The following is a 102742-nucleotide window of genomic DNA, read 5'->3' on the forward strand; positions in this document are numbered from 1 at the left end:
CGGCACGGCAGCGTGGTCGCTGATCGAGATGTTGCGGCATCCCGACACCATGACGGACGTCGTCGACGAACTCGACAATCTGTACTCCGACGGCGCCGACATCAGTTTTCATGTCCTGCGCCAGATTCCGGTTCTCGAGGCCGTGGTCAAGGAAACCCTTCGACTGCATCCGCCGTTGATCATCCTGTTGCGGGTGGCACGTGGAGATTTCGAAGTGGGCGGCTTCGAGATCCGAGAGGGCCATCTTGTCGCTGCGACGCCCGCGATCTCCAATCGAATCGCCGAGGACTTCCCCCGACCGGACACCTTCGATCCCGGGAGGTACATCGACCCGAATCAAGAGGACATCGTCAACCGCTGGACGTGGATTCCGTTCGGAGCCGGCCGGCATCGCTGCGTCGGTGCTGCATTCGCCCAGATGCAGCTCAAAGCGATCTTCTCGATCCTGCTGCGGGACTTCGAGTTCGAGATGGCGCAGCCGTCGGAGTCCTACCGAAACGACCACAGCAAGATGGTCGTCCAGTTGCAGCAGCCGTGCGCGGTGAGGTACCGGCGCAGAACACGTCCCGGGCGTGAGGGGTGATCATGCACGTCGAAGTAGACCTCGACCTGTGCCAAGGCCATGCGGCGTGTGAGCTCGAGGCACCGGAGATCTTTGTCGTCCCGAAGCGGGGGAAGGTCAGTCTTCTGGACTCGGACCCACCTGAGTCGCTCCGCGGTGAAGCCGAGCTGGCGGTCAGGTACTGCCCGACCGGCGCCCTGAGAATTGTCGACTGATTACAGCGGATTGTCGATTGATTGCAGCGAATTCAAGTACTCGAGGGAGGAAGTTCAGATGACGGGTTTCGACCGCGCAGAGCTCGACGAGATGGTCCAACGCTGGATCGAGGCGAACAAGAAGGCCGAAGCCGCCGGTGATTGGAAACCGTTGGCGGACATGTACACCGAGGACGCCACGTACGGGTGGAACTACGGTCCCAAGCAGGATTTCATGGCAGTGGGGCGCGAGGAGATTCGCGAAGTCGCGCTCGGCCTCGAGATGAAGGGCCTCGAAGGTTGGGAGTACCCGTATCAAGACTTTGTGATCGACGAACGTAGCGGAAACGTGATCGGCTTGTGGAAGCAGATTTCCGATGCCAAGCGTGAGGACGGGAGCAACTACTCCGTCTACGGTATCGGCGGTAGTTGGTTCCGTTACGGCGGGGACTTCCAATGGTCCTGGCAGCGTGACTTCTTCGACTTCGGGAACGTGTCGGCACTGTTCATGGAGATGATCGGCAACAACGCTCTCTCGAAGGGGATGCAGGGCCGGGTCCAGCGATCGATCTCGGGCGACCCGCTACCGGGCTGGTATCCGGTGGGCACCGCGCCGGTCCCGCTGTGGTGAGTCCGATGACGGTACGCGATTCCTTCGAGACACTCTCGCAGCGCGACCTTGCCGTGTTGGTGCCCGAGTTGCTCCTGTGTGGGCAGCTGATCGATCGCTCGGGCATGGCGCATCTGATCGTCGAATTCGGACGCGAGGGTATGGCGCAGGTGGCCGTCGAGGAGTGGGAATCGGCCAGTCCCTGGTACACCCGCCGCATGCAGAAGGCCCTCGGATACGAGGGCGACGACGTCGTGACGATCTTCAAAGGGCTACAACTCGACATCGGCGCTCCGCCACAGTTCATGGACTTTCGATACCGGGTCGACGATCCGCTGCACGGTGAATTCTGGCTCGATCATTGCGGAGCACTCATGGACGTCGAGCCGTTGGGCGATGAGTTCGTGACCTCGATGTGTCACGACATCGAGGATCCGACTTTCGATGCGACGGCCATCGCGACCAACCCGCACGCCCAGATCCGGCCGATTCACCGACCACCGCGCAGGCCCGCGGACCGACATCCGCACTGCGCCTGGACCGTTTCCATCGACCCGTCGCACACGCCTCCCGTGATGACCGCGCACACCGAGCAGATCGGATGCACCGCCGCGGTGACGGTCGAGCTGAGCCCGATCGATCACGGTGGGGACGGTAGGGCGGACTACTCGGGTCCGTTGTTGTCCGACCTGAGGTTTTCCGACTTCTCGCGATCAGCCTTGGTTCGTATCGCAGAGGAGATCTGCGTGCAGCATCATCTGTTGGCGTTGGGCTTTCTGGCAGCGGTTCGCCGCCGTGCCGACGAAGACAAGGCGCGCGAGATCACGCGAAAGCAATTGACCGGAATCGCGGGAGTTGCGGCACAGCGTATTCGAGATGCGCTCGGGCTTCCTTCGACTCTGGAATCGTTGGCATTGGTCCTGTCCGTGCATCCATTGCTGAATCCGAAGCAGTATGTGGAGAGTGAGATCCGACCGGACGGCGGTGCTCTGGAGCTGTGGATCTCGCGAGACGCTCTTGTCGACCGCGACGGCGGTTGGCCGACCTTGCTCGGCAGCGAGCACCTCGATCCCCTCCAGGCTTTGGTCCGCGGCGTGAATCCTCACTTCACCGTGAGAGTGGTGGCCGAAGATGCCGCGGGGCTCCTTCTGGCCGTCGACATCACCGAAGCTCCCGCTCCGGAATGCGTCGAAGTCGCCATTACGAAGGTCAGTACCGGCGCGGCATTCGTATTCGAAGATCGCGGAATCCCTTTGCCTCTCTTCGTCGTCTGACCGGCCGAACCCGAAGGACTCAACCTATGGCGTACACGTTTGCAGACCTGTTCGAGCATTCCGTCGATGTGATGCCCGATCGCCTCGCGCTGATCGTTTCCGGCGAGGAGGTGACATACCGTGAGCTCGACGAGCGGGCCAACCGATTGGCGCATTACTTCCAGTCCGTCGGGTTGGGTGTCGGTTCGCACATCGGTATTCAACTGCACAACTCGATCGAGGCGATGGTTGCTGTCCTCGCGGCCTTCAAGATCCGCGGCGTTCCCATCACGGTGAACTACCGCTACACGAGCGACGAATTGGTTTATCTGTACGAGAATGCGGATCTCACGGCGTTGGTATTCCATCGTGGTTTCGCTGAGCGGGTCGCCGAGGCGTTGGTGTCCGCGCCGCGGGTCAAGTACGTGATCGAGGTGGCGGACGAACTCGCTCTCGGGAACGAACCGTCGATTCCGGGGGCAGTGGCGTACGAGGATGCGCTCGGCAACCAATCCCCGCTGCGCGTAGGTGAACATGCTTTTCCCGAGCGTTCCGGCGACGACGTCTACGTTCTCTACACCGGCGGAACAACCGGACGACCGAAAGGCGTCGTCTGGCGGCAGGAAGACATCTGGCGCGTGTTGGCCGGCGGTTACGACTTCTATTCGGGTGAGCCGATCGCCGACGAGTACCAGCAGTCGCGCGGTGGCGCCGCGGCAGCCGAACCGATGCGGTGGTGCATGCTTCCACCGCTGATCCACACCTCGGCACTGATGCCGACGTTCAACGCTCTGTTCTCCGGAAACACCGTCATCTTCGAACCGAAGTTCGATGCGGCGCAGGTCTGGAAAGTCGTCGCCGAGTATCGGCCCCAGGTCATGGTCATCACCGGCGACGCCGTGGGCCGTCCACTGGTCGAAGCCCATCACGAATTGCAACCGGATGCGTCGAGCCTGGCTGTGCTCGCCTCCGGCGCTGCGCTCTTCTCCGGATCGGTCAAAGACGCGTTCTTCGACGTCTTTCCGAATCTGATGATCTCCGATTCGGTTGGATCGTCCGAAACAGGCTTCGGCGGAATCGGATTCGCAACCAAAGGGCTCGAGCAGCGTGGCGGACCCAAAGTGGGCGCCAACAGATTCACGGTCGTCGTCGACGACGACAACCGTGTGTTGGAGCCGGGCTCGGGGGCCGAAGGATGGTTGGCGAAACTCGGCAACGTCCCACTGGGCTACTACAACGATCCGGTGAAGTCGGCGGAGATATTCCGAGAGGTGAACGGCGCGCGGGCAGTGGTGACCGGAGACCGAGCGCGGATCGAGGACGACGGCTCGGTCACTCTCCTCGGCCGGGGAAACATGGTGGTCAACACCGGCGGTGAGAAAGTCTTCGTGGAAGAGGTCGAAGCAGTGGTGAAGGCCCATCCCGACATCTACGACGCAACAGTGATCGGCATTGCCGACGAGCGGTGGGGCAATCGGGTGGCGGCGGTGCTCCGCGTCCGCGATGGTGTGGAACCGGATTTCGATTCCATCGAAAAACACACCCGCACTCAGCTTGCCGGCTACAAGATTCCGCGTTCCTTCTGGATCGCCGACGAGGTCGTTCGAGCGCCGAGCGGCAAGCCGGACTACCGCTGGGCCAAGGAGTTCTCACAGAACAGCGACCCGGTCCACCGGATCGAATAGCGCTCACACGCAACACCCGGCACCCGGCACCCATCCGTAAAGGAGCATCTGCAATGCCTGAGATCGACCTTCCCGACGGGTTCGACGTGACCGACCCGCATCTGTACGGCGAGCGCGTCCCGCTTGCCGAGTTCGCCGAACTACGACGATGCGCTCCGGTCTGGTGGAACGCCCAGGAACCGGGTACCGGCGGATTTCACGACGGTGGTTGTTGGGTTGTCTCCCGCCACGCAGACGTCCGCGACGTCTCGTTGCGCAGCGAGGAGTTCTCGAGCAACGTCAACGGCTGCATTCCGCGGCATGAAGACAACATCTCGGCGGAGGAGTTGGAGGCGACAAAACACGTCCTCATCAACAAGGACGCCCCTGAGCACACACAGCTGCGCAAGTTGGTGGCGCGCTTGTTCACTCCGCGGTCGGTGGAAGCGATGCGGGCCGGGCTGGAAGCGCGGGCAGAAGACATAGCGTCGGCTGCCGTGGCGGAAGGTAGCGGTGATTTTGTCAGCCAGGTCGCCAGCGAGTTACCGATGCAGGCGATCTCGGATCTGATCGGTGTACCGCAGGACGGGCGCCGTCAGCTGTACGAATGGTCGAATCAGATGACGGGATACGATGACGAGTCGCTCGCCGGCGAGTCTCGGATGGCGTCGGCGCAGATCCTGGGCTACGCCTATCAACTGGCCGAGGCGAGACGGGAGGAACCGCTCGACGACATCATCTCGCGCTTGGTGCATGCCGACATCGACGGACAGAAACTCACCCCGGAACAGTTCGGTTTCTTCGTCATCATGTTGGCTGTCGCAGGCAACGAAACGACGCGCAACGCAACGACACTCGGCATGATGGCATTTCTCGAGCATCCGGATCAGTGGGAACTGTACAAGCGTGAGCGTCCGCGCACCGCCGCGGACGAGATCATCCGCTGGGCTTCGCCACTGACGTCGATGCAACGAACAGCAGTGGTGGACACACAGATTGCCGGCACGGCGATTGCGAAGGGGCAGCGTGTCGTACTGCTCTACGGCTCGGCGAACTTCGACGAAACCGTCTTCGAGAACCCCGACGTCTTCGACATCACCCGAGACCCGAACCCGCACCTCGCGTTCGGAGGAACCGGACCGCACTACTGTGTCGGCGCCAACCTGGCCAGAATGGAGGTCGATCTGATCTTCGGCAAGATCGCCGATCACATGCCCGACATCAGCAAGCTCGGCGATCCGAGCAGGCTCTCGTCCGGTTGGCTCAATGGGATCAAGGAATTCAAGGTCGACTACGGCAACTCCACGTCATGTCCTTCGGGGCATTGACGTGTACAGCGGAAGAGTTGCACTTGCGGGCCCGATGCGCGAACTCGGCCAGTTCTACCGGATGGGCGCCGATGTCGCAGTGGGCTTGTTCCGCACCCGCTTTCAGGTGCAGGAGTTTCTCGAGCAGAGTTGGATGATCGCCCGGGTGTCGATCGTGCCGACAGTGTTGGTAGCCGTGCCGTTCACGGTCCTGGTGAGTTTCACCCTCAACATCCTTCTCCGCGAAATCGGTGCCGCCGACCTCAGCGGCGCCGGGGCCGCGCTCGGTGCCGTGACTCAGGTCGGTCCGGTGGTGACGGTGCTGATCGTGGCAGGTGCGGGCGCGACAGCCATCGCCGCCGATCTGGGATCGAGAACGATTCGTGAAGAGATCGACGCCATGGAGGTGCTCGGGATCGATCCGATCAATCGGTTGGTGATTCCGCGGGTGGTCGCGTCGACCGTGGTGGCTTTGCTGCTCAACGGACTCGTCTGCGTCATCGGCATCGCCGGCGGTTACGCCTTCTCGGTGTTTCTCCAGGGCGTGAACCCTGGCGCCTTCGTCGAGGGAATCACGTTGCTGACCGGCCTGCCCGAGGTGGCGTTGTCGATGGTCAAAGCTGCACTGTTCGGGATGCTGGCGGGATTGGTGGCCTGCTATCGCGGTCTGTCGGTACGGGGTGGGCCGAAAGGCGTGGGGGAGGCCGTCAACGAAACGGTGGTGTACGCGTTCATGGCGTTGTTCGTCGTCAACACCATCGTCACCGCGGTCGGCATCCGATTGACGGCGGGGTGATCGAGGTGACGCTGTCGGATTCGCTGGCACAAATCGGCAAGTTCGGACGCACGCGGGCGCGGGTGGCTCGAACGTCACGCTCGATCGACGACGTCGGGCGACAAGCTGTCTTCTTCGCGCGCGCCATCGCTCACATCCCGTGGGCAATTCGCAAACACCCGAAGGAAGTGTTGAGGCTGGTAGCCGAGATCAGCATGGGCACCGGAGCTTTGGCAGTGATCGGCGGCACGGTTGCGGTCGTAGGATTTCTGACCCTAGCCTCGGGCGGCACCATTGCGATCCAAGGTTTCAGCTCGCTGGGAAATATCGGAGTCGAAGCGCTCACCGGATTCTTCTCCGCCTTCATCAACGTTCGTATCGCTGCGCCGGTCATCGCGGGAATCGGCCTGTCGGCCACGATCGGAGCAGGTTCGACCGCGCAGATCGGTGCCATGCGCATCAGCGAGGAAATCGACGCCCTCGAATCGATGGCGATCAGTTCGGTCCCGTACGTCGTCAGCACCCGCGTCACCGCAGGGATGATCGCGATCTTGCCGCTGTACTCACTGGCGCTCGTAGGATCATTTCTGGCCGGACGATTCACCACGGTCGTGCTGTTCGGTCAATCCTCCGGTCTTTACGACCACTACTTCACGACGTTCCTCGATCCGGTCGACGTCGCATGGTCCTTCGTTCAAGTGCTCGTGATGGCACTACTGGTGATGCTGATCCACACGTACTACGGATACAACGCGTCCGGGGGACCGTCGGGCGTGGGAACTGCAGTGGGCCGCGGGGTTCGGCTCTCGCTGATCTGCGTCGTGGCGGTGACCCTGCTCGTCTCACTCGCGCTCTACGGCGGTTCCGGCAACTTCAATCTGTCCGGTTAGGGGGACTGCGTGCACAGATACGGCTACAAGTTGGCTGCTCTGGGCTTGGCTGCGGCGATCGTCGGGGTCATCGCTTTGTCGGTCGCGTCTTTCAACCAGGTGTTTGTCGCTCGCGTCCCGATCACGGTGATCGCGGAGCGCGCGGGGCTCGTGATGGATCCGGGCGCGCGGGTGAAGATGGCCGGGGTGACCGTGGGCTCGGTGGAGTCCATCACGCCGACTGACGACGCTACCGCACAACTGTCGTTGTCGATCGATCCCGAAGCGCTCGAATCGATTCCGTCAAACGTGGATGTGGCGATCACGTCGAACACGGCCTTCGGCGCGAAGTTCGTCAGCCTGTCCTCGCCGGAGCAGCCGAGCAGCGCGCGACTTGCCGCCGGGGCGACGATCGACGCATCCCGGGTGACTGTCGAGCTGAACACGGTGTTCGAGAAACTCACCACCGTGCTCCGGACGGTGGACCCGGGCAAGCTCGATTCGACATTGGGTGCCCTCTCGACTGCTCTGCAAGGACGCGGCGGACGGCTCGGGGTCGCACTCGAACAAGCAGATTCCTCGTTGCTCGAATTCAACACTGCACGTGAGGCTCTCGATCATGTGTTGACTGATTTACCAGCCGTCACACAGACCTACCGCGACGCTGTTCTCGACTTGATGGACACCCTCGACTCGCTCACGACGACGGGAACCACTGTTCTCGACGAGCAGCAGAATCTTGATCTCCTCTTGCTCAACGTGATCGGGGTCGCCCGCACCGGAGAAGATGTACTGGGAGCCAACGCCGACGGTATCGACACCGTTCTGTCGTTACTGCGGCCGACCACCGCACTGCTCGAGGAATACTCCCCGGTGATTCCCTGCATGTTCCACGGACTGCAGGAGAGCAAGAAGATCGGCGACGGCGCCTACAACGGACAACCAGGAATCAAGATGTCGATCGGTCTGATCGCCGGAACCGAACCGTACCGATATCCCGACGACCTTCCGAAGGTCGCGGCAACAGGTGGCCCGCAGTGTATGGGTCTTCCACTGCGCGACCCGAACGTCAATGCTCCGTACCTGGTGACCGACACCGGGGTGAATCCGTTTGCGCCCGAGCGTCAGCCGAATGGTGGGCAACCGATGAACACGGTCCCGGATCTGATGAGCTACCTGTTCGGGACGGAGATCCGATGAAAGTTCGTGGGTACACCGTCAAGTTCGGAATTTTTGTTCTGGTGATGATCCTCGTCAACGCCGGGCTGATCCTCGTGTTCGGCCAGATGCGAGGTGGCGACGCGAGGTCGTACTCGGCGGAGTTCGTCAACGCCTCCGGGCTCAGAGCCGGCGACAAGGTGCGCATCGCGGGTGTGCCGGTCGGTTCTGTCGGCTCCGTCGAATTCGGTGGGAATCACCGTGCCCACGTGAGTTTCAGTGTGGATACGGGTGACACCGTGACTGTATCGACCAGAGCCGCTGTTCGATATCAGGATCTGGTGGGTAATCGATACCTCGAACTGCTCGACGATCCGGGGATCGCGGAACCGCAGCCACAGGACGAGAGCATTCCCGTCGATCGCACCGCACCGGCACTCGACCTCGATGCGCTACTCGGTGGTTTCAAGCCGCTGTTTCAAGCCCTGGACCCGGAGCAGGTCAACGCGTTGTCGATGTCCTTGCTGGAGGTGTTTCAAGGCCAGTCCGGAACTGTGGCATCGGTGCTGGCGCACACCGGATCGATCACGAACACTCTCGCAGACCGCGACCAACTGATCGGTCGAGTGATCGGCAACCTCGACGGTGTGCTCAGTGAATTGCGCAGCCGCGGTGGTCAGTTCAGTGACACTCTCGATCACCTACAACAGCTGGTCAGCGGGCTCGCGGCGGACAGGGAGATGATCGGGACTGCCGTCGAGAGTGTGAACACCGCATCAGGCACCTTCGCCGATCTCCTCGCCGGAGTTCGCCCGGACATCGCGGGAAACCTGTCGAATCTGGACGCAAGCCTGAATCCGCTGATCGAGCAACAAAGTGAGCTCGATCGGATTCTCGCGTCCATGCCCTCGAACTACAAGCAGCTGATCCGCGTCGGCTCGTACGGGTCGTTCTTCAACTTCTATCTGTGCGGAATCGCACTGAAGGTCGACGGTGCCGACGGTACGCCGCTCACTGTCGACCTGGTGGATCAGACGACCGGAAGGTGCGCACCACGATGAGAGAGATGGCACAGAGCCAGGCCGTACGCGTGGGGGTCGTGGGATTGGTCGTCACGGCCGCCGTCGTATTGGCATCGCTCCAGTATCAGAATCTGCAGTTCCTGAAATCGGGTGTCGGGTACAGCGCGGTGTTCGCCGACGCCAGCGGTCTCGCGCCGGGAGACGAAGTCAACGCCGCCGGAGTGAAGATCGGAACGGTGGACCGGATCGAGGTCGAGCACGGACTCGCGCGCGTGGATTTCACACTGGAAGGCTCGATCGGTTTGGGAGAAAGCACATCGGCGGCCGTCACCACGATGTCGTTGCTCGGCAAGCGAGCGGTATCGCTCGATCTGGACGGTCCGGGAAGGATCGCGGTCGGCGGCGAGATCCCGGTCGAGCGAACAAGATCGGCGTACTCGCTGCCCGACGTGCTCGGTGACCTCACCACGACGGTCGAGGACATCGATCTCGACCAACTCTCCGAATCGCTCGACGCAGTGGGGCAGGTGATGTCCGACAGTGCGCCGAACCTGAGGCCGGCGCTGGACGGTGTCGCACGGATCTCCGACAGCGTCAATAGACGCGACGACATGTTGCGCACCTTGCTGTCCGATGCAAACGACGTCGCCGGGACGCTGGCCGAGCGTGGACCACAGGTCAACGCGCTACTCGTCGACGGCAACGCCTTGTTGGGAGAACTGGATCGGCGACAGGCGGCGCTGGGGGAAGTGATCACGAACATCTCGGCGTTGTCGACCCAGCTGAGCGGACTCGTCCACGACAACGAGGCGCAATTGCAACCGGTCCTCGGCAAACTCGACACGGTTGTCGGCATTCTGCAGAACAACAAGGACAACCTTTCTCAGGGAATCGACGGTCTCGGTACGTACGTGGGCACGCTCGGCGACACCGTGGCCAGCGGTCCCTTCTATTACGCCTACGTCCAGAACCTGGTACCGGCGCAATACACCCAACCGTTGATCAACGCGATGTTCGGGCTACCACCTGCGCCGCTACCGATTCCGGAGGTTCGATGATGGGTGCCTTACGAGTTCGCAAACCGGTGAACTGGCGTCGAATCGCCGTCGTCGGTGGAAGCGTCGTCGGCGCGGCGATCGTCGTCGCGTCGGGATACCTTGCGGTGCAACATCTGCGCTACTACAACGTGACCGCCTACTTCACCTCGACGACTGGTCTGTATGTCGGTGACGACGTTCGTGTCGTGGGAGTCGACGTCGGCCGCGTCACCGAGATCGCCCCACAGGGAGATCGAATGCGCGTCGAACTGAAATTGGCGCGCGAGGTTCCCGTCGCCGAGGACGCGAAAGCGGTGATCGTTGCCCAGTCACTGGTCTCGGCCCGCTTCGTGCAGTTGACGCCGGCGGTGACGGACGGCGCCGACGCACTGAATGACGGTGCGGAGATCGAGCTCGACCGAACAGCCGTCCCGGTCGAGTGGGACCAGATCAAGGAACAGCTGGGCCGGGCTGCCGATGCTTTGGGTCCCGACGGGGACGATCGCGGTCCCGCCGCCAACTTCCTCGACGGTGCCGGATCCGCACTGGCCGGCAACGGGGAAGCGCTGGGGCGCTCGGTGACCGAACTCTCGGAGGCTATGAGCACACTCGACGAAGGCGGAGCCGATCTGTTCGGCACCATCCGCGGCCTGCAGACCTTCACGACCGCACTCGCCGCAAGCGACGAACAGATCGTTCAGTTCCAAGGACGGCTGGCAAATGTCTCGAGTGTGCTCGCTGAGAGCCGGACGCAATTGGCTCCGGCTCTCGCCGATCTGGACGCCGCCGTCGTCGACGTACAGCGGTTTGTCGAACAGAACCGAACCGGCTTGACGGAGCAGATCGCGAAGTTGGCCGACGTGTCCCAGGTATTGGTCGACAAGCGCGCAGGTCTCGAGAAGGTACTGCATCTGGCTCCGACAGCGTTGTCGAACTACTACAACGTCTACCGGCCGGCCCAAGGAGCGATGGTGGGTGTGCCCGCATTCCAGAACGTCGGCAACCCGATCGACTTGATCTGCGGCGGAATCGCCGGCCTGGCCAACGACACCTCGAAGAAGGGCGCGGATTTGTGCATCGAATACCTCGGCCCGTTGCTCAACACGATCAAAGCGAACTACCCGGACCTGAGCATCAATCCGACCCGGGCGCTCGGCGCTCTTCCGGACCAACTGGTGTACAGCGAGCCTGATCTGGAACCGACTGGCGCCTTGAGTTTTCCGACGGTACCGGTGGCGTCTGATCTGACCGGCTTGCTCATGCCGTCGACAGGATCACGATGACTGGCCGCCAGTGGGGAACAGTGTGTGTGGCGGCGAGCGCTGTGCTCGTTCTGACGGGTTGTCAATGGAGCGGGCTGAATTCGGTGTCGCTGCCGGGCGCGGCCGGCCGCGGTGAGGGAAGTTTCTCGGTCGTGATCGAGATGCCGGACGTCACGTCGATCAGTCCCAACTCCCCGGTCATGGTCAACGACGTGACAGTCGGAAGTATCAGTGCGATCGAGACCGACAACTGGCACGCACGGGTGACGGTTGCGCTCGACGGCTCGGTGTCGCTGCCCGCCAACGCGACTGCCAAGATCGGCCAAACCAGTCTGCTCGGATCCAAACACGTCGCGCTCGCGCCGCCCACCGAGGTGGCGCCGGAAGGGCGGTTGTCGGAGGGATCCGTGATTCCCCTTGCATCGGCCAGTGTCTATCCCACCACCGAGGAAGCGTTGACGGCACTGTCCTTGGTGCTCAACGGCGGTGGGCTGGCCCAGATTCACAGCATCACCACGGAACTGAACACTGCTCTCGGCGGACGGACCGATGCGGCGCGCGACCTGCTGAGCCAGATGGACACCGTGACCGAGACACTCGACCGTCAACGCGAGGCGATAGTCACGACCATGGAGAATCTCGACGTGTTCGCCGGCGAGATCACGGCTCAGCGAGACGTTCTCGGTGAGGCGTTGGAGACCCTTGATCCGGCCTTGGCGGAACTGAGCGCCCAACGCGTCGACCTGACCACCGCCCTCGCTGCGGTCGGCAGGTTCGGGGACGTCGGGACCGATCTGGTCGACCGGACCCGCGACGATTTGAAAGCCAATTTGAGCGCCTTGGAATCGACGCTGCAGAAGGTGGTCGAAACAGGACCGGACCTGATCAACAATTTGGGCAATCTGAGTACCTTCCCCTTCCCCCAGACGACCATCGACGACGGAATGCGCGGTGATTACACCAATTTGTGGGCGCTGATCGACCTCACGAGTAATCGCCTTCAGTCAGGTCTGGGCTTCGGTACTCCGTTCGGGGCGCCGCAAACTCCGGTGGAGAACGGAATACTGGTCGATCCTTTGACCGCGCCTCTGGGTACCGGGCGGGCCGCCCCAAGTGACACCGGGCGGGCCGCCCCAAGTGGTACAGGGCGGACCGACCAGGACGGTGGACGATGATTCTCACGAAGTTGGTGCGAAGGCAATTGACGATCTTCGCGATCCTGGCGGTGATAGGCATGAGCGCAGCGGCTATCTCGTACCTGAGAGTTCCGACCATGCTCGGCATCGGGCGCTATTCGGTGACAGTCGAACTGCCCGACGCCGGCGGCCTGTATCGGAACGCGAACGTGACCTATCGCGGCGACACCATCGGTCAGGTCAGGTCGGTGCGCCTCTCTCCGGGAGTGGTACGCGCCGAATTATCTTTGGAGAGTGCGGTTCCCGTTCCCTCCAGCGGACTCACAGTAGCGGTGCGAAGCGTGTCGGCAATCGGTGAGCAATACGTCGACATGCAACCGAGCACCGCGGACGGACCCTTTCTGGCCGACGGAGACGTGATCGGCCCCGAAGCTGTCACGATCCCGACCGAGATCGGACCGGTCCTCGATCAGGCGCAGGCGATGCTCGCATCCGTACCGCAGGACAAGTTGCGATCGGTGATCGACGAGTCCGCGGCAGCTTTCGGAGGCAGGGGAGAGGATCTGGCTCGTCTGCTGGATTCGACCACTTCGTTCGTCGATCAGATGTCCGCTGCCACAACGCCGGCTACGACGCTCGTACAGCAGTTGGATCCGCTCCTGCAGACACAGGTGGTGACGGGCGATCAGATTCGCCAGTGGGCGTCCAGTGTCGCTCAACTCAGTGGACAGTTGGAGGTCGCCGACGGCTCCGTGCGCAATATCCTCGAGACCGGACCGGGCTTCGCGACTGAAGCCGACCTGCTGTTTCAAGGCCTCAAACCCACTTTGCCTGTGCTGCTTGCCAATTTCACCAGCACCGCTCAGGTGGCTTTGACGTACAACGCCGGGTTGGAACAGGTGCTCGTCATCTTGCCGCCACTGGTCGCGGCACAGGAAACCGTCGTACAACGCGGGCAGGTGGACGGCGCCGCGAACGTCAACTTCCATCTCCAAGCGCAGGACCCTGCGGCGTGCTCGACCGGTTACCTTCCTGCCGATCAGCGACGGGACCCAACCCAGACGAGTGTGCCGGACACCCCGGCCGACCTGTACTGCAAAGTGCCACAGAACTCGGTCTTCGCCGTTCGTGGATCTCGGAACATTCCCTGCATGGAGGTACCGGGCAAACGAGCACCGAGCCCGGAGATCTGCCTGAGCCCCGAAGCGTACGTGCCGTCGGGGACGAATGCGCCCGGCGAGTTGTACACCGGGCCTGACGGAGTCGACTATCGACACACGGAGTTGGCTCCGGCTGACTCCGGTCCGGGGGAGGGTGAGCCGTGGCAACAGTTGCTGACGCCGACGAATCGCTGAGAGGTGAGGTGATGGATCCGGTCCGAGGGAAGCGCGGTGTACTCACTGCCCTGGTCTGGATTGCACTCGCGGCTCTGAGCGTCGTTGTCGTCTTCGGTTGTCTGGCAGTTCGATCGGACCGCGTGCGAGAGTCCCAGCGTCAAGGGTTCGTCGACGGTGCTGTCGCAGGAACCCTTGCTCTGATCGACGTTCACTCTGCCACGCTCGACGAGGATCTCGCGGAGCTGAAGTCGCTGACTACGGGAACTTTTGCAGACGAACTGAAGTCCGGTGAATCTGCGTTCGTCGCATCGATCCGTGATTTCGCCGTCGATTCCGACGGTCATGTCGACACCGCAGCCCTGGCATCGGAATCCGGAACCTCGGGGGTGGTACTGATCGCGGCATCGGCTCAGGTCGGCAATTCGGCGGGAGAGTCTTCGGCGCGAACCTACCGTCTTCGCGTCGGTGTCGAAGAGGTCGACGGTCGGGTACTGATGTCGAGTGTGGAGTTCGTCCCGTGAAGCGCGCGGTCTTGGCGTTTGCAGCGCTGATCTTGGTGGGAGTCGGCGGGACTCTGCTCTGGAGTCACCACCGTTCGGCAGCCGCTGAAACCGCACGTGTCGAGGTGATCGGTGTGGCGCCGATGCTCGTCGAGAATCTCTTGAGCTACAACAGCGACACGGTGGACGAGGATCTTGCACATGCTGCCGAGGGCGCAAGTGGAACATTTCAGGACCGCTTCGCTGAATTCGGATCGAAAACCGTTGCACCCCAGTCGAAGGAGCAAGGAATCAGCACGAAGGCGCGAGTAGTCGACGTGGGAGTGCTCTCCGCTGCTGCAGACCGAGCGGAATTGCTCCTGTTCGTCGATCAGATCACGACGAGTATCGCGCGGCCGGCACCAGCGTCGACGTCGAGCCGAGTCGAGGTGACACTCGATCGAGTCGACGGCACATGGTTGGTGAGTGCCATGACCCCCGTCTAGTGAAGGTTGTCGCGGCCCGCCATGATCAGCCTGGCAGTGACTTCGAGCCGGTCTGCGATCTGCGAATAGGACTCGTATCCCATGCCGGCTCGGACAAGCGCTCCGGACCAGGAGATTTCGAGTGCTTCGAGTACGTCGGGATCGTATGACGGCCCCAGTGCCTCGATGAGCCGCTCGCGGATGTTCTTGCCGATACGTCCCCGAAGGTGTTCGACGTCGGGATCGTTGCCCATCATCGCCGTGGTCACGGCCGCAGCCAGCTCCGGTTCGTCGGAAACGAGGAGTGCGACGCTTCGAAGGACCGAGCAGACCTGCGCTTCTCGTTCCGCCTCGGGGGAGGGCTCGTGAGGTACCGCGTCGAGTCGGCGCCAGAACAGTTCTGCCACAAGGTGACTCTTGGACGAAAAATAGGTGTATGCCGTGGCTGCGGCGACACCGGCTTCCGCTGCCACCATTCGCACAGTCAGATCGGCAAACCCTTTGTCGCGCAGGACCGTGATCGCTGCCGCGGTCAATCGATCGACGGTTTCGGCTTGCTGCTGTGTGAGCCGTCGACGAGTGGACTCGAACTTGGTCTTACCAGACATGTGTCCAGACACTACGGGATCAGACCCGTGCGAGCAAAGTGTGCGCTATCGCCGCTCGTTCTCGCTCCCGCTCGGTGTCATGTCTCGCTCCCGCTCGGCGTCATGTCTCGCTCCCGCTCGGCGTCATGTCTCGCTCCCGCTCGGTGGGACAGAATTTCGATCCCCCGCGATCGCTAAGTCCATGTGTTAGAACGATTTCTAGAACACGTTCGGAAATGTGCCCAGGATCGGAGAGGCTGATTATGACGAAGTGGGACGAGACATGCGACGTACTCGCTGTGGGATCGGGCGGCGGACTCGCCGGCGCGTACACGGCAGCACGCGAAGGCCTCGACGTCATTGTGATCGAAGCGACCGACAAGTACGGCGGAACAACGGCGTACTCGGGCGGCGGCGGAATGTGGTTCCCGTGCAACGCCGTTCTTCGCCGGGGCGGGGACGACGACACCATCGAAGATGCGCTGGAGTACTACCGTTCGGTGGTGGGTGATCGGACACCTGCCGACGTCCAGGAGGCATACGTTCGAGGCGGCGCCGGGTTGATCGACTATCTCGAAGAGGACTCGAATTTCGAGTTCCAGATACTGCCGTGGCCCGACTACTTCGGGGAAAAACCCAAGGCTCGCGCGAGCGGTCGACACATCGTTCCCAAGCCGATGAACGCTAAGAAGCTTGGTGTGCTTCGTGATTCACTTCGATCGCCGCTCGCGACGGAGCGGTTGGGTGAAGAGTTGCCGGCGTACCTCGTCGGCGGGCAGTCGTTGATCGGTCGATTCTTGCTGGCACTTTCGACATTCGCCAACGCCGCCATGCACCTGAACACCACTCTCGAAGAATTGGTCGTCGAGGACGGATCGGTCGTCGGCGCGGTCGTCGAACTAGGTGGTCGGCGTCGAACCATCCGAGCCCGCAGAGGAGTGATTCTGGCCGCGGGCGGATTCGAACAGAACGAGACCCTGCGTGCCGAATTCGGTGTTCCCGGCTCGGCGCTCGACACGATGGGTTGTCCCGGCAATCTCGGCAAGGCGCATCAGGCGGCTATCGCCGTGGGCGCCGATACCGACCTCATGGGGGAGGCCTGGTGGTCGCCGGGGCTCACCCATCCGGATGGCCGCTCCGCGTTTGCGCTGTGGTTCACCGGCGGAATCTTCGTGGACGACAACGGTCGTCGATTCGTCAACGAGTCTGCGCCGTACGACCGCTTGGGCCGCTCCGTCATCGAACACATGCTGGCACGAGAAGTAACCACACCGTATTGGATGATCTACGACAACAGGGAAGGTGCAGTGCCGCCGGTGAAGGCGCCCAACGTGCCCATGGCGCAGACGGAGCAGTATGTGGATGCGGGGTTGTGGAAGAGTGCCCAGACGCTCGAAGACCTCGCCGCCCAGATCGATGTTCCCGCAGCGGAACTGGTGCAGACCGTGAAGCGATTCAACGAGTCTGCGGCGACCGGCGTCGACACGGACTTCGGCCGAGGAGACACTGCGTACGACCGTGCCTTTTCGGAGGGGGCTTCACCGCTCGTACCGATCGACCAAGGACCGTTTCACGCTGCCGCTTTCGGTATCTCCGACCTCGGGACCAAAGGTGGTCTACGTACCGACGCAACCGGGCGGGTGCTCAAAGCCGACGGTACGGCGATTGCCGGGTTGTACGCGGCGGGGAACACGATGGCAGCGGCCAGCGGGACAACGTATCCCGGAGGTGGAAACCCGATCGGAGCGAGCATGTTGTTCAGTCACCTGGCTGCACTCGACCTCACGAAGCCGCCGTCGTAAGGATCGGGCCGCTCGTGTCGGGAAAGGGGTCAGGCCTTGCCGAGTCCGGCGGCGATTCCCTTGTCCAATTGGCTGAGCATTGCAGTCCCCAAGGACGAAAGCTGGGCGACCTGGCGATCATCGAGGCCCTCGAAGAGGAGACCTTGAACGGAGGCGACGTGTGGCGGCGCGGCCGCGACGACCTTTGTCATTCCTTCGTCGGTGAGTACTGCGTTGGAGCCGCGGCTGCCGCGAATGACTTCCCGTTTCACCCAGCCGGCTTTCTCCATCTTCGTGATGACGTGCGAGAGGCGGGACAGGGAAGCGTTCGCGCGCTGGGCCAGTACCGACAACTGGAGCTTGTGGTCGGGGGCGTCCGAGAGTGCGGCGAGCACGAAGTATTCGAAGTGGGTGAGTGCCGAATCGCGTTGCAGTTGAGTGTCGAGTGCGGCAGGCAACCGTGTCACGAGAGCGATCAGTGTCAGCCAGGCTTCCTGCTGCTCGGCTGTGAGCCACTTCGTCTGAGACTGCGCGTCGGGCTGCGCGGTCGGTTCACTCATCGGTGACTTCTCCTTCGGGTCGAGCATTCTTCGTGCACGGAGCGTGCTGGTGTACAGCGTCTCAGACGCATGTCCAGAAGAATATTGCGGGGAATAGTTGCGGGACGCAAGTGTTGAGTCCTATATTAGGTTGAACCTTCAACTTAACGACGAATGTCTATCCCGAGGAGCCCATATGTCCACCACAACCATGCCTGCGCTGTATCTCAGCCACGGTGCTCCGCCGCTGGTGGACAGCGCGTTGTGGGTCGACCAATTGGGGGCGTGGGCCGGTGATCTTCCGCGGCCGACGGCAATCCTCGTCGTCTCGGCGCACTGGGAATCAGCACCGCTGACGATCGGTTCGACGACCACGGGCACCCCGCTCATCTACGACTTCGGTGGTTTTCCCGAGAGGTTCTACCGCGCGAAGTACAACTCTCCCGGCGCTCCGGAACTCGCCGCTCAGGTTGCCGCGTTGATGCCGGACAACGAACGAGTGGTTCAGCAGCCGAATCGAGGACTCGATCACGGTGCCTACGTGCCGCTCACGGTGATGTACCCGGACGCAGACATCCCGGTACTGCAAATTTCGCTGCCAACCCTCGATCCCGAGCGTTTGCTCCATCTCGGAGAACGCCTACGGCCACTCCGTGAGCAAGGTGTACTGATCGTGGGATCCGGATTCACCACGCACGGGCTGCCGTTCCTGCGTGATCCGTCACCGGAGGCGCAGGCCCCGGGATGGTCGGCGGAATTCGACGCGTGGGCAGGGGAGAGGTTCGCTGCCGGAGACGTCGATTCGTTGATCGACTTCCGCGCCCAAGCTCCCGGGATGCCGTACGCGCATCCGACCATCGAGCACTTCGCCCCGTTGTTCGTCACGCTCGGTGCGTCGTCCGATCCGGAGCAGGTGCCCACCCAGGTGATCGACGGATTCTGGATGGGACTTGCGAAGCGCTCGATTCAGGTCGCCTAGAGAATCAGGTTGCTCAGAGAATCATTTCGCCCAGGTGAGTCAGCTTCGATTGCGAAGGAACTCGAGTGCCTGGTCGCCGTGCGTGTTGGCGCGAAGTTCACTCGAGATGACTTTGAGAACGGTGCGGTCGGTGTCGATTACGAAGGTCGAGCGTTTGACCGGAGCCAGCTTGCCCAGGAGTCCGCGCTTGACGCCGAACTGTTCGGCTACCTTGCCGTCGGTGTCGGCGAGCAGGGGGTAGTCGAAGGATTGTGCGGTGGCAAAGGTGGACTGAGCTTCGACCGTATCGGTGCTGATACCTGCCCGCGAAGCGCCCACCGCGGCGAATTCGCTGCCCAGGTCACGGAAGTGGCACGCCTCGGCGGTGCACACCGGCGTCGAGGCTGCCGGGTAGAAGAAGAGGACCAAGGGGCCGTTCGCGAGCAGGCTCGTCAGCGAGCGCGGAGTTCCGTCCTGGTCGGGCAGCGAGAAATCGGGGGCGAGTTGGCCTGGTTTCATTCGGCCGAGGTTACCCGCGCACGACGACCGTGTGGGGGAGCCTGGGATGATGGAGGCATGCACGGCGAGCCCACCTCCATGTCCGCACGGTCGTCCGACACCGCGATCGTCGGTGACGCGTCCGATTCCACCACCACTCGGGAGCAGTTCCGTGCCCTCGCAGCTGAGCACCGGGTCGTTCCGGTCACTCGGAAAGTGTTGGCGGACTCCGAAACTCCGCTCTCGGCGTACGAGAAGTTGGCCGGTAATCGTCCAGGCACCTTCTTGCTCGAGTCGGCCGAGAACGGTCGTTCGTGGTCGCGGTGGTCGTTCATCGGCGTCGGGAGTCCGGCTGCACTGACCGTCGTGGACGGAGAGGCGGCTTGGTACGGCAATGTTCCGGCCGGTGCTCCGGCCGGCGGTGACCCGATCGATGCACTCGGTGCCACCCTCGAACTACTTCGTTCGGAGCGACTTCCCGACCTACCCCCGCTGACCGGCGGAATGGTCGGGTTCCTCGGTTACGACGCGGTGCGGCGCCTCGAGAGATTGGGTGACTCCGCGGTCGACGACCTGCAGATACCCGAGATGGTCATGCTGCTTGCTGCCGACATCGCCGCTGTCGATCACCACGAAGGGGCGATCACCCTCATCGCCAATGCGGTCAACTGGGACGGCACCGACGAGCGTGTCGACACGGCGTACGACGACGCGGTCGCCAGGTTGGACGCGATGACTCGCGCTCTCGCGGCGCCGGCGAAATCGACGGTGTCGACATTCTCGAAAGCGACTCCGAACTACCATCGTCAACGCACCACCGAGAGCTTCGGTGTCGACGTCAAAAAGTTGATCGGCGACATCGAAGCGGGCGAGGCATTCCAGGTAGTTCTCTCGCAGCGATTCGAGATCGATTGCACTGCAGCACCGATCGACGTGTACCGGATGCTGCGCGCGTCGAACCCCAGCCCGTACATGTATCTGCTCAACGTGCCGAACGGTGACGGAGAGACGGCGTTTTCGATCGTCGGTTCGAGCCCTGAAGCACTGGTCACCGTCGCCGAGGGCGTCGCGACAACACACCCGATCGCTGGAACCAGATGGCGCGGTGCCACAGAGGAGGACGACATCCTGCTCGAGAAGGACCTCCTCGCCGACGAGAAGGAAAACTCCGAGCACCTCATGCTCGTCGATCTGGGGCGAAACGATCTGGGTCGTGTCTGTCGCCCGGGCACGGTGAAGGTGCACGACTACCGGCACATCGAACGGTACAGCCACGTGATGCATCTCGTATCGACCGTCACCGGTCATCTGGCCGAGGGAAAGCACGCTCTCGACGCGGTCACCGCATGCTTCCCCGCTGGAACCCTGTCAGGGGCACCCAAGGTGCGTGCGATGCAGCTGATCGAAGAACTCGAGCCAACCAGGCGGGGTATCTACGGCGGCATCGTCGGCTACCTCGACTTCGCCGGCGACGCCGACACCGCGATCGCGATCCGAACGGCATTGATCAAGGACGGGATCGGATATGTCCAGGCGGGCGCCGGCGTCGTCGCCGACTCCGATCCGGTCTACGAGGACACCGAGGCCCGCAACAAGGCGATGGCAGTGCTGAGCGCCATCGCGTCGGCGCACACCCTGCGCACCATCGGAGGTGACGATCAGTGAGTGAGAACGAGTCGATTGCAGCGGAGCAGCCTACAAGGGCTTCTCGTGGCACCGCTGTGCCGAGAACGCTTTTGCTTGCACTGTCGGCAGCAGCTCTGTGGGGCAGCTCACGAATGACGTGGGTTCATCTGACCTCGAGCGACGGCAAGACGCTGGAGCGGACGACGGACCTCGACGGCAGCACCTGGGCGGCGGCGATGACTCCGCTCGCGCTCGCGCTTCTGGCGGCGATCGCGGCGTCGTTCGCGGTGCGAGGTTGGGCCCTTCGTGTGGTCGGACTGTTGGTGGCACTCGTCGCCGTCGCGGTTGCGGTTCCGGCGGTGCAGTTGTTGGTGTCCGGAGCCTCTTCGGACCGAGCGGTGGAGTTGGCCGAGTTGTCCGGTCACCCGGAAGATCTCTCAACGACTGTTTCGGTACTGCCTGCCTTGCTTGCGTTGCTCGGAGCGGTGGCGGCGCTCGGCGCAGCAGTACTTCTGATGCGCAAACCTCCAGTGCGAGGCGGGTTGTCGTCGAAGTACGACAGCCCTGCCGCCCGCCGCGAAGCTGCAGCCAAGCTCGGTCAGGGAGACACACCCGCGTCGGACGAGCCTGTGACACAACGGATGTTGTGGGACGCGCTCGATGCCGGAGAGGACCCGACAGTGGCTGACGGGGACGACGGAGTTGGGGGAGGCAACGGTGCGAAACCGGGGTCGTCGCACTGAGTAAGACTGAACCCTCACCTGCGTGGGTACCCCGGCGGAGTAGCCAAATTTCGTCCCACTAGGCTGAGACCACCCTGATGACGTATCTCACATCGGGCTCTTGCCCAGAAAGGATTCGGGCCACGATGACCGTACTCGACTCGATTCTCGACGGGGTGCGCGCTGATGTCGCCGCCCGCGAAGCCGTACTCGACTTCGCTGCAGTCAAGGCTGCTGCGGCCGCTGCACCGCCTGCACTCGATGCTGCAGCAGCACTTCTGGAATCGAGCATCGGCGTCATCGCCGAGGTCAAGCGAGCGAGCCCGTCAAAGGGTGCGCTGGCCGACATTGCCGATCCCGCAGAGCTTGCCGCGGCTTACCAAGCCGGTGGCGCACGCATCATCAGTGTTCTCACCGAAGAGCGCCGTTTTCACGGCTCGTTGGCCGACCTCGACGCAGTCCGTAAAGCGGTCACCATTCCGGTGCTGCGCAAGGACTTCATCGTGGGGCCGTACCAGATTCACGAGGCTCGCGCTCACGGCGCCGACGTCATCTTGCTGATCGTCGCGGCACTCGAACAGCAGGCGCTCGCCTCGCTGATCGATCGCACCGAATCTCTGGGAATGACTGCCCTCGTCGAGGTGCACACCGAGGAAGAAGCCAACCGCGCGCTCGAAGCCGGCGCCAAGGTGATCGGTGTCAACGCGCGCAACCTCAAGACCCTCGAGGTGGACAAGAACACCTTCGGTCGCATTGCGCCCGGTCTGCCGACCGAGACGATCAAGATCGCCGAATCGGGTGTTCGCGGAACTGCCGATCTGTTGGCGTACGCCGGTGCGGGCGCCGACGCAGTGCTCGTCGGTGAAGGCCTCGTGACCAGCGGCGACCCTCGCAAGGCCGTCGCAGATCTGGTCAATGCCGGTGCACACCCGTCCTGCCCCAAACCGTCTCGATAAAGCGCTTCACCCGCCCGGCGTGCTTTGATGCACCCGGGCGGTGACCAGCGACACCGTTGGGGCAGACTGGTGGGGTGACTTCACGTACTCAGGAACCAGGCTCCGGTGCAGTATTCAAGGGCGGCAATCTGCCGCCGGCCAGCGCGGGACTCACCGAGCGCTCTCACGACCCGGATGCCGGAGGGCATTTCGGCGTCTATGGCGGACGGCATGTGCCGGAAGCCCTCATGGCGGTTATCGAGGAAGTCACTGCGGAGTACGAAAAGGCTCGCGCGGACGACACGTTCTTGAACGAACTCGATCGCTTGCAGCGCGATTACACCGGGCGTCCGTCGCCGATTTTCGAGGCAACACGAATGAGCGAGTTCGCCGGTGGTGCGCGCATCATTCTCAAGCGTGAAGATCTGAACCACACCGGTTCTCACAAGATCAACAATGTTCTCGGTCAGGTTCTGCTGGCGAAGCGTATGGGCAAGACCCGCATCATCGCCGAGACCGGAGCGGGCCAGCACGGTGTGGCATCGGCCACCGCCTGTGCACTGCTCGGTCTCGAGTGCGTCATCTACATGGGTGCTGTCGACACCGAACGTCAAGCACTGAACGTCGCACGCATGCGCCTGCTCGGCGCGGAGGTCGTCTCGGTCGAGACCGGTTCGCGCACGCTCAAGGACGCGATCAACGAAGCCTTGCGCGACTGGGTTTCCCACGCGGACAACACCTATTACTGCTTCGGTACCGCGGCAGGCCCGCACCCGTTCCCCACCATCGTTCGCGACTTCCAGCGAGTGGTCGGCCTCGAAACACGCGTCCAGGTTCAGGCACTGACCGGCCGCCTGCCCGATGCAGTCACAGCCTGCGTCGGAGGCGGCTCCAACGCAATCGGAATCTTCCACCCGTTCATCGACGATCTGTCGGTACGTCTGGTTGGCTACGAAGCAGCCGGCGACGGTGTCGAAACCGGAAGGCATGCAGCAACGTTCGCCGGCGGTACCCCTGGCGCATTCCAGGGTGCCTACTCCTACCTGCTCCAGGACGAAGACGGTCAGACCATCGAATCGCACTCGATCTCTGCTGGTCTGGACTACCCGGGCGTCGGACCCGAGCACGCTTACCTGAGCGATATCGGGCGTGCCACCTACGAACCCGTCACCGACAGCGAAGCGATGGATGCTCTACTGCTGCTCTCGCGCCGCGAAGGCATCATCCCGGCCATCGAATCCGCCCACGCCGTTGCCGGCGCGCTCCGACTGGGCAAGGAACTCGGCGAGGGCGCGATCATCGTCGCCAATCTCTCCGGTCGCGGTGACAAGGACATGGACACCGCCGCAAGCTGGTTCGGTCTCTTCGACGGCGCCTCGAGTCAGGCAACCGCTCCGGCTGATGCAGCAGACCAGAACGACAACACGGAAGGCTCGGACAAGTGAGCGAACGACCATCACGCCTCGCACCCACCTTTGCAGCGTGCAAGGCTGACAAGCGTGCCGCCCTCGTCGGTTACCTGCCTGCCGGTTATCCGACCGTTCCCGAATCGATCGACGTGTTCAAGGCGATGGTCGACGGTGGCTGCGACATCATCGAAGTCGGTGTCGCGTATTCCGATCCGGTCATGGACGGTCCGACCATCCAGCGTGCAGCCGAAACCGCACTCACCAACGGCGTTCGCCTTCGCGACATCTTCACCGTGATCGAGCAGATCAGTTCGGTCGGCGGCAAGGCCGTCGTGATGACCTACTGGAACCCGGTACTGCAGTACGGCGTCGACAAGTTCGCACGAGACCTCGCTTCCGCCGGCGGGCTCGGACTCATCACCCCCAACCTCATTCCGGAAGAAGCAGGCGCCTGGATGGAAGCATCCGAGGAGCACCACCTCGACCGGATCTTCCTTGTCGCCCCGTCCTCGACGGAAGAACGGCTCGCGATGACACTCGACGCGAGTAGTGGATTCATCTACGCGGCCTCGACAATGGGTGTCACCGGCGCTCGCGACGCCGTGTCGTCGATGGCTCCGGAACTGACCGCACGAATCCGCGCGCATTCCGACATTCCCGTCGGCGTCGGATTGGGTGTTCGGTCCGGCGCACAAGCTGCCGAAATCGCGGCATACGCCGATGCCGTCATCGTCGGCTCGGCTCTGGTCTCCGCGGTCGAGAACGGCTTGGGAGCGGTTCGCTCGCTCACCGAAGAACTCGCCGAGGGCGTCCGCTCGGCTACCGTGGCGTCGTGACCTCAACTGTGGACCTACTGGCCTATATCCCCAGCCCGCCCCAAGGCGTCTGGTACGTCGGACCGGTAGCGCTGCGCGCCTACGCGCTCTTCATCATCCTCGGCATCATCGTCGCGATCGTGTGGGGAGATCGTCGTTGGGTCGCCCGCGGCGGCGAGAAGGGGACCGTTCTCGACATCGCGATCTGGGCTGTTCCGTTCGGGCTGATCGGTGGCAGGCTCTATCACGTATTGACCGACTGGCCCGCCTATTTCGGCGAGAACGGTCAGCCTCTTGATGCACTCAAGGTGTGGCAGGGAGGCCTCGGAATCTGGGGAGCTGTGTTCCTCGGCGGCATCGGTGCGTGGATCGGCTGTCGTCGACGCGGCATTCCGGTTTCCGCGCTCGGTGATGCGATTGCGCCCGGAATCCTGCTCGCGCAGGCCATCGGTCGTATCGGCAACTACTTCAACCAGGAGTTGTACGGTCGCGAGACCACCGTCCCATGGGGCCTCGAGATCTTCGAGCGTGTGAACTCTTCCGGCCAGCTCGATCAACTGGCAGGTGTCTCCAACGGAGAAGTCATTCGGGTCGTTCACCCGACGTTCCTCTACGAAGCTGTGTGGAACGTCCTGATCGTGATCCTGCTGGTCCTCGTCGACCGCCGATTCAAGATCGGTCACGGACGCCTGTTTGCTCTGTACGTCGCGGGTTATTGCCTGGGCCGGTTTGTCGTCGAACTGATGCGCGACGATTTCGCATACGAGATCGCCGGCATTCGAGTCAACACATTCACTTCGGGGATCGTGTTCTTCGCCGCACTGGCCTACTTCTTCCTGGCGAAGAAGGGTCGTGAGGATCCCGCTGATTTGAAGTCGAAGGACTACGTCGCTGCGGTAGCTGCCGGCGAAGCAGGAGTCGCGGCGCCAGTTACCGAAACTGATTCGGCGAAGGCCGACGCGAAAGGCGCCGATGCTGAAGATTCTGAATCCGATGCTGCCGAATCCGCTTCCAGTGAGGCAAGCGCCTCCACGGCAGCGTCGGATGAGTCGTCGGACGCGGTGAAGCTGTCGAAGAAAGACAAGCCGTGACAGGTCCCTACTCGCAAGGAGGATTCCCCGAGGATCAGGGACCGGTCTACGGCGCGCCCAATCCGTACGGATATCAGCAGCCACTGCCCGCTCAATCGATGTACGGGTTCGGAGATCCCTATGCGCCGTACGGTCGGCACCCGGTAACGGGGGAACCGTATTCCGACAAGTCGAAAGCTACAGCTGGACTGTTGCAGATCTTGCTGGGCTTCTTCGGAATCTGTGGAGTCGGTCGTCTTTACATCGGGAGCGTCGGCATCGGACTGTGCCAACTGCTCGGCATGTTCTTCGCGCTGTTCATGTCCGCGTTCCTCATCGGAATTCCATTTGCCATCGGAATTTGGATCTGGGCGTTCGTCGACGGCATCGTGATACTTTCGGGCAATGCGCGGGACGGTGCTCGCCGGCCGTTGCGAGGATGAACCGCGAGGATGAACCGCGAAGACAGATGTGTGGGGGACCGGCCACGCGAAGGCCGAACCCTTCTCGTGGCCCGATAACAAAAGCTATTACGTACCGTCGTCGAATCGAAGGAAAGTACGTTGCCTAACTTGAACAAGAATCCGGAACCGTCCGAGTCGGGGGACTCGTCAGGATCGCAGCCGCCGGTTCCACCCCAGTTCGGGTCGCCGTTCGACTACGACGCGACGGCAGATGCGTCGTTGACGGAAACCTCGGCGCCAACGGAAAAGACTCCGTCGACGGAGACCACCGGCACCGGTCCAGGCTGGGACACGTATTCGGGAGTCGGGAACGGCCCGGGCTGGGGAAACCACCCCATCTACCCGCCGCCGACCGGAACCGAATCGACTACAGCGTTCCCCACTGCCGATTCTGATTCCACCCCGAATCAGCCCACGGCGCCGTACACGTCGCAGGAAAGCTACGCCGCCCAGAACTATCCGGCGACCGACTATCCGGCGCCGGACTACTCGAGGCCGACCCAAACCCCGACGGACGGTCCCGTCTACGGTGCGCCGGCAGATCAGACTCCGAATCCCTACGCGGCTCCGCCGCAGGACTACCCCGCCGCTCCACCGCAGGGAAGCCAGAATTACGGTCAGCAGCAGGGCTACCCCCAGCCTGGATATTCGCAGCCCGGTTACGGTCAGGCGCAGGGATACCCGCAAGGTCAGGGTTATCCTCAGCCTGGTTTCGGCCTTGTCGATCCGTCCGCACCCTACGGACGTGACCCGATGACCGGCGAACCGTATTCGGACAAGTCGAAGACGACCGCCGGATTGCTGGGCATTCTGCTCGGCGGTTTCGGAGCAGGACGTTTTTACCTCAACCAGCCCGGCATGGCTGTCGCACAGATCGCGGTCACTTGGTTGACGTGTGGAATCGGTGGCATCTGGCCGCTCATCGACGGAATCATGATGTTGACCGGCAGTGTGCGCGATCAGTACAACCGACCTTTGCGTAGCTGATCGAAAACGATGTTCGGAACTGTGGCCCCCTGACGCTCGTCGTCAGGGGGTCACACTTTTCTCTCGCGACCTGCGGTTATGTGCTGATAAACTAGCGAACGTCGGCTGCATGACCGTGTGGAGGTCGCCGAGTGCCGTTTTCTCGAATACCTGATCCTCGAGGCCTGTACGACCCCGATCAGGAAACCGATTCATGTGGTGTAGCCGTGGTAGCAGACACCTCTGGACGTCACCTGCATTCCATTGTCGACGAGGCGCTCGCGGTCCTGGCCAATCTCACCCACCGTGGCGCGGTCGGGCGCGAGTGCAACAGTGGTGACGGCGCGGGCATCCTTCTTCAGCTGCCGACGGAATTCTTCGACGCGGTGACCGCGTTCGAGCTTCCACCACCCAACGCGATGGGTGAGAACACCTACGCAGCCGGAAACTGCTTTCTCCCGGTGGATCGGGAAGCACGTGGGCGCGCGGTAGTTCGGATACACCGGTACGCAGCGGCAGAAGGACTGCGGATTATCGGGTGGAGGGAGGTCCCAGTCGACCGTGACTGCGTCGGAACCGTTGCCGCGCAGTGCGCTCCGTACATCAGTCAATGTTTTGTGACGTGCGCCGAGCCAAGAGATCGCAGTGTGGGCGGAATTGCCTTGGACCGACGCGTATTTGCGCTCAGGAGACAAGTCGAGCGAATTCATTCGGCCGATGATGCGGTGTATTTCCCCTCGTTGTCCGCCCGAACCATCGTGTACAAGGGCATGCTCACGCCGACGCAGTTACCCGGTTACTTCACCGACCTATGCGACGCCCGAATGCGAACTGCCTTGGCGGTCGTGCACAGTCGGTACTCCACGAACACTTTTCCGTCGTGGTCACTTGCTCAGCCGTATCGCTGCATCGCTCACAACGGCGAGATCAATACGATTGTGGGAAACAGGAATTGGATGCGCGCTCGCGAGCCGATGTTGCGGAGCGCACTTTTGGGTGGGGACATCGATCGCATGTTTCCGATCTGTACCCCGGGTGGATCCGACTCTTCGTCGTTCGACGAAGTGCTCGAGTTTCTGACGCTCGGGGGCCGCAGTGTGCAGCACGCCATCGCGATGATGATTCCCGGTGCATGGGAGAACGATTCTTCGATGCCAGACGAGATGAGGGCCTTCTACCAATTTCACGCTTGCCTGATGGAACCATGGGACGGTCCGGCGTCGGTGACGTTCAGCGACGGCACTGTTGTCGGGGCGGTGTTGGATCGCAACGGTCTTCGCCCAGGGCGATGGTGGCGGATGAGGAACGGCCGTATCGTGTTGGCGAGTGAGAGCGGTGTGTTCGACGCTCCGACGTCCGAGGTGTTGGAGAAGGGGCGCCTCGAACCGGGTCGAATGTTCCTCGTCGACACCGCTCGCCGTGGCATCGTTTCCGATGCGGAGATCAAATCCGAACTCGTGAGCACAGACCCCTACAGGGAATGGGTCGACGGGGGATTGGTCGATCTCGAGGAAATCCCCGAGTCGGCGCCTGCCCGAGGCGATCCGGCTCCGCTGTTGCAAAGGCAGCTGCTCTTCGGATACCAGGCAGAGGACTTGCAGGAAGTTCTCCTTCCAATGGCTCGCTCAGGATCGGAGCCGTTGGGATCGATGGGAGTCGACACACCTCTCGCCGTTCTCTCGGATCGGCCGAAGCTGTTGTACGACTATTTCGTCCAGCTCTTTGCTCAGGTGACGAACCCGCCTTTGGACGCGATTCGCGAGGAAGTCGTCACTACGCTTGGTGTCACCCTCGGCGCTGAGCAGAACTTGTTCGAAGCGTCGGCGCTGTCGTGCCGAAGGATTGTTCTCGATAAACCGGTGATTGGACCGGGGAAGATGGCGAAGGTCGCCGAACTATGCGGCGCAAGAACTCCGAGAAGCGCTGTCCTACGGGGAGGTTTCGATCCGAGAGGCAGTCTCGGCGAAGGCGTCGAGAGGCTTCGTGAGTCCGCCCGAACGGCCGCCGCGGCCGGAACCGAGATTCTGGTGATCTCCGACCGTGGATCGGGCCCTGAGCAGGCTCCCATTCCGTCATTGCTCGCAGTATCTGCCGTGCACCACGATCTGGTTCGGCATGGCCTGCGAACCAAGGTTTCCCTCGTCGTCGAGTCGGGTGACGCGCGCGAAGTTCATCACATCGCGCTGCTGATCGGCTACGGTGCTGCGGCTGTCCACCCCTATCTTGCTCTCGAATCGGTAGAAGCACTCAGCGAGCAAGACGAGCTTCCCGGAATAGATTCGAAAATGGCATCGGACAACTATCTGAGAGCGGCAAATTCCGGCGTGCTCAAAGTGATGTCGAAGATGGGAATCGCAACGGTTCACTCCTATACGGGCGCACAGGTATTCGAGGCAGTGGGCTTGGGCCGAGAATTGGTCGACGAATACTTCTGCAACACACGAAGCCGGATTGGCGGGATCGGTATCACCGAAGTCGCGCGAGAAGTTCTGATGCGTCACGCGGCCACGTATCGTACGGTGCGGCATCGTCAGTTGAGCAGCAGTGGAGAGTTCCGGTATCGCCGCGGTGGTGAATTGCATGTGTTCACACCCGAGTCCGTGTTCTTCCTTCAGCATGCGACCCGGACGGGGCGAAGTGAGATATTTCGTCGCTACAGCGATGAAGTCGATCGACTGAGTGCGCAGGGCGGAACACTTCGGGGGCTGTTTCGATTTCGGCGTGGGATTCGTCCGCCGATTCCGCTCCGTCAGGTCGAACCCGTCGAGTTGATTCTCGCTCGATTCAACACCGGTGCGATGAGCTACGGCTCCCTCTCTGCCGAGGCGCACGAGACGATGGCGGTTGCGATGAATGCTCTCGGCGGACGTTCGAACACCGGTGAGGGCGGAGAGTCACCGGAGCGGTTGCGTGACAACAAGCGTCGAAGCGCAGTCAAGCAGGTCGCGAGTGGTCGCTTCGGGGTGACCAGCGATTACCTGGTCAATGCCACTGACATTCAGATCAAGATGGCCCAGGGCGCCAAGCCCGGTGAAGGAGGGCAGCTTCCGGGGTCCAAGGTGTACCCGTGGATCGCGGAAACCCGGTACTCGACACCTGGAGTCGGCCTCATCTCTCCGCCCCCGCACCACGACATCTATTCGATCGAGGATCTCGCCCAATTGATCTACGACCTCACATGCGCAAACGATCGTGCGCGGATACACGTGAAGTTGGTCAGCGCAGTCGGAGTCGGGACAGTTGCGGCAGGTGTGGCCAAAGCGCACGCCGACGTGGTGCTGATCTCCGGTCACGACGGCGGGACGGGCGCGGCGGCACTCTCGTCCATCCACCACGCTGGTACGCCCTGGGAGATCGGGCTGGCCGAAACTCAGCAGACCTTGGTGCTCAACGGGTTACGCGATCGGATCGTCGTCCAGTGTGACGGGGGTCTGCGCACGGCGCGGGACGTCGTCGTCGCCGCGTTGCTGGGGGCGCAGGAGTACGGGTTTTCCACGGCGCCACTCATCGCGGCCGGCTGCGTCATGATGCGGGTATGTCACCTCGACACCTGCCCCGTCGGAGTAGCAACGCAGAATCCCGAACTGCGCGAGCGATTCACCGGCCGGCCGGAGTACGTCGAGAACTTCTTCCGCTTCATCGCCGACGACGTACGACGTTTGTTGGCAGAACTGGGGTTTCGAAGTATCGACGACGCTCTGGGCCACGCAGACGTATTGGAAATGTCTCCGGCGGTGGCGCATTGGAAGAGTCGCACGTTGGACCTCTCACCACTCTTCGACGTTCCGGCCGCGCCGACCGGCGCGGCCTACCCGCCGTGTGTACCTGTTTCGAGCGAACTCGAACGCACCCTGATCGAGTGCGCCGCGAACTCACTCGAGGACGCTCGACCCGTGCATATCGAACTGCCAGTACACAATACGGATCGGGCGGTGGGAACGAGGCTGGGCGCAGAGGTGACCAGACGCTACGGCGCCGTCGGGCTACCTGAAGGCACCATCGACGTCGTGCTCAGTGGAACGGCAGGCCAGTCACTCGGTGCGTTCCTGCCGCCCGGCATCTCGCTGGTCGTCGTCGGCGATGCAAACGATTACGTGGGGAAGGGGCTCTCCGGTGGACGAATCGCGCTTCGGCCGAGTGAGGACGCGCCCTTCGTGGCGGAGGATCAGGTGATTGCCGGCAATACGCTGCTGTACGGCGCTACGAGCGGTGCGCTGTATGCCAGGGGGCGTGTCGGGGAACGATTCGCAGTGCGCAACTCGGGCGCGGTCGCTGTGGTGGAAGGCGTCGGAGACCATGCGTGCGAGTACATGACCGGGGGTCGCGTCGTCATCATCGGTCCAACTGGTAGGAACCTTGCTGCGGGAATGTCGGGCGGAATTGCCTTCGTACTCGACGTGAAGGCAGAGAAGGTCAACGGCGACATGGTCGTTCTGGAGCGGCCTTCGGCGGAAGACTGCAGTCAGCTGGTCGAAATTCTCGGCGAGCATTTGGCTGCGACCGGCTCGCCCGTGGCGGCAAAACTTCTCGACGACTGGGTTGGCCAGAGTCCGAGATTCACCAAAGTTTTGCCTGTCGACTACCGGAAGGTCGTGGAAGAGAACGAACTGGTGGAACCGGCTCATGCCTGACGCACGCGGGTTCCTCAACGTGAAACGATCCGGCTCACCGACCAGATCGACCGATGTGCGTGTCGGCGACTGGGCGTCGGTATACGAGTCGCTGGATCCCGTCGTGCGAAATCGAGACGTATCTGCACAGGCCTCGCGTTGCATGGACTGCGCTGTGCCGTACTGCCATTCGGCCGACGTGGGGTGTCCGCTCGGCAATCTCATTCCGGAATGGAACGACCTGGTTCGGCGTGGACGGTGGTCCGAAGCCTCGGAGAATCTGCATTCCACCAACAATTTCCCCGAGTTCACCGGACATCTGTGCCCCGCACCGTGCGAAACGGCGTGCGTTCTCGCACTCGACGACGAGCACACGTCGGGGGGTGTCACCATCAAGCGCATCGAACAGGCAATCGTCGACAACGCCTGGGAGTCGGGTTGGTTGGGGCCGCAGGCACCGGTAGTTCACAGTGGAAACCGTGTTGCGGTTGTCGGTTCGGGACCGGCGGGACTGGCCGCGGCTCAACAACTGACACGAGCCGGACACAGTGTCACGGTGTTCGAGCGGAGCGATCGGATCGGGGGACTGCTTCGCTACGGAATTCCGGAATTCAAGTTGCCCAAGGCCCTCATCAACCGGCGGCTGGACCAACTGACCGCCGAGGGGACCAGATTCGTCACCGACTGCGCCGTCGGAGTGAACGTGAGCGCGCACGACCTCTCGACGGAATTCGAGGCGGTAGTCCTGGCGGTCGGGGCTGATCGTGCCAGAGACACAGACGTACCGGGTCGTAGTCTTCGCGGAATCCATCGTGCGATGACGTACCTGCGTGCGGCCAACCACGAATGCGAGGGTGACGGTGCGTCGAGCATCTCGGCGCGAGGTAAGAACGTCGTGATCATCGGTGGCGGCGACACGGCCGCCGACTGCCTCGGCACGGTGCATCGCCAAGGCGCCCTCTCGGTGACGGAATTGGATTACCACGTCCCACCTCCGGCACGCCGCGATCGAGATCGCGACCCATGGCCGTTGTGGCCGCGGGTCTTACGCAGCTCGCCGGCAGACGAGGAGGGCAGTGACAAACGATTCCGATGGGCGGCGCAGGAATTTCTCGACGACGGTGGGGGTGCGGTCCGCGCAATCCGGATGGTTCCGGTAGCCGTGTCGCGGGGGACGAACGGACAACGGACCCTGGTGGAGACCGGCGACACGACGGATCTGGTGTGCGAGATGGTCCTGCTCGCTCTGGGTTTCGACGGCGTCGAAACCGCCCCACTGCTCACCGACCTTGATGTCGGCACCGATCCATTCGGCAGAATCGAGTGTGATGTCGGGTGGCAGACCCGGACACCCGGCGTATTCGTCTGCGGCGACGCGCATCGCGGGGCGTCGCTGGTGGTTTGGGCGATTGCCGAGGGACGGTCGGCCGCACGTGCCGTCGACATGTTTCTCACAGGCGAGTCGGCGCTTCCGGCTCCGGTTCATCCAAAGGCATTTCCGCTGTTCGTGAGCTGACCAACTGAATCGAGTAAGTACAGAAAGTGCAGGTCGCAAATGCCGGATAGAAGTGCGGTGGGGTAGCGACTAGGCTCGAGCCGTGAACCGACGGACAAAAATTGTATGCACACTTGGACCTGCGACAGCTTCTGGCGACCGCATCCGTGAGCTCGTGGAGAGCGGCATGGACGTGGCGCGCCTCAACTTCAGCCACGGCGAGCATGCCGATCACGAAGAAAACTACATTCGCGTCCGCGCCGCGTCGGACGCCACCGGAAAGGCCGTCGGTGTTCTCGCCGACCTTCAGGGGCCCAAGATTCGCCTCGGCCGATTCAAGGACGAGCGGACCACCTGGGCCAACGGTGAAGAGGTTCGTATCACCGTCGACGACGTCGAGGGAACGCACGATCGCGTCGGGACCACGTACAAGGAATTGGCGCGCGACGCCAAGGCCGGCGATCGACTGCTGGTCGACGACGGAAAGGTCGGCCTGGTCGTCACGTCCATCGACGGCAACGACGTCGTCTGTCGGGTCACCGAAGGCGGTCCGGTCAGCAACAACAAGGGCCTCTCACTGCCCGGTATGAACGTCTCCGTTCCAGCCCTGTCGGGCAAGGACATCGCCGACCTCGAGTTCGCTCTCAAGCTGGGTGTCGACTTCATTGCACTGTCCTTCGTTCGCTCACCGGCGGACGTCGAATTGGTTCACGCCATCATGGATCGAGTCGGGCGCCGCGTTCCCGTCATCGCGAAGCTCGAGAAGCCCGAGGCCATCGACAATCTCGAAGCCATCGTGCTCGCGTTCGACGCCGTCATGGTCGCCCGCGGTGACCTCGGTGTCGAGTTGCCGCTCGAGCAGGTCCCGCTCGTTCAGAAGCGCGCAATCCAGATTGCTCGTGAGAACGCGAAGCCGGTCATCGTCGCGACGCAGATGCTCGAGTCGATGATCGAGAACTCACGTCCCACTCGCGCAGAGGCATCCGATGTCGCCAACGCCGTTCTCGACGGCGCCGACGCAGTCATGCTCTCGGGCGAGACTTCGGTGGGCAAGTACGTCATGGAAACCGTTCGCACCATGGCCCGCATCGTCGAGGCCGTCGAGAACGAATCAACCCGTGTCCCACCGTTGACCCACGTCCCGCGCACCAAGCGCGGAGTCATCTCGTACGCAGCACGCGACATCGGCGAACGTCTCGACGCCAAGGCCTTGGTTGCGTTCACTCAGTCCGGTGACACGGTGCGTCGACTGGCTCGTCTGCACACGCCGCTGCCGTTGCTCGCCTTCACACCGCTGCCCGCGGTGCGCAGTCAGCTGACGCTGACGTGGGGAACCGAGACGTTCCTGGTCGATGCGGTGGCCACCACCGACGAGATGGTGCGTCAGGTGGACAGTGCGTTGCTCTCCCTCGGGCGGTACGTCAAGGGCGACCTCGTGGTCATCGTTGCCGGATCCCCTCCGGGAACTGTCGGTTCCACCAACCTCATTCACGTCCACCGTATCGGCGAAGAGGACCACTGAGTGACCCACGCGAACGCGTCCACCGACCTCGGTACTCTTCTCGGTCTGTTGGATCTGGAGCAGATCGGTGACGACGCGTTCCGTGGATACCACCCGAAACAGGTAGGTTCGCGGACGTTCGGCGGTCAATTGGTGTCTCAGGCACTGATGGCCGCCGGACGGACTGTCGACGGTGATCGCCCCATCCATGCCGTGAACGCCCATTTCATTCGGGGCGGAGATGTGAAGGCGCCTATCGAGTACCGGGTGGAGCGTCATCGTGACGGGAGGGCATTCGCCAACCGTCAGGTGACTGCCTATCAGGGTGAGAACGAATTGTTCGTGATGCTCGCGGCGTTCCAGGACTCCGGCAAGGGGCTCGACCATGCTGTCGAGATCCCGGATGTTCCACTTCCGGAGTCGTTGCCTCCCATCGGCGATCATCTGGTGGGGTACGAGGAAAAACTGCCGCATTTCAGTGCGGCGCTCAAGCCGATCGACATGCGGTACGCCAACGATCCGGCGTGGATCCTCAAGGGCACCGGCGAGAAACTCAACCACAATCGGGTGTGGATGCGCCCCGACGGTGATCTGCCGGACGATTCGCTCATTCACGCTGCGACGCTGGCATATTCGTCCGACACCACCGTGCTCGATTCGATTCTGACCACTCATGGTTTGTCCTGGGGTCATGATCGTATCGTCGCGGCGACGGTCAATCATTCGATCTGGTTCCATCGCCCGTTCCGGTTCACCGACTGGGTTCTGTACGCCACCGAATCGCCGGTCGCCGCAGGTTCGCGCGGTCTGGCAACCGGACGGTACTTCTCGGTGGAAGGACTGCTGTTGGCGACGGTGGTCCAAGAAGGAATGATCAGGCATTTCCCGCGTAAAGGGGAATGAGATGCGGGCCCGAGAGTGAACTCGGGCCCAGAATCAAGCAGACTTGCGATATTGCGGTGAGAGTTCGTCGGCGCGGTCCCACGGAGACCAGTCGACTTCGCGTCCATCGAGTTGGGCCGCAACAACTTCCAAGCCCGCGTGCCAGCCGGCGGCGTGGGCGTACGCGGACTCTTCGTCTTCCATCGTGTGGGTGAGGGTCAGCCAGCAACCGCCGGTGCCGTCCGGTGCCAGTTCCCAATGCAGAGTATCTGCGTCCCAGAGGAATTCGAGAATTCGGTGCGGGTGGACGCTGATGACCGTCCCGCGCGTCACGTGATCTGCGGGCAGTCCGAATCGCTCGACTTGTTCCGGGGTCACCTTGAACAGCAGATCCGCGCCTGGAGTGAGATTGAAATCGACGTCCGCCGGGAACCAGGCGTCGAGGTACTCGCGTTCCGTTATCACTTTCCAGACCTTGTCCGGTGCGTGCGGAATTGCCAGTTGGAAGCTCAGTGACACCCGACCGTCATAGGTCAGGTTTATCTTGCCGTTGTCCATCGGTGCCTCCAATGCTTGGTGCCCGTGCGGTTGCCCCCATCGTGCCATCTAATTGCTTAGGATGGAATAACTGCAGGTCAGATCGTTACCTATTGATAGGTTATGTCGATTTGTCTCGTTTTGAGAGCGGCGTTCCGGATGCGTTTCGTGGCAGTGAGACAAACGCGCGGTACGCTGACCAAGCACGACTGGCGCGGGTGGGAATTACCACCGGGGAGTGCACATCGCGAGGCATCGACCGCCTGGGTGCTTCACACATCTTGTGTGAAGGGGGATTCATGTCTACCGAAAATCTGCCCAGCCAGAACGTGGCCGCTCGAATAATCGACGGACGCGCAATTGCCGATGCTGCGCTCGCGGACCTGTCAGTGCGCACGAGGCAGTTTCGTGATGAGACAGGGCACGTTCCTTGCCTGGCCGCCGTCATCGTGGGAGCGGACCCGGCCTCGAAGGCGTATGTACAGATGAAGGCCAAACGGTCTGTCGCCGTCGCAATGACGTCGCGGACGGTCGAACTCCCGGTGAGTACAACCACCGAAGAACTAGTCGACGTGCTGAGAGCGTTGTCGGCGGACCCTTCGATCGACGGCATACTGCTGCAACACCCGGTGCCAGGCCACATCGACGAACGGGCTGCGTTCGATGCCATCTCGGCCGACAAGGACGTCGACGGCGTTACCTCGGCAGCGTTCGCGGCAATGGCGTTGACCGGTGGGGGATTCGAATCATGTACACCGAGTGGCATCCTGCGCCTGCTCGACGCCACAGGCGTCGAACTCACCGGAAAGCATGCTGTCGTGGTCGGCCGAAGCCCGATACTCGGATTGCCGATGGGAATGCTCCTCCTGCGTCGAGGCGCAACGGTGACGTACTGCCATTCGCGAACCGTCGACCTGGCCGCCCACGTCGCCTCGGCAGACGTCGTCATCGCGGCCGTCGGTGTTCCGGAACTGATCAAAGGGGCGTGGATCAAGCCTGGGGCAGTGGTGATCGATGCGGGGTACAACGAGGGCAACGTCGGAGACGTGGAGTACGTCGCCGCACTCGCACATGCCGGTGCGATCACACCGGTGCCGGGTGGCGTCGGCCCCATGACGGTTGCCGTCCTGCTGGAACAAACACTGGCAGCAGCAGTTCGAGCAGCGGAAGTTCGGGCATGCAGTGAGAGTTCGGGCATGTAGTGAGAATCATGACAGTCGTGTTGGACCGGACCCAGCAATCGCCTCGGATCGATTGTGAGACCTCGGTTTCGAGACGGAGTATTCATCCGCCCCTCGATAACCGAATTACCGCGTCGAGCACCGCTGCGCTGGAATGGCTGAGCTGAGCGCGCAATTGGGTATTCGACAGTCAGCTGTCTGCCGTGGGGATGTCGATCATCAACTGGGACGGTGAATCGGATGTCGATACGGTGTATGCCGGACGGATGTCGACCGTGCCGACAAACGACTGCAGGATCGCACTGTTCCTGGCCGCACTGTCTATGCGCGTGATGTTTTCGCCCTCGTGAGATACGGAGTTGAGCGACGAATCCGATTGGACTCCCATCAGGTCGACTTGAAGTATCGATCGACTTCCGACGTCCACGACTGTGCTGTCACCCGCTCGGATTGCTTCGCTGACGTATTCAGTTTTCCAGAACACTGATCCATTTCCGTCGAATCGGTAGGTGATTCGGGTGAAACCATCGTGATCGGTTACGTCGATCTCGGTCACGTCGACGCGCGGATTCGGTGAAGGGATCTCCGTGTCGTTCGGGAACGGAGCAAGCGTGGAGATCTCGGTTGGTGGGGCATCGATCGGGGGAGTGCCGACCTGAAGGGTGCCTGTCTGTGTTGCAGCATCGAGGACGGTCTGGGTGGAAGATTCGCCGGCAGTGTTGGATTCGCCGGCAGTGTCGGATTGGTCGTCAGTCTGACACCCGGTGAGCAGCGCGAAAACAGGTATGGCTCCGAGCAGAGCAATCAGGCGACGACCGTTCATGGATCGAATCTAACTGCGGTCGATCTGGGGTACAGCCGAATGCCGAAACCTTGCGGTACGGCCAACTGCGGCAGGTGGTGCCCTCGGTGAGACTCGAACTCACACTGGACGGGTTTTGAATCCGTTTCCTCTGCCAATTGGGATACGAGGGCTTGTTGCGATGACTACATTAGAAGATGCGATTTCAATGTCAAACACCGGTACCCTCTAATCGTTCGCGTCTCGTGTCGGGGCGGTTCGATGGAGGAGGATGGTGGCCATGAATTCGCCGCAGCCGCAAGGCAATCAGCTCGCACCCCGTCGTGTTGTCGTCGCTGAAGACGAGGCGTTGATCCGCATGGATCTGGTCGAGATGCTCCGCGAAGAGGGCTACGACGTCGTCGGTGAGGCCGGTGACGGGCAGGTTGCGGTGGAGTTGGCCGAGTCGCTCAAGCCTGATCTGGTCATCATGGACGTGAAGATGCCCAGGAGAGACGGCATCGACGCCGCTTCGGAGATTGCCGCCAAGCGGATCGCTCCTGTTGTCATTCTCACAGCGTTCAGTCAGCGCGAGTTGGTCGAGCGCGCACGCGATGCCGGCGCCATGGCTTACTTGGTCAAGCCGTTCTCGATCAGTGACCTCGTTCCCGCTGTCGAATTGGCGGTCAGTCGTTTCCGCGAGGTGACGGCGCTCGAGCGTGAGGTCGCTGATCTTTCCGACCGGCTCGAAGCACGCAAGCTGATCGAGCGAGCCAAGAGTGTTCTGATGGTTCGCCAAGCGCTCACCGAACCTGAGGCGTTCAAGTGGATTCAGCGCGCCGCGATGGATCGGCGCTCCACGATGAAGGCGGTCGCACAGGTCGTACTGGAAACTCTGGGCGGCGAACCGGACGCTTGAGCAAAGTGTCCGGGTTATCCGGCTGCACTGAGTGGCTGCGTCGACCGTCGAAACGTCGCGCAGCGCTACAGCCGTGTAAACACTGTGCGCCTTCAGATAACAGTCAGGTCACAGGGCTTTCTTGAAGGATCGCGAAACGGTTCCAAGGTCTAGCGTCTGATCCCACAGCGAGCGCCAGTTCGGGTGGCGCGAGCACCGGCTGATCTTAGGAGCGTGGGATGGCTAGACGAACACTTGTGCGTACTGCTGCAGTTCTCGGCGCGGCATCACTGGCACTTGCAGGCTGTAGCTCGGACAAGTCGGATGACTCGTCTTCGAGTGGCTCTACGTCCGGCGCTTCCGCCGCGACGACATCCGTCACGACTGATTGCACCCCGGAGCAGGCCAAGGCCGGCGCCACCCCGTCCGCGGAAGCGCTGCGTATCGGTACGCTTCTTCCCGATACAGGCAGCTTGTCGTTCCTCGGGCCGCCGATGGTCGCGGGCACCCAGCTGGGAGTCAACGACGTCAATGCTGCCGGAGGCGTTCTCGGCCAACCGGTCCAGCTGATTCCCGGCGATTCGGGTGACACCACAACGGACACCGCCAACACCACCGTCGACCGCGAATTGGCTGCAGGCACTCAGGTCATCGTCGGCGCCGCGTCGTCCTCGGTTTCGCTCAAGGTGATCGACAAGATCGCCAGCGCAGGCGTCGTGATGTTCTCGCCTGCCAACACCTCGGACCAATTCGTCTGCTACCCCGACAAGGGCATGTACTTCCGCACCGCTCCGACGGACGTACTGCAGGCTCAGGCCGTCGCACAGCTCATTTCGGACGACGGTGGTCAGCGCGTAGCAATCATGGCCCTCAACGACCCGTACGGGACGGGTCTGGCGGACAACATCGAAAAGAATCTGATCGATTCGGGCGTCCCCTCCGATCAGATCGAGAAGATCATCTACGACCCGAACGCGCAGTCGTTCAACTCCGAAGTCGATCAAGTCAAGAACTTCAATCCGGATGCAGTGGCATTGGTGGGCTTCGAGGAGTCGGCGAAGATCATCACGCGCATGCACGAAGTGGGCATCGGCCCGTCGGACGGAATGGCGATGTACGGCGTCGACGGCAACATGGGTAACGCGCTCGGCGAATCCGTGGCGAAGCCGTTGCTCGACACCATGCAGGGAACCACGCCCCTGACGGACGTCGGAGCTGCCTTCCAGGATCGTCTGAAGGCTGTGAACCCCTCTCTGATCGACTTCAACTACGCCGGAGAGTCGTACGACGCGGTGGTGATCTCAGCGCTCGCTGCCGAGCAGGCGAAGTCGACGGCCGGTACCGACATTGCAGCCAACATCAACAGCGTCACCGAAGGTGGCACCAAGTGCACGTCCTATGTCGAGTGCCTGCCGTTGGTGAAGGCGGGAACCGACATCGACTACGACGGCATCACCGGTGAGTTGGACTTCAACGATTCGGGAGAACCGTCCATCGGTTCGTACGGAAAGCTCAAGTTCGGCCCTGAGAACACGCTGACCACAGAAGGATTCGTGGTCGTGGGCAAGTAAGCAGCCAACGAGAATGGGCCAGGGTCGAGAGACCCTGGCCCATTCTCGTGTCTGTTCTACTTCTCTTTGCTGCCAGCGAGCGTTCCCAAGTACAACTCGATCACCTTGGGGTCGTTCATCAGATTGGCGCCGGTGTCGGTGTACGCGTTCTTACCCTGATCGAGTACGTAGCCGCGGTCGCAGATCTGAAGGCAGCGGCGCGCGTTCTGCTCGACCATGATGACCGAGACACCCGCAGCATTGATCTTCTTGCAGCGGATGAACACCTCGTCCTGGAACATGGGGGACAGGCCCGCGGACGGTTCGTCGAGCAGCAGCACCGACGGATCCATCATCAGGGCCCGGCCCATCGCGACCATCTGGCGTTCGCCGCCGGAGAGTGCGCCGGCCTTCACCTTTCGTCGTTCACTCAGAAGAGGGAACAGTTCACTCACGAAGGCGAATCGTTCCGCGAATGCCTTGGGCCGCAGATAAATGCCCATTTCGAGGTTTTCTTCGATGGTCAGAGTCTGAAAGACGTTCTGTGTCTGAGGGACGTACCCGACTCCCTTCTGAACGAGGACGTGAGCGGGAGCAGACGTGATGTTGTCCTCGCGTAAGGTGACCGACCCTTCGCGTACCGGTATCAGTCCGAACAGTGATTTCAGGAGTGTCGATTTGCCTGCGCCGTTCGGTCCGATGATCCCGACGATTTCCCCTTCCTTCAGGAAGAAGTTGCATTCACGCAGGATGTTGACGCCGGGAATGTAGCCCGCGACGAGGCTGTCGGCGCGGAGCAGGGCACCTGCTGACAGTCGCTGATGCTCCTCGGCCGTCGCGGCGAACTCTGCAGGCGTCAGTGAACGTGCGTGGTTCTCGCTCATGGCTTCTCGTGCCTTCCGCGCGGTTCCTCGGGACTCGATTCCAGCGTCGCGGCGAGATCGGCCGGAAGGTTGTCGACGTCGGGTTCCGACAGGTCCCCGCCCGACTCGAGGGTTTCGACCTCGGCTTCAGCCAGGGCGGCGGCCAGAACGGCCGTCTCGCCCACCGGATTTCCGTTGTCGTCGAACTCGAGGGCCTGGTCATGGTGGCTGCCCAGATATGCGTCGACGACGGCTGTGTTGGACGAGAGTTCGTCCGGGGTGGATTCGGCGATGACGCTGCCCTGCGCCATGACCACCACCCAATCGCTGATATCTCGGATCACGTCCATGTCGTGCTCGACGAACACGACCGTCATTCCGTCGTCGCGCAATGATTTGATGTGTCCGAGCAGGCTTTGCGTCAGAGCAGGATTGACCCCCGCCATCGGTTCGTCGAGCATCACCACCGAGGGCGAGGTCATGAGTGCGCGAGCCATTTCGAGCAGTTTGCGCTGCCCACCGGAGAGTGAACCGGCGAGGTCGTCTGCCTTGGTGTCGAGTTTGAATCGTGCGAGGAGTTCGTTGGCGCGTTCGGTGATCTCGCGTTCCTGGCCTTTCCAGATCCACGGAACGAGGGATGCAAAAATGCGTTCACCTCGTTGGCCGGTGGCACCGAGACGTACGTTGTCCAGCACGGTGAGTTTGGAGAGCGCCTTGGTCAACTGGAACGTCCGTACCACTCCTTTCCTGGCTACCTGGTGGGGATACATGCGGCCCAGCGATTGACCGTCCATCGACCACGTACCGGTGTCCGGCCGGTCGAAACCGGTGAGGAGGTTGAAGAGCGTCGTTTTTCCGGCACCGTTTGGACCGATCAGACCCGTGATGCACCCTCGTTGAATCTCGAGGTGATCGACGTCGACGGCCTTGAGACCGCCGAACGTCCGCGAGACGTTGTCAGCGACCAGTACCGGGTCGGGTTTCGCCGATCCGGGAAGGTGAGGAACGTCGGCAAAGATCTGTGCTCTGGTATCGGCGTCAAGCATTGAGTTGCACCTCCCGCTTGTTACCCAGTATTCCCTGCGGTCTGAAGACCATCAGGAGAGCAATCATCAATCCGAGCAGGACATACCTGGTGGCTCCGACTTGCTGTTCCGTGAGTGAAAGCAGCGGATTTTCGCCGGAGATCGCCTGACGCAACAAGGCATCAGGGATGGCGAGGAGGAACCAGAACAACATTGCGCCGACCACCGGGCCGAATACCGTTGCCGCCCCGCCCAGAATCAGTGCGCCGAACGCGAAGAACGTCTGCGCGGTCGAGTAGAAGTCCGGGTTGATGGACTTGGTCTGCAAAGCGTTGAACACACCGGCCAGACCACCGATCACACCGCCGAGAACCAGCGCCTGCATCTTGTACACGAAGACGTTCTTGCCCAACGATCGCGCTGCGTCCTCGTCTTCGCGAACCGCCTTGAGGACGCGCCCCCACGGACTGTGCGTCAACAGGTAGACAAATCCGCACAAGATCAAGACCAGCGTCCACCCCACGACCATCGACCAGAGGTCGTCTCCGTAGAACTTCACGCCGAGAAATGAGTACTGCTTGGCCGAGTCGAAGGGGCTCAGTGCGGTGAACGGGTCTGCGAAACCGAACAGGCCATTGGTGGAACCGGTCACCGAATCCGACGCGGTCGAGCGGAAGATCAGACGCAGGATCTCCGAAGCGGCGATGGTCACGATGGCGAGATAGTCGGCGCGCAGACGCAGCGTCGGGATACCGAGCACGAGCGCGAGGAGCCCGGCTGCGGTAAGTCCGACGAGGATGCCGAGCCACAACGGCTGGTCGTAGGTCACGGTCATGATGCCGACGCCGTAGCCGCCGAGGAGGGCAAAACCGATCTGACCGAAGTTGAGCAGTCCGGCGTAGCCGAAGTGCAGGTTCAGCCCGATTGCCAGCAGTGCGTAGAAGATTGCCGACGGCCCGATCAACTGGGCGAAGGAAACCTGGAAAGCTCCCATGATGTCCATGTTCGTCACCCGATCCTTTGTCTGGATCCGAGGATGCCCTGGGGGCGAACCACGAGGATCACGATCAAGACGAGAAGTCCGCCGATGTATTTGAGATCGGGGTTGATGATGAGCGTCGAGAGTTGGACCAGAAGTCCCACGATGACGCAGCCGAGTAGCGCCCCGTACGCGGTTCCCAGACCACCGAGGGTGATTCCGGCGAACATGAGCAGCAACAGTTTGAAGCCCATTTCCCACTGGACGCGTCCGCCGAGTTCGGAGATACCGAACAGCACACCGCCGAGGGCGGCCAATCCGCCGCCGAGCCCCCAGACGAACATGATCACGCGCTCGACGTTGATACCGGACGAAGCGGCGAGGTCACGATTGTCGGAGACGGCACGCATGGCCTTTCCGATGCGAGTCTTCTGCAGAAGCAGTGCGACGCCGACCAGGACGACCAGACTGACGATCATGACTATCGCGTTGGCGTCGGTCAGTGCGATCGGGCCCCAGTTCTTCTCGACCTGGCCCTGGTAGTCGTCGAACGGTTCGGCGCGGTCGGAGAAGAAGATCAGGATCAAGTAGCGCAATGAAATCGCGAGACCGATCGAGACCACCAATTGTGCGATCAACCCGGTCTTGCGCTTACGCAGTGGTTTCCAGACGATTCCGTTGGTCAGCAGGCCGATGCCGATGCCGACGAAGATCGCGAGGATCGTGGCGGGAATCAGCGGAACGCCGAAGGACGTGTTGATCACCCAGGCAGCTACGGCTCCTAACGTCACCATCTCGCCGTGAGCGAAGTTGGTCAGGCCAGTGGTGCCGTAGATCAGGCTCAAACCCACACCGGCGATCGCGATCACGAGGCCGAACCGCAGACCGTCGACCGTCGTGCGGATCAGCTTCTCGCCGAAGCTGACATTCGAGGCGGTACGTACCTCGCCGAACGAGAAGATCACGGTGTTCGCGCGGCCGGCCACCACCTCGCGTTCGACAGCGGCTTGCACACTGACCCCGTCGGGAAGTGTGTCGGCAACGATCTCGAAGGTGTAGGTGCCCGGTGCCACGGCCAGTTCCCAACGGCCGTTCGATGCCGATTCTCCGGTGGCGACTTCCGTACCGGAAGAATCGAGCGCACGGACGGTGACGCCCTCGAGGCGTGTGCCGCCGTTGTTGAGATTGCCGCTGACGGGGACAGCGTTGTCGGGAACCGGTGCTGTCGGTGTTGCGGATGCTGTCGGGGTCGGCGGTGTAGGGGAAGTGGTCGGTTCCTGAGCCGAAGCAGTTCCGGCCAGGCTGAGTAATGCGAAGAACGTCAGTAATGCAAAGGCCAGTAGTCGGCTGAGTGTCGCGAGGGTCTGCCGTTTCACTACGGGTGGGGCCACGTACGTCCTCCGAGCGGGTCGGGAATAGCGCGTCTGGACAAAGGTGCCGCGCAGCACAGGGATTGTTTCGTTGCTGCGATTTCCGGACTCTAACGGCTCCGTTCGCTTCAGATGGGGTTCTGAGATTTCCGGGATGTTTCGGTTCCGTATCGAAGGCCGAAGGCTGCATCAATTGTCCGATTCTTGTGTGTGTTCCTGCGTAAACAACGGCGAAGGCGTCGATGTCGGTCGCGATCCCTAGACTGATGAACCGTGAGCCCCGCAACCACAACTCGGTCCAGCACGTCCACCGCTTCAGCCGGCACCACCGGCAAGGCGGACGATCGCCCTCTTCTGATGCTTCTCGACGGGCATTCGTTGGCATTTCGCGCCTTCTATGCGCTGCCTGCAGAGAACTTCAAGACACACAGTGGGCAGGCCACCAACGCGGTGTACGGCTTCACGTCGATGTTGATCAACCTTCTTCGTGACGAGCAGCCCACCCACTTGGCCGCGGCTTTCGACGTGTCGCGTCAGACGTTTCGCGCCGACCTGTTCCCCGAATACAAGGCGCAGCGCGCGAAGGCTCCGGACGAATTCAAGGGCCAGATCGACATCACCAAGGACGTTCTCGGCGCGCTGGGCATCCCGGTCATGGCCGAGGAAGGTTTCGAGGCCGACGACGTGATTGCCACGTTGACCACGCAGGCGGAGGCACTCGGATACCGGGTTCTCGTCGTGACCGGCGACCGCGACTCGCTGCAGCTGGTGACCGACAACGTCACTGTGCTCTACCCGAAGAAGGGTGTCTCGGAGCTCACCCGATTCACGCCGACGGCCGTCGAGGAGAAGTACAGCCTCACTCCGTCGCAGTATCCGGATTTTGCTGCCCTGCGCGGCGACCCGAGTGACAACCTCCCCGGTATCCCCGGCGTCGGTGAGAAAACCGCTACCAAGTGGATCCGTGAGTACGGTGACCTGCAGGGACTGGTAGACAACGTGGACAAGGTCCGCGGCAAGGTGGGCGACTCACTACGAGAGAACCTCGCAAACGTCCTGCTCAATCGTCAGCTCACCGAGATGGTTCGCGACGTTCCGTTGCCGTACACGCCCGAGCAGTTGGTCTTGGCCCCGTGGGACCGCGAGAAGATTCATGCGTTGTTCGACGATCTCGAGTTCAAGGTTCTCCGCGATCGACTGTTCGCGACCCTGTCGTCGTCCGAGCCCGAAGCAGAGGAAGGGTTCGAGGTCAGCGGCGACGCACTCGCCCCGGGTGCGGTTGCCGCGTGGCTCGACGCCCACGCGCGAACCGGTGAGCGTCACGGCGTCACGGTGCTCGGAACCAGAACTCCGTTTGCCGGCGACGTCACTGCACTCGCGATCGCGGCCTCCGACGGTGAATGTGCGTACATCGCGGCGTCGACGGCAACACCGGAAGACGAAGCAGCTCTCGGTGATTGGCTCGCCGATGCATCGCAGCCGAAGGCGCTGCACGAAGCCAAGTGGGCGATCCATGCTCTGCGTGGGCGTGGTTGGACGCTCGGTGGACTGACCAGCGACACCGCTCTGGCCGCATATCTCGTCCGGCCGGGCCAGCGCAGCTTCAATCTCGACGATCTCTCGCTCCGCTACCTCAAGCGTGAACTGCGCGCCGAAACATCCGGCCAGGAACAGCTTTCACTGCTCGACGACACCGAACAGCTCGATGCCGAAGCAGCCGAGACCGCGATGCTCAGCGCTCAGGCCGTTCTCGACTTGGCAGCTGCACTGGACACCGAGTTGGAGTCGATCGAGTCCAAGTCGCTCCTCTCCGACATGGAACTGCCGTTGACGATCGAGCTCGCTCAGATCGAGGCCACCGGCATCGCCGTCGACAGCGCGCATCTGCACGATCTTCAGAGCCGTTTCGCCTCCCAGGTCGCTGACGCCGCAAACTCCGCCTACGAGGTGATCGACAAGCAGATCAACCTGGGTTCGCCGAAGCAGCTGCAGGTGGTCTTGTTCGAAGAACTCGACATGCCCAAGACCAAGAAGACGAAGACGGGCTACACCACCGACGCCGAGGCGTTGCAGGGTCTGTTCGACAAGACAGGACACCCGTTCCTTGAACACCTTCTCGCGCATCGTGATGCGACGCGTATGAAGGTGACCGTCGACGGTCTTCTCAAGGCCGTGGCCGAAGACGGTCGCATCCACACGACGTTCAACCAGACGGTTGCCGCGACCGGGCGTCTGTCGTCGACCGATCCGAACTTGCAGAACATCCCGGTGCGAAACGACGCGGGGCGCGAGATTCGCGACGGATTCGTAGTCGGGCAGGGGTTCGACGTTCTGCTCACTGCCGACTACAGCCAGATCGAAATGCGCATCATGGCGCACGTGTCAGGCGACGAGGGGCTGATCGAGGCATTCAACACCGGTGAGGACCTGCACAGCTTTGTCGGCTCGCGCGCATTCGGAGTTCCGATCGAAGAGGTCACTCCTGAACTGCGTCGCCGGGTCAAGGCGATGTCCTACGGTCTGGCCTACGGGCTCAGTGCCTACGGATTGGCGTCGCAGCTGAAGATTTCGACCGAAGAAGCGAAGCAGCAGATGGATGCGTACTTCGCTCGTTTCGGCGGCGTGCGGGATTACCTCCACGCGGTGGTCGAGCAGGCACGTAAGGACGGCTACACCTCGACGCTCTACGGTCGTCGTCGCTACCTGCCGGACCTCAACAGCGACAACCGTCAGCGTCGTGAGGTGGCCGAACGTGCTGCCCTGAATGCGCCGATCCAGGGCACCGCAGCCGACATCATCAAGGTCGCGATGATCAATGTTCAGAAGGCTCTCGCCGAAGCCGGATTGAAGTCGCGCATGCTGTTGCAGGTGCACGACGAATTGGTGCTCGAAGTGGTCGCCTCCGAGTTGGAGGAAGTCACCGCACTGGTCAAGGACAAGATGGCCACAGCCATCGAGTTGTCGGTACCCCTGGACGTTTCGGTGGGAACCGGTCGAAGCTGGGACAGCGCGGCTCACTGAGTCGGCGTCAAGACAGTGTGGCTACGAAAAGAGCGCGCTCCGAATCGAATTCGATTCGGAGCGCGCTCTTTTCGCTATTCAGCTGAAGCGGTCTGCTCTGCGATCTGCTTGCGGACCTCGTCCATGTCGAGTGCCTTGACCTGAGTGACGAGCTCTTCGAGCTGAGCGGCGGGAAGAGCGCCGGCCTGGTTGAACACGAGTACGCCTTCGCGGAAGGCCATGATCGTGGGGATAGAGCGGATGTTCGCGGCCGCTGCGATTCCCTGCTCGGCCTCGGTGTCGACCTTGGCGTGAACGACGTCGGCGTGCTTCTCCGAAGAGGCTTCGAACGTCGGTGCGAACTGGCGGCACGGGCCGCACCAGGAGGCCCAGAAGTCCACGAGGACGACGTCGCTGCCGTTGATCGTTTCGTCGAAGTTCTGCTGGGTGAGTGTCTGGGTGGCCACAGGGGTCCTTTCCATTGTGCGGGCTGTTGGTGTGTGCAACGCCCCGGAACCGCTGATTCTTCCCTGAGCCGATTTCAGCTTGCGTTCTCGGTCGCCCGAAACGTCCGGCGGTAGGCCTGGGGCGTGGTGCAGCGAAGCCGGATGAAGTGCTGGCGAAGCACGGCGCCGCCGCCGAAACCGACGCGTTCCGCGATGACATCGACGGAGAGGTCCGAATTCTCCAGGAGTTGCTGGGCGGCCAGTACTCGCTGATCGCTGAGCCAGCGGGCGGGAGTTGTTCCCGTTTCCGCTTGGAAACGGCGGGCAAATGTGCGAGCGGACATGTTCGCTCGGGCCGCGACCATTCCGACAGTGAGGTCGAGGGCGAGATTCTCCGTCATCCAGTCGAGGAGTGGGGCAAGGGTTGCACTCGGCGTCGAGGTGAGGGGAGTGGCGACGTACTGGGCCTGCCCACCGTCACGGTGGGGTGGCACCACCATCCTTCTCGCGATGCCGTTGGCGACACGAGAACCCTGTTCCTTTCGCACGATGTGCAGGCACAGATCGATTCCTGCCGCGGTGCCTGCGCTGGTGAACACCGGATCTTCGTCCACGTACAACACGTCCGGATCGACCTTGGCTTCCGGATACGTCTGGGCAAGCCTCTCTGCGTGCCGCCAATGCGTCGTGCATCGCCTTCCGTCCAGTAGTCCAGCCGCGCCGAGGACAAACGCTCCGGTGCACAGGCTCGCCACCTTGGCGCCCCGGGCTACGGCCTCGTTGAGTTTCACCAGCAGGGGATCGACACTCGAGTCGGGACTCGGTGAGCACATGTACGCGTCGCCGGCGTCGTAGGTTCCGCCGGCGGAAACGACGATGAGGTCGGCGTCGTCGAGAGAATCGAGGTTGTACGGAACATCGATGTTGTAACCGAACCGCGTTCGGATCGGGCCCGGAACTGCGGCGATCAGCGAGAAGTCGTACGTGGGGAGGCCGTCGTCGGATCGGTCGAAGCCGAAGACTTCACATGCCACGCCGAGTTCGAACGCCTCGGTCATCGGCATCAGTGGGACCACCACTTTCGCGAGCATCTTTCGAGTGTGACAGAAAAACGGGAAAGTGGCAGAAAATCGTCCAAGTCTGGCTTTTCTGCCACTACTGCCACGTGGGACATTGCGTCAGGCTGGACACATGGCAATCATCGTCGTCAGCCTCTTGGTCCTACTGGTCCTGAACGTACTAGCTCTTGCCGGCCGAACGCCCGACACTCGTCACGACGTCAGTCCGCACGGAGACTTCACCCTTTGAGGGCAAGTCTGGCCTTTCAATACACCGCAGCTGCGGTGGTGTGGGGAGCCAGTTTCCTCTTCATGAAGATCGGGCTCGAAGGTCTGTCCTTCACGCAGGTAGTTCTGTGGCGCTTGGTCTTCGGTGCGCTCGCGCTGGTTCTCGTGTCAGCGGTCAACCGGATCGGCCTACCGAGGGAATTTCGTGTCTGGAAGCACCTGGCTTTTCTCGCAGCGACGCAATGCATCGTTCCGTGGCTGCTGTTCAGTTGGGCGGAGCAAAACATGTCCTCGGGACTCGCGAGCATCTACAACGCCACCACGCCACTGATGACTATGGCTGTCTCCCTTGCCTTTCTGCCGGGGGAGACGCTGACGCGATACAAGTCGCTGGGGTTGCTTCTCGGATTCGGTGGGGTGCTGATCGTGTTGGCGCCGTGGAATCTCGGCGTTGGCGGAAGTGTGAGTGCTCAGGTCGCTTGCCTGGGAGCGACTGCGTCGTACGGGATTTCGTTTGTCTACCTCAGGCGTTTCGTGCTTCCTCTCGGCGTCGACACTCGTACGGTCGCGCTTGTGCAGATCAGTATCGGTGCTTTCGTGATGGTTCTGGCCTCTCCGGTCGTCGCAAACACGCCGATGCACCTCACGCCGGCAGTTGTCCTGTCGATGATCGCTCTAGGCGCACTGGGGACCGGGCTCGCATTCATCTGGAACACCAACGTCGTTCAGGGGTGGGGGCCGACTGCGGCGTCCACCGTCACTTATCTCAGTCCAGTGGTGGGCGTCGCTCTCGGCGCAATAGTCTTGGACGAAAGCGTTGGCTGGAATCAGCCGGTTGGTGCGCTGGCGGTGATCGCGGGAATCCTGGTGACCCGACGTGCAACCCGCTCTGTCACACCGGCGGTGTCAGTAACCATTCCGTCTTCTGTTCGCCGTCCCAGCGCCTGATCCCGCCGCTGCGCCCTTGAATCACGTCGGTGCCCAGCAGGGCGATGGCTTCACCCAGACGTGCAGGTTCGACGCGTCGGGCGAGCGTCACATGAGGCGTCCACGCGCCGGGCTCGACGTGGGCGGGAAGTGCCGTCGAGCCAACTGTTGACTCGGCTATTTCTCGGTGCAGGTGAAGGAGTGCACGCGAAGGAACAACCGAGCGCGCCAAGACCATCTGCTTGCCGCCGAACACGACGTAGCCACCCAGCCGGACCTCGAAGTCCGGGGCCGAGAAGCGCCGCACCAACAGTTCGTCGATCTCCGCGGGGATCTCACGGGCGACGAACAGCGTGATGTGCGGACGGTTGGACGGGCTGTGATGAGAGGCCTGACTCGGTAGTCCGGCGTCGGCGAGTAGCTGCCATTGTGCTCGCACTGCCGACTCACTCACCGGATCGAGGAGCAATTCCACCGACTGAACCATGGTGAGCAATGATTGCCTGATGACAGGTGCGAGCGCAATCGGTACTCCGGCCATGCGGCTGGGACTCATGCACGGCGACGGAATCGGCCACGAAATCGTCCCGGCGGCACGGCAGATCGTGGATGCGGCGCTGTCATCGGTTCACGCTCCGCCCGTCGAGTGGGTCGAGCTTCCGCTCGGGAGTACGGCCATCGACACTCACGGCACGCCAATTCCCGACGAAACCATCGATGGGTTGGGGCAGCTGCAAGGCTGGATCCTCGGACCCCATGACAGCGCGTCGTATCCCGAGAGGTTTCGCGGACAACTCACCCCCGGCGGCGTCATCCGGAAAAAGTTCGAGTTGTTCGCGAACATCCGACCGGCAGCAGCGTTCCCCGGCGTCAAGGCGATGGTCCCCGACATGGATCTGGTGATCGTCCGCGAGAACACCGAGGGGTTGTACGCGGATCGGAACATGGCAGTTGGCAGCGGCGAATTCATGCCGACGCCAGACATCGCCCTGGCCGTCGGTGTGTTCACCCGCGCTGCATGCGAACGGATCGCACGCACTGCCTTCGCGTTGGCGTCGCGTCGGCGCAATCACGTCACGATCGTCCACAAGGCCAACGTCCTGACACTGACCACCGGCCTCTTCCGCGACGCCTGCAGAACCGTCGCCGCGGAGTACCCCCACGTAGTCGTCGACGACGAGCACGTCGACGCGATGGCGGCGCACCTCGTTCGACGCGGCGGAGACTTCGACGTCGTGGTGACCGAAAACATGTTCGGCGACATTTTGTCGGATCTGGCGGGCGAGCTGTCCGGTTCACTCGGAACCGCGCCGTCGATCAACGCTTCCGAGACGCAGGTCATGGCTCAGGCTGCGCACGGTGCAGCACCCGACATCGCCGGGAAGAACCGGGCGAACCCGACGGCACTGTTCCTCTCGAGTGCGATGATGCTCGACTGGCTCGGTGATGCGCGGGGAGATCGGTTGTTGTCTGCGGCGGCACGCCGCATTTCAGACGCGGTTCGCACGACCATCGCGTCGGGTATCGCGACCGCCGACCTCGGCGGTTTGGCATCGACCAGCGAATTTTCCGAAGTCGTGTACGCACACACTCTGCGTCGCTGATTCTTGTACGACAGGCCGGAATCTTGCGAAGTCGGCGACGGTGGAACTCCTGCCGTAACCTACCGTTCGACTGAATTTCGGATGGACGTTGCAAGTGCGGCGATCGACGAGTGGAGAGCAGAGTCGTGGTCGATGAAAACGCACGGGCACCAAGGCCACGTGGCGTGGGTTATGGCTCGAGCAGTGGCGGGCGTATCCGCACCAACGTGGTGCGAGTCCTGTTGGTGGGCTTGATCGTCGCACTGTGCGGCGGGTGTGTGACCAACAACGAGGGCCTCGTTCCGGAGGGGCCGCCACTTGACATCCAGAAGGTGCCCGAGATCGCCGCCCTGTTGCCCCCGAACGTCAGGGAGTCGGGCAAGCTGCAGGTCGGGGTCAACATTCCTTACGCACCAAACGAATTCAAAGATGAGAATGGCAAAATCGTCGGCTTCGACGTCGACATCATGAACGCAGTGGCGACTGTGCTCGGGGTCGAAGCTGTCTATAACCAGGCCGACTTCGACAAGATCATCCCCGCTATCCAGTCGGGAAGCTACGACCTCGGCATGTCTTCGTTCACCGACTCCAAGGAGCGGGAGAAGTCGGTCGACTTCGTCACGTACTACAGCGCAGGTATCCAGTGGGCTCAGCGGCCGGACAATCCCGTGGACCCGAACAATGCGTGTGGGTTGCGAGTGGCGGTACAGACCACAACTACCGAGGACATCGACGAAGTACCCGCCAAGAGCGAGGCATGCGTTGCTGCGGGCAAGCCGCCCATCGAGAAGATCAAGTACGACAGTCAGGACGATGCGGCCAACGCGCTCATCCTCGGTCGAGTCGACGCGTTGTCCGCTGATTCACCGGTGACCGGCTACGCGATCAAACGGAGTAAGGGGCGGATGGAAGCTGCCGGTGAGCCCTTTGATTCCGCGCCGTACGGCTGGCCGATCGTGAAGGGTTCCGCCCTTGGTCCCGCCCTGCAGCAGGCAATGCAGTACCTGATCGACAACGGTGTCTATCAACAGATCGCGCAGACCTGGAGTGTCGAGGCCGGCGTCATCGAAGTATCCAAGATCAACGGCGCGGAAAGCTGATGAACATGACAACAACTGAGACTGGCGATCCGGCGCCGATCAAGGCGATCCCACTGCGCAGACCGGGCCGATGGGTCGCAGCAGTCGTGGTGGTGGTCCTGGTGGGGCTCTTTATCTACGGTTCGGCGACCAATGAACAGTTCGGCTGGGCGACTTACCGCCAGTACCTCTTCGACGCTCGAATTTCGAAGGCCGCCTGGGTCACCATTCAACTGACAATTCTGTCGATGGCAGCCGCGATCGTTCTGGGCATCGTCCTCGCGGTAATGCGGCTGTCGCCGAACCCGGTGCTGAAGTCCGCTGCCTGGGTGTATTTGTGGGTCTTCCGCGGCACGCCCGTTTACGTCCAGCTCGTCTTCTGGGGTCTCTTCCCCTCCATATACAAGAGCATCGATCTCGGCGTTCCGTTCGTCCATCAGTTCGTGCATTTCGACATGCAAGATCTCCAGGCGGCGTTTCTCTTCGCAGTCATCGGACTCGCATTGAACGAGGCGGCGTACATGGCCGAAATCGTCCGTGCAGGTATCGCCTCGGTCAACGAAGGTCAGACCGAAGCGTCAGTGGCTTTGGGAATGACGTGGGGCCAGACGATGCGGCGAACGGTCCTTCCCCAGGCGATGCGGGTGATCATCCCACCGACCGGCAACGAATTGATCAGCTTGCTCAAGACGACTTCGCTGGTGACCGCAGTGCCGTTGAGTACCGAACTCTACGGACGAGCGAGAGACATATCCGGTGCAAATTTCGAGCCGATCCCACTCTTGATGGTCGCGGTTACGTGGTACCTCGCAATGACCAGTGTTCTCATGGTCGGCCAGTACTACGTCGAACGCCACTATTCGAAAGGGTCGACGAGGACGCTCACCACTCGCCAGCTTCAGGCACTCGCCGACGCACAGGGCAAAGAAACGGTAGTGGAGACACTCCCGGATATTCCAGGAGGAGAACGCAGATGACACCGATGGTCAAGGCAGACCGGGTCTGTAAGAACTTCGGCGCGCTCGAGGTTCTCAAAGGGGTCTCACTCGAAATCGATCCCGGCCAAGTTCTGTGCCTCGTCGGGCCGTCCGGGTCGGGCAAGTCGACGTTCTTGCGCTGCATCAATCACCTCGAGCAGGTCAACGCCGGCCGACTGTACGTCGACGGCGACCTGGTGGGCTACTCGGAGAAGAACGGCAAACTGTACGAACTCCACCCGCGAGCAGCGGCCAAACAACGCCGCGACATCGGGATGGTGTTTCAGCACTTCAACCTGTTCCCGCACCGCACCGCTCTCGAGAACATCATCGAAGCGCCGACGCAGGTGAAGCGCGTCGGTAAGAAGAAGGCTGTCGAACGAGCGAAGGACCTCCTCGATCAGGTCGGGTTGAGCGCCAAAGCCAACGCCTACCCGGCCCAGTTGTCGGGTGGTCAGCAGCAAAGAGTTGCCATCGCCCGCGCTCTCGCGATGGACCCGAAGCTCATGCTGTTCGACGAGCCGACGTCCGCGCTCGACCCCGAACTCGTCGGTGAAGTTCTCACTGTGATGAAGCAATTGGCCAAAGAAGGCATGACGATGGTGGTCGTCACCCACGAGATGGGTTTCGCCCGCGAGGTCGCAGATCAGTTGGTGTTCATGGACGGGGGAGTTGTGGTCGAGGCGGGCGAGCCCCGGGAACTCCTGGCCAATCCGCAGCACGATCGGACCAAGGCGTTCCTGTCGAAGCTGCTGTAGCCGTCAGGGTTTGACGGCGCTGAAAATTGCAGTGCCCGGAAAGAGTTGGCCGCGCAGGGGACTCCACTGTCCCCATTCGCGGTCCAACCACTCCGGCCATTCGGGCTCGATGATGTCGCGCACCTGAAGTCCGGCCGCGACGATCTCACGAACCCGGTCGCCGATGGTGCGGTGATGCTCGACGTAGGTGGGGACTCCGTTGTCATCGACCTCGACATACGGAGTGCGGTCGAAGTACGGGAGGGTCGCGGTCAAGCCCTTCGGCCCGGGATCGTCGGGGAAGATCCATCGGATCGGATGGTTGACGGCAAAGACCCACGATCCGCCGGGACGCAGAACCCGGGCGACTTCGTTCATCACTCGCTGCGAATCGGCAACGAACGGGACGGCGCCGAACGCAGAACAGACGATGTCGAAACTCTCGTCGGCAAATGGCAGGAGTTCCGCACTTGCCTGAATCAACGGGACTGCCGGTCCGCCGGCATTCATCGCGTCCAGCCCGCGGGCGAGCATCCCCATCGAGATGTCGAGACCGACGGCCCGAGCACCGTGTCCGGCGAGCCATCGGGCACACGGCGCCGAGCCGCAACCCACTTCCAATATGTCTTTGTCGACTATGTCGCCGAGTAAGTGGTGATCGCCCTCGTGCAGCCCTTCGGGGCACCAGACGAATTCACCTTCCGCGCTGTTCACGCCCAGAAACTCGCCGTGGGTTCGGTGGTAATCGTCGGCGTCGGCGTCCCACCACGCACGGCTGGCACGGTCGCTGGCACTGGAATCGACACGGACCCGGCCGACACCGCTGGTGCCGAGAATGGAATTGGCGGCGGCATGGCGCTCGTCAGACATGAACAACACAGTAGAACGGGCGATGCGGGCGCAGGGTACCCGGGTTTGCCCGGCAAGATAGCCGACGCGTAGTCTTACTCACGCGAGTGTCTGTCATCCGACCGATTGTCTATACGGGATCTTTACCAAGGTCTCGGAATCAGTTGGACCGAGGGAGCTCGCGGTGCGCTTCCGTGGTGTGGAATGTGATCCGGTATTCGGTTGTTCGTTATTGATGCAGCTGGGTACTTCGATCTAGTACTTCACAAAAGTACTTCCAACATTTGTACGCCACAGTTGCGCATCTCGTCCGACAAAATCCATCAACCGACCACAACTCGTCCGGAGCAATTCAACATATGCCCTCCACAACCGTCACCTCGCCGCAGGTTGCCATTAACGACATTGGCTCCGCCGAGGACTTCCTCGCCGCCATCGATGCCACGATCAAGTACTTCAACGATGGTGACATCGTCGAAGGAACCATCGTCAAGGTCGACCGCGACGAGGTTCTGCTCGACATCGGTTACAAGACCGAAGGTGTCATCCCTTCTCGTGAGCTCTCCATCAAGCACGACGTCGACCCCAACGAGGTCGTCTCCGTGGGAGATGCGGTCGAGGCTCTCGTCCTCACCAAGGAGGACAAAGAAGGTCGACTGATCCTGTCGAAGAAGCGCGCTCAGTACGAGCGTGCCTGGGGCACCATCGAGGAGCTCAAGGAGAAGGACGAGGCCGTCAAGGGCACCGTCATCGAGGTCGTCAAGGGCGGCCTCATCCTTGACATCGGTCTTCGTGGCTTCCTCCCCGCTTCGCTCGTCGAAATGCGTCGCGTCCGCGACCTCCAGCCGTACGTCGGCAAGGAGATCGAGGCCAAGATCATCGAGCTCGACAAGAACCGCAACAACGTGGTCCTGTCGCGCCGCGCATGGCTCGAGCAGACTCAGTCCGAGGTTCGCAGCGAATTCCTGCACCAGCTCCAGAAGGGCCAGGTCCGCAAGGGCGTCGTGTCCTCCATCGTCAACTTCGGTGCATTCGTGGACCTGGGCGGCGTAGACGGTCTGGTTCACGTTTCCGAGCTGTCTTGGAAGCACATCGATCACCCGTCCGAGGTTGTCGAGGTCGGCACCGAGGTCACCGTCGAGGTTCTCGACGTCGACCTGGACCGCGAGCGCGTCTCCCTGTCGCTCAAGGCAACGCAGGAAGATCCGTGGCGTCAGTTCGCCCGCACGCACGCCATCGGCCAGATCGTGCCCGGCAAGGTCACGAAGCTGGTTCCGTTCGGTGCATTCGTGCGCGTCGAAGAGGGAATCGAAGGCCTCGTTCACATCTCGGAGCTCGCTGAGCGCCACGTCGAGGTTCCGGACCAGGTTGTCGGCGTCGGCGACGATGCACTCGTCAAGGTCATCGACATCGATCTCGAGCGTCGTCGTATCTCGCTGTCGCTGAAGCAGGCCAACGAGGATTACAACGCCGAGTTCGATCCGTCCAAGTACGGCATGGCCGACTCGTACGACGAGCAGGGCAACTACATCTTCCCCGAGGGCTTCGATCCCGAGACCAACGAATGGCTCGAGGGCTTCGACAAGCAGCGCGAAGAGTGGGAGAACCGCTACGCCGAGGCTGAGCGTCGTCACAAGATGCACACCACTCAGATGGAGAAGACCGCTGCAGACGAGGCCGCTGAGGCTGCCACCGCTGCTGCCGGCTACTCCTCGGAGACGGCTGCTGCAGACGATGCCGAGGCTCCGGCTGCTGCCGGCTCCGCTCCGGCAGAGTCCGCTGGCGGATCGCTTGCCAGCGATGCGCAGCTCGCCGCACTTCGCGAGAAGCTGTCGGGCAACGCATAAGGATTACCGCTTGATCTGATCAAGCGAGATCTGTGAAGAACCCCGCCCCTGCACTTGCAGGGGCGGGGTTCTTTTCTCGGTCAGGTACCACTGGCGCGCGAAGAACTCAGTGAGTGAACACAGAAATGACCGGCACCGTAGGGTTGCCGGTCATTTTGTACTTCGTGAAAAAACTCAGTTTGCGGGAGCAGGCACCCAGTAGGTGGCGGTCGCTTCGGCTGTGCGCTTACGCATCGATGCGAAGCTGTGTCGGCCTTGGCTCACGAGCATCGTGAACCACGTACGACGGTGCTCTGCCAGGGCAAAAGCAACTTCGGGAAACTCTATGCAGTGCACGCCGTTCGGCATTCCGAGGCGGTGCTGACCGTGATGGTCGCGATCTGCTCGCATGGCGTCCACTTTCTCGAGAAGGTGCAGGTACAGGTGCGTTCGCTAGAACATAACCGCACGGTCACCGAAATTGTGGTATTTGAGCCTCGAACGCCTCGGCGTGTTCGATCGGTAGGCGTGTCTCAATCTCTCGGGCGCGGAGATGAGAGACTGTCGAGTGTGTTGAGAGTAGGCCTCACTGGAGGCATCGGAGCCGGTAAGTCGACAGTGTCGAAAATCCTCAGCGAACTGGGAGCCGTCATCGTCGACGCCGACCTGATCGCCCGAGAAGTGGTCGAGCCCGGTACTCCTGGCCTGGCCGCTCTGGTCGATGCATTCGGCGACGGGATTCTGTCCGAGGACGGCAGCCTCAACCGCCCCGCGCTGGCCTCGTTGGCGTTTGCCGACGACACGTCACGCGGAACTCTCAATGGCATCCTCCATCCACTTATCGGTGCGCGGACGATGGAGCAGATCTCGTCTGCGCCGTCGGATGCAGTGCTCGTTCAAGACATTCCGCTGTTGGTCGAGGGTTCGATGGCGCCGGCGTTCAACCTGGTCGTCATCGTCTACGTCGACGAGGAGGAACGAGTTCGACGCTTGGTGGGCTCACGCGGCATGCCGGAATCCGACGCTCGTGCGCGCATCGCAGCGCAGGCACATGACGATCAGCGTCGTGCGGTTGCCGACGTGTGGCTCGACAACAGCGGAGAGCCGGGTTCACTCGACGACGTGGTCCGCGACCTGTGGGCGAATCGACTTGTACCTTTCGAGAAGAACCTCCGCGAGCGCACGGTAGTACGTGCACTGCCGGAGCTGGCTCCAGCTGACCCGTCGTGGCCGGCACAGGCCGAACGGATCATCGGCCGGTTGTCGCTGGCGTCCGGCGACCGCGCGCGCCGTATCGATCACATCGGATCGACCGCGGTGCCTGGTCTCGATGCCAAGGACGTGATCGACATTCAGATCACTGTCGAGCACCTCGGCGTTGCCGACGACCTCGCGGAAGATCTGGCCGCTGCCGGGTTCCCCCGGATCGAGCACATCGTCGCCGACGACCCGAAACCGTCGTACCTCGGTGGTGAAACCGATCCGGCGGTGTGGGCAAAGCGGATTCACGGCAGTGCCGATCCAGGGCGCCGCGCGAACATTCACATTCGGGTGGACGGTTGGCCCGGTCAGCAGTTCGCGATCCTCTTCCGCGACTGGCTTCGCGCCGATGCGTCGGCGCGTGCCGAGTATGCAGAACTCAAGGTCAAGGCAGCCGAGAGTGCCGCAGGCATCGACGACTACGCCGCTGCGATCGACGCCTACCTGGGAGTCAAGACGCCGTGGTTCGACGCCGCTTTCCACCGGGCGTGGGAGTGGGCCGAGAAATCAGGCTGGTCCCTCTAACCGCTCAGCGCCACGTGACCGGCATGCCCACCGAGGTGAGCCAGGCGTCGAGATCGTGACCGTGGGCGGCGATGCCGTCGATAGCGCGGGCCGCGTTCAGCATCGCGCGCTCTGACGTCTTCGGGTCGAGAATCCCGGCGGTGTTCGCCTCGAGCAATTCGTCGACGTCGAGCAATTCGACGCTGTGTCCGGTCTGCACGATCAGGTCGAGGTAGTGGTCCTCGGAGGTCCAGACATGCTCGCCGCGGATGAAGTCGCCGATGTCGACATAGAAATCCCAGTCGCGGACATGCTCTGGTGTGAAGTGGAAAATCGATGCTCGAATTCCGAGTTCGGGAATGATCCAGGACTCCAGGTAGTGAAACCGGGGATGGTCGGCGTGGCGCGCCATGTACAGCCCCCACGGTTCTTCGCGGTAGTGCTCGACCGGGCGAACGAAACCCTTGGGATCGACGTTGGTGCGAGCTGCGATGTCGAAGGTTTCGACCTTCGGCCGGTGAATGTGGGGACGTTCCTCGCTCATGGTCGAAGAACCTACCGCCGAACTGCATTTTCGGCTGAACGCGGACGAGCAGGCATTGTGTCGGTGGGTGCGCCTACCCTGGTTTCATGGCGTTTGCTTCCGAACATCCCGTGGTCGCGCATTCCGAGTTTCGGCCGGTTGGTGACATCGAGCGCTCAGACGCGCGCTTCGAGGTCGTCAGCCCGTACGAACCGGCAGGCGATCAGCCGGCAGCTATCGCCGAGCTTGAAAAACGGATCAATGAGGGAGAGAAGGACGTTGTCCTCCTCGGTGCGACCGGTACCGGTAAGTCCGCGACAACAGCGTGGTTGATCGAAAAGCTGCAGCGCCCGGCTTTGGTGATGGCTCCGAACAAGACCTTGGCGGCTCAGCTCGCGAACGAGCTTCGGGAAATGCTTCCCAACAACGCGGTCGAGTACTTCGTCTCGTACTACGACTACTACCAACCCGAGGCGTACATCGCCCAGACGGACACTTACATCGAGAAGGATTCGTCGGTCAATGACGACGTCGAGCGGCTTCGCCACTCGGCAACGTCCAGCCTTCTGTCACGACGGGATGTGGTCGTGGTGGCCTCGGTGTCGTGCATCTACGGCCTCGGTACACCGCAGTCGTATCTCGATCGCTCGATTCAGCTCGACGTCGGTGTCGAGGTACCGCGCGACGCGTTCCTCCGTCTGCTCGTCGACGTTCAGTACAACCGCAACGACATGGCGTTCACGCGAGGTTCGTTCCGGGTGCGCGGCGACACTGTCGAGATCATTCCTTCCTACGAAGAGCTGGCGGTCCGCATCGAATTCTTCGGTGACGAGATCGAGGCGCTGTACTACCTACATCCACTGACCGGGGACATCGTTCGCCAGGTCGACACGGTTCGCATCTTCCCGGCGACGCACTACGTCGCCGGCCCTGAACGCATGGAGCGTGCGGCCAAGGACATCGAGGCGGAACTGGAAGAGCGGCTCGCCGAACTCGAGGGCAAGGGCAAGCTTCTCGAAGCTCAGCGTCTGCGCATGCGAACGCAGTACGACCTAGAGATGATCAAGCAGGTCGGATTCTGCTCCGGCATCGAGAACTACTCGCGCCACATCGACGGCCGTGGCCCTGGAACTGCCCCCGCAACTTTGATCGACTATTTCCCCGAAGATTTCCTGCTGGTCATCGACGAGTCACATGTGACAGTTCCGCAGATCGGCGCCATGTACGAGGGCGATATGTCGCGCAAGCGCAACCTGGTCGAATTCGGATTCCGGCTACCGTCGGCAACCGATAACCGCCCTCTGACTTGGGAAGAATTCAGTAAGCGGATCGGTCAGACCGTCTACCTGTCGGCGACGCCCGGTAAGTACGAGTTAGGTCAGTCCGGCGGTGAGTTCGTCGAGCAGGTGATTCGCCCGACCGGATTGATCGATCCCGAGGTCATCGTCAAACCCACCAAGGGGCAGATCGACGATCTCGTTCACGAGATCCGTGAGCGTGCCGAACGTGACGAGCGTGTGCTGGTCACGACGTTGACCAAGAAGATGTCGGAAGACCTGACCGACTACCTTCTCGAACTCGGAATTCGCGTCCGGTATCTGCACTCGGATATCGATACGCTCCGCCGAGTCGAGCTGCTCCGGCAGCTCCGCCTGGGCGAGTACGACGTGTTGGTCGGCATCAACCTCCTGCGTGAGGGACTCGACCTCCCCGAGGTGTCGCTGGTCGCGATCCTCGATGCAGACAAGGAAGGCTTCCTCCGTAGCTCCACCAGCCTCATTCAGACGATTGGTCGAGCGGCTCGAAATGTGTCCGGTCAAGTGCACATGTATGCGGACAAGATCACCGCATCCATGGCGCAGGCCATCGAGGAAACCGAGCGGCGGCGCGAGAAGCAGGTCGCCTACAACGAGAAGATGGGCGTCGACCCACAACCTCTACGCAAGAAGATCGCGGACATTCTCGATCAGGTGTACGAGGAGGCAGAGGACACTGCGGCGTCAGTGGACGTCGGTGGTTCGGGTCGCAATGCGACGCGTGGTCGGCGTGCGCAGGGTGAGGCCGGTCGTGCGGTCAGTGCCGGTGTGTACGAGGGGCGCGACACCAAATCGATGCCTCGGGCCGAATTGGCAGATCTGGTCAAGGAACTCACCGATCAGATGATGAACGCTGCACGCGACCTTCAGTTCGAGTTGGCTGGGCGATTGCGAGACGAAATCTCGGATTTGAAGAAGGAGCTCCGAGGGATGGACGCCGCGGGTCTCAAGTAGGTCGCCTCGCGTGGGTTCGTGCTCTCGACCGCTACGGTTTCAGGTATGGATGCACAGACTGCAGGCAAGACCGCGCGGACGCTCGAACTTCTCCACTCGTTGGCGTACTTCGTCCCGGAGACGGAGAAGGAGCTTGTCGGCGTCGGGTTGGAGCCCGGCCGAATGGTGTACTTCGCGGGGCGATCAGCACCGCTCGGCGCTCCACCCGCGACTGTCGTCACGGCCACCTTCTTCAACTTCAATCCCGAACTGATCGCCAGCGTCATCCCACGTGCCTGGGAATTGGCAAGGCCCACAGAGGTTGTCGCCGCGCGGTATCGGGCAATCGACGCGGCGTACGTCCGCCTGTTCGGTGCGGACGTGACAGGATCGGCAGACATGGCCGAGGCCGCCGAACTCGTGTCGATCGCGGCTCAGAACATACCCGGAGTGGACGGCCGCCCCCTGTACGCGGGTTGGGCGTCGCTCGACTGGCCGACCGAACCGCACCTGCGTTTCTGGCACGCGCTGACACTGCTGCGTGAGTATCGCGGCGACGGCCACATTGCGGCTCTTCAGACCGCGGGATTGAACGGCCTGGACGCGTTGATCACGCACACCGCGACGGGAATCGGGTTTCAGCGTAAGTTCGCGCAGACTCGCCGCGGATGGTCGCAGGAACAGTGGGACGAGGCCGTCGAGAGTTTGAAGGACCGCGAACTGCTGGATCGTTCGTCCGGTGCACTGACCGAGGACGGGCAGGAACTGCGTGACGTCGTCGAAGACCTGACTGACGACCTCGCTTTGGCTCCGTGGGATGCGCTGGGTGAGGAGGGTGCCAAGCGGTTGCTGGAATTGGCGACGCCGTGGCGTACCGCCCTGGTCGAGCAGGAAGTTTTTCCGGCGGCGCTGTTCGGGCCCCGCTTCGGCAAACTTCGCTGAGTGGTCACCGCCGCACAAATGTGTCTGTGACGAAGAATCACATTCATTGTGGGCTTGTGGCGTGTACTGCAAATAACACTATCCGCGGCACAATCCCGCTAATGTCAGCGCAGCGGTTGTCGAGCGGGCGCAACAGCGTTGCGCCCGGTGCCGGCCGTACCGTCCGTCCCGTAACCATGGAGGAATGAATGAGTGCCTACCGGACCGTTGTCGTAGGAACCGATGGCTCCGAGTCGTCACTGAAGGCAGTCGACAGAGCTGCCGCCATTGCCAGTGGCTCGGACGCTCAGCTCGTCATCGCGTGTGCGTATTACCCGGCTGATCCCAAGGACGTGAGCGCTGCCGCTGATGCGTTGGGTAACGAGGCCTACCAGGTCACCGGTTCCGCTCCGACCTACGAGATCCTTCGCACCGCTCGTGAGCGCGCACATGCCCAGGGTGCAAAGGATGTTGTCGAGCGCGCTATCGTCGGCGCTCCCGTCGAATCGCTTCTCGCTTTGCTCGACGAGGTCAAGGGTGACTTGCTGGTCGTCGGAAATCGCGGATTGAACACACTGACCGGGCGTCTGCTCGGATCGGTGCCTTCCGATGCGGCGCGCAAGGCGACATCCGATGTCCTGATCGTGCACACCGTTCGCTGACCTACCGGCAGTAGTCGGCCTCGGCCGCATCGACGAACACTTCAGCCAGCTGATCGGCGCTGGGGGGCGTTGTCGATGCGGCCGAGTCGTTTCCGGTGGTGACCATCGGTTCGCTCGCGCCGTTCAGCGATACCGTCCGCAGATTCGCGATGATCATCGCTCGATCCGTGCCGGCCGCGAGTTGCTGGCAGACGCCGTCACCGAGCGCCTGCAACATGTCGTCGGAAAAGGCGGGCTTGACCCCCGTAGACGCGAGCGCCGCCCGCAACCGTTCGGCATCGTCTACCGGTTTTTCGGTCGGTGCGGCAGCAACAGCAGCGATGTCGTCGCTGCCTGCAGCAGCCGTTGAACTCGAATCATCCTCTGAACAACCGGCTGTCACCGCCGCAAGCATCCCGACACCGATCACTACGCGAGCGATCTTGCGGAAGGGTGCGGCGGAACTTGCGGGCAGGCCAAGCACGAGGGGTCATTCCTTCAGTCGTCGACACAAATTGGGGTGACACCACGATTCGTGGTGTCACGCACGAACCTACTCCGTGAGGCTCACGAATCGAAGGCCAACTCTGCTGCCGCGACGCCGTCGAGAACCGCGGGGAGCGACTCGACGTGAATGATGCCGAGCCTCTGGGTAGCGCGGGTCAACGCGACGTAGAGGTCGTTCATTCCGCGTGGTGACTCGTCGAGAATGTCGGCAGGTTCGACGATCAACACGGTGTCGAACTCGAGTCCCTTGACGTCCTTGACCGACAGGACACTTACGGTCTCACTCGCAATGCCCGCCAGATCGGCAACGACCTCGGAACCGGCGATCACTGCGGTGATACCGGGATGTGACTCGGACTCGATGCAACGGCGCACGGTCGATTCCAATTCTTCGGCCGTGGTCTTGAGTGCCCACGGCGCGAATCCGCTGTCGCGTACCGACCGGGGCACGGATTGCTCCGGGTCGATCTCTTCGAGCACACGGTGCGCGACATCCATGATCTCCGAGGGAGTTCGGTAGTTGACGGTCAGTTCGGTGAGCTTCCAGCGCTTGGCGACGTAAGGCTCGAGAATCTTCTGCCAGGACGAGGTTCCCGCGGGATCACCGGTCTGAGCTGTATCGCCGACCAACGTCATCCAGCGATTCGGTATGCGCCGCATCAGCATTCGCCACGCCATTTCGGAGAGCTCTTGGGCTTCGTCGACGATCACGTGACCGTAGGTCCAGGTTCGGTCGCCGGCAGCGCGTTCTGCCGTGGTCTGGCGCTGGCCCTGATCGTGGCGCTGGGCGAGTTGGCTGGCGTCGATCAAGTCGTACGCCATCAAGATCTCGGGGTCCATCTCGTCTTCGAGATCCTGTGGTGCAGAGCCGGTGAGGATGTCGAGGGCGCCCTGGGCGTCGGCGATCTGCGCGCGCCATTCACGTTGTGCGCGTTCGCGTTCGGCGGCATCGTCGACTCCGAGGATCTCGGCCAGTTCATCGAGGAGGGGAGCGTCTGCCGCACTGAAACCCGGTCCGACGCTCTGCAGAAGCTCGTCGCGTTGGGCGTCGTCGAGTTGCGGCGCTGCCTTGGCCAACCTCGCCGGAGAGGTCCACAGTTCCGCGAGGATTTGCTGCGGCGACAATTCAGGCCACAGCTTTCCGATGGCGGACATGATGTCCGCGTCCTCACGCATCTCGTCGCGAATGTCGGCGATGTCGTCCCGACTGAGGAGTGAGCCGCCGTCCACGAGGTTGCCGCCGATGAGTTCGGCCATCTGCAGTGCCAACGCCTCGATGACTGCTGCCACGAAGATCGGGCGCGCCAGGTTGTGTGGGCGACGCGACGACCGAGCACGTCCGCGAGCCTTCGTGACAGTCTTGCGATCCAGCTTCAAGTCGTACGTGTCGAATCGAAGGGTGATCGGCTTCGACGGGACTTCCTGCCGATCCCGGACGGCGTTCTTGAGTACGTCGAGGATCGCGAGGGAACCCTTGATCTCACCGGCGGCGAGGGAATCCGTACGAGTCGCACGCACTCCGGGGTACAGGTCCCCGATCGTCGAGAGCAGAACTCCGGTCTCACCGAGTGAAGGAAGGACCTGGCTGATGTAGTCGAGGAACGTCGCGTTCGGCCCGATGATGAGAACACCGGCCTTGGCCAGTTGCTGGCGGTAGGTGTAGAGCAGGAACGCGGCACGGTGAAGGGCGACTGCGGTTTTGCCGGTACCCGGACCGCCCTGGACCACCAGAACGCTTTTGTGCTCGGAGCGGATGATGGCATCCTGCTCACTCTGAATGGTCTCGACGATGTCGTTCATCTGACCCGTACGCGCTGCGTTCAGAGCGTCCAGGAGTGCGCTCTCACCGGCGACGCCACCGGCTTCGGTCACCACGCCGGCGGCTCGGGCAGCGTCGAGGTCCAGGTATTCGTCGTTGATTCCGGTGACTGTTCGGCTCCGACTGCGGATATGGCGTCGTCGCTTGACGCCCTCAGGTGCCGCGGGCGTCGCCAGATAGAACGGGCGTGCCATCGGAGCTCGCCAGTCGAGCAGTAGCGTTTCGTAGTCGTTGTCGGTGTCCAGAATTCCGAGTCGGCCGACGTAGCGGCGCTCGTCGTCGAAGTCGATGCGTCCGAAACACATTCCGTTCTCGGCTGCGTCGTACTTGGCGAGATCCTCGGTGTACATGGCATTGAAGGATTCGCGTTCACTGCGTGCTTGCGGGGTTCCGCCGGTCTCGAGGAGGACCGTGCTCAAGCGAGTTTGGGCATACTTTCGAAGATCGTCGAGACGGGAGTACAACATCGTCACGTACTGCTGCTCGAGCTCTTGCTCGTTCAGTGACGGGTCCGCGTCGGGCAAAGGATCTCCTAGGCTTGATGAGAAATTCACGCGCTGCAAAAGCGCCAAGGCAGTCTAGTTCCCCCAGATGAACTGCCGCATAGATACAGGTCAGGCCACCCGAAGGTGGCCTGACCGTGTTTTTCGGTGCACTCAGTGCGTCAATTCGTCCTTCTTGGCGCGAGCCTTTTCGAGCGCCTTCTCGGCGCGCTTTCGGGCACGCTTACCCAGCACCTCGGTCTGCTCCGACGCCGTTTCTGCCCACTCGTTGCTCTTTTCGAGCGCGAGTTCGGCGAACTCAGAGCTGCGCTTGCTCGCCAGCTCTGCCAGTTCGGCGCTGCGCTCACGTGCGGTCTCGGCCAGTTCGGAGCCGCGCTTCTGCGCGACTTCGAGGATGTCCGGGCCGCGTTCTTTGGCGACCTCTCCGAATTCCGCGGCACGCTTGCTCGCGATCTCCGCGAACTCGGAGCTGCGCTCCTTGGCAAATTCGAGCCAATCCGTGCCGTGAGCCTTTGCGGTTTCGGCAAGTTCGGAACCGCGTTCGGACGCCACCGACAGAGCGTGTTCGACGCGATCGCTCGTGTGATCGGTCTGCGATGCGACCAACGGAAGTGCCGCGGCGATAGACGTCTGAGCCTTCTTCGCGGCGCGGCGGCCACGCCAGCCGAGCGACGGCTTGCCCTCGGTGTCGACGGACGCGATCATCAGTCCGCCGAGCAGGCTGACGTTCTTGATGAAGTTGGTCCGCTGCATCGCTCGCAGTGACGGATCGGTTTCGTTCCAGAAGTCGTGACCGGCAAGCGTGGTCGGTACCAGGCTCCCCGCGAGGACCAACGACGCGAGACGCGGCGCCTTGCCGGTGGCCAGCAGGGCACCGCCGCCGATCTGGACGGCGGCGTTGATCTTGACGAGTGTTTCCGGATCAGCAGGCACCTTCTGCGTCACTGCTCCTGGCAGCGTCTCGACGGATTTGTCGATCAGCGGTGACGCTTTGGCTGCTCGCTGAGCGGGGTTGCGCAAAGCATCGATTCCCCCGGCGATGAAGATCGTGGAAAGCAGTGGACGAGCAATTCGACGTACCAGCATGTTTCAAGCCTCCCGATGTAGGTTCGTTTTCCACCCTAGCGATCTCACAAGGAATTGGTCCGGTTCGGCGATCCCGCGACGCCTGACCCGGTTGACGGATTCCTGGTCGCCGAAGCGCGCTGTACTGCGTCGATGACTTCTCCACCGATCCGGACACACCGTTCTGAAGTATCCGTTACCGCGTATCCGCATACGGCGTGTTCGAAGGTGTCACACAATGCGCACCGTTCGAGCACGATGGTGTTGTGACCACCAAGATGACTCAGAACTTCGGCTCGACCCTTCCTGCCGGCTGGGGACAGCTGTCGGATGAGGAGAACGAGAGAAACTGGGCGATCTTTCGTGTGCGCTTTGGGTTCACTCCCGGCATCGACGCACGATCTTGGCCCGCCATCGCCGAGCCCATCCCGTCCGTGGTCTTCGATTTGGGTGCGGCGCCAGCTGCGACTCCAGGGGCGTGGGCCGCTCGCGTGGATGCGATCAACGCCGAAGCGTTGCGCTGTTTTGTCACCGATTGGAACGACGATCCCAACTTCGTCGTTCTGGATTGGCAGCATCCGGGCTACACCTTCGACGCGGAGGCGCATGCTGCCGCGAAAGAGTTGGCGGAGTGGCGTGTCCCGATCTATCCGAACGGCGACTACTACATATTCAGTCGTGACGACTTCACGGAAGGGACCTTCGGCCATCCGTGGGAACGCACGCTGTGTGTGTTCGGGGAACGGATGGTCGAAGGACTCGGCCGGACTCTGTCGACCTGGCTTCCGCGACTTCGCGTCGACGGTGAACAGGTCGATAGTCAGGAAGTCGGTTAGCGGGGTCCAGTACGGAACAGGTGAAACGTCACCAACCGCGCTCGCGCCATTCCGCCAGGTGCGGGCGCTCGGTACCCAGCGTCGTGTCCTTGCCGTGCCCGGGGTAGACGACAGTCGCGTCGTCGTACCTTCCGAACAGCTTGTTTTCCACATCGTCGAGCAGGGAAGTGAACTTCTCGGGGTCGGCGGTCTTGCCTACGCCGCCGGGGAAGAGTGAGTCGCCGGTGAAGAGGTGAACCTGCCCGTTCGGTTCGGTCAGAGCCAACGCAATGGAACCGGGCGTGTGGCCGGACAGGTGGATGACGTCGAGGCTCAGATTGCCTACTGTCACCTTGTCGCCGTCTTCGAGGAGTACGTCCGGGGTGACGGGAAGGACCTCCGCGTCGAGAGGGTGAGCGGCGGTCGGCACCTTGGTGGCAGCGTGGACGTCCTGCAAAGCCAACCAGTGATCGCCGTGTTGATGGGTGGTGACGATGGAATCGAAAACAGGTGCTTCCTGTTCGATGAGCGCAATGATCTTCTCGGCCTCGTTGGCCGCATCGATCAGGAGAGATTTCCCGGTCGCGGAACAGACGACGAGGTAAGTGTTGTTGTCCATGGGGCCGACCGACATCTTCGTGATGACGGCACCGTCGACTGTGCGCCGCTGAGGGGCAGAATCGGGGGAGACCTGACCGGTGTAGGAGTCGTCGATCACGATGGGCTGATTCGTCATGAAACGCAGGCTACCTTCGAATAGGGGCAGGTAGAGCGATGGGCTCGCCTGGTGAGAAAAACGTGTCGGTGGCTCGGCCTACGATGACGATCGCTCGAGGACTCGCGTTTGCGAGGCCACTCGAGACTTCTCCGGGGGGACGGCCCCGGACGATTGACAATGAAGGGAATTGGTGTGGCGGATCGCCTGATCGTGCGGGGTGCGCGTGAGCACAATCTGCGAGGAGTCGATCTCGACCTCCCGCGAGACAGCCTGATCGTCTTCACCGGGTTGTCCGGCTCCGGCAAGTCCAGCCTCGCGTTCGACACGATCTTTGCCGAAGGTCAGCGTCGCTACGTCGAGTCACTCTCGGCATACGCGCGTCAGTTCCTCGGTCAGATGGACAAGCCCGATGTCGATTTCATCGAGGGTTTGTCGCCGGCGGTGTCCATCGACCAGAAGTCGACCAACCGCAACCCCCGTTCGACGGTGGGCACGATCACCGAGGTCTATGACTACCTCCGGCTCCTTTATGCCCGCGCAGGTTCTGCGCACTGCCCGGTCTGTGGTGAGAAGATCGCACGTCAGACCCCGCAGCAGATCGTCGACCAGGTGCTCGAGATGGAAGAGGGCATCAAGTTCCAGGTCCTCGCACCAGTGGTCCGTACTCGTAAGGGCGAGTTCGTCGACCTTTTCGATCAGCTCAACACCCAGGGCTACTCGCGCGTGCGCGTCGACGGAGTCGTCCATTCGCTGGCCGATCCGCCGAAGCTCAAGAAACAGGAAAAGCACGACATCGAAGTCGTGGTCGACCGCTTGCAGGTCAAGGCGAGTTCGAAGCAGCGCCTGACCGACTCGGTCGAGACCGCACTTCGATTGGCCGAAGGCATCGTGGTCCTCGACTTCGTCGACCGTGAAGAAAATGCACCTGATCGTGAGCGTCGTTTCTCCGAGAAGCTGGCCTGCCCGAATGGCCACGCACTCGCGATCGACGATCTCGAACCGCGCTCGTTCTCCTTCAACTCGCCCTACGGCGCCTGCCCGGAATGCACCGGCCTCGGTATCCGCAAGGAGGTCGACCCGGATCTGGTGGTTCCCGATCCTGACCTGAGTCTCGAAGACGGTGCAATCGCGCCGTGGTCGATGGGCCAGAGTTCCGAGTACTTCGGACGCCTGCTGTCCGGCCTCGGCGACATCCTCGGTTTCGACATGAAGACGCCGTGGAACAAGTTGCCGGCGAAGGCCCGCAAAGCGATCCTCGAAGGCAGTGAGGAGCAGGTGCACGTCCGGTACAAGAATCGGTACGGCCGTACCCGTTCTTACTACGCGGAGTTCGAAGGTGTGATGCCCTTCCTGCATCGCCGCCTCGAGCAGACCGAATCCGATCAGATGAAGGAACGCTACGACGGGTACATGCGCGACACCCCGTGCCCGGCGTGTGGTGGTGCTCGCCTGCGCCCCGAAATCCTGTCGGTAACTATCGCGGCGGGAGACTTCGGCAGTAAGTCCATCGCCGAGGTCTGTGAACTGTCGATCTCCGATTGCGCGGATTTCCTGAACAGCCTCACTCTCGGCTCGCGTGAAGAGGCAATCGCGGGTCAGGTCCTCAAGGAAGTTCAGGCGCGCCTCGGCTTCCTGCTCGACGTCGGCCTGGAATACCTTTCCCTCTCGCGAGCCGCGGGCACGTTGTCCGGTGGCGAAGCCCAGCGAATTCGCTTGGCAACACAGATCGGATCCGGACTGGTCGGCGTGCTTTACGTACTCGACGAGCCGTCCATCGGCCTGCACCAGCGTGACAACCGGCGACTGATCGAAACCCTGACGCGCCTGCGCGACCTCGGCAACACGCTGATCGTCGTCGAACACGACGAAGACACGATCCGTACATCCGACTGGGTGGTCGACATCGGACCGTACGCCGGCGAGCACGGCGGCAAGGTCGTCCACAGCGGACCGTACGAAGAACTGCTGACGTGTGAAGAGTCTTTGACCGGGGCCTACCTGTCGGGTCGCAGCTTCATCGAGGTTCCGGCCATTCGTCGGCCGGTGGATCGCAAACGCCAGGTCACGGTCGTCGGAGCTCGCGAGCACAATCTCGACGGCATCGACGTAAGTTTCCCGCTGGGTGTTCTCACCGCTGTCACCGGTGTCTCCGGTTCGGGCAAGTCGACGTTGGTCAACGACATTCTCGCGACCGTCATGGCGAACAAGCTCAACGGTGCACGCCAGGTGCCTGGCCGTCACACACGAATCAACGGTCTCGATCAGCTGGACAAGCTCGTGCAGGTCGATCAGTCTCCGATCGGCCGGACTCCGCGATCGAATGCGGCGACGTACACCGGTGTGTTCGACAAGATCCGAACCCTGTTCGCGGCCACCACGGAAGCGAAAGTCCGCGGTTACCAGCCCGGCCGATTCTCGTTCAATGTCAAGGGTGGACGCTGCGAGGCGTGCTCCGGCGACGGAACCTTGAAGATCGAGATGAACTTCCTGCCGGACGTGTACGTGCCCTGCGAGGTATGCCACGGCGCTCGGTACAACCGCGAAACGCTCGAGGTCCACTACAAGGGCAAGTCGATCGCCGAGGTACTCGACATGCCCATCGAGGAAGCCGCCGAGTTCTTCCAGCCGGTGACCTCTATTCACCGGTACCTCAAGACGCTGGTCGACGTCGGACTGGGCTATGTCCGACTGGGTCAGCCGGCTCCGACCCTGTCCGGTGGTGAGGCGCAGCGCGTCAAGCTGGCCGCCGAGTTGCAGAAGCGGTCCACCGGTCGCACGGTGTACATCCTCGACGAGCCCACCACGGGTCTGCATTTCGAGGACATCCGCAAGCTCCTGATCGTGATCAACGGTCTGGTCGACAAGGGCAACAGCGTGATCGTGATCGAGCACAACCTCGACGTGATCAAGACGTCGGACTGGGTCGTCGACATGGGGCCCGAAGGTGGATCCGGCGGCGGAACCGTTGTGGCGCAAGGTACCCCGGAGGACGTTGCCGCGGTCCCCGAGAGCTACACGGGCAAGTTCCTCAGTGAGGTTCTCACCGCACAGCACGCGCCCGTCAAGGCCAAGCCGATCACCAAGAAGCGTGCAACGAAGGCAGTTGCCGCAAAGAAGGCGGCGCCACGGAAGAAAGCTGCTTCCGTGAGCTAGTAGAAGGTGAGCAAGTAGCAGTCGGTCAGTGATGCCGGGTCGGAATCCGATCCGGCATCACTGCTTTGTCGATCAGGAAGCGGCGGCCTCGAGGATCACCTGGGCGACGTCTTCGGGGCGCGACCACATCGGCCAATGGCCCGTCGGGAGGTCGACGTACGTCACGGGGAGTTTCGCCAGTTCTGCGGCCATCGGATGACCTCCGTCGGCCATCTGGGCAATCACCGCGGACGGGAACGTGCTGCAAACGACGGTTGACGGCACCTGGTAGCGCTTTTCGTTCGTCAGGACAATCGGCTCACGCGCCGGCCCGGCCGGTTCGGGGACGGCGTTGGCGCGAAACGCCTCGAGAGCCTTCTCGTCGAGTCCTTCGAGGCTGCTGCCGTCTGCTTCAAGTTCTGCCCACGTCGGCAGCGGTATCTCGACGACGTCAGCGGCCAGATCCGGTCGCAGCGCCGCGCCGTCGGGCATGGGACCTGAATCGACGTAGATGATCCGCGCGACCCGATCCGGGATGCGATCGGTTACCGCGTATCCCACCGGGCCGGCGCCGCTGTGCACGACCAGGACCGTACGTTCGTCTGAATCCGATACAGCGTCGATGACTGCGCGGACGTGGGCGTCGAAGGTGACCGCTGATCTATCTGCATCGACGGCGTCGAGTCCGGGCAGCGTCAGGCTGGTCACGCGGGTGGTGTCGGAGCGCTCGAGGTGGGGGAGGACTGCGTCCCAAGCCCATGAGCCGAGCCAGAATCCGGGAACAAGAACGATGTGAGTTTTCATGGACTCACTGTGCAATCAGGTTGGTGACAACAGAGTGTCACCAATTATGTCACTGTTTGGTATCGAAATCTGCGACACTGGTGAACGTGAATCGAGCTGCGAGATTGCACGCTCTCGTCGAAGAGCTTCGGCGACAGGGCGATCGAGGGGCTACGTGTTCCCGATTGTCCGAGGAATTCGGTGTCACCACCCGGACGATCAAGCGGGATATCGAGACTCTGATGATGTCGGGCGCGGCGATCGAGGCGCGCTCGGGCCCCGGGGGTGGATACCGACTCGTAGGTCGCGCCACGCTACCGCCGGTCAATTTCACTGTTCCGCAAGCAGTTTCAATCGCGTTGGCCTTGACGGCGGCCGGTGACGCCCCGTTTGCGCCGGACGGACGAGCAGCTCTGGCGAAACTGCTCGACGTGATGGACGAGGAGAGTCGTCGTAAGGTCGCCGAACTCGGTGGCCGTGTGTGGATTCGCGGCGACGGCGGGGTAGTAGCGGATTCGCGCACGAACCGGCGGGCCGTCGAGCAGGGGCTCGAACAGAGTCGCGTCGTGTCGTTGCACTACGTGGATGGGGACGGTGCGGAGACGGTGCGGGCAGTTGAGCCGCACATTCTGGCGCAGGACCGTGGGCAGTGGTTTCTCATCGGCTGGTGTCGCCAGCGCGACGCGGTGCGGTGGTTTCGACTCGATCGAATGCGTCGGGCCACGCTCACGAACGATCACTTCACACCACGGGATTCGACCCTGTTCGGCCAACCGCCCGAAGACGCTCGGCCTGTAGCCCCACGAAGGTGACCTGTTCAGTCGATCATGTTGCGGGCTGCGGCAACGGAATCCGCGATCAGTTCGGTCAGGACTGCCATGTCGACGTCGCTCAGCCGTTTGACGTACAGGCAGCCCTTGCCGATCTTGTGCTTGCCGAGGCGCGCCAGTGTGTCGGTGTAGTCGTCGAAGTTCAGCGACAAATACAACGTGAGCGCGGTGGCCCTGGGGGAGAACCCGATCAGTGGGGTGTCACCTTCGTGGCCACTCGCATACCGGTAGTGCCGTGCCCCGAAACCGATGATGCTCGAGCCCCACATGACGGCAGGCTCGCCGGTCGCGGCCGACAGCAAGGAGATCAACTCCACGCTGTCGGCACGCTTGCGGTCGTCGACGCGTGAAATGAATGCGTCGACGTCCTCGGGCGTCGGTTGAGTTTTGTTGGCGGTTGCCAACTCAGTAGACCGGACCGGTGAACTTCTCGCCCGGTCCCTTTCCTGGCTCGTCCGGGTGCGAGGAGGCCTCACGGAATGCGCGCTGCAGGGCTTGAAGGCCTTCACGGATGGGTCCGGCGTGGGGGCCGAGGTATTCGACCGACGCAGTCACGAGTCCGGCAAGCGCCGTGATGACTCGACGAGCTTCGTCGAGGTCCAGATAGGGACTGGAAGACGGATCGGCGTCGGAGAGGCCGAGTTTTTCGGCAGCCGAACTCATCAGCATCACTGCGGCGCGGCTGATGACCTCGACCGCGGGAACTTCGGAGAGTTCGCGGACGTCGGGGTTCGCGCCGTCGGTGTTCTGATCTGCCTCGAAGTTCTCACTCATGGTTGTAAGGATTCCATCAGGCTGTGGTCGTGTTGAATCGGGCCTCTCCCGGCAGCACTGGGAGCGGCACCGATTTCTTTCATCTGTGGCGACCTGTTACTCTTGTTGCAACGACCGCCTCCGACTTGTTCGGGGGCAGCAAGTGGAGTCCGACTCCCACCTCTGCACGGCAGGTGAAACTGCAGTTCAGTGGTTCCGGTCACCTGTTATCGGAGATCAATTCTTCGTCAGGTTCCTCGCTCAGTCGAGGAGATAGGTTTCGGCGTGAGCTGGATCTTATGTGATCGGTCGACATCGGGCCCCGCGGATGAGCAATCATCACAGCGGGGCTTTTTTGTTGGGGTGCGGGCGGTACGGGCTGCGTGCGGTCATGAAGACCGCACCGTTCAACCTAGGAGGCCCCATCAGCACTGAGACCCGCATCAACGATCGTATCCGCGTTCCCGAGGTTCGTTTGGTCGGACCTGGCGGGGAACAGGTAGGCATCGTGCGTGTTGAAGATGCACTCCGCTTGGCCCTTGAGGCCGACCTCGACCTGGTCGAGGTAGCTCCTGATGCCCGTCCACCGGTCTGCAAGATCATGGACTACGGCAAGTTCAAGTACGAGGCTGCACAGAAGGCACGTGAGTCACGTAAGAACCAGCAGCTGACGGTCATCAAGGAGCAGAAGCTCCGACCCAAGATCGACGACCACGACTACGAGACCAAGAAGCGCAACGTCGTTCGCTTCCTCGAAGCCGGTTCCAAGGTCAAGGTCACGATCATGTTCCGCGGACGTGAGCAGTCACGCCCCGAACTCGGCTACCGCCTTCTGCAGCGTCTGGGAGCAGACGTCGCAGATCTCGGATTCGTCGAAACCTCGGCAAAGCAGGACGGCCGAAACATGACGATGGTCCTGGCACCGCACAAGGGCGCCAAGACTCGCGTCAAGGCGCAGGAGAGCGCTCAGGCGCCAGTGGCTCAGGCTGCTCCGCGTCCGGCTCCGGCCGCACCGGCTTCCAGTGAAGCAGCTCCGGAAGCACCGGCGACCGGCGATGCCGCTCCCGAGGCTCCGGCCAGCTAGTCGATTTCCCAAGATCCACCACGTAACAAGAACTGAGGACTCCATGCCCAAGATGAAGAGCCACAGCGGCGCCTCGAAGCGATTCAAGGTGTCCGGCAGCGGAAAGCTCATGCGCCAGAAGGCCGGCCGTCGCCACCTTCTCGAGCACAAGTCCAGCAGGGTTACCCGTCGTCTCGACGGTGTCGCTGTTGTCAGCCCTGACGACGCTCCGCGCATCAAGCGCATGCTCGGCATCTGAGTCGCCCCCTTACTGACCACCCGGGGCCGTACTTTCAGCCCCTAGATTGACAGGATTTTTCAAGTGGCACGCGTAAAGAGGGCGGTCAACGCCCAGAAGAAGCGTCGTTCAATTCTTGCTGCATCCAGCGGCTACCGTGGACAGCGTTCGCGTCTGTACACCAAGGCCAAGGAGCAGCAGCTCCACTCGCTCACCTACGCGTACCGCGACCGTCGTGCGCGCAAGGGCGAGTTCCGCAAGCTGTGGATCACGCGTATCAACGCTGCAGCTCGCGCAAACGACATCACGTACAACCGCCTCATCCAGGGCCTGCGTCTGGCAGAGGTCGAGGTCGACCGCAAGATCCTGGCCGAGCTCGCTGTCTCCGATGCCGAGGCCTTTGCCGGCCTGGTCGCACTCGCGAAGGCCGCTCTGCCGGCTGACGTGAACGCTCCTGCCGGAGAAGCAGCCTGATTCACGCATCACAGCAACGGCCCGTGGACCCGCTCACCGAGCGGACTCCGCGGGTCGTTTCTGCTGTCAAGCTCCTGCGCACAGCAGAACGACGCAAAGCAGGACGTTTCCTCGTCGAGGGCGAGAACTCGGTCACCGAACTGTTGAACGGTGCACTCTCGAACGGCGAGGCCCGCCCGGTACACGACCTCTTCTACACCGAGGACGCAGCCGAGCGCTATCAGCACGTCATCGATCGGGCGCTGACCGCTGGAGTTCGTGTTGCTCTTGTGACCGATCGAGCAATCAAAGCTCTGAGCGATACCGTCACGCCGCCCGGTCTCGTTGCCGTCAGCGATCTACTGGATGTACCGCTGAGCGCAGCCGTCCATCAGGAGACCCGCCTGCTCGCAGTGCCGGTCGAGGTCAACGAACCAGGTAACGCGGGCACCGTCATTCGCATCGCCGACGCAGTGGGTGCCGATGCGGCAATCCTCGCCGGTGACAGCGTCGATCCGCACAACGGCAAGGTCGTTCGTTCGTCGGCGGGCAGCCTCTTTCACCTGCCAGTCGTCCGCGATCGAGACACGGTGTCGGTGATCGAGCAGATTCACGCAGCCGGCATTCAGATTCTCGCGACTGCAGCTGACGGCGAGGTCGATCTCGACGAGGCCGACGAGTTGCTGAGCAAGCCGACGGCCTGGCTGTTCGGTAACGAAGCTCACGGTCTCGATCCGGCGATCGCCGCACAGGCTGATCATCGGGTCAGGATTCCGATCCATGGCCGCGCCGAAAGCTTGAACCTCGCGACAGCGGCGGCAATTTGCCTGTACGCAAGCGCGCGGGTGCAAAATCGCGCCACCGATCACGGCTGAAAACGCACGCGAAGACCTCACGGAATCCCATTTGCGGAAGCCTGAGACAATACAAGAGCAGAGACAATGCTCGAGCGAGTTCGAATGCTCGCTCGCAGTACAAGAAGTAAGCAGTACAAGAAGTAAGCAGTACAAGAAGTAAACCGAGAAGCGACAGGAGCGTCACAGCCGTGGCCAAAAATGAGGGCGCGACACCGCCGGAGGTCGACGCGAGTGTACTCACCGAAGAGGCGTTGACCGCTGCGGCTGAGAACGCCGAGAAGGCGCTGGCGGACGCCGCTGACCTGGACGCGCTGGCGCACGTCAAGGTGGAGCACCTGGGGGACAAGTCCCCGATCGCCCTCGCGCGCCGGGGACTCGGCAGCCTTCCGGGCAAGGAAAAGGCGGACGCCGGTAAGCGCGTCAACATCTTCCGCACTCGGATCAACAACGCGTACGACGCTCGTCGTGAGGTCCTCCTCGCCGAGCGTGACGCCGCGGTGTTGGTTGCCGAGGCAATCGACGTCACTCTGCCCTCCGATCGCCACCCCGTCGGGGCGCGTCACCCGATCAGCCTGATTTCCGAGCAGGTCGCCGACGTATTCGTCGCGATGGGTTGGGAAGTTGCCGAGGGTCCGGAGGTGGAGACCGAGCACTTCAACTTCGACGCACTCAACTTCTTGCCGGATCACCCTGCGCGCACGATGCAGGACACCTTCCACCTGGCACCCGAGAACTCTCGCCAGGTGCTGCGTACCCACACCTCGCCGGTGCAGGTCCGCACCATGCTCTCTCGTGAGGTGCCGATCTACGTGGTGTGCCCGGGCCGCACGTTCCGCACCGATGAACTCGATGCGACCCACACGCCTGTCTTCTCGCAGGTCGAAGGCCTGGCCGTCGACAAGGGCCTGACCATGGCCAACCTGCGCGGGACTCTCGACGCGTTCGCTCGTGCCCTTTTCGGCCCCGAGACGCGTACCCGTATGCGCCCCAACTACTTCCCGTTCACGGAACCGTCGGCCGAGGTCGACGTCTGGTTCGCGAACAAGAAGGGCGGCGCCGGCTGGGTCGAGTGGGGCGGCTGCGGCATGGTCAACCCGAACGTTCTGCGCGCCAGCGGTATCGATCCCGACGAGTACTCGGGTTTCGCATTCGGCATGGGCCTCGAGCGGACCCTGCAGTTCCGCAACGGTATCCCGGACATGCGCGACATCGTCGAAGGTGACGTGCGTTTCACGCTGCCCTTCGGTGTCGCAGGCTGACCGATCCGGTCCGCGGAACCTTCACAAAGACTTATCGACAAACGAGAGAGCTGAGCAGACGTGCGAGTAGCGCAATCCTGGCTGACCGAGATCCTGCAGCGGGCAACTCCGGACTGGGAGGTGACCCCGGAAGAGTTGGACGCCGGGTTCGTCCGGGTAGGACTCGAAGTCGAGGAACTCGACACACTCGAGGCGATCGACGGCCCGTTGGTCGTCGGCAAGGTCGTCTCCATCACCGAACTGACCGAGTTCAAGAAGCCGATCCGCTTCTGCCAGGTCGAGGTCGGCGAACCCGAGCCTCGCGGCATCGTCTGTGGCGCGCGCAATTTCAACGAGGGTGACCTCGTCGTCGTTGCGCTGCCCGGCGCGGTGCTGCCCGGCGGATTCGAAATCGCCACTCGCAAGACGTACGGCCAGGTGTCCGACGGCATGATCTGCTCCGTCTCGGAACTCGGTATCGGCAAAGACCATTCGGGCATCTTGGTGCTCGAGCCTGGTACCGCCGAACCCGGCGCCGACGGCAACGAGTTGCTCGGTCTCGGTGACACGATCATCGAACTGAACATCACCCCGGACCGTGGCTACTGCTTCTCGGTCCGCGGTCTCACACGAGAGCTCGCGTGCGGCTTCGATCTCGAATATGCCGATCCCGCTTCGGTTCCCGCGCACCCGGCTGAGGGTGAAGCCTGGCCGGTGCGCCTCGAACCGGAGTCCAAGGCTTCGCGTTTCGTGATGCGGAAGATCACGGGTATCGATCCGCAGGCAGTGAGCCCGTGGTGGCTGCAGCGTCGACTTCTGCTCTCGGGTGTTCGCCCGATCTCGCCGGCCGTCGACGTCACCAACTACGTGATGCTCGAACTCGGCCAACCTCTGCACGCGTTCGATGCGACCTCGGTGCAGGGCGACCTGGTGGTCCGTCGCGCCAAGGCGGGGGAGAAGCTGACGACGCTCGACGACGTCGAACGCACGCTCGATCCCGAAGACGTTGTCATCGCCGACGATTCCGGAGTCATCTCGCTGGCTGCCGTCATGGGCGGCGCAACCACCGAGGTGGGAACGGCAACGACGGACATCCTCCTCGAAGGAGCTACTTGGGATCCGCTCGCAGTCTTCAAGACGGCGCGCCGGCACAAGCTGCCGAGTGAGGCGAGCAAGCGTTTCGAGCGCGTCGTCGATCCGGCGATTCCGCTCGCGGCCGTCGACCGCGCAGCCGCTCTGCTGGTCGAGATTGCCGGCGGACGGATCGAGCCGGTCCTGACCGACGTGGGCGATGTTGCCCCTCGCGCTGCCATTCGCATGGATATCGACCTGCCCGACCGTGTCGCCGGAGTCACGTACCCCAACGGCACCGCAGCTCGCCGCCTCACCCAGGTTGGCTGCAACGTCGAGGTCGGCGTCAGCGAAGAGGGACACGGCCAGTTGGTCGCGACGCCGCCGTCGTGGCGTCCGGACCTGGTGCAGCCTGCGGACCTCGTCGAGGAAGTTCTTCGCCTCGAAGGTCTCGAGCAGATCCCGTCGGTGCTTCCCGCCGCTCCGGCCGGACGCGGATTGACTCCGTCGCAGCGGCGTAAGCGCACGGTGTCGAAGGCCGTGGCTCACGCCGGTTACGTCGAGGTACTTCCTCCGGTCTTCCTGCCCACCAACGTCTTCGACGTCTGGGGCCTCGACGCGGATGATCCGCGCCGCAACACCAGCAAGGTCCTCAACCCGCTCGAAGCCGATCGTCCGGAGTTGGCGACCACGCTGCTCCCGGGTCTGCTGGAGATCCTGGCTCGCAACGCTTCTCGCGGTCAGCGTGATCTTTCGCTGTACGGCATCGCGCAGGTTGTCCTGCCGGGCCCCGATACCAAGCCGGTGGATGCATTGCCGGTGGATCGTCGCCCGACGGACGAGCAGATCGCGAACCTGATCGCGTCGTTGCCGGCTCAGCCCGTGCACATCGCTGCAGTGTTGAGTGGTTTGCGTGAGCCGAGCGGCCCCTGGGGTCCTGGCCGTCAGGCCGAGGCTTCGGACACTTTTGCAGCAGTGCGGGTCATTGCAGCTGCAGCAGGCGTCGAGGTGGAACTGCGTGCGGCGCAGTACCTGCCGTGGCATCCCGGCCGTTGCGCCGAGGTTGTCGTTGACGGCAACGTAGTCGGTCATGCGGGCGAACTGCATCCGGCTGTTCTCGAGCGTGCGGGATTGCCTGCGCGCACTTGTGCACTGGAGATCGACCTCGACGCTTTGCCGTTGGTCGAGAACCTGCCGGCGCCGCGCATTTCGCCCTTCCCCGCAGTGCTCCAGGACGTGGCGGTTGTTGTCGATCGCGATATTCCTGCGGCGAAGGTCCAGGAAGCTCTGCGTTCCGGCGGCGGCGAACTTCTCGAAGACATTCGCCTCTTCGACGTCTTCGAGGGCGAGCAGGTCGGTGAAGGCCGCAAGTCGCTCGCGTTCGCGTTGCGATTCCGTGGTGTCGACCGGACACTGACCGAGGACGAGGCAAGCGCGGCTCGCGATGCCGCGGTCGAGGCTGCCTCCAAGGCCGTCGGTGCGCAGATGCGCGGCTGATTTACTCAACTGATCACAGAGCCCACGTCCACTCCCGGTGGTCGTGGGCTCTGTCGTGTTATCGGTTTTCCGGTGAATCGGTGCGGCTCGGCAACCACACATCCGGGGCGATAGTCGAGGTTCTGCGCCCGTTCTGATCGAGTACGTGACCGAGCAGTTTGCGCAGGTGCAGCACGATGGATCGTTCGGTGACGTAAAGCCCCGAAATCTCCTTGCGCAGACGAATTTCGAATGCATCGAGTTCTGCAGGAGAATGCAGCCACAACTGAACCACCAGGTTGTCGGCGCCCACCACCGCGAAACAGTTTCGGACTTCCGGCGCTCGGCTCAGTAATCGGCCCGCAGTATCGAGAAGTTCGGGTTCGACGCGGCACCACAGTGTGGCGAGCACGGGAAGCCCGGCCAGCGGCCGGGCAAATTCACACCGCAGCGCCACCAACCCCGAAGACGTGAGCCGGTCGATCTGGCGTTTGCACGCAGCCGGACTGACACCGATCGCGTCGGCCAACTCCTTCATGGGAGTGCGCCCGTCGTAGGCGAGGATCGTGAGAACCTTGCGATCCTGTTCGGAAATGCCGGTCGACCGAGCGCGCACGGCAGTACGGTTTCCGCTGGTGGTCAGCACACCCTTCTCGGACGGTGCCAGCGCATTGAGTCTCCATCGCCCACCTTCTGTGAACCAGCGTGTGATGATCGAGGTTCGTGTCGCGAGTACGCCGTCGATCGTTGCGATCTCTTCCGAGATGAAGCGCGACATCGACGCCAAGTCCGCAGTGCCGGCTGTGACGAGCAGATCGGCTCTACCTGTTGATACTTCGATGGTCACGGCGTGGGCCAAGACGGTGAGACGTGCCGCGACGGTGTCGAGAAGTTCTGGTGAGCAATCGATTTCGATGATCGCTGTGACGATGGTGCCCAGCACCTGTGGCCCCGGAGTAACCGTGACCCAGGCCAACGACGATTCGGACAGTCGATTCCAACGCCGGGCGAGAGTCGCGGCGTCGAGTTCGAGTGGGCCGGCCAACGAAAGCCACTTCGATCGCGGTGCGAGCTGCAGCGCATTGATTATCCTCAGATCGATTTCATCTATCCCGCGATCGTTGTCGGCATCGAGTGCGCTCATAACGTCATTATCCTGCACATTGCCGCAAGATTCGAACTATCTGCGACGCTCGATCCATGAGCACAGAGGGCAAGTACGCGCTGATCGGAGCGGGTCCGTCTGGATTGGCCGGCGCGCGAAACCTCGATCGAGCCGGCATAGCGTTCGACGGCTTCGAGAGCCACGACGACGTCGGTGGGCTCTGGGACATCGACAACCCGCACAGCACCGTCTACGAGTCGGCGCACCTCATTTCGTCGAAGGGCACCACCGCATTCGCGGAGTTCCCGATGGCGGATTCGGTTGCCGACTACCCGAGCCACGTCGAACTTGCCGAGTATTTCCGCGACTACGCCGATACCCACGATCTTCGCAGGCACTTTGCCTTCGGCACTACCGTCATCGACGTTTCGCCGGTCGATTCGCTGTGGCAGGTCACCACGCGTAGTCGCAGCGGTGAGACGACAGTCGCGCGGTATCGAGGCGTGATCATCGCGAACGGAACGCTGTCGAAGCCGAACATACCGACGTTCCGGGGCGACTTCACCGGCACGTTGATGCACACGAGCGAGTACCGCAGTGCCGAGATCTTCCGTGGAAAGAGAGTGCTGGTCATCGGAGCGGGCAACAGTGGATGCGACATCGCCGTCGATGCCGTCCACCAGGCCGAGTGCGTCGATTTGAGCGTTCGGCGAGGCTACTACTTCGTCCCCAAGTATCTGTTCGGGCGACCCTCGGACACCTTGAATCAGGGAAAGCCGTTGCCGCCGTGGATCAAACAACGCGTCGACACCTTGGTACTCAAGCAGTTCACGGGAGATCCGGTGCGGTTCGGATTTCCGGCACCGGACTACAAGATCTACGAATCGCATCCGGTCGTGAACTCGTTGATCCTGCACCACATCGGGCACGGTGACGTGCACGTGCGCGCTGACGTCGACCGGTTCGAGGGGAAGACGGTGCGGTTTGTCGACGGATCGTCTGCCGACTACGACGTCGTTCTCTGCGCCACGGGGTATCACCTCGACTATCCCTTCATCGCGCGCGAGGACCTGGACTGGTCGGGCGCTGCCCCGGACCTGTTCCTCAACGTCGCGAGTCGCCGTCACGACAATCTCTTTGTGCTCGGCATGGTCGAAGCATCCGGTCTCGGGTGGCAGGGCCGTTACGAGCAGGCCGAGTTGGTGGCCAAATTGATCACCGCACGCACCGAAGCCCCCGCCGCGGCGCGCGAATTCTCGGCAGCGGCGGCCGGCCCTCCTCCCGATCTGTCCGGGGGATACAAGTACCTGAAGCTGGGACGAATGGCCTACTACGTGAACAAGGACGCCTACCGATCGGCGATCAGACGGCACATCGGACTGCTCGATGCCGCTCTGACGAAGGGAGGTCAGTGATGCCGATCGATGACGTGGTGCTCAACTTCAACCCGGGATCGTTGATGATTCTCAACGTGGTGCTGGCCGCGATCATGCTGGGGATCGCCCTCGACACCTCGGTCGACGACTTCCGTCGTGCGCTCACCAAACCCAAGGCGATGGCGGTGGGTATCGCTGCCCAGTTCCTGCTGCTGCCGGCAGTGACTTTTCTGCTGACGCTGATTCTCTCGCCCGCTCCCTCGGTAGCGCTCGGCATGATCCTGGTGGCGTGCTGCCCGCCGGGCAATATCTCGAATGTCCTGACTCACCGGGCGGGCGGCGACGTCGCACTCTCGGTGTCCATGACGGCGGTGTCGAACGTCTTCGCGATCTTCCTCATGCCGCTCAATCTCGCGTTCTGGGGGAGCCGACGCCCGGAGACCGACGCTCTGTTGCAGTCCGTGAACCTGAATGCGCTCGAGATGGTCGCGCAAATCGCCCTGATCATCGGTGTGCCGTTCGTTCTCGGCATCTGGGCGGCACAAAAGTTCCCGGAGATCGCCGCGAAAGCGCAGCCTTGGGTGAAAAACGGTTCGTTGGTGGCGTTGTTGATCTTCATCGTCGCGGGGGTGTCGGGGAATGCGTCGTACTTCGTCGACTACATCGGGGTGGTACTGCTCGCGGTCTTCTTGCACGACACGGTTGCCCTCGCACTGGGATATTTCTGTGGCGCCGTCACCGGGTTGAACGAACACAGCCGTCGCGCCGTCTCTTTCGAGGTCGGCATCCGCAATGCCGGACTGGGGCTTGGCCTGGTGTTCACGTTCTTCGACGGGCTCGGTGGCATGGCCGTCGTGGCCGGCTGGTGGGGGATCTGGGACATCATCGCCGGGTTGGCTCTGGCGACGATCTGGTCCAAGCGACGCGCCCGAAAGGCGGTACCGGCATGACCGTCGCACTCGTCACGGGCGGGAACGGGTTCCTGGGTACCGCTGTCATCGACGCACTGATCGCGCAGGGCATCACCGTCGTCTGTGTCGACCTCACCGTCAAGGACACGCCGGACGATCGCATCCGCCGCGTTAGGGCGGACGTCTGCGACCCCACAGAATTGGGGCGGGTGTTCGGTCAGTACCGACCGAACGTCGTGATCCACCTTGCGTCCATCGTGAATCCCGGCAAGTACACGACAGCAGAGCAGGAGTACCACGTCGACGTCGACGGGACACGAAACGTGCTCGCGGCCTGCGTCGAACACGGGGTTGGACGGATCGTCGTGTCTTCGTCCGGAGCGGCGTACGGCTACCACTCCGACAACCCACCGTGGATCACCGAGGACGTAGCTGTCCGAGGCAACGACGAATTCACTTACAGTCGCCACAAACGCCTGGTCGAAGAGATGCTCGCCGAATATCGCGTCGAACACCCGGAGTTGGAACAAGTTGTCTTCCGGATCGGCACGATCTTGGGTGAGAGCGTCGACAATCAGATCACCGCGTTGTTCGATCGCCGCAAGCTGCTCAAGGTTGCCGGGAGCGACAGCCCCTTCGTGTTCGTCTGGCACACCGATGTCGCGGGCGCTTTTGCGGAGGCCGTGACCGGAAACCAAGTGGGCATCTTCAACGTCGCGGGCGACGGCGCGTTGACCGTCGACGAGTTGGCTTCCCGGATGGGCAAGCGCACGGTGACGCTTCCTGCATGGCTGTTGCGAGGCGTTCTACGCGTCGGACGGCGATTGGGCGTAACGGAACACGGTCCGGAGCGCGTCGGATTTCTCCAGTACCGACCCGTTCTCGACAATCGGCGGCTCAAGGAACAGTTCGGGTACGTCCCCGAATATTCGAGCGAGGACGCGTTTGCCGCTTACCTCGCCTCACGCCGACCCCTTCGGCAGACAGTCGTGGAAGGATCGGAGTTGTCCGTCGGCATTTCGAGAAGGGACTGACAGTGTCACGAAATGATGGGCCCGAACATGATGGGTCCGAGCACGATGGTTCCGTGCACCAGGTAGTCGAGGCCGCCAGTGCACTCGACGACAAGGACTTCCTCGCGGTCGTCCGCGCAGTGGTCGAGCGTCGTCCGAGCTTGTCGGTCCTTCTTTCCGTGGTGGACACCGCTGCCGCGAGCCTCGAGCCGCACCGTGTAGAGGACGACAACACGATCACCGACGCCGAAGAAGTCGAACTGCCCGACACCGTTGTGGAGGTCGACGAGATCATCGACGTCCCGGTGGTACTTGCGACCGACCCGAGAATTCCCGAACCCGACTACACCGAAGGGGGAGTCCCCACTTTCGACCGTGTTCGGGAGAAGATAGAGGGGCGCTTCGGTACTTCCATAGGTTCGGCCGAATTGGCACACGAGAGTCCTGCCGGAAAGTCCGTCGACGAGCAGTGGGACGAGCGCCAGAAGGCCGCAAAAGCCAAGCTCGAGGAGATCCGGCGATCCATGGGTAAGTAATTATGCATTCCGATGCACAATGATGCATACTGTGTGACATGACTGAAGGTGGTACGACCGAGAACGCACGCAAGCCGATCAGAGTCGCCGTTGCCGGCGCCAGTGGGTACGCCGGTGGTGAGGTTCTGCGTCTGCTCCTCGGGCACCCGTCCTACGCCGACGGCAGTCTGGTGATCGGTTCGCTGACCGCCGGTGGCAACGCCGGTTCGACGCTCGGTGAGCATCATCCGCACTTGCTCCCACTCTCTTCGCGGGTACTCGAAGAGACCACTGTCGAAATCCTCTCGGGTCACGACGTCGTCTTCCTCGGTCTCCCACACGGAAATTCGGCTCAGTACGCCAAGTTGCTGCCCGAGTCGACGGTCATCATCGACTGCGGCGCGGACTTCCGGCTGCAGGATCCCGCAGCCTGGGAGAAGTACTACAAGAGCACTCATGCCGGTACCTGGCCATACGGTCTTCCTGAATTGCCCGGTGCCCGTGAGAAATTGGTAGGCGCAACCCGCATTGCCGTTCCGGGCTGCTACCCGACGGCAGCGAGCCTCGCGCTGGCCCCCGCCGTTGCCGCGGGGATCGTGGAGTCGCACGTGAACGTGGTTGCGGTCAGTGGCACTTCGGGCGCCGGCCGGGCGCCGAAGGCCGATCTGCTGGGTTCCGAGGTCATGGGCTCCGTCCGCGCATACGGTGTCGGAGGTGTCCATCGCCACACCCCTGAGATCATTCAGAATCTTTCGGCCGCAGGCGGCAAGGACATCAGTGTTTCTTTCACTCCAGTCCTCGCGCCCATGCCGCGCGGCATCCTCGCGACCTGCACGGCAGCCACCACGGCCACCGAAGAGCAAGCGCGCGAAATCTACGAAAAGGCATACAACGACGAGCCGTTCATCCACGTGCTGCCTGCCGGAGTCTTCCCGCAGACCGGTGCCGTGATCGGATCCAATGCCGTGCAGATCGGGGTCACCGTTGACGCCGACGCCGGTCAGCTCGTTGTCATCTCGGCAATCGACAATCTCACCAAGGGCACCGCCGGTGGCGCGGTGCAATCGATGAATCTCGCCCTTGGCCTACCCGAGACCGCAGGTCTCTCTACCGTGGGAGTAGCTCCGTGAGCACCGACAATCCGCAGCAGATCGACAACGCAACCGAGCCTGACGCGACAGTTGCAGACGTGGTTCACGTCGCCGGGGGACGTCTGCTCCGCACACAGGGCGTTACCGCACCTGCCGGATTCCGCGGTGCCGGAATTGCTGCCGGTATCAAGAAGAGTGGCAAGTCGGACCTCGCATTGGTGCTCAACGAGGGACCCGATCTGGCCGCTGCCGGCGTCTTCACCCTGAACAAGGTCAAGGCTGCTCCGGTGCTGTGGTCTCAGCAGGTTTTGACGACGGGCAAGCTGCGCGCGGTCGTGCTCAACTCGGGCGGCGCAAACGCGTGTACCGGCGCGGGTGGATTCCAGGATGCGCACAAGACTGCCGAGGAAGTTGCCTCGGCACTGAGCAACTGGGGAACCGAGACGGGCGCGATCGAGGTCGCCGTCTGTTCGACCGGCCTGATCGGTGACCGCTTGCCCATGGACAAGGTGATCCCCGGTGTCACCGAGGTAGTGCACGAACTCGCCGGCGGAATCTCCGGCGGTACCGACGCGGCGTACGCGATCATGACCACCGATACCGTGCCGAAGCAGGCGTCGCTGCACCACGCGAACAAGTGGAACGTCGGCGGAATGGCCAAGGGTGCAGGCATGCTCGCGCCCGCACTGGCGACGATGCTGTGCGTCGTCACGACCGATGCTGTCGCAACGGCCGAGCAGCTCGATACCGCTCTGCGCGCCGCCACCCACCTGAGCTTCGATCGCCTCGACGTCGACGGCGCCACGTCCACCAACGACACGGTGCTCCTGTTGGCCTCCGGCGCCAGCGGTGTCACACCGACCCAGGACGAACTCAACGCCGCGGTCTTCGCAGTGTGCGACGATCTCGCGGATCAGTTGATGGCAGACGCCGAGGGCGTCACCAAGCGGGTCAAGGTGACGGTTCGCGGCGCAGCGTCCGAGTCCGATGCGTTGATCGGCGCCCGCACCATCGCCCGCGACAGCCTGGTCAAGACGGCACTGTTCGGATCCGATCCGAACTGGGGCCGCGTCCTCGCAGCAGTGGGTATCGCTCCCATCGAGCTCGATCCCGATCGAATCAGTGTGTCCTTCAACGGGAGTCCCGTCTGCATCGACGGCGTCGGCGCTCCGGGAGCGCGTGAGGTGGACCTGAGCGGGATCGACATCGAACTCGACATCGACCTGGGAATCGGCAACGAGTCCGTGAGCATTCGCACCACGGACCTCTCGCACGCGTACGTCGAAGAGAACTCGGCGTACTCGTCATGACCGAGACGTATCCCGTGATCAGCGAGCATCAGAAGGCGCATGTCCTCGCCGACGCGCTGCCGTGGCTGCAGCGATTCCGAGACAAGGTGGTCGTGGTCAAGTACGGCGGAAACGCCATGATCGACGAGACACTGAAGACCGCCTTCGCCGCGGACATGGCGTTCCTGAGGACTGTCGGCATCCACCCCGTCGTCGTGCACGGCGGCGGCCCGCAGATCAACGCGATGCTGGCACGCCTTGGCATGAAGGGTGAGTTTCGCGGTGGTTTCCGGGTCACGACGCCCGAGGTGATGGACGTCGTCCGGATGGTGCTCTTCGGTCAAGTGGGCCGTGAACTCGTCGGCCTGATCAACGCGCACGGTCCGTACGCGGTCGGTATCTCCGGTGAAGATGCGCACCTGTTCACCGCTACTCGACGCACTGTTGCGGTCGAGGGGGAGCAGACCGACATCGGCCTGGTCGGAGACGTCACCACCGTGAACCCAGACGCGGTACTCGATCTCATTGCGGCAGGACGCATTCCGGTAGTCTCGACCATCGCGCCCGATGCCGACGGCGTCGTCCACAACATCAACGCCGATACCGCTGCTGCCGCACTGGCCGAGGCGATCGGTGCCGAGAAGCTCGTTGTCCTCACCGACGTCGAAGGCCTGTACACCGATTGGCCGGACCGATCCTCGCTGGCCACCGAAATCGACACCGACGCCCTTGCCCAGTTGTTGCCGAGTCTCGATGCCGGCATGGTGCCAAAGATGGAGGCCTGCCTTCGCGCGGTGCGCGGAGGTGTGCCGTCGGCGCACGTGATCGACGGCCGGCTCGAACATTCAGTCCTACTCGAACTTTTCACCGGTGAAGGAATCGGCACGATGGTCGTGCCCGGCTCCTCGGTCGCCGGTCCCCAGCAGGGAGCTACTTCATGAGCACGATCGATCTGCAGCAGCGGTGGTCCGCTTCGCTGATGAACAATTACGGCGTACCCCGGGTTGCTCTCGTCCGCGGTGACGGCGCCGTACTCACCGACGCCGACGGCAAGCAGTACGTCGACTTCCTTGCCGGAATCGCCGTCAACATCCTCGGACACGGACATCCGGCCGTCGTCGAAGCCGTCACTACTCAGTTGTCGACACTCGGCCATGTTTCCAACCTGTACGCCAGCGAGCCGGTCGTCGAGTTGGCGGAGCAGTTGCTCGCTCATCTCGGCAACGTCACCGGGCGCGCGTTCTTCTGCAACTCCGGTACCGAGGCGAACGAGGCTGCCTTCAAGCTCGCACGCGCTACTGGCCGGAAGAAGATCATCGCGGCCGAGGGCTCTTTCCACGGTCGCACGATGGGGGCACTCGCTCTGACGGGTCAGCCGGCCAAGCGGGCGCCGTTCGAACCGATGCCCGCCGGTGTCGAGTTCGTGCCGTACGGCGATGTCGAGGCACTGGAGCGGGCAGTCGATTCCGACACCGCTGCTGTGTTCCTCGAACCGATCATGGGTGAGGGCGGCGTCGTGGTGCCACCCGAGGGATACCTCGTCGAGGCTCGGCGGATCACCGCCGAACGCGGGGCGCTGCTCGTACTCGACGAAGTTCAGACCGGCATCGGCCGGACCGGCTGGTTCTACGCACATCAGGCAGTCGGCATCGTGCCGGACGTCATCACTCTTGCGAAGGGACTCGGCGGCGGAATGCCGATCGGCGCCTGCATCGCGACCGGAGCAACGGCAGAGTTCTTCGGACCGGGCAAGCACGGTACGACGTTCGGTGGCAATCCGGTGTGCGCTGCGGCGGCGCTTGCCGTGCTGAAAACCATTGCAGCGGAAGACCTGATCTCACGCGCCGACAGCTTGGGCAAATCGATCTCGGCGGGCATCGAAGATCTGGGCCATCCGTTGGTCGACTACGTACGGGGATCGGGACTGTTGCTGGGTGTCGTGCTGACCGAGGACGTCGCGCCGGCGGTGGAAAATGCCGCGCGCGAAGCCGGGTACCTTGTGAATGCAGCGCAACCCGGAGTGATCCGGTTGGCGCCGCCGCTCATCCTCACGGATGAGCAGGCCGAAACCTTCGTGGCAGCACTACCTGCCATCTTCGACAGTGCACTATCGGCTGACCAGCCGGGGGAGAAGTGACTACCGTGGTGAAACACTTTCTCAGGGACGACGATCTGACTCCGGCGCAGCAGGCCGAAGTTCTGGAACTCGCTGCGATTCTCAAGAAGGACCCGTTCGCTCGGCGTCCACTCGAGGGTCCTCGCGGAGTCGGCGTCATCTTCGAGAAGAACTCGACGCGTACACGTTTCTCGTTCGAGATGGGCATCGCGCAGATGGGCGGCCACGCCGTCGTCGTCGACGGGCGCAGTACCCAACTCGGTCGTGAAGAGACGTTGGCGGACACCGGACGCGTACTCTCCCGCTATGTCGACGCCGTCGTGTGGCGCACGTTCGGCCAGAAGCGCTTGGAGCAAATGGCAACGGGTGCAACGATTCCCATCGTCAATGCGTTGTCCGACGAATTTCATCCCTGTCAGGTTCTGGCCGATCTGCAAACGCTGATCGAGCAGAAGGGTGAGCTCAAGGGACTGAAGCTGACCTACCTGGGCGACGGCGCCAACAACATGGCTCACTCGCTGATGCTCGGCGGAGTCACCGCAGGCATCGACGTCACCATCGCAAGTCCCGCTGGCTTCGAACCGGCGGACTGGGTAGTAGCAGCAGCGCGCACACGCGCCGCGGAAACCGGTGCAACCATCACGCTGACGCAGGACCCGCAGGCCGGCGTCGTCGGTGCCGACGCGTTGGTCACCGATACCTGGACCTCGATGGGTCAGGAGAACGACGGGCTCGATCGGGTCGGACCTTTCCGCCCGTTCCAGATCAACAAGGAACTGCTCGCCAAAGCAGATCCGAAGGCTGTCGTCCTGCACTGCCTGCCGGCCCATCGCGGCGAAGAGGTCACCGACGAGGTTCTCGACGGACCCCAGAGCGTCGTCTGGGACGAGGCGGAGAACCGTCTGCACGCCCAGAAGGCGTTGCTCGTGTGGCTGCTGGAACAGCGAACCCAACTGGACCAGGCGTGAGCGTCGCTCCCACTCGGGCCGGTCGCCAGTCGCGCATCATCGCGCTGCTGGCGGCGCATCCCGTCCGAAGTCAGACGGAGTTGGCGGCGTTGCTCGGTGCCGAGGGCATCGAAGCGACGCAGGCCACCCTCTCGCGTGACCTCGAAGAGCTGGGAGCGGTGAAACTGCGTGCCGCCGACGGCGGCGCCGGTGTTTACGTGGTGCCGGAGGACGGGAACCCGGTACGCGGTGTGTCCGGCGGTACCGACCGCCTCTCACGGCTGTTGGGTGAGCTGTTGGTCTCCACCGATTTCAGCGGCAACATGGCGGTTCTCCGGACACCGCCGGGAGCCGCGCACTACCTCGCGAGCGCACTGGATCGGTCCTCGATGCCCGACATCGTGGGAACGATCGCCGGAGATGACACCATCTTCGTGGTGGCCCGAGAACCGCTTTCCGGAGCGGAACTCGCGGCCATGATCGAATCGCTCGCCTGACCCCTTATTCTTTGATAGAGATTTTCAACCGAAGGAGCACAAAAACCATGGCCGATCGCGTCGTACTCGCCTACTCGGGCGGGCTGGACACTTCTGTTGCCATCAGTTGGATCGGTAAGGAGACGGGCGCTGAAGTTGTCGCCGTCGCCATCGATCTGGGGCAGGGTGGCGAGGACATGGAGGTCGTGCGTCAGCGCGCGATCGACTGCGGCGCAGTCGAATCCGTTGTCGTCGACGCCCGCGACGAGTTCGCGGACGAGTACTGCCTGCCGACCATTGCGGCCAACGCCCTCTACATGGACCGCTACCCGCTGGTCTCGGCCATCAGCCGTCCGCTGATCGTCAAGCACATCGTCGAAGCTGCACGCTCGCACGGCGGCACCATCGTCTCGCACGGTTGCACCGGTAAGGGCAACGACCAGGTTCGCTTCGAGGTCGGATTCGGCGCCCTCGCGCCCGACCTTCAGGTCATCGCACCGGTCCGCGACTACGCCTGGACCCGCGAGAAGGCCATCGCTTTCGCCGAAGAGAACAACATCCCAATCAACGTCTCCAAGAAGTCGCCGTTCTCGATCGACCAGAACGTCTGGGGCCGCGCCGTCGAAACCGGCTTCCTCGAGGATCTGTGGAACGCACCGACGAAGGACGTCTACGACTACACCCAGGACCCGACGGTCAACTGGAACGCGCCCGACGAGCTCATCATCAGCTTCGACAAGGGTCGCCCGGTTGCCATCGACGGCCGCCCCGTGTCGGTTCTCGAAGCGATTCAGGAACTGAACAAGCGCGCAGGCGCTCAGGGTGTCGGTCGCCTCGACGTCGTCGAGGACCGTCTCGTGGGCATCAAGAGCCGTGAGATCTACGAAGCTCCCGGAGCCATGGTTCTCATCACCGCGCACCAGGAACTCGAGCACGTCACCCTCGAACGCGAACTCGGTCGCTACAAGCGTCAGATGGAGCAGCGTTGGTCCGAGCTGGTCTACGACGGCCTCTGGTTCTCGCCCCTCAAGGACGCACTGGATACGTTCGTCAACAAGACGCAGGAGCGCGTCACCGGCGACATTCGTCTCTTCCTGCACGGTGGAGCCATCACCGTCAACGGTCGTCGTAGCCCCGAGTCGCTCTACGACTTCAACCTCGCGACGTACGACGAGGGCGACAGCTTCGACCAGTCCGCATCGAAGGGCTTCGTCGAGATCCACGGTCTGTCGTCGAAGGTCGCCGCGAAGCGCGATCTGGGACTCTGAGCCATGACGGCTCACGGTGACGGAGACGCTCAGAAACACGGCACCAACGAAGGCGCGCTGTGGGGCGGACGGTTCGAGTCCGGACCGGCCGCTGCCATGGCGGCGCTGAGCAAGTCGACTCACTTCGACTGGGTCCTCGCTCCGTACGACGTGCGGGCGTCGCAGGCGCATGCTCGCGTACTGAACAAGGCAGGCCTGCTCAGCGAGGCCGACCTCGCGACAATGCTCGACGGTCTCGACCGTCTGGCGGCAGATGTTGACAGTGGCGCCTTCGGACCGAGTGATTCGGACGAGGACGTACACGGCGCACTCGAACGCGGTCTGATCGAGCGTGTCGGGCCTGAGGTCGGCGGACGCCTGCGTGCTGGTCGTTCGCGAAACGACCAGGTGGCCACGCTGTTCCGAATGTGGCTTCGGGATGCGGTTCGCCGCATCTCCACCGGCGTTCTCGACGTGGTCGACGCATTGGCGACTCAGGCCGGGGCTCACCCGGATGCCGTGATGCCGGGCAAGACGCACCTGCAGGCTGCTCAACCGGTCTTGTTGGCACATCACCTGCTCGCCCATGCGCATCCGCTGTTGCGCGACGTGCAACGTCTTCGCGACTTCGACGTACGAGCTGCGGTGTCCCCGTACGGTTCCGGTGCACTCGCCGGTTCCTCGCTCGGTCTCGACCCCGAAGCCATTGCAGCGGAATTGAAGTTCGACAGCTCGGCCGAGAACTCGATCGACGCAACCGCTTCGCGTGATTTTGCGGCCGAGGCAGCGTTCGTGCTTGCGATGATCGGTGTCGATCTCTCACGCATGGCGGAAGAGATCATCATCTGGAGCACACCGGAATTCGGCTACATCACGCTTGCCGACGCGTGGTCGACAGGTTCGTCGATCATGCCGCAGAAGAAGAATCCGGATGTCTCGGAACTCACGCGCGGTAAGTCTGGTCGTTTGATCGGTAACCTCACCGGCCTGCTGGCGACGCTCAAGGCTCAGCCGCTGGCGTACAACCGCGATCTGCAAGAGGACAAGGAACCGGTCTTCGACTCGGTTGCGCAGCTGGAGATGTTGCTCCCGGCCATCACCGGCCTGGTGCAGACTCTCGAGTTCCACACCGCGCGTATGGCGGAACTTGCTCCGGCAGGGTTCACGTTGGCCACCGACATCGCGGAGTGGATGGTGCGCCAGGGCGTGCCGTTCCGGGTTGCACACGAGGCTGCTGGAGCGTGTGTGCGTGTCGCCGAAGCGCGAGGCGTCGGACTCGAAGATCTCACGGACGAGGAACTGGCCGGCGTCGACAGCGCGCTGACACCCGCTGTTCGTGAGGTGCTGACAGTCGAGGGTTCCATCGCTTCGCGTAATGCGCGAGGCGGCACCGCGGGGGTGCGGGTAGCAGAACAGTTGGACGGAGTCCGAGCAGTGGCCCAGTCGCTGCGGGAATGGACCCTCTGACCTTGCGGTCACGAGTGTTTCCTCTCTCTTTTCGGCAGTAGTCCTTCGGTCGTACGCGGTCAGGGAGCAGAATTTGCTCCCTGACCGCGTACGCGTATTCGTCGTCAGTAGGCTTGTTGCGCGCGGGAAAAATGAGACTGACGTCACATGGTGAGTAACTTGGGAGTGAAATGGTGGGATTGAATTCCAAGTCTGTGCTGGGCCCGATTCGTCGGGTGGTTGCGACAGCACAAAACGGCCTCGAGGTCGTCCGGTTGGGTGGGCTGGAAACGGATGCGACCACGTCGCCGTTCGAGATCGTCGAGCGCGCTGCGATGTACCGGCTTCGCCGCTACTTCCCGGACAGCGATCCGGAAACCGTCGGTGCACCGATCGTGCTGATCCCGCCGATGATGATGTCGGCGAACGTGTACGACGTGACTCGCGACCAGGGTGCTGTGGGAATTCTGCACGAGATGGGCCTGGACCCCTGGGTAGTCGATTTTGGTTCGCCCGACTCCGAAGAGGGCGGTTGGGATCGCAATCTCGCCGATCACATCATCGCTCTCAGCGACATCATCGACCACATCCACCGTCACACCGGTAAAGATGTTCACATCTCCGGCTATTCGCAGGGCGGCATGTTTGCCTATCAAGCTGCCGCGTATCGGCGTAGTCGAAACATCGCCAGCGTCATCACCTTCGGCAGTCCGGTTGACACACTCGCCGCGTTGCCCTTCGGTATCCCGGCCGGATTGGCCACCAAGGGTGCGGATTTCCTCGCCGATCACGTCTTCAATCGCCTGGCGGTCACCGGGTGGATGGCTCGCACCGGGTTCCAGTTGCTCGATCCCGTGAAGACGTTGAAGATGCGCGTCGACTTCCTGCTTCAACTGCACGACCGTGAGGCTTTGCTGCCGAGGGAGCAGCAGCGACGCTTCCTCGCGACCGAGGGTTGGGTCGCGTGGTCCGGGCCCGCGGTTGCCGAACTGCTCAAGCAGTTCATCGTGCACAACCGAATGATGACCGGTGGTTTTGTCATCAAGGATCAATTGGTCTCGCTCGCCGAGATCACCTGCCCCATCCTGGCATTCGTCGGCGAGGTCGACGACATCGGTCAACCTCAGGCGGTTCGCGGGATCAGCCAGGCAGCGCCGCGGGCCAAGGTCTACGAATCTACCTTGCGCGCAGGTCATTTCGGATTGGTTGTCGGTTCCACCGCAGCCAATCACACCTGGCCGACCACCGGTGAATTCGTGCAGTGGACCGAGACGGGTGGACCCCTCCCGGACCGTATCGCGAACATGGTCTACGGCGCCGACCTCGAAGACCAGACCGGTGTGTCGATCAGCAATCGGATCATCCACACCGTCGCCTCGGTCGCTGAAGTAGGTGCAGGAGTCACCAAAGGAATCAGTGACCTTGCAGCCGGTGCGTTGCGCGGGACTTTCGAATTGTCCGGTGAAGCGGCACGCGCGTTGCCACGTCTTGCGCGACTCAACCAAATTCAGCCACACACCAAGATCTCGCTGAGTCAATTGCTCGCGGAGCAGCGTCGAAAAGCACCGAACGGCGAGTGCTTCCTCTTCGACAATCGTGTGCACACCTATGAAGCGGTCAACGCCCGCATCGACAATGTCGTGCGTGGATTGATTTCCGTGGGAGTGCGTCCGGCAGCGCACGTCGGTGTCCTGATGGAGACCCGCCCCAGCGCGCTCGCGGCCATCGCGGCCCTGTCGCGCCTCGGTGCCGTTGCCGTCATGCTTCCGCCGGGGTCCGACATCTCGGCGGCGGTCAAGTTGGGATCGGTTGATCGGATCATCACCGATCCGGAGAACGTCGACGCTGCAGTGGTTACCGGTAGGCCGGTCTTGGTACTCGGCGGCGGCGATGCCCGCGGACTCGAGGTGGATCCGTCACACGACGTGATCGATCTCGAACAAATCGATCCGACGAAGGTCAATCTGCCCGGTTGGTACCGGCCGGATCCCGGCGTCGCCCGTGAACTCGCATTCATCATCTTTGCGGAATCGGGCGGTGTGCTCGAAGCCAAGCAGATCACCAACTACCGGTGGGCACTGTCTGCCTTCGGAACGGCCACGGCGGCAGATCTCGATCGCGGTGACACCGTGTACTGCCTTGCACCACTCCATCATTCGTCGAGTCTGCTCGCGACCATCGGTGGCGCCATGGCCGGTGGCTCACGGATTGCGCTCTCACGCGGACTGAATCCGGCTCGATTTGTCGAGGAAATCCACCGCTACGGTGTGACCGTCGTGAGTTACACGTGGTCGATGATGCGCGAGATCCTCGACGAGGATCTTCTTCTCATCGACGGTAGCCATCCGGTCCGACTGTTCATCGGTTCGGGAATGCCTCACGGGCTGTGGAAGCGGACCACGGAGGCGTTCGACCCCGCGCAGGTGCTCGAGTTCTATGCGTCGACCGAAGGTGACGTGATTCTTGCCAATGTCGCGGGCTCCAAAGTTGGTTCCAAGGGCCGCCCGTTGCCGGGTAGCGCGCAGGTGCGGTTGGCGGCATACGACCCGCTGAGTGGTCGGCTCCTCGAAAATGGAAACGGATTTGTCCGTGAGTGCGCCGAAGACGAAGTCGGGTTGCTACTCGGGCGCGCGGGATTCACTGCCGATCTCTCGGGCGGAGCCATGCGGGGACTCTTCCAAGCGGGTGATTCGTGGATTCCCACGGAGAATCTCTTCCGCCGGGACGCCGACGGCGACTACTGGCTGATCGATCACAAGAACACGGTCATTTCGACGCTCCGCGGTCCCGTGTTCACCCAGCCGATCGTCGACGCGTTGTCGAGTGTGGCGCGGGTGGATCTTGCCGTCGCATACGGCGTCGGTGACGCGCCGCATCAGCTGGCGGTCGCTGCCGTGACATGGCGTCCGGGGCGGCAGTTCCGTTCCGCCGAGCTTGCGGAGGCTCTCTCGCGCATCGCTTTTGATGCGCGCCCGGATATCGTGCACGTGGTAGACGAGATCCCGGTGGGTTCGTCGTACCGTCCGAGCTCCACTGCGTTAGCTGCCGCCGGATTGCCGGCGCCAGGACCACGGACCTGGTTCCTCGATTCCGAGACGCAGTCGTACAAGCGGCTGACCAAGGCAATTGCCGCGCAGTTGATGCCGACGAGGGTGGGCACCGGAGCACGGTAGCCTGAGGACATTCTGTTTGATCGGTTCGAGAGGACTCACGTGGCTATTGATTCGACGTTGCTCAGCATTTTGGCCTGCCCCCAGGACAAAGGCCCGCTGTTGCTGGTCGGGGACGAGTTGCTCTACAACCCGCGCCTGCGGCGTGCATACCCGATCGAGAACGGCATTCCAGTTCTGTTGATCGACGAGGCACGCGATGTGGCGGACGACGAGCACGAGAAGTTGCTCGCGCGGGCTGAAGGCTAGATCGGTAATTCACCGGTCAGGTACCGCTGGAGGTTCGGAGCCACCAGCGGTACCAAAGCGTCAACGCTCAATGATGCGAGTGGTTCGAGTCCGAGCACATATCGCGTGACCAGCAGTCCGGCCATCTGAGATGCCACCAATTCCGCTCTGATCAAGCCGGTACCAGGTGGTGTGTCCACCCGCGGAATGATGTCGCGCAATACGACATCGAGCAGAAAGCTCTGGATCAGCTGCGATCCGTCGCCGGAAACCGCCGATCGAAAAGCCGCCAGAATCGCCGGCTGGTGTTCCGATTCCCACAGCCCGATCACTGCTCTGAGTAGATTTTCGCCGAGATTTTCGGTCGGAGAGGCGTGAACCGGTCCCAATACCTGGACTGGATCGATCGGTAGCGCGATCGCAGCGGTGAACAACTGCTCCTTGCTTCCGAAATGATGATGAATCATGGCCGGATCGACGTCAGCGGCCGCAGCTATCGATCGAACGGTTGTTCGTCGAAAACCGTTCTGGGAGAACGCCCGTCGCGCCGAATCGAGGATCTGCGCGCGAGTCTCCGACTTGCCCGGTCGTCGCCCCGAACGAATCGGTGCCGGTGCGGGCGCCGTGTCGTTGTCGGTCATGGAGTGCGGCGATCGAGTGTTGCCGCGGCCAGCGAGAGTGCTGCGGCGGCGAAGCCCGCCATGACGGCGAGATCACGCCACATCTGACCCGTCGCGTCGGCATGCATCGACACTTGCTGAAGTGCGTCGACGGCGTAGCTCAAGGGGAGGACGTTGCTGATCCATTCGAGCCAGGTCGGCAATTGATCGCGGGGCACCAGGAGTCCACAGAGGAACAGTTGGGGGACCACAACTACCGGCATGAACTGCACCGCTTGGAACTCGGTCTTCGCGAATGCGCTGGCCAACAGGCCGAGCGCAACGCCGAGTATTGCGCCGAGAACTGCAATGACGATGACCCAGGCAAGACTGCCGGCGATGGTGAGTCCGAGAAATCCGAAAGCAACCGCGCACGCGAGAGCTGCCTGAGCGGCGGCCGAGAGCGAAAATGCCGCGCCGTATCCCGCCAGAAGATCGAGTTTGCCCATCGGTGTGGTGAGCAGGCGTTCGAGTGTTCCTGAACTGCGTTCGCGCTGCATGGCGATGGACGTGACCAGGAACATGACTACAAACGGCAAGATTCCCAGCATGGTGATCGCCACCCGTTGGAACAGTGAAACCTGGCCGGGCGGCGTGGGTACGTCTTGGTAGAGGAAATACAGCAAAATCATCAACAACGACGGGACCAACAAGATCATGGCCACCGTGCGATGGTCCTGGCGGAGCTGAAGCAGAATGCGTACGGTCGTAGCACCGAAGATCCTGATGCTCATGATATTTCGCCTCCGACGGGTGAAGTCCGAATCAGCTCGAGGAAGGCGTCCTCGAGGCGTTCACATCTGGTTTTGGCGCGCAATTCATCGGGTGTGAGTTGAGCGAGGAGATGCCCGTCTCGCATCAGGATCAGTTCAGCGCAGTGGTTGGCCTCATCCATGACGTGGCTGGAGACCAACAGGGTGGTTCCGCTGCGAGCAAGGTCGGCAAATCGTTCCCACAATTCGACACGAAGCACCGGATCGAGACCGACGGTCGGTTCGTCGAGGATCAACACATCAGGTGATGCCACCAACGCGCATGCCAGCGAGACTCGACCGCGTTGACCTCCGGACAGATCGGCGGCGGTCCGGTCGGCGTATCGGCTCAATCCGACGGCGTCGACCGCTGCTGCGACGTCTGCGCCGGACTTGCCGTACAGAGCTCCGAAGTACTGGACGTTTCGAGTGACCGTCAGGTCGCCGTACACGCTGGGGGATTGGGTGACGTATCCGACCCGGCGGCGAAGGGCAACGGACCCCGCGAGGTCGCCCAGGACTCTGACCTCACCACTTTCGACGATCTGGGTTCCGACTATCGCGCGCATCAGGGTTGTCTTGCCGCAGCCGGACGGGCCGAGCAGTCCGGTGATCGATCCTGCCGAAACCTGCAGGTCGAGTGAGTGAAGAACTTCGTGCTTGCCGCGAATGACTCGTAGTCCGCGGATGTCTATTGCCGGCGTGGTGGTCACGGTTCGCCTCATTTCAATAATTCATCACTTGTTGAATTATGCGACTCGGCCGACCGATGAGTCAACGGCGTGGGCACAATCGAAGGGTGAGTATCGAGACCTTGGAAAATGTGAAGAACCCGTTGGAAGCGGGCCTGACAATTCTCGGCTCGACCTTGATCGTCGACGACATCTCGCTGAGGATTGTCGAGGTCGAGGCGTACGGAGGGGAGAAGGACGGGCCCTGGCCAGATCCGGCAGCACATTCGTATCGGGGGCAAACGCCGCGGAACAGCGTGATGTTCGGGCGGGCGGGCCGTCTCTACGTCTACCGCAGCTACGGAATGCACTTTTGTATGAACATCTCGTACGGCCCGGATGGTGTCGCGGGTGGTGTTCTGCTCCGAGCGGCCGAAATCGAGGCCGGTCACGATGTGGTGTCTGCTCGGAGATCGCCGGATCGACCATCTCACCAATGGGCCAGAGGGCCAGGTAATCTCGGCGCTTCCGTTGCAATCACGTTGGCGGACAACGGAACAGACGTGTTCAACCCAGCCTCGCGGGTTCGGCTCGAATTGGGGGAGTCGAAGGAATGGGTCAGTGGACCGCGGGTGGGGGTCAGTACTGCGGCCGAGGTCCCGTGGCGCCTCTGGATTCCGGACTCGCGAGCGGTGTCCGCGTACCGCCGAAGCCCGCGAGCGCCGGTCATTTCGTGAAGATGGGATGATCGAGTCCGTGACTGAGAATATTCTCGACGAACTGACCTGGCGTGGGCTGATCGCCCAATCAACTGATCTCGACGCTTTGCGTAAAGATCTCGAGGCCGGACCGGTCACGTTGTATGCGGGCTTCGACCCGACCGGACCGAGCCTGCACGCAGGTCACCTGGTTCCGCTCCTCGCGCTCAAGCGGTTTCAGCGTGCCGGTAACCGTCCGATCGTTCTTGCCGGCGGTGCAACAGGCCTGATCGGTGATCCCCGTGACGTCGGGGAACGGACGATGAACTCCGCCGATACTGTCGCGGACTGGGCAGGTCGCATCCGTGGTCAGCTCGAACGATTCGTGGATTTCGACGATTCACCGACGAGTGCGGTCATCGAGAACAACATGAACTGGACCGGCAAGATGTCGGCCATCGACTTCCTGCGTGATGTCGGCAAACACTTCTCCGTGAACGTCATGCTTGCGCGTGACACCGTGAAGCGTCGTCTCGAGTCGGACGGGATGTCGTACACCGAGTTCAGCTACATGCTGCTCCAAGCCAACGACTACCTGCACTTGCGACGCGATCTCGGCTGCACTCTGCAGGTCGGTGGGTCCGATCAGTGGGGCAACATCATCGCGGGCGTCGAACTCAACCGTCGTGTCGACGGCGAGAGTGTTCACGCAATGACCGTTCCGCTGGTGACCTCGGCTGATGGGAAGAAGTTCGGAAAGTCGACCGGTGGCGGCAGTCTGTGGCTCGACCCCGAGATGACCAGCCCGTACGCGTGGTACCAGTACTTCGTGAACACCGGCGACGCCGACGTGATCAAGTACCTGCGCTGGTTCACGTTCCTGACCGCAGACGAACTCGCGGAACTCGAGACGGCAACGGCGGAGCGTCCGCATGCGCGCGAAGCGCAGAAGCGATTGGCTGCGGAGATGACGACCTTGGTTCACGGAGAACACAACACTCGCGCCGTCGAGCTCGCCAGCCAGGCGTTGTTCGGCAAGGCGGAATTGGCGGAACTCGACGAGTCGACGCTCGCCGCGGCGCTGAAGGAAGCATCTGTCAGCGAATTGGCGCCGGGGGAGCCGCGCACGATCATCGATCTGCTTGTGACGAGCGGTTTGTGTGAGAGCAAGGGAGCTGCTCGACGCGCAGTGAAGGAAGGCGGCGCTTCGGTGAACAACCAGAAGGTGTCGGCCGACGACTGGGAGCCCGCCGCATCCGATCTGCTTCACGGCAGCTGGTTGGTCGTCCGGCGTGGAAAGCGCAATTTCGCCGGCGTGAAAATACTTTCGAACTGACGTGTGTGGGGTCACAGTTGTCTCGCGGGGCTCCTGTGGCCGTTGGTGGCCCGCCTGCGGGCGGGCTACCAGCGGATTTAACCTGGCGAACACCTGCGACCTGCACGTTTGACGCTCAGTTTTCATTCGCGTAACTTTGTCCAAGTCAGAGCGACACGGACACCAACCCCGACCGAGAGGCCGGGGACACGCGGTTGGACGAAGTCGGAGACATTCACGCTCAACGGGAACTTGCTTCCTGGGAGCGAACAAGCTAAGATTGTAACCCTTGCCCCGGAGCTTTCAACCAGTTTGAAGCGATGGTGTGTGCGTGTTCTTTGAGAACTCAACAGTGTGTCGATGAATGTCAGTGCCAAATTTTTTTGGTACTTCACA

Annotated in this window: 95 protein-coding genes, 1 tRNA gene and 1 riboswitch (1 of these 97 running past the window's edge); of the genes, 69 read left to right on the plus strand and 27 right to left on the minus strand. The window is 62.3% G+C overall.

The annotated features are described in order from the left end of the window. The 16 genes in view from B0E55_RS25050 to B0E55_RS25125 are tightly spaced (at most 58 nt apart) and all read left to right on the plus strand, a layout consistent with a single transcriptional unit that may run on beyond the window. A protein-coding gene (locus B0E55_RS25050; RefSeq protein WP_080910679.1) for a cytochrome P450 crosses the window boundary here: on the plus strand, nt 1–583 show its 3' end. It extends 812 nt beyond the left edge of the window; 583 of the gene's 1395 nt are visible here — the last part of the coding sequence; the start codon falls outside the window, past its left edge; the stop codon is at nt 581–583. Between the two features lie 2 nt (nt 584–585). Then, a complete protein-coding gene (locus B0E55_RS25055) occupies nt 586–777 on the plus strand; it encodes a ferredoxin (protein WP_029255487.1) in 192 nt (63 codons plus the stop codon). Between the two features lie 58 nt (nt 778–835). Beyond that, complete coding sequence (locus B0E55_RS25060; RefSeq protein ID WP_020969764.1) at nt 836–1387, plus strand: hypothetical protein; 552 nt, start codon at nt 836–838, stop codon at nt 1385–1387. Nucleotides 1388–1392: 5 nt separating this feature from the next. Then, nucleotides 1393–2640 carry a hypothetical protein gene (locus tag B0E55_RS25065; protein ID WP_029255485.1) on the plus strand — a complete coding sequence of 416 codons (1248 nt, stop codon included), beginning with the start codon at nt 1393–1395 and terminating at the stop codon, nt 2638–2640. 26 nt (nt 2641–2666) lie between these two features. Beyond that, entirely contained in the window at nt 2667–4304 is a 1638-nt protein-coding gene (locus B0E55_RS25070; RefSeq protein ID WP_080910680.1) for an acyl-CoA synthetase, read from the plus strand. Between the two features lie 53 nt (nt 4305–4357). Further along, complete coding sequence (locus tag B0E55_RS25075) at nt 4358–5611, plus strand: cytochrome P450 (RefSeq protein WP_047888955.1); 1254 nt, start codon at nt 4358–4360, stop codon at nt 5609–5611. A gap of 34 nt (nt 5612–5645) precedes the next feature. Next, nucleotides 5646–6386 carry an MlaE family ABC transporter permease gene (locus tag B0E55_RS25080; RefSeq protein ID WP_021344419.1) on the plus strand — a complete coding sequence of 247 codons (741 nt, stop codon included), beginning with the start codon at nt 5646–5648 and terminating at the stop codon, nt 6384–6386. Continuing rightward, nucleotides 6383–7255 carry an MlaE family ABC transporter permease gene (locus tag B0E55_RS25085; protein WP_003944051.1) on the plus strand — a complete coding sequence of 291 codons (873 nt, stop codon included), beginning with the start codon at nt 6383–6385 and terminating at the stop codon, nt 7253–7255. The genes B0E55_RS25080 and B0E55_RS25085 overlap by 4 nt, the downstream gene beginning before the upstream one ends. A 9-nt stretch (nt 7256–7264) precedes the next feature. Beyond that, nucleotides 7265–8434 (plus strand): MCE family protein, encoded by a 1170-nt coding sequence (locus tag B0E55_RS25090; protein ID WP_019748673.1) that lies wholly within the window; start codon nt 7265–7267, stop codon nt 8432–8434. Next, nucleotides 8431–9453 carry an MCE family protein gene (locus B0E55_RS25095; RefSeq protein WP_080910681.1) on the plus strand — a complete coding sequence of 341 codons (1023 nt, stop codon included), beginning with the start codon at nt 8431–8433 and terminating at the stop codon, nt 9451–9453. The genes B0E55_RS25090 and B0E55_RS25095 overlap by 4 nt, the downstream gene beginning before the upstream one ends. Next, complete coding sequence (locus tag B0E55_RS25100) at nt 9450–10472, plus strand: MCE family protein (protein ID WP_030536766.1); 1023 nt, start codon at nt 9450–9452, stop codon at nt 10470–10472. The genes B0E55_RS25095 and B0E55_RS25100 overlap by 4 nt, the downstream gene beginning before the upstream one ends. Beyond that, the gene (locus B0E55_RS25105; RefSeq protein WP_080910682.1) at nt 10472–11734 is read left to right on the plus strand and encodes an MCE family protein; all 1263 of its coding nucleotides are present in this window, start codon (nt 10472–10474) and stop codon (nt 11732–11734) included. Before B0E55_RS25100 ends, B0E55_RS25105 begins: the two co-directional genes overlap by 1 nt. Beyond that, nucleotides 11731–12888 carry an MCE family protein gene (locus B0E55_RS25110; protein ID WP_198538447.1) on the plus strand — a complete coding sequence of 386 codons (1158 nt, stop codon included), beginning with the start codon at nt 11731–11733 and terminating at the stop codon, nt 12886–12888. Before B0E55_RS25105 ends, B0E55_RS25110 begins: the two co-directional genes overlap by 4 nt. Then, on the plus strand, nt 12885–14204 hold the full coding sequence (locus B0E55_RS25115) for an MCE family protein (protein WP_080910683.1): 1320 nt from the start codon (nt 12885–12887) through the stop codon (nt 14202–14204). Before B0E55_RS25110 ends, B0E55_RS25115 begins: the two co-directional genes overlap by 4 nt. After that, a complete protein-coding gene (locus tag B0E55_RS25120; RefSeq protein WP_241896144.1) occupies nt 14171–14707 on the plus strand; it encodes a hypothetical protein in 537 nt (178 codons plus the stop codon). Before B0E55_RS25115 ends, B0E55_RS25120 begins: the two co-directional genes overlap by 34 nt. Then, on the plus strand, nt 14704–15171 hold the full coding sequence (locus B0E55_RS25125; RefSeq protein ID WP_030536761.1) for a hypothetical protein: 468 nt from the start codon (nt 14704–14706) through the stop codon (nt 15169–15171). Before B0E55_RS25120 ends, B0E55_RS25125 begins: the two co-directional genes overlap by 4 nt. On the opposite strand, the gene B0E55_RS25130 is transcribed toward B0E55_RS25125, so the two are convergent. Continuing rightward, nucleotides 15168–15758, minus strand: a complete 591-nt coding sequence (locus B0E55_RS25130) for a TetR/AcrR family transcriptional regulator (RefSeq protein WP_003943994.1) — start codon at nt 15756–15758, stop codon at nt 15168–15170. The genes B0E55_RS25125 and B0E55_RS25130 overlap by 4 nt on opposite strands. A 242-nt stretch (nt 15759–16000) precedes the next feature. Between B0E55_RS25130 and B0E55_RS25135 the strand changes: the two genes are divergently transcribed. After that, a complete protein-coding gene (locus B0E55_RS25135) occupies nt 16001–17539 on the plus strand; it encodes an FAD-binding protein (protein WP_080910685.1) in 1539 nt (512 codons plus the stop codon). Nucleotides 17540–17568: 29 nt separating this feature from the next. Here B0E55_RS25135 and B0E55_RS25140 read toward each other — a convergent pair whose 3' ends face one another. Next, nucleotides 17569–18078, minus strand: a complete 510-nt coding sequence (locus B0E55_RS25140) for a MarR family winged helix-turn-helix transcriptional regulator (protein ID WP_029538195.1) — start codon at nt 18076–18078, stop codon at nt 17569–17571. A 175-nt stretch (nt 18079–18253) separates the two neighbouring features. Between B0E55_RS25140 and B0E55_RS25145 the strand changes: the two genes are divergently transcribed. After that, on the plus strand, nt 18254–19036 hold the full coding sequence (locus B0E55_RS25145; RefSeq protein ID WP_019748662.1) for a dioxygenase family protein: 783 nt from the start codon (nt 18254–18256) through the stop codon (nt 19034–19036). Between the two features lie 39 nt (nt 19037–19075). Here B0E55_RS25145 and B0E55_RS25150 read toward each other — a convergent pair whose 3' ends face one another. Further along, nucleotides 19076–19534: a peroxiredoxin gene (locus B0E55_RS25150; protein ID WP_020907928.1), complete on the minus strand. Its 459-nt coding sequence runs from the start codon at nt 19532–19534 to the stop codon at nt 19076–19078. 57 nt (nt 19535–19591) lie between these two features. On the opposite strand from B0E55_RS25150, the gene B0E55_RS25155 reads away from it, so the two are divergent. From B0E55_RS25155 to B0E55_RS25210, 12 genes are all read left to right on the plus strand, one after another. After that, nucleotides 19592–21178 carry an anthranilate synthase component I gene (locus B0E55_RS25155; RefSeq protein ID WP_080910686.1) on the plus strand — a complete coding sequence of 529 codons (1587 nt, stop codon included), beginning with the start codon at nt 19592–19594 and terminating at the stop codon, nt 21176–21178. Next, on the plus strand, nt 21175–21882 hold the full coding sequence (locus tag B0E55_RS25160; RefSeq protein ID WP_080910687.1) for a TIGR02234 family membrane protein: 708 nt from the start codon (nt 21175–21177) through the stop codon (nt 21880–21882). The genes B0E55_RS25155 and B0E55_RS25160 overlap by 4 nt, the downstream gene beginning before the upstream one ends. 125 nt (nt 21883–22007) lie before the next feature. Further along, nucleotides 22008–22817: an indole-3-glycerol phosphate synthase TrpC gene (gene trpC / locus B0E55_RS25165; RefSeq protein WP_003944016.1), complete on the plus strand. Its 810-nt coding sequence runs from the start codon at nt 22008–22010 to the stop codon at nt 22815–22817. A gap of 74 nt (nt 22818–22891) precedes the next feature. Then, entirely contained in the window at nt 22892–24241 is a 1350-nt protein-coding gene (gene trpB / locus B0E55_RS25170) for a tryptophan synthase subunit beta (protein WP_080910688.1), read from the plus strand. Beyond that, nucleotides 24238–25041 carry a tryptophan synthase subunit alpha gene (gene trpA / locus B0E55_RS25175; RefSeq protein ID WP_003944010.1) on the plus strand — a complete coding sequence of 268 codons (804 nt, stop codon included), beginning with the start codon at nt 24238–24240 and terminating at the stop codon, nt 25039–25041. The genes trpB and trpA overlap by 4 nt, the downstream gene beginning before the upstream one ends. Continuing rightward, nucleotides 25038–26111, plus strand: coding sequence for a prolipoprotein diacylglyceryl transferase (gene lgt / locus B0E55_RS25180; RefSeq protein WP_019748656.1), 1074 nt, complete (start codon nt 25038–25040; stop codon nt 26109–26111). Before trpA ends, lgt begins: the two co-directional genes overlap by 4 nt. Continuing rightward, nucleotides 26108–26533, plus strand: coding sequence for a TM2 domain-containing protein (locus B0E55_RS25185; protein WP_080910689.1), 426 nt, complete (start codon nt 26108–26110; stop codon nt 26531–26533). The genes lgt and B0E55_RS25185 overlap by 4 nt, the downstream gene beginning before the upstream one ends. Nucleotides 26534–26662: 129 nt before the next feature. After that, nucleotides 26663–27541, plus strand: a complete 879-nt coding sequence (locus B0E55_RS25190) for a TM2 domain-containing protein (RefSeq protein ID WP_080910690.1) — start codon at nt 26663–26665, stop codon at nt 27539–27541. Between the two features lie 131 nt (nt 27542–27672). Then, complete coding sequence (gltB, locus tag B0E55_RS25195; protein WP_080910691.1) at nt 27673–32151, plus strand: glutamate synthase large subunit; 4479 nt, start codon at nt 27673–27675, stop codon at nt 32149–32151. Continuing rightward, complete coding sequence (locus B0E55_RS25200; protein WP_080910692.1) at nt 32144–33646, plus strand: glutamate synthase subunit beta; 1503 nt, start codon at nt 32144–32146, stop codon at nt 33644–33646. The genes gltB and B0E55_RS25200 overlap by 8 nt, the downstream gene beginning before the upstream one ends. Before the next feature lie 82 nt (nt 33647–33728). Beyond that, nucleotides 33729–35147 (plus strand): pyruvate kinase, encoded by a 1419-nt coding sequence (pyk, locus tag B0E55_RS25205; RefSeq protein ID WP_003944038.1) that lies wholly within the window; start codon nt 33729–33731, stop codon nt 35145–35147. Next, a complete protein-coding gene (locus B0E55_RS25210; protein ID WP_019748651.1) occupies nt 35148–36029 on the plus strand; it encodes an acyl-CoA thioesterase in 882 nt (293 codons plus the stop codon). Nucleotides 36030–36062: 33 nt separating this feature from the next. Here B0E55_RS25210 and B0E55_RS25215 read toward each other — a convergent pair whose 3' ends face one another. Next, nucleotides 36063–36566 (minus strand): SRPBCC domain-containing protein, encoded by a 504-nt coding sequence (locus B0E55_RS25215; RefSeq protein ID WP_003944006.1) that lies wholly within the window; start codon nt 36564–36566, stop codon nt 36063–36065. A 174-nt stretch (nt 36567–36740) separates the two neighbouring features. Further along, nucleotides 36741–36821: riboswitch (ZMP/ZTP riboswitch) on the plus strand. Nucleotides 36822–36844: 23 nt separating this feature from the next. Between B0E55_RS25215 and B0E55_RS25220 the strand changes: the two genes are divergently transcribed. Then, nucleotides 36845–37747 carry a bifunctional 5,10-methylenetetrahydrofolate dehydrogenase/5,10-methenyltetrahydrofolate cyclohydrolase gene (locus B0E55_RS25220; protein WP_133053438.1) on the plus strand — a complete coding sequence of 301 codons (903 nt, stop codon included), beginning with the start codon at nt 36845–36847 and terminating at the stop codon, nt 37745–37747. Nucleotides 37748–37916: 169 nt separating this feature from the next. Here B0E55_RS25220 and B0E55_RS25225 read toward each other — a convergent pair whose 3' ends face one another. Next, entirely contained in the window at nt 37917–38549 is a 633-nt protein-coding gene (locus B0E55_RS25225; protein WP_080910693.1) for an AMIN-like domain-containing (lipo)protein, read from the minus strand. A 75-nt stretch (nt 38550–38624) separates the two neighbouring features. Further along, nucleotides 38625–38701: transfer RNA gene (locus B0E55_RS25230), tRNA-Leu, on the minus strand. A 107-nt stretch (nt 38702–38808) separates the two neighbouring features. Between B0E55_RS25230 and B0E55_RS25235 the strand changes: the two genes are divergently transcribed. Both B0E55_RS25235 and B0E55_RS25240 read left to right on the plus strand, forming a co-directional pair. After that, nucleotides 38809–39426, plus strand: coding sequence for an ANTAR domain-containing response regulator (locus B0E55_RS25235; RefSeq protein ID WP_003944029.1), 618 nt, complete (start codon nt 38809–38811; stop codon nt 39424–39426). 218 nt (nt 39427–39644) lie between these two features. Further along, nucleotides 39645–40976 carry an ABC transporter substrate-binding protein gene (locus tag B0E55_RS25240; RefSeq protein WP_080910694.1) on the plus strand — a complete coding sequence of 444 codons (1332 nt, stop codon included), beginning with the start codon at nt 39645–39647 and terminating at the stop codon, nt 40974–40976. Between the two features lie 56 nt (nt 40977–41032). Here the strand turns inward: B0E55_RS25240 and B0E55_RS25245 are convergent, their stop codons facing one another. Genes B0E55_RS25245 through B0E55_RS25260 form a run of 4 tightly spaced genes read right to left on the minus strand, consistent with a single transcriptional unit; the run spans nt 41033 to nt 45162 of the window. After that, nucleotides 41033–41839 (minus strand): ABC transporter ATP-binding protein, encoded by an 807-nt coding sequence (locus tag B0E55_RS25245; RefSeq protein WP_007728720.1) that lies wholly within the window; start codon nt 41837–41839, stop codon nt 41033–41035. Further along, nucleotides 41836–42864: an ABC transporter ATP-binding protein gene (locus B0E55_RS25250; RefSeq protein ID WP_029255470.1), complete on the minus strand. Its 1029-nt coding sequence runs from the start codon at nt 42862–42864 to the stop codon at nt 41836–41838. The genes B0E55_RS25245 and B0E55_RS25250 overlap by 4 nt, the downstream gene beginning before the upstream one ends. Then, on the minus strand, nt 42857–43846 hold the full coding sequence (locus B0E55_RS25255) for a branched-chain amino acid ABC transporter permease (RefSeq protein ID WP_003944088.1): 990 nt from the start codon (nt 43844–43846) through the stop codon (nt 42857–42859). The genes B0E55_RS25250 and B0E55_RS25255 overlap by 8 nt, the downstream gene beginning before the upstream one ends. Nucleotides 43847–43851: 5 nt before the next feature. Further along, nucleotides 43852–45162 (minus strand): branched-chain amino acid ABC transporter permease, encoded by a 1311-nt coding sequence (locus tag B0E55_RS25260; protein ID WP_037120375.1) that lies wholly within the window; start codon nt 45160–45162, stop codon nt 43852–43854. Between the two features lie 303 nt (nt 45163–45465). Here B0E55_RS25260 and polA point away from each other — a divergent pair, with 303 nt between their 5' ends. Next, entirely contained in the window at nt 45466–48213 is a 2748-nt protein-coding gene (gene polA, locus B0E55_RS25265) for a DNA polymerase I (protein WP_019748643.1), read from the plus strand. 74 nt (nt 48214–48287) lie between these two features. On the opposite strand, the gene trxA is transcribed toward polA, so the two are convergent. Together trxA and B0E55_RS25275 are read right to left on the minus strand one after the other, a co-directional pair. Beyond that, on the minus strand, nt 48288–48659 hold the full coding sequence (gene trxA / locus B0E55_RS25270; RefSeq protein ID WP_003944106.1) for a thioredoxin: 372 nt from the start codon (nt 48657–48659) through the stop codon (nt 48288–48290). A gap of 74 nt (nt 48660–48733) precedes the next feature. Next, on the minus strand, nt 48734–49729 hold the full coding sequence (locus tag B0E55_RS25275) for a helix-turn-helix domain-containing protein (protein ID WP_020969741.1): 996 nt from the start codon (nt 49727–49729) through the stop codon (nt 48734–48736). 213 nt (nt 49730–49942) lie between these two features. Between B0E55_RS25275 and B0E55_RS25285 the strand changes: the two genes are divergently transcribed. After that, nucleotides 49943–50872 (plus strand): DMT family transporter, encoded by a 930-nt coding sequence (locus B0E55_RS25285; RefSeq protein WP_080910696.1) that lies wholly within the window; start codon nt 49943–49945, stop codon nt 50870–50872. Here the strand turns inward: B0E55_RS25285 and B0E55_RS25290 are convergent. Next, nucleotides 50817–51392 carry a 2'-5' RNA ligase family protein gene (locus tag B0E55_RS25290; protein ID WP_223257901.1) on the minus strand — a complete coding sequence of 192 codons (576 nt, stop codon included), beginning with the start codon at nt 51390–51392 and terminating at the stop codon, nt 50817–50819. The two genes, B0E55_RS25285 and B0E55_RS25290, sit on opposite strands and share 56 nt — an antisense overlap. Here B0E55_RS25290 and B0E55_RS25295 point away from each other — a divergent pair. The 4 genes from B0E55_RS25295 to B0E55_RS25310 all read left to right on the plus strand — a co-directional run bounded on the left by B0E55_RS25295 (nt 51358) and on the right by B0E55_RS25310 (nt 55248). Further along, nucleotides 51358–52455: an isocitrate/isopropylmalate dehydrogenase family protein gene (locus tag B0E55_RS25295; RefSeq protein WP_080910697.1), complete on the plus strand. Its 1098-nt coding sequence runs from the start codon at nt 51358–51360 to the stop codon at nt 52453–52455. The two genes, B0E55_RS25290 and B0E55_RS25295, sit on opposite strands and share 35 nt — an antisense overlap. A 206-nt stretch (nt 52456–52661) precedes the next feature. Further along, nucleotides 52662–53534: an ABC transporter substrate-binding protein gene (locus B0E55_RS25300; protein WP_060939346.1), complete on the plus strand. Its 873-nt coding sequence runs from the start codon at nt 52662–52664 to the stop codon at nt 53532–53534. Continuing rightward, entirely contained in the window at nt 53534–54490 is a 957-nt protein-coding gene (locus B0E55_RS25305; RefSeq protein ID WP_003944035.1) for an amino acid ABC transporter permease, read from the plus strand. The genes B0E55_RS25300 and B0E55_RS25305 overlap by 1 nt, the downstream gene beginning before the upstream one ends. Further along, the gene (locus B0E55_RS25310) at nt 54487–55248 is read left to right on the plus strand and encodes an amino acid ABC transporter ATP-binding protein (RefSeq protein WP_080910698.1); all 762 of its coding nucleotides are present in this window, start codon (nt 54487–54489) and stop codon (nt 55246–55248) included. Before B0E55_RS25305 ends, B0E55_RS25310 begins: the two co-directional genes overlap by 4 nt. Before the next feature lie 3 nt (nt 55249–55251). Here B0E55_RS25310 and B0E55_RS25315 read toward each other — a convergent pair whose 3' ends face one another. Then, the gene (locus tag B0E55_RS25315; protein ID WP_070797320.1) at nt 55252–56097 is read right to left on the minus strand and encodes a class I SAM-dependent methyltransferase; all 846 of its coding nucleotides are present in this window, start codon (nt 56095–56097) and stop codon (nt 55252–55254) included. A gap of 338 nt (nt 56098–56435) precedes the next feature. Between B0E55_RS25315 and rpsA the strand changes: the two genes are divergently transcribed. Then, entirely contained in the window at nt 56436–57923 is a 1488-nt protein-coding gene (gene rpsA, locus B0E55_RS25320; RefSeq protein ID WP_019748632.1) for a 30S ribosomal protein S1, read from the plus strand. A gap of 174 nt (nt 57924–58097) precedes the next feature. Here rpsA and B0E55_RS25325 read toward each other — a convergent pair whose 3' ends face one another. Beyond that, on the minus strand, nt 58098–58313 hold the full coding sequence (locus B0E55_RS25325) for a hypothetical protein (protein ID WP_003944056.1): 216 nt from the start codon (nt 58311–58313) through the stop codon (nt 58098–58100). Between the two features lie 159 nt (nt 58314–58472). Between B0E55_RS25325 and coaE the strand changes: the two genes are divergently transcribed. After that, nucleotides 58473–59687 carry a dephospho-CoA kinase gene (gene coaE, locus B0E55_RS25330; protein ID WP_021334024.1) on the plus strand — a complete coding sequence of 405 codons (1215 nt, stop codon included), beginning with the start codon at nt 58473–58475 and terminating at the stop codon, nt 59685–59687. Between the two features lie 4 nt (nt 59688–59691). Here the strand turns inward: coaE and B0E55_RS25335 are convergent, their stop codons facing one another. Continuing rightward, nucleotides 59692–60210, minus strand: coding sequence for a DUF402 domain-containing protein (locus B0E55_RS25335; protein ID WP_080910699.1), 519 nt, complete (start codon nt 60208–60210; stop codon nt 59692–59694). A gap of 86 nt (nt 60211–60296) precedes the next feature. Here B0E55_RS25335 and uvrB point away from each other — a divergent pair, with 86 nt between their 5' ends. From uvrB to B0E55_RS25350, 3 genes are all read left to right on the plus strand, one after another. Continuing rightward, the gene (gene uvrB / locus B0E55_RS25340; RefSeq protein WP_019748629.1) at nt 60297–62459 is read left to right on the plus strand and encodes an excinuclease ABC subunit UvrB; all 2163 of its coding nucleotides are present in this window, start codon (nt 60297–60299) and stop codon (nt 62457–62459) included. A 45-nt stretch (nt 62460–62504) separates the two neighbouring features. Next, on the plus strand, nt 62505–63380 hold the full coding sequence (locus B0E55_RS25345; RefSeq protein WP_029538185.1) for an SCO6745 family protein: 876 nt from the start codon (nt 62505–62507) through the stop codon (nt 63378–63380). A gap of 188 nt (nt 63381–63568) precedes the next feature. Beyond that, nucleotides 63569–64021, plus strand: coding sequence for a universal stress protein (locus B0E55_RS25350; RefSeq protein ID WP_019748627.1), 453 nt, complete (start codon nt 63569–63571; stop codon nt 64019–64021). A 1-nt stretch (nt 64022) separates the two neighbouring features. On the opposite strand, the gene B0E55_RS25355 is transcribed toward B0E55_RS25350, so the two are convergent. The 3 genes from B0E55_RS25355 to B0E55_RS25365 form a co-directional block, all read right to left on the minus strand. After that, nucleotides 64023–64484 (minus strand): DUF732 domain-containing protein, encoded by a 462-nt coding sequence (locus B0E55_RS25355; RefSeq protein WP_019748626.1) that lies wholly within the window; start codon nt 64482–64484, stop codon nt 64023–64025. An 83-nt stretch (nt 64485–64567) separates the two neighbouring features. After that, the gene (locus B0E55_RS25360; protein WP_020969733.1) at nt 64568–66850 is read right to left on the minus strand and encodes a HelD family protein; all 2283 of its coding nucleotides are present in this window, start codon (nt 66848–66850) and stop codon (nt 64568–64570) included. 132 nt (nt 66851–66982) lie between these two features. Beyond that, nucleotides 66983–67915, minus strand: a complete 933-nt coding sequence (locus B0E55_RS25365; protein WP_080910700.1) for a DoxX family protein — start codon at nt 67913–67915, stop codon at nt 66983–66985. A gap of 245 nt (nt 67916–68160) precedes the next feature. Between B0E55_RS25365 and B0E55_RS25370 the strand changes: the two genes are divergently transcribed. Further along, nucleotides 68161–68730: a DUF2716 domain-containing protein gene (locus B0E55_RS25370; RefSeq protein ID WP_241896145.1), complete on the plus strand. Its 570-nt coding sequence runs from the start codon at nt 68161–68163 to the stop codon at nt 68728–68730. 28 nt (nt 68731–68758) lie between these two features. On the opposite strand, the gene B0E55_RS25375 is transcribed toward B0E55_RS25370, so the two are convergent. Next, nucleotides 68759–69445 (minus strand): MBL fold metallo-hydrolase, encoded by a 687-nt coding sequence (locus tag B0E55_RS25375; RefSeq protein ID WP_020969731.1) that lies wholly within the window; start codon nt 69443–69445, stop codon nt 68759–68761. Between the two features lie 174 nt (nt 69446–69619). On the opposite strand from B0E55_RS25375, the gene uvrA reads away from it, so the two are divergent. Beyond that, nucleotides 69620–72580: an excinuclease ABC subunit UvrA gene (gene uvrA, locus B0E55_RS25380; protein WP_024487477.1), complete on the plus strand. Its 2961-nt coding sequence runs from the start codon at nt 69620–69622 to the stop codon at nt 72578–72580. A gap of 72 nt (nt 72581–72652) precedes the next feature. Here the strand turns inward: uvrA and B0E55_RS25385 are convergent, their stop codons facing one another. Beyond that, complete coding sequence (locus tag B0E55_RS25385) at nt 72653–73363, minus strand: alpha/beta fold hydrolase (RefSeq protein ID WP_080910701.1); 711 nt, start codon at nt 73361–73363, stop codon at nt 72653–72655. Nucleotides 73364–73443: 80 nt separating this feature from the next. Between B0E55_RS25385 and B0E55_RS25390 the strand changes: the two genes are divergently transcribed. Next, nucleotides 73444–74154 (plus strand): helix-turn-helix transcriptional regulator, encoded by a 711-nt coding sequence (locus B0E55_RS25390; RefSeq protein ID WP_019748619.1) that lies wholly within the window; start codon nt 73444–73446, stop codon nt 74152–74154. 5 nt (nt 74155–74159) lie between these two features. Here B0E55_RS25390 and B0E55_RS25395 read toward each other — a convergent pair whose 3' ends face one another. Both B0E55_RS25395 and B0E55_RS25400 read right to left on the minus strand, forming a co-directional pair. Beyond that, nucleotides 74160–74576, minus strand: coding sequence for a DUF1801 domain-containing protein (locus tag B0E55_RS25395; RefSeq protein WP_019748618.1), 417 nt, complete (start codon nt 74574–74576; stop codon nt 74160–74162). Nucleotide 74577: 1 nt separating this feature from the next. Further along, a complete protein-coding gene (locus B0E55_RS25400; protein WP_020907885.1) occupies nt 74578–74946 on the minus strand; it encodes a DUF1844 domain-containing protein in 369 nt (122 codons plus the stop codon). Nucleotides 74947–75316: 370 nt separating this feature from the next. Here B0E55_RS25400 and infC point away from each other — a divergent pair, with 370 nt between their 5' ends. From infC to pheT, 6 genes are all read left to right on the plus strand, one after another. Next, nucleotides 75317–76009 carry a translation initiation factor IF-3 gene (gene infC / locus B0E55_RS25405; protein ID WP_003944008.1) on the plus strand — a complete coding sequence of 231 codons (693 nt, stop codon included), beginning with the start codon at nt 75317–75319 and terminating at the stop codon, nt 76007–76009. A gap of 43 nt (nt 76010–76052) precedes the next feature. After that, nucleotides 76053–76247 (plus strand): 50S ribosomal protein L35, encoded by a 195-nt coding sequence (gene rpmI / locus B0E55_RS25410; protein WP_003944043.1) that lies wholly within the window; start codon nt 76053–76055, stop codon nt 76245–76247. Nucleotides 76248–76310: 63 nt separating this feature from the next. Continuing rightward, complete coding sequence (gene rplT, locus B0E55_RS25415; RefSeq protein ID WP_019748616.1) at nt 76311–76700, plus strand: 50S ribosomal protein L20; 390 nt, start codon at nt 76311–76313, stop codon at nt 76698–76700. Nucleotides 76701–76723: 23 nt separating this feature from the next. After that, complete coding sequence (locus B0E55_RS25420; protein ID WP_020969726.1) at nt 76724–77554, plus strand: TrmH family RNA methyltransferase; 831 nt, start codon at nt 76724–76726, stop codon at nt 77552–77554. 170 nt (nt 77555–77724) lie between these two features. Further along, entirely contained in the window at nt 77725–78795 is a 1071-nt protein-coding gene (gene pheS / locus B0E55_RS25425; protein WP_003944109.1) for a phenylalanine--tRNA ligase subunit alpha, read from the plus strand. Nucleotides 78796–78855: 60 nt separating this feature from the next. Continuing rightward, the gene (pheT, locus tag B0E55_RS25430) at nt 78856–81342 is read left to right on the plus strand and encodes a phenylalanine--tRNA ligase subunit beta (RefSeq protein ID WP_019748615.1); all 2487 of its coding nucleotides are present in this window, start codon (nt 78856–78858) and stop codon (nt 81340–81342) included. Nucleotides 81343–81400: 58 nt separating this feature from the next. Here the strand turns inward: pheT and B0E55_RS25435 are convergent, their stop codons facing one another. Then, nucleotides 81401–82465: an Lrp/AsnC family transcriptional regulator gene (locus tag B0E55_RS25435; RefSeq protein WP_080910702.1), complete on the minus strand. Its 1065-nt coding sequence runs from the start codon at nt 82463–82465 to the stop codon at nt 81401–81403. A 56-nt stretch (nt 82466–82521) separates the two neighbouring features. Here B0E55_RS25435 and B0E55_RS25440 point away from each other — a divergent pair, with 56 nt between their 5' ends. The 14 genes from B0E55_RS25440 (at nt 82522) to B0E55_RS25505 (ending at nt 98272) form a co-directional block, all read left to right on the plus strand. Then, on the plus strand, nt 82522–83841 hold the full coding sequence (locus B0E55_RS25440) for a flavin-containing monooxygenase (RefSeq protein WP_080910703.1): 1320 nt from the start codon (nt 82522–82524) through the stop codon (nt 83839–83841). Beyond that, nucleotides 83841–84752: a bile acid:sodium symporter family protein gene (locus B0E55_RS25445; RefSeq protein ID WP_080910704.1), complete on the plus strand. Its 912-nt coding sequence runs from the start codon at nt 83841–83843 to the stop codon at nt 84750–84752. The genes B0E55_RS25440 and B0E55_RS25445 overlap by 1 nt, the downstream gene beginning before the upstream one ends. Beyond that, nucleotides 84749–85747 carry an SDR family oxidoreductase gene (locus B0E55_RS25450; RefSeq protein WP_080910705.1) on the plus strand — a complete coding sequence of 333 codons (999 nt, stop codon included), beginning with the start codon at nt 84749–84751 and terminating at the stop codon, nt 85745–85747. Before B0E55_RS25445 ends, B0E55_RS25450 begins: the two co-directional genes overlap by 4 nt. A 53-nt stretch (nt 85748–85800) precedes the next feature. Beyond that, nucleotides 85801–86262, plus strand: coding sequence for a hypothetical protein (locus tag B0E55_RS25455; RefSeq protein WP_021344370.1), 462 nt, complete (start codon nt 85801–85803; stop codon nt 86260–86262). 38 nt (nt 86263–86300) lie between these two features. Then, nucleotides 86301–87371: an N-acetyl-gamma-glutamyl-phosphate reductase gene (gene argC, locus B0E55_RS25460; protein WP_046378619.1), complete on the plus strand. Its 1071-nt coding sequence runs from the start codon at nt 86301–86303 to the stop codon at nt 87369–87371. A gap of 20 nt (nt 87372–87391) precedes the next feature. Next, nucleotides 87392–88642, plus strand: coding sequence for a bifunctional glutamate N-acetyltransferase/amino-acid acetyltransferase ArgJ (argJ, locus tag B0E55_RS25465; RefSeq protein ID WP_051253176.1), 1251 nt, complete (start codon nt 87392–87394; stop codon nt 88640–88642). Further along, nucleotides 88639–89562, plus strand: a complete 924-nt coding sequence (gene argB, locus B0E55_RS25470; RefSeq protein ID WP_019748607.1) for an acetylglutamate kinase — start codon at nt 88639–88641, stop codon at nt 89560–89562. Before argJ ends, argB begins: the two co-directional genes overlap by 4 nt. Beyond that, nucleotides 89559–90758: an acetylornithine transaminase gene (locus B0E55_RS25475; protein ID WP_070797303.1), complete on the plus strand. Its 1200-nt coding sequence runs from the start codon at nt 89559–89561 to the stop codon at nt 90756–90758. Before argB ends, B0E55_RS25475 begins: the two co-directional genes overlap by 4 nt. Beyond that, the gene (gene argF / locus B0E55_RS25480; RefSeq protein ID WP_019748605.1) at nt 90755–91705 is read left to right on the plus strand and encodes an ornithine carbamoyltransferase; all 951 of its coding nucleotides are present in this window, start codon (nt 90755–90757) and stop codon (nt 91703–91705) included. The genes B0E55_RS25475 and argF overlap by 4 nt, the downstream gene beginning before the upstream one ends. Further along, nucleotides 91702–92181, plus strand: a complete 480-nt coding sequence (locus B0E55_RS25485; protein WP_019748604.1) for an arginine repressor — start codon at nt 91702–91704, stop codon at nt 92179–92181. Before argF ends, B0E55_RS25485 begins: the two co-directional genes overlap by 4 nt. A 47-nt stretch (nt 92182–92228) precedes the next feature. After that, complete coding sequence (locus B0E55_RS25490) at nt 92229–93428, plus strand: argininosuccinate synthase (protein ID WP_007736221.1); 1200 nt, start codon at nt 92229–92231, stop codon at nt 93426–93428. A 3-nt stretch (nt 93429–93431) separates the two neighbouring features. Beyond that, a complete protein-coding gene (gene argH / locus B0E55_RS25495) occupies nt 93432–94874 on the plus strand; it encodes an argininosuccinate lyase (protein WP_021344365.1) in 1443 nt (480 codons plus the stop codon). A 170-nt stretch (nt 94875–95044) separates the two neighbouring features. Then, the gene (locus B0E55_RS25500) at nt 95045–98026 is read left to right on the plus strand and encodes an acyl-CoA synthetase (protein WP_019748602.1); all 2982 of its coding nucleotides are present in this window, start codon (nt 95045–95047) and stop codon (nt 98024–98026) included. A 39-nt stretch (nt 98027–98065) separates the two neighbouring features. Further along, nucleotides 98066–98272, plus strand: a complete 207-nt coding sequence (locus B0E55_RS25505) for a Trm112 family protein (RefSeq protein WP_003944045.1) — start codon at nt 98066–98068, stop codon at nt 98270–98272. Here B0E55_RS25505 and B0E55_RS25510 read toward each other — a convergent pair. Genes B0E55_RS25510 through B0E55_RS25520 form a run of 3 tightly spaced genes read right to left on the minus strand, consistent with a single transcriptional unit; the run spans nt 98269 to nt 100375 of the window. Next, a complete protein-coding gene (locus B0E55_RS25510; RefSeq protein ID WP_047888968.1) occupies nt 98269–98892 on the minus strand; it encodes a TetR/AcrR family transcriptional regulator in 624 nt (207 codons plus the stop codon). The two genes, B0E55_RS25505 and B0E55_RS25510, sit on opposite strands and share 4 nt — an antisense overlap. Then, nucleotides 98889–99644, minus strand: coding sequence for an ABC transporter permease (locus B0E55_RS25515; RefSeq protein WP_003944033.1), 756 nt, complete (start codon nt 99642–99644; stop codon nt 98889–98891). Before B0E55_RS25515 ends, B0E55_RS25510 begins: the two co-directional genes overlap by 4 nt. Next, nucleotides 99641–100375 carry an ABC transporter ATP-binding protein gene (locus tag B0E55_RS25520; protein WP_080910707.1) on the minus strand — a complete coding sequence of 245 codons (735 nt, stop codon included), beginning with the start codon at nt 100373–100375 and terminating at the stop codon, nt 99641–99643. Before B0E55_RS25520 ends, B0E55_RS25515 begins: the two co-directional genes overlap by 4 nt. Nucleotides 100376–100461: 86 nt before the next feature. On the opposite strand from B0E55_RS25520, the gene B0E55_RS25525 reads away from it, so the two are divergent. Continuing rightward, on the plus strand, nt 100462–101070 hold the full coding sequence (locus B0E55_RS25525) for a DNA-3-methyladenine glycosylase (RefSeq protein WP_020969717.1): 609 nt from the start codon (nt 100462–100464) through the stop codon (nt 101068–101070). Nucleotides 101071–101089: 19 nt separating this feature from the next. Beyond that, entirely contained in the window at nt 101090–102367 is a 1278-nt protein-coding gene (gene tyrS, locus B0E55_RS25530; protein WP_020907871.1) for a tyrosine--tRNA ligase, read from the plus strand. The last annotated feature ends 375 nt before the right edge of the window (nt 102368–102742 follow it).

Source organism: Rhodococcus sp. 66b, from assembly GCF_002076325.1.
Classification (GTDB): Bacteria; Actinomycetota; Actinomycetes; order Mycobacteriales; family Mycobacteriaceae; genus Rhodococcus_F; species Rhodococcus_F erythropolis.

Bases quoted from the DNA above. Each gene is read 5' to 3' on its own strand.
- B0E55_RS25325 (WP_003944056.1), bottom strand. From the start codon at position 58,313: ATGCGAGCAGATCGCGACCATCACGGTCAGCACCGCCTCGGAATGCCG.
- argC (WP_046378619.1), top strand. From the start codon at position 86,301: ATGACTGAAGGTGGTACGACCGAGAACGCACGCAAGCCGATCAGAGTC.
- uvrB (WP_019748629.1), top strand. From the start codon at position 60,297: ATGGCGTTTGCTTCCGAACATCCCGTGGTCGCGCATTCCGAGTTTCGG.
- B0E55_RS25215 (WP_003944006.1), bottom strand. From the start codon at position 36,566: ATGGACAACGGCAAGATAAACCTGACCTATGACGGTCGGGTGTCACTG.
- B0E55_RS25140 (WP_029538195.1), bottom strand. From the start codon at position 18,078: ATGAGTGAACCGACCGCGCAGCCCGACGCGCAGTCTCAGACGAAGTGG.
- B0E55_RS25445 (WP_080910704.1), top strand. From the start codon at position 83,841: ATGCCGATCGATGACGTGGTGCTCAACTTCAACCCGGGATCGTTGATG.
- B0E55_RS25275 (WP_020969741.1), bottom strand. From the start codon at position 49,729: ATGCTCGCGAAAGTGGTGGTCCCACTGATGCCGATGACCGAGGCGTTC.
- B0E55_RS25080 (WP_021344419.1), top strand. From the start codon at position 5,646: ATGCGCGAACTCGGCCAGTTCTACCGGATGGGCGCCGATGTCGCAGTG.
- B0E55_RS25110 (WP_198538447.1), top strand. From the start codon at position 11,731: ATGACTGGCCGCCAGTGGGGAACAGTGTGTGTGGCGGCGAGCGCTGTG.
- B0E55_RS25350 (WP_019748627.1), top strand. From the start codon at position 63,569: ATGAGTGCCTACCGGACCGTTGTCGTAGGAACCGATGGCTCCGAGTCG.
- trpC (WP_003944016.1), top strand. From the start codon at position 22,008: ATGACCGTACTCGACTCGATTCTCGACGGGGTGCGCGCTGATGTCGCC.
- B0E55_RS25295 (WP_080910697.1), top strand. From the start codon at position 51,358: ATGACAGGTGCGAGCGCAATCGGTACTCCGGCCATGCGGCTGGGACTC.
- B0E55_RS25290 (WP_223257901.1), bottom strand. From the start codon at position 51,392: ATGGCCGGAGTACCGATTGCGCTCGCACCTGTCATCAGGCAATCATTG.
- B0E55_RS25200 (WP_080910692.1), top strand. From the start codon at position 32,144: ATGCCTGACGCACGCGGGTTCCTCAACGTGAAACGATCCGGCTCACCG.
- B0E55_RS25255 (WP_003944088.1), bottom strand. From the start codon at position 43,846: ATGGACATCATGGGAGCTTTCCAGGTTTCCTTCGCCCAGTTGATCGGG.
- B0E55_RS25130 (WP_003943994.1), bottom strand. From the start codon at position 15,758: ATGTCTGGTAAGACCAAGTTCGAGTCCACTCGTCGACGGCTCACACAG.
- B0E55_RS25245 (WP_007728720.1), bottom strand. From the start codon at position 41,839: ATGAGCGAGAACCACGCACGTTCACTGACGCCTGCAGAGTTCGCCGCG.
- B0E55_RS25515 (WP_003944033.1), bottom strand. From the start codon at position 99,644: ATGAGCATCAGGATCTTCGGTGCTACGACCGTACGCATTCTGCTTCAG.
- infC (WP_003944008.1), top strand. From the start codon at position 75,317: ATGAAGACCGCACCGTTCAACCTAGGAGGCCCCATCAGCACTGAGACC.
- B0E55_RS25060 (WP_020969764.1), top strand. From the start codon at position 836: ATGACGGGTTTCGACCGCGCAGAGCTCGACGAGATGGTCCAACGCTGG.
- B0E55_RS25490 (WP_007736221.1), top strand. From the start codon at position 92,229: ATGGCCGATCGCGTCGTACTCGCCTACTCGGGCGGGCTGGACACTTCT.
- argH (WP_021344365.1), top strand. From the start codon at position 93,432: ATGACGGCTCACGGTGACGGAGACGCTCAGAAACACGGCACCAACGAA.
- B0E55_RS25385 (WP_080910701.1), bottom strand. From the start codon at position 73,363: ATGAAAACTCACATCGTTCTTGTTCCCGGATTCTGGCTCGGCTCATGG.
- B0E55_RS25450 (WP_080910705.1), top strand. From the start codon at position 84,749: ATGACCGTCGCACTCGTCACGGGCGGGAACGGGTTCCTGGGTACCGCT.
- B0E55_RS25240 (WP_080910694.1), top strand. From the start codon at position 39,645: ATGGCTAGACGAACACTTGTGCGTACTGCTGCAGTTCTCGGCGCGGCA.
- B0E55_RS25235 (WP_003944029.1), top strand. From the start codon at position 38,809: ATGAATTCGCCGCAGCCGCAAGGCAATCAGCTCGCACCCCGTCGTGTT.
- B0E55_RS25500 (WP_019748602.1), top strand. From the start codon at position 95,045: ATGGTGGGATTGAATTCCAAGTCTGTGCTGGGCCCGATTCGTCGGGTG.
- B0E55_RS25250 (WP_029255470.1), bottom strand. From the start codon at position 42,864: ATGCTTGACGCCGATACCAGAGCACAGATCTTTGCCGACGTTCCTCAC.
- B0E55_RS25095 (WP_080910681.1), top strand. From the start codon at position 8,431: ATGAAAGTTCGTGGGTACACCGTCAAGTTCGGAATTTTTGTTCTGGTG.
- argB (WP_019748607.1), top strand. From the start codon at position 88,639: ATGACCGAGACGTATCCCGTGATCAGCGAGCATCAGAAGGCGCATGTC.
- B0E55_RS25365 (WP_080910700.1), bottom strand. From the start codon at position 67,915: ATGCTGGTACGTCGAATTGCTCGTCCACTGCTTTCCACGATCTTCATC.
- B0E55_RS25145 (WP_019748662.1), top strand. From the start codon at position 18,254: ATGTCCACCACAACCATGCCTGCGCTGTATCTCAGCCACGGTGCTCCG.
- B0E55_RS25220 (WP_133053438.1), top strand. From the start codon at position 36,845: ATGTCTACCGAAAATCTGCCCAGCCAGAACGTGGCCGCTCGAATAATC.
- B0E55_RS25475 (WP_070797303.1), top strand. From the start codon at position 89,559: ATGAGCACGATCGATCTGCAGCAGCGGTGGTCCGCTTCGCTGATGAAC.
- B0E55_RS25225 (WP_080910693.1), bottom strand. From the start codon at position 38,549: ATGAACGGTCGTCGCCTGATTGCTCTGCTCGGAGCCATACCTGTTTTC.
- B0E55_RS25335 (WP_080910699.1), bottom strand. From the start codon at position 60,210: ATGAGCGAGGAACGTCCCCACATTCACCGGCCGAAGGTCGAAACCTTC.
- B0E55_RS25070 (WP_080910680.1), top strand. From the start codon at position 2,667: ATGGCGTACACGTTTGCAGACCTGTTCGAGCATTCCGTCGATGTGATG.
- B0E55_RS25100 (WP_030536766.1), top strand. From the start codon at position 9,450: ATGAGAGAGATGGCACAGAGCCAGGCCGTACGCGTGGGGGTCGTGGGA.
- B0E55_RS25305 (WP_003944035.1), top strand. From the start codon at position 53,534: ATGAACATGACAACAACTGAGACTGGCGATCCGGCGCCGATCAAGGCG.
- B0E55_RS25400 (WP_020907885.1), bottom strand. From the start codon at position 74,946: ATGAGTGAGAACTTCGAGGCAGATCAGAACACCGACGGCGCGAACCCC.
- B0E55_RS25075 (WP_047888955.1), top strand. From the start codon at position 4,358: ATGCCTGAGATCGACCTTCCCGACGGGTTCGACGTGACCGACCCGCAT.
- B0E55_RS25135 (WP_080910685.1), top strand. From the start codon at position 16,001: ATGACGAAGTGGGACGAGACATGCGACGTACTCGCTGTGGGATCGGGC.
- B0E55_RS25510 (WP_047888968.1), bottom strand. From the start codon at position 98,892: ATGACCGACAACGACACGGCGCCCGCACCGGCACCGATTCGTTCGGGG.
- rpmI (WP_003944043.1), top strand. From the start codon at position 76,053: ATGCCCAAGATGAAGAGCCACAGCGGCGCCTCGAAGCGATTCAAGGTG.
- B0E55_RS25055 (WP_029255487.1), top strand. From the start codon at position 586: ATGCACGTCGAAGTAGACCTCGACCTGTGCCAAGGCCATGCGGCGTGT.
- B0E55_RS25435 (WP_080910702.1), bottom strand. From the start codon at position 82,465: ATGAGCGCACTCGATGCCGACAACGATCGCGGGATAGATGAAATCGAT.
- B0E55_RS25440 (WP_080910703.1), top strand. From the start codon at position 82,522: ATGAGCACAGAGGGCAAGTACGCGCTGATCGGAGCGGGTCCGTCTGGA.
- B0E55_RS25310 (WP_080910698.1), top strand. From the start codon at position 54,487: ATGACACCGATGGTCAAGGCAGACCGGGTCTGTAAGAACTTCGGCGCG.
- rpsA (WP_019748632.1), top strand. From the start codon at position 56,436: ATGCCCTCCACAACCGTCACCTCGCCGCAGGTTGCCATTAACGACATT.
- B0E55_RS25105 (WP_080910682.1), top strand. From the start codon at position 10,472: ATGGGTGCCTTACGAGTTCGCAAACCGGTGAACTGGCGTCGAATCGCC.
- B0E55_RS25115 (WP_080910683.1), top strand. From the start codon at position 12,885: ATGATTCTCACGAAGTTGGTGCGAAGGCAATTGACGATCTTCGCGATC.
- B0E55_RS25065 (WP_029255485.1), top strand. From the start codon at position 1,393: ATGACGGTACGCGATTCCTTCGAGACACTCTCGCAGCGCGACCTTGCC.
- B0E55_RS25155 (WP_080910686.1), top strand. From the start codon at position 19,592: ATGCACGGCGAGCCCACCTCCATGTCCGCACGGTCGTCCGACACCGCG.
- B0E55_RS25150 (WP_020907928.1), bottom strand. From the start codon at position 19,534: ATGAAACCAGGCCAACTCGCCCCCGATTTCTCGCTGCCCGACCAGGAC.
- B0E55_RS25345 (WP_029538185.1), top strand. From the start codon at position 62,505: ATGGATGCACAGACTGCAGGCAAGACCGCGCGGACGCTCGAACTTCTC.
- B0E55_RS25375 (WP_020969731.1), bottom strand. From the start codon at position 69,445: ATGACGAATCAGCCCATCGTGATCGACGACTCCTACACCGGTCAGGTC.
- B0E55_RS25315 (WP_070797320.1), bottom strand. From the start codon at position 56,097: ATGTCTGACGAGCGCCATGCCGCCGCCAATTCCATTCTCGGCACCAGC.